General features: G+C 56.2%; 109 protein-coding genes, 4 tRNA genes, 1 pseudogene and 1 riboswitch (1 of these 115 running past the window's edge). Of the genes and pseudogenes, 31 read left to right on the top strand and 83 right to left on the bottom strand.

Features of this window, described 5'->3' with window-relative positions:
• From obgE to EH55_RS05930, 6 genes are all read left to right on the top strand, one after another.
• On the top strand, window positions 1–1,255 hold the 3' portion of the coding sequence (gene obgE / locus EH55_RS05955; protein ID WP_037975679.1) for a GTPase ObgE. The gene continues 152 nt to the left of window position 1, outside the view; 1,255 of the gene's 1,407 nt are visible here — the last part of the coding sequence; its start codon lies beyond the left edge, outside the window; its stop codon occupies window positions 1,253–1,255.
• A gap of 44 nt (window positions 1,256–1,299) precedes the next feature.
• Complete coding sequence (gene nadD / locus EH55_RS05950) at window positions 1,300–1,908, top strand: nicotinate-nucleotide adenylyltransferase (protein WP_037975676.1); 609 nt, start codon at window positions 1,300–1,302, stop codon at window positions 1,906–1,908.
• A gap of 15 nt (window positions 1,909–1,923) precedes the next feature.
• The gene (locus tag EH55_RS05945) at window positions 1,924–3,357 is read left to right on the top strand and encodes an LCP family protein (protein ID WP_051682690.1); all 1,434 of its coding nucleotides are present in this window, start codon (window positions 1,924–1,926) and stop codon (window positions 3,355–3,357) included.
• 24 nt (window positions 3,358–3,381) lie between these two features.
• Complete coding sequence (rsfS, locus tag EH55_RS05940) at window positions 3,382–3,747, top strand: ribosome silencing factor (protein WP_037975673.1); 366 nt, start codon at window positions 3,382–3,384, stop codon at window positions 3,745–3,747.
• Window positions 3,748–3,750: 3 nt separating this feature from the next.
• The gene (locus EH55_RS05935) at window positions 3,751–4,125 is read left to right on the top strand and encodes an HIT family protein (RefSeq protein WP_037975671.1); all 375 of its coding nucleotides are present in this window, start codon (window positions 3,751–3,753) and stop codon (window positions 4,123–4,125) included.
• 203 nt (window positions 4,126–4,328) lie between these two features.
• Entirely contained in the window at window positions 4,329–5,243 is a 915-nt protein-coding gene (locus EH55_RS05930) for a ketopantoate reductase family protein (RefSeq protein WP_037975669.1), read from the top strand.
• 484 nt (window positions 5,244–5,727) lie between these two features.
• Here the strand turns inward: EH55_RS05930 and EH55_RS05925 are convergent, their stop codons facing one another.
• The 8 genes from EH55_RS05925 to rapZ form a co-directional block, all read right to left on the bottom strand.
• Window positions 5,728–7,107, bottom strand: coding sequence for a sodium-dependent transporter (locus EH55_RS05925; protein ID WP_435593969.1), 1,380 nt, complete (start codon window positions 7,105–7,107; stop codon window positions 5,728–5,730).
• A 203-nt stretch (window positions 7,108–7,310) separates the two neighbouring features.
• Window positions 7,311–8,096, bottom strand: coding sequence for a triose-phosphate isomerase (gene tpiA, locus EH55_RS05920; protein ID WP_037975665.1), 786 nt, complete (start codon window positions 8,094–8,096; stop codon window positions 7,311–7,313).
• A gap of 142 nt (window positions 8,097–8,238) precedes the next feature.
• Window positions 8,239–9,429: a phosphoglycerate kinase gene (locus tag EH55_RS05915; RefSeq protein WP_037975663.1), complete on the bottom strand. Its 1,191-nt coding sequence runs from the start codon at window positions 9,427–9,429 to the stop codon at window positions 8,239–8,241.
• A 3-nt stretch (window positions 9,430–9,432) separates the two neighbouring features.
• On the bottom strand, window positions 9,433–10,452 hold the full coding sequence (gene gap / locus EH55_RS05910) for a type I glyceraldehyde-3-phosphate dehydrogenase (protein ID WP_037975661.1): 1,020 nt from the start codon (window positions 10,450–10,452) through the stop codon (window positions 9,433–9,435).
• Between the two features lie 149 nt (window positions 10,453–10,601).
• Window positions 10,602–12,581, bottom strand: a complete 1,980-nt coding sequence (locus EH55_RS05905) for an amylo-alpha-1,6-glucosidase (protein WP_037975659.1) — start codon at window positions 12,579–12,581, stop codon at window positions 10,602–10,604.
• The gene (gene whiA, locus EH55_RS05900) at window positions 12,562–13,461 is read right to left on the bottom strand and encodes a DNA-binding protein WhiA (RefSeq protein ID WP_037975658.1); all 900 of its coding nucleotides are present in this window, start codon (window positions 13,459–13,461) and stop codon (window positions 12,562–12,564) included. Before whiA ends, EH55_RS05905 begins: the two co-directional genes overlap by 20 nt.
• A gap of 6 nt (window positions 13,462–13,467) precedes the next feature.
• Complete coding sequence (locus EH55_RS05895; RefSeq protein ID WP_037975656.1) at window positions 13,468–14,592, bottom strand: gluconeogenesis factor YvcK family protein; 1,125 nt, start codon at window positions 14,590–14,592, stop codon at window positions 13,468–13,470.
• Window positions 14,589–15,467, bottom strand: coding sequence for an RNase adapter RapZ (gene rapZ / locus EH55_RS05890; protein ID WP_236617085.1), 879 nt, complete (start codon window positions 15,465–15,467; stop codon window positions 14,589–14,591). Before rapZ ends, EH55_RS05895 begins: the two co-directional genes overlap by 4 nt.
• Window positions 15,468–15,676: 209 nt before the next feature.
• Here rapZ and EH55_RS05885 point away from each other — a divergent pair.
• Window positions 15,677–15,754: transfer RNA gene (locus tag EH55_RS05885), tRNA-Pro, on the top strand.
• 248 nt (window positions 15,755–16,002) lie between these two features.
• Window positions 16,003–16,839, top strand: a complete 837-nt coding sequence (locus EH55_RS05880) for an aminotransferase class IV (RefSeq protein ID WP_037975652.1) — start codon at window positions 16,003–16,005, stop codon at window positions 16,837–16,839.
• A gap of 96 nt (window positions 16,840–16,935) precedes the next feature.
• On the opposite strand, the gene queA is transcribed toward EH55_RS05880, so the two are convergent.
• From queA to EH55_RS05715, 33 genes and pseudogenes are all read right to left on the bottom strand, one after another.
• Complete coding sequence (queA, locus tag EH55_RS05875; RefSeq protein ID WP_037975650.1) at window positions 16,936–18,000, bottom strand: tRNA preQ1(34) S-adenosylmethionine ribosyltransferase-isomerase QueA; 1,065 nt, start codon at window positions 17,998–18,000, stop codon at window positions 16,936–16,938.
• 1 nt (window position 18,001) lies between these two features.
• Window positions 18,002–19,417, bottom strand: a complete 1,416-nt coding sequence (locus EH55_RS05870; RefSeq protein WP_037975648.1) for a SpoIID/LytB domain-containing protein — start codon at window positions 19,415–19,417, stop codon at window positions 18,002–18,004.
• A complete protein-coding gene (locus EH55_RS05865) occupies window positions 19,417–19,638 on the bottom strand; it encodes a DUF2905 domain-containing protein (RefSeq protein ID WP_037975646.1) in 222 nt (73 codons plus the stop codon). The genes EH55_RS05870 and EH55_RS05865 overlap by 1 nt, the downstream gene beginning before the upstream one ends.
• Window positions 19,635–20,708 (bottom strand): Holliday junction branch migration DNA helicase RuvB, encoded by a 1,074-nt coding sequence (gene ruvB / locus EH55_RS05860; protein ID WP_037975645.1) that lies wholly within the window; start codon window positions 20,706–20,708, stop codon window positions 19,635–19,637. The genes EH55_RS05865 and ruvB overlap by 4 nt, the downstream gene beginning before the upstream one ends.
• Before the next feature lie 10 nt (window positions 20,709–20,718).
• Window positions 20,719–21,318, bottom strand: a complete 600-nt coding sequence (gene ruvA / locus EH55_RS05855; protein WP_037975643.1) for a Holliday junction branch migration protein RuvA — start codon at window positions 21,316–21,318, stop codon at window positions 20,719–20,721.
• A gap of 1 nt (window position 21,319) precedes the next feature.
• Window positions 21,320–21,841, bottom strand: coding sequence for a crossover junction endodeoxyribonuclease RuvC (gene ruvC / locus EH55_RS05850; protein ID WP_037975642.1), 522 nt, complete (start codon window positions 21,839–21,841; stop codon window positions 21,320–21,322).
• Entirely contained in the window at window positions 21,825–22,571 is a 747-nt protein-coding gene (locus EH55_RS05845; protein WP_037975640.1) for a YebC/PmpR family DNA-binding transcriptional regulator, read from the bottom strand. The genes ruvC and EH55_RS05845 overlap by 17 nt, the downstream gene beginning before the upstream one ends.
• A 36-nt stretch (window positions 22,572–22,607) precedes the next feature.
• Window positions 22,608–23,357, bottom strand: a complete 750-nt coding sequence (gene nadE, locus EH55_RS05840) for an NAD(+) synthase (protein ID WP_037975638.1) — start codon at window positions 23,355–23,357, stop codon at window positions 22,608–22,610.
• A gap of 168 nt (window positions 23,358–23,525) precedes the next feature.
• Complete coding sequence (locus EH55_RS05835; RefSeq protein ID WP_037975636.1) at window positions 23,526–24,524, bottom strand: aspartate-semialdehyde dehydrogenase; 999 nt, start codon at window positions 24,522–24,524, stop codon at window positions 23,526–23,528.
• Window positions 24,524–25,756 carry an aspartate kinase gene (locus EH55_RS05830; RefSeq protein WP_037975635.1) on the bottom strand — a complete coding sequence of 411 codons (1,233 nt, stop codon included), beginning with the start codon at window positions 25,754–25,756 and terminating at the stop codon, window positions 24,524–24,526. Before EH55_RS05830 ends, EH55_RS05835 begins: the two co-directional genes overlap by 1 nt.
• Window positions 25,757–26,716: a homoserine kinase gene (gene thrB, locus EH55_RS05825; protein WP_051682689.1), complete on the bottom strand. Its 960-nt coding sequence runs from the start codon at window positions 26,714–26,716 to the stop codon at window positions 25,757–25,759.
• Window positions 26,713–27,753, bottom strand: coding sequence for a threonine synthase (thrC, locus tag EH55_RS05820; RefSeq protein WP_037975633.1), 1,041 nt, complete (start codon window positions 27,751–27,753; stop codon window positions 26,713–26,715). The genes thrB and thrC overlap by 4 nt, the downstream gene beginning before the upstream one ends.
• A 431-nt stretch (window positions 27,754–28,184) precedes the next feature.
• Window positions 28,185–29,111, bottom strand: coding sequence for a peptidylprolyl isomerase (locus tag EH55_RS05815; RefSeq protein ID WP_037975631.1), 927 nt, complete (start codon window positions 29,109–29,111; stop codon window positions 28,185–28,187).
• Window positions 29,112–29,508: 397 nt separating this feature from the next.
• Window positions 29,509–29,856, bottom strand: a complete 348-nt coding sequence (locus tag EH55_RS14865) for a rubredoxin-like domain-containing protein (protein WP_354378700.1) — start codon at window positions 29,854–29,856, stop codon at window positions 29,509–29,511.
• A 210-nt stretch (window positions 29,857–30,066) separates the two neighbouring features.
• Window positions 30,067–30,357: a rubredoxin gene (locus EH55_RS14860; protein ID WP_081839458.1), complete on the bottom strand. Its 291-nt coding sequence runs from the start codon at window positions 30,355–30,357 to the stop codon at window positions 30,067–30,069.
• Window positions 30,358–30,489: 132 nt separating this feature from the next.
• Window positions 30,490–30,801 (bottom strand): BMC domain-containing protein, encoded by a 312-nt coding sequence (locus tag EH55_RS05805; protein WP_160170731.1) that lies wholly within the window; start codon window positions 30,799–30,801, stop codon window positions 30,490–30,492.
• Window positions 30,802–30,827: 26 nt separating this feature from the next.
• On the bottom strand, window positions 30,828–31,106 hold the full coding sequence (locus EH55_RS05800) for a NifB/NifX family molybdenum-iron cluster-binding protein (RefSeq protein WP_201769348.1): 279 nt from the start codon (window positions 31,104–31,106) through the stop codon (window positions 30,828–30,830).
• A 143-nt stretch (window positions 31,107–31,249) separates the two neighbouring features.
• Window positions 31,250–31,972 (bottom strand): annotated as a pseudogene (locus EH55_RS14565) (P-loop NTPase).
• 884 nt (window positions 31,973–32,856) lie between these two features.
• Window positions 32,857–33,738: an ATP-binding protein gene (locus EH55_RS05785; protein ID WP_037975625.1), complete on the bottom strand. Its 882-nt coding sequence runs from the start codon at window positions 33,736–33,738 to the stop codon at window positions 32,857–32,859.
• Window positions 33,735–34,574: a nucleotide-binding protein gene (locus tag EH55_RS05780; RefSeq protein ID WP_037975623.1), complete on the bottom strand. Its 840-nt coding sequence runs from the start codon at window positions 34,572–34,574 to the stop codon at window positions 33,735–33,737. The genes EH55_RS05785 and EH55_RS05780 overlap by 4 nt, the downstream gene beginning before the upstream one ends.
• The gene (locus EH55_RS05775) at window positions 34,571–34,933 is read right to left on the bottom strand and encodes a NifB/NifX family molybdenum-iron cluster-binding protein (RefSeq protein WP_037975622.1); all 363 of its coding nucleotides are present in this window, start codon (window positions 34,931–34,933) and stop codon (window positions 34,571–34,573) included. Before EH55_RS05775 ends, EH55_RS05780 begins: the two co-directional genes overlap by 4 nt.
• The gene (locus EH55_RS05770) at window positions 34,930–35,307 is read right to left on the bottom strand and encodes a DUF134 domain-containing protein (RefSeq protein ID WP_037975620.1); all 378 of its coding nucleotides are present in this window, start codon (window positions 35,305–35,307) and stop codon (window positions 34,930–34,932) included. The genes EH55_RS05775 and EH55_RS05770 overlap by 4 nt, the downstream gene beginning before the upstream one ends.
• A 56-nt stretch (window positions 35,308–35,363) precedes the next feature.
• Window positions 35,364–35,600, bottom strand: coding sequence for a DUF5320 domain-containing protein (locus EH55_RS05765; RefSeq protein ID WP_037975618.1), 237 nt, complete (start codon window positions 35,598–35,600; stop codon window positions 35,364–35,366).
• 236 nt (window positions 35,601–35,836) lie between these two features.
• Window positions 35,837–38,311, bottom strand: coding sequence for an ATP-dependent Clp protease ATP-binding subunit (locus EH55_RS05760; RefSeq protein WP_037975617.1), 2,475 nt, complete (start codon window positions 38,309–38,311; stop codon window positions 35,837–35,839).
• A complete protein-coding gene (locus tag EH55_RS05755; protein WP_160170730.1) occupies window positions 38,301–38,681 on the bottom strand; it encodes a UvrB/UvrC motif-containing protein in 381 nt (126 codons plus the stop codon). The genes EH55_RS05760 and EH55_RS05755 overlap by 11 nt, the downstream gene beginning before the upstream one ends.
• A gap of 146 nt (window positions 38,682–38,827) precedes the next feature.
• Window positions 38,828–39,313, bottom strand: coding sequence for a CtsR family transcriptional regulator (locus EH55_RS05750; protein ID WP_037975614.1), 486 nt, complete (start codon window positions 39,311–39,313; stop codon window positions 38,828–38,830).
• Window positions 39,314–39,575: 262 nt separating this feature from the next.
• The gene (locus tag EH55_RS05745) at window positions 39,576–40,247 is read right to left on the bottom strand and encodes a GntR family transcriptional regulator (protein WP_037975613.1); all 672 of its coding nucleotides are present in this window, start codon (window positions 40,245–40,247) and stop codon (window positions 39,576–39,578) included.
• A gap of 252 nt (window positions 40,248–40,499) precedes the next feature.
• Entirely contained in the window at window positions 40,500–41,258 is a 759-nt protein-coding gene (locus EH55_RS05740) for an energy-coupling factor transporter transmembrane component T family protein (protein ID WP_037975611.1), read from the bottom strand.
• Window positions 41,259–42,074, bottom strand: coding sequence for an energy-coupling factor ABC transporter ATP-binding protein (locus tag EH55_RS05735; RefSeq protein ID WP_037975609.1), 816 nt, complete (start codon window positions 42,072–42,074; stop codon window positions 41,259–41,261). It lies immediately after the preceding gene.
• Entirely contained in the window at window positions 42,071–42,907 is an 837-nt protein-coding gene (locus EH55_RS05730; RefSeq protein WP_037975607.1) for an energy-coupling factor ABC transporter ATP-binding protein, read from the bottom strand. The genes EH55_RS05735 and EH55_RS05730 overlap by 4 nt, the downstream gene beginning before the upstream one ends.
• 2 nt (window positions 42,908–42,909) lie before the next feature.
• Complete coding sequence (locus EH55_RS05725; protein ID WP_037975605.1) at window positions 42,910–43,509, bottom strand: tryptophan transporter; 600 nt, start codon at window positions 43,507–43,509, stop codon at window positions 42,910–42,912.
• A 528-nt stretch (window positions 43,510–44,037) separates the two neighbouring features.
• On the bottom strand, window positions 44,038–44,778 hold the full coding sequence (locus EH55_RS13445) for a hypothetical protein (protein ID WP_051682688.1): 741 nt from the start codon (window positions 44,776–44,778) through the stop codon (window positions 44,038–44,040).
• Window positions 44,779–45,063: 285 nt separating this feature from the next.
• Window positions 45,064–45,137, bottom strand: a tRNA-Cys gene (locus EH55_RS05715).
• Between the two features lie 369 nt (window positions 45,138–45,506).
• Between EH55_RS05715 and EH55_RS05710 the strand changes: the two genes are divergently transcribed.
• From EH55_RS05710 to EH55_RS05670, 9 genes are all read left to right on the top strand, one after another.
• Complete coding sequence (locus EH55_RS05710; protein WP_037975604.1) at window positions 45,507–46,193, top strand: response regulator transcription factor; 687 nt, start codon at window positions 45,507–45,509, stop codon at window positions 46,191–46,193.
• On the top strand, window positions 46,190–47,578 hold the full coding sequence (locus EH55_RS13440) for a sensor histidine kinase (protein WP_051682687.1): 1,389 nt from the start codon (window positions 46,190–46,192) through the stop codon (window positions 47,576–47,578). The genes EH55_RS05710 and EH55_RS13440 overlap by 4 nt, the downstream gene beginning before the upstream one ends.
• Before the next feature lie 13 nt (window positions 47,579–47,591).
• The gene (locus tag EH55_RS05700) at window positions 47,592–48,863 is read left to right on the top strand and encodes a TolC family protein (protein ID WP_037975602.1); all 1,272 of its coding nucleotides are present in this window, start codon (window positions 47,592–47,594) and stop codon (window positions 48,861–48,863) included.
• The gene (locus EH55_RS05695) at window positions 48,850–50,046 is read left to right on the top strand and encodes an efflux RND transporter periplasmic adaptor subunit (protein WP_081839457.1); all 1,197 of its coding nucleotides are present in this window, start codon (window positions 48,850–48,852) and stop codon (window positions 50,044–50,046) included. Before EH55_RS05700 ends, EH55_RS05695 begins: the two co-directional genes overlap by 14 nt.
• Window position 50,047: 1 nt before the next feature.
• Window positions 50,048–50,782 (top strand): ABC transporter ATP-binding protein, encoded by a 735-nt coding sequence (locus EH55_RS05690; protein WP_037975600.1) that lies wholly within the window; start codon window positions 50,048–50,050, stop codon window positions 50,780–50,782.
• On the top strand, window positions 50,779–51,996 hold the full coding sequence (locus EH55_RS05685; RefSeq protein WP_037975598.1) for an ABC transporter permease: 1,218 nt from the start codon (window positions 50,779–50,781) through the stop codon (window positions 51,994–51,996). Before EH55_RS05690 ends, EH55_RS05685 begins: the two co-directional genes overlap by 4 nt.
• A 119-nt stretch (window positions 51,997–52,115) precedes the next feature.
• Window positions 52,116–53,324, top strand: a complete 1,209-nt coding sequence (locus EH55_RS05680; protein WP_037975597.1) for a DUF3084 domain-containing protein — start codon at window positions 52,116–52,118, stop codon at window positions 53,322–53,324.
• 25 nt (window positions 53,325–53,349) lie between these two features.
• Complete coding sequence (locus EH55_RS05675; RefSeq protein ID WP_236617083.1) at window positions 53,350–53,622, top strand: alcohol dehydrogenase; 273 nt, start codon at window positions 53,350–53,352, stop codon at window positions 53,620–53,622.
• Window positions 53,606–54,031: a GNAT family N-acetyltransferase gene (locus tag EH55_RS05670; protein ID WP_037975593.1), complete on the top strand. Its 426-nt coding sequence runs from the start codon at window positions 53,606–53,608 to the stop codon at window positions 54,029–54,031. The genes EH55_RS05675 and EH55_RS05670 overlap by 17 nt, the downstream gene beginning before the upstream one ends.
• A gap of 12 nt (window positions 54,032–54,043) precedes the next feature.
• Here EH55_RS05670 and EH55_RS05665 read toward each other — a convergent pair whose 3' ends face one another.
• The 4 genes from EH55_RS05665 to EH55_RS05650 form a co-directional block, all read right to left on the bottom strand.
• Window positions 54,044–54,811, bottom strand: a complete 768-nt coding sequence (locus tag EH55_RS05665) for an IclR family transcriptional regulator (RefSeq protein WP_037975592.1) — start codon at window positions 54,809–54,811, stop codon at window positions 54,044–54,046.
• A gap of 481 nt (window positions 54,812–55,292) precedes the next feature.
• Window positions 55,293–56,753, bottom strand: a complete 1,461-nt coding sequence (locus tag EH55_RS05660; protein ID WP_051682686.1) for an APC family permease — start codon at window positions 56,751–56,753, stop codon at window positions 55,293–55,295.
• Window positions 56,754–56,875: 122 nt separating this feature from the next.
• Complete coding sequence (gene hisD, locus EH55_RS05655; protein ID WP_037975591.1) at window positions 56,876–58,159, bottom strand: histidinol dehydrogenase; 1,284 nt, start codon at window positions 58,157–58,159, stop codon at window positions 56,876–56,878.
• Window positions 58,160–58,754: 595 nt separating this feature from the next.
• Window positions 58,755–59,366 carry a hypothetical protein gene (locus EH55_RS05650; RefSeq protein WP_141730506.1) on the bottom strand — a complete coding sequence of 204 codons (612 nt, stop codon included), beginning with the start codon at window positions 59,364–59,366 and terminating at the stop codon, window positions 58,755–58,757.
• A 59-nt stretch (window positions 59,367–59,425) separates the two neighbouring features.
• Between EH55_RS05650 and EH55_RS05645 the strand changes: the two genes are divergently transcribed.
• Window positions 59,426–60,841 (top strand): chloride channel protein, encoded by a 1,416-nt coding sequence (locus EH55_RS05645; RefSeq protein WP_051682685.1) that lies wholly within the window; start codon window positions 59,426–59,428, stop codon window positions 60,839–60,841.
• Window positions 60,842–60,843: 2 nt separating this feature from the next.
• The gene (locus EH55_RS05640) at window positions 60,844–61,122 is read left to right on the top strand and encodes a hypothetical protein (protein WP_037975589.1); all 279 of its coding nucleotides are present in this window, start codon (window positions 60,844–60,846) and stop codon (window positions 61,120–61,122) included.
• A gap of 68 nt (window positions 61,123–61,190) precedes the next feature.
• Here EH55_RS05640 and EH55_RS05635 read toward each other — a convergent pair whose 3' ends face one another.
• The gene (locus EH55_RS05635; protein WP_037975588.1) at window positions 61,191–61,412 is read right to left on the bottom strand and encodes a DUF3343 domain-containing protein; all 222 of its coding nucleotides are present in this window, start codon (window positions 61,410–61,412) and stop codon (window positions 61,191–61,193) included.
• A gap of 163 nt (window positions 61,413–61,575) precedes the next feature.
• The gene (locus tag EH55_RS05630) at window positions 61,576–62,505 is read right to left on the bottom strand and encodes a Ppx/GppA phosphatase family protein (protein ID WP_037975587.1); all 930 of its coding nucleotides are present in this window, start codon (window positions 62,503–62,505) and stop codon (window positions 61,576–61,578) included.
• A gap of 250 nt (window positions 62,506–62,755) precedes the next feature.
• On the opposite strand from EH55_RS05630, the gene typA reads away from it, so the two are divergent.
• From typA to EH55_RS05600, 6 genes are all read left to right on the top strand, one after another.
• The gene (gene typA / locus EH55_RS05625) at window positions 62,756–64,654 is read left to right on the top strand and encodes a translational GTPase TypA (protein WP_037975586.1); all 1,899 of its coding nucleotides are present in this window, start codon (window positions 62,756–62,758) and stop codon (window positions 64,652–64,654) included.
• A complete protein-coding gene (locus tag EH55_RS05620; RefSeq protein WP_081839456.1) occupies window positions 64,644–65,951 on the top strand; it encodes an ATP-binding protein in 1,308 nt (435 codons plus the stop codon). The genes typA and EH55_RS05620 overlap by 11 nt, the downstream gene beginning before the upstream one ends.
• A gap of 185 nt (window positions 65,952–66,136) precedes the next feature.
• Entirely contained in the window at window positions 66,137–66,637 is a 501-nt protein-coding gene (locus EH55_RS05615; RefSeq protein ID WP_051682684.1) for an RrF2 family transcriptional regulator, read from the top strand.
• A gap of 19 nt (window positions 66,638–66,656) precedes the next feature.
• On the top strand, window positions 66,657–67,940 hold the full coding sequence (locus EH55_RS05610; protein ID WP_037975584.1) for an OmpP1/FadL family transporter: 1,284 nt from the start codon (window positions 66,657–66,659) through the stop codon (window positions 67,938–67,940).
• A gap of 121 nt (window positions 67,941–68,061) precedes the next feature.
• Entirely contained in the window at window positions 68,062–68,757 is a 696-nt protein-coding gene (locus EH55_RS05605; RefSeq protein ID WP_037975583.1) for a metal-dependent hydrolase, read from the top strand.
• 395 nt (window positions 68,758–69,152) lie between these two features.
• Window positions 69,153–70,811: a phosphoenolpyruvate carboxykinase (ATP) gene (locus tag EH55_RS05600; RefSeq protein WP_037975582.1), complete on the top strand. Its 1,659-nt coding sequence runs from the start codon at window positions 69,153–69,155 to the stop codon at window positions 70,809–70,811.
• 208 nt (window positions 70,812–71,019) lie between these two features.
• Here EH55_RS05600 and EH55_RS05595 read toward each other — a convergent pair whose 3' ends face one another.
• Window positions 71,020–71,364, bottom strand: a complete 345-nt coding sequence (locus tag EH55_RS05595; RefSeq protein WP_037975581.1) for a DMT family protein — start codon at window positions 71,362–71,364, stop codon at window positions 71,020–71,022.
• A gap of 267 nt (window positions 71,365–71,631) precedes the next feature.
• On the opposite strand from EH55_RS05595, the gene cfa reads away from it, so the two are divergent.
• Window positions 71,632–72,756 carry a cyclopropane fatty acyl phospholipid synthase gene (gene cfa, locus EH55_RS05590; RefSeq protein WP_256261493.1) on the top strand — a complete coding sequence of 375 codons (1,125 nt, stop codon included), beginning with the start codon at window positions 71,632–71,634 and terminating at the stop codon, window positions 72,754–72,756.
• Between the two features lie 52 nt (window positions 72,757–72,808).
• A riboswitch (NiCo riboswitch) is annotated at window positions 72,809–72,936 on the top strand.
• A 68-nt stretch (window positions 72,937–73,004) separates the two neighbouring features.
• Entirely contained in the window at window positions 73,005–75,494 is a 2,490-nt protein-coding gene (locus EH55_RS05585; RefSeq protein WP_037975579.1) for a cation-translocating P-type ATPase, read from the top strand.
• A 38-nt stretch (window positions 75,495–75,532) separates the two neighbouring features.
• Here the strand turns inward: EH55_RS05585 and EH55_RS05580 are convergent.
• Together EH55_RS05580 and EH55_RS05575 are read right to left on the bottom strand one after the other, a co-directional pair.
• A tRNA-Ile gene (locus tag EH55_RS05580) sits at window positions 75,533–75,609 on the bottom strand.
• Window positions 75,610–75,624: 15 nt separating this feature from the next.
• A complete protein-coding gene (locus tag EH55_RS05575) occupies window positions 75,625–75,804 on the bottom strand; it encodes a ferredoxin (RefSeq protein ID WP_037975578.1) in 180 nt (59 codons plus the stop codon).
• A 171-nt stretch (window positions 75,805–75,975) separates the two neighbouring features.
• Here EH55_RS05575 and EH55_RS05570 point away from each other — a divergent pair, with 171 nt between their 5' ends.
• Window positions 75,976–76,779 (top strand): TatD family hydrolase, encoded by an 804-nt coding sequence (locus EH55_RS05570; RefSeq protein WP_037975576.1) that lies wholly within the window; start codon window positions 75,976–75,978, stop codon window positions 76,777–76,779.
• A 71-nt stretch (window positions 76,780–76,850) separates the two neighbouring features.
• Entirely contained in the window at window positions 76,851–77,414 is a 564-nt protein-coding gene (locus EH55_RS05565; RefSeq protein WP_037975574.1) for a redoxin domain-containing protein, read from the top strand.
• 245 nt (window positions 77,415–77,659) lie between these two features.
• On the opposite strand, the gene EH55_RS05560 is transcribed toward EH55_RS05565, so the two are convergent.
• From EH55_RS05560 to EH55_RS05555, 3 genes are all read right to left on the bottom strand, one after another.
• Window positions 77,660–79,144, bottom strand: coding sequence for an APC family permease (locus tag EH55_RS05560; RefSeq protein WP_037975573.1), 1,485 nt, complete (start codon window positions 79,142–79,144; stop codon window positions 77,660–77,662).
• A 315-nt stretch (window positions 79,145–79,459) separates the two neighbouring features.
• Window positions 79,460–79,627, bottom strand: coding sequence for a hypothetical protein (locus EH55_RS14415; RefSeq protein WP_160170729.1), 168 nt, complete (start codon window positions 79,625–79,627; stop codon window positions 79,460–79,462).
• 12 nt (window positions 79,628–79,639) lie between these two features.
• Window positions 79,640–80,200, bottom strand: coding sequence for a flavin reductase family protein (locus tag EH55_RS05555; RefSeq protein ID WP_037975571.1), 561 nt, complete (start codon window positions 80,198–80,200; stop codon window positions 79,640–79,642).
• 199 nt (window positions 80,201–80,399) lie between these two features.
• Here EH55_RS05555 and EH55_RS05550 point away from each other — a divergent pair, with 199 nt between their 5' ends.
• Window positions 80,400–81,329 carry an MBL fold metallo-hydrolase gene (locus EH55_RS05550; RefSeq protein WP_037975570.1) on the top strand — a complete coding sequence of 310 codons (930 nt, stop codon included), beginning with the start codon at window positions 80,400–80,402 and terminating at the stop codon, window positions 81,327–81,329.
• Window positions 81,326–82,189: a VIT1/CCC1 transporter family protein gene (locus EH55_RS05545; protein WP_037975568.1), complete on the top strand. Its 864-nt coding sequence runs from the start codon at window positions 81,326–81,328 to the stop codon at window positions 82,187–82,189. Before EH55_RS05550 ends, EH55_RS05545 begins: the two co-directional genes overlap by 4 nt.
• A gap of 145 nt (window positions 82,190–82,334) precedes the next feature.
• On the opposite strand, the gene EH55_RS05540 is transcribed toward EH55_RS05545, so the two are convergent.
• The 30 genes from EH55_RS05540 to EH55_RS05395 form a co-directional block, all read right to left on the bottom strand.
• Window positions 82,335–82,418: transfer RNA gene (locus EH55_RS05540), tRNA-Leu, on the bottom strand.
• Between the two features lie 186 nt (window positions 82,419–82,604).
• The gene (gene metG, locus EH55_RS05535) at window positions 82,605–84,563 is read right to left on the bottom strand and encodes a methionine--tRNA ligase (protein WP_037975567.1); all 1,959 of its coding nucleotides are present in this window, start codon (window positions 84,561–84,563) and stop codon (window positions 82,605–82,607) included.
• A 3-nt stretch (window positions 84,564–84,566) separates the two neighbouring features.
• Complete coding sequence (gene rsmI / locus EH55_RS05530) at window positions 84,567–85,394, bottom strand: 16S rRNA (cytidine(1402)-2'-O)-methyltransferase (protein ID WP_037975565.1); 828 nt, start codon at window positions 85,392–85,394, stop codon at window positions 84,567–84,569.
• Window positions 85,394–86,116: a tRNA1(Val) (adenine(37)-N6)-methyltransferase gene (locus EH55_RS05525; protein WP_037975563.1), complete on the bottom strand. Its 723-nt coding sequence runs from the start codon at window positions 86,114–86,116 to the stop codon at window positions 85,394–85,396. Before EH55_RS05525 ends, rsmI begins: the two co-directional genes overlap by 1 nt.
• Window positions 86,116–89,535 carry a chromosome segregation protein SMC gene (smc, locus tag EH55_RS05520; RefSeq protein ID WP_037975561.1) on the bottom strand — a complete coding sequence of 1,140 codons (3,420 nt, stop codon included), beginning with the start codon at window positions 89,533–89,535 and terminating at the stop codon, window positions 86,116–86,118. The genes EH55_RS05525 and smc overlap by 1 nt, the downstream gene beginning before the upstream one ends.
• A complete protein-coding gene (locus EH55_RS05515; RefSeq protein ID WP_037975559.1) occupies window positions 89,510–91,012 on the bottom strand; it encodes an Rne/Rng family ribonuclease in 1,503 nt (500 codons plus the stop codon). Before EH55_RS05515 ends, smc begins: the two co-directional genes overlap by 26 nt.
• A 15-nt stretch (window positions 91,013–91,027) precedes the next feature.
• Complete coding sequence (locus EH55_RS05510) at window positions 91,028–91,633, bottom strand: TIGR03936 family radical SAM-associated protein (protein WP_037975557.1); 606 nt, start codon at window positions 91,631–91,633, stop codon at window positions 91,028–91,030.
• The gene (locus EH55_RS05505) at window positions 91,620–93,401 is read right to left on the bottom strand and encodes a TIGR03960 family B12-binding radical SAM protein (RefSeq protein WP_037975555.1); all 1,782 of its coding nucleotides are present in this window, start codon (window positions 93,399–93,401) and stop codon (window positions 91,620–91,622) included. The genes EH55_RS05510 and EH55_RS05505 overlap by 14 nt, the downstream gene beginning before the upstream one ends.
• A gap of 66 nt (window positions 93,402–93,467) precedes the next feature.
• On the bottom strand, window positions 93,468–94,589 hold the full coding sequence (rodA, locus tag EH55_RS05500) for a rod shape-determining protein RodA (protein WP_037975553.1): 1,122 nt from the start codon (window positions 94,587–94,589) through the stop codon (window positions 93,468–93,470).
• A 35-nt stretch (window positions 94,590–94,624) separates the two neighbouring features.
• On the bottom strand, window positions 94,625–94,963 hold the full coding sequence (gene minE, locus EH55_RS05495) for a cell division topological specificity factor MinE (RefSeq protein ID WP_051682693.1): 339 nt from the start codon (window positions 94,961–94,963) through the stop codon (window positions 94,625–94,627).
• 9 nt (window positions 94,964–94,972) lie between these two features.
• Window positions 94,973–95,773 (bottom strand): septum site-determining protein MinD, encoded by an 801-nt coding sequence (gene minD, locus EH55_RS05490; protein ID WP_037975743.1) that lies wholly within the window; start codon window positions 95,771–95,773, stop codon window positions 94,973–94,975.
• 28 nt (window positions 95,774–95,801) lie between these two features.
• Entirely contained in the window at window positions 95,802–96,482 is a 681-nt protein-coding gene (locus tag EH55_RS05485; RefSeq protein ID WP_037975551.1) for a septum site-determining protein MinC, read from the bottom strand.
• Window positions 96,483–96,505: 23 nt separating this feature from the next.
• Complete coding sequence (mrdA, locus tag EH55_RS05480) at window positions 96,506–98,323, bottom strand: penicillin-binding protein 2 (RefSeq protein ID WP_051682682.1); 1,818 nt, start codon at window positions 98,321–98,323, stop codon at window positions 96,506–96,508.
• Window positions 98,316–98,783 (bottom strand): hypothetical protein, encoded by a 468-nt coding sequence (locus EH55_RS05475; protein WP_051682681.1) that lies wholly within the window; start codon window positions 98,781–98,783, stop codon window positions 98,316–98,318. The genes mrdA and EH55_RS05475 overlap by 8 nt, the downstream gene beginning before the upstream one ends.
• A complete protein-coding gene (gene mreC, locus EH55_RS05470; RefSeq protein ID WP_037975548.1) occupies window positions 98,780–99,571 on the bottom strand; it encodes a rod shape-determining protein MreC in 792 nt (263 codons plus the stop codon). The genes EH55_RS05475 and mreC overlap by 4 nt, the downstream gene beginning before the upstream one ends.
• A gap of 14 nt (window positions 99,572–99,585) precedes the next feature.
• Window positions 99,586–100,641, bottom strand: coding sequence for a rod shape-determining protein (gene mreB, locus EH55_RS05465; RefSeq protein WP_037975546.1), 1,056 nt, complete (start codon window positions 100,639–100,641; stop codon window positions 99,586–99,588).
• A gap of 42 nt (window positions 100,642–100,683) precedes the next feature.
• A complete protein-coding gene (locus EH55_RS05460) occupies window positions 100,684–101,376 on the bottom strand; it encodes a JAB domain-containing protein (RefSeq protein WP_051682680.1) in 693 nt (230 codons plus the stop codon).
• Between the two features lie 5 nt (window positions 101,377–101,381).
• Entirely contained in the window at window positions 101,382–102,011 is a 630-nt protein-coding gene (locus tag EH55_RS05455) for an MBL fold metallo-hydrolase (protein WP_037975544.1), read from the bottom strand.
• 5 nt (window positions 102,012–102,016) lie between these two features.
• The gene (dtd, locus tag EH55_RS05450) at window positions 102,017–102,460 is read right to left on the bottom strand and encodes a D-aminoacyl-tRNA deacylase (protein WP_037975542.1); all 444 of its coding nucleotides are present in this window, start codon (window positions 102,458–102,460) and stop codon (window positions 102,017–102,019) included.
• On the bottom strand, window positions 102,457–104,802 hold the full coding sequence (locus EH55_RS05445; protein WP_236617082.1) for a RelA/SpoT family protein: 2,346 nt from the start codon (window positions 104,800–104,802) through the stop codon (window positions 102,457–102,459). The genes dtd and EH55_RS05445 overlap by 4 nt, the downstream gene beginning before the upstream one ends.
• 27 nt (window positions 104,803–104,829) lie before the next feature.
• Entirely contained in the window at window positions 104,830–106,377 is a 1,548-nt protein-coding gene (locus EH55_RS05440) for a single-stranded-DNA-specific exonuclease RecJ (protein WP_141730588.1), read from the bottom strand.
• A 113-nt stretch (window positions 106,378–106,490) separates the two neighbouring features.
• Window positions 106,491–106,847 carry a LapA family protein gene (locus EH55_RS05435; RefSeq protein WP_037975731.1) on the bottom strand — a complete coding sequence of 119 codons (357 nt, stop codon included), beginning with the start codon at window positions 106,845–106,847 and terminating at the stop codon, window positions 106,491–106,493.
• A gap of 146 nt (window positions 106,848–106,993) precedes the next feature.
• Window positions 106,994–107,875, bottom strand: coding sequence for a protein translocase subunit SecF (gene secF / locus EH55_RS05430; protein WP_037975539.1), 882 nt, complete (start codon window positions 107,873–107,875; stop codon window positions 106,994–106,996).
• Between the two features lie 17 nt (window positions 107,876–107,892).
• Window positions 107,893–109,275 (bottom strand): protein translocase subunit SecD, encoded by a 1,383-nt coding sequence (gene secD, locus EH55_RS05425; protein WP_037975537.1) that lies wholly within the window; start codon window positions 109,273–109,275, stop codon window positions 107,893–107,895.
• 79 nt (window positions 109,276–109,354) lie between these two features.
• Complete coding sequence (yajC, locus tag EH55_RS05420) at window positions 109,355–109,756, bottom strand: preprotein translocase subunit YajC (protein ID WP_037975535.1); 402 nt, start codon at window positions 109,754–109,756, stop codon at window positions 109,355–109,357.
• Window positions 109,757–109,838: 82 nt separating this feature from the next.
• Window positions 109,839–110,495, bottom strand: coding sequence for a redox-sensing transcriptional repressor Rex (locus tag EH55_RS05415; protein WP_037975531.1), 657 nt, complete (start codon window positions 110,493–110,495; stop codon window positions 109,839–109,841).
• Between the two features lie 124 nt (window positions 110,496–110,619).
• Complete coding sequence (locus EH55_RS05410; RefSeq protein WP_037975529.1) at window positions 110,620–110,892, bottom strand: RNA-binding S4 domain-containing protein; 273 nt, start codon at window positions 110,890–110,892, stop codon at window positions 110,620–110,622.
• 109 nt (window positions 110,893–111,001) lie between these two features.
• A complete protein-coding gene (rpoD, locus tag EH55_RS05405) occupies window positions 111,002–112,165 on the bottom strand; it encodes an RNA polymerase sigma factor RpoD (protein WP_037975730.1) in 1,164 nt (387 codons plus the stop codon).
• 197 nt (window positions 112,166–112,362) lie between these two features.
• Window positions 112,363–114,102 (bottom strand): DNA primase, encoded by a 1,740-nt coding sequence (gene dnaG, locus EH55_RS05400; RefSeq protein WP_037975527.1) that lies wholly within the window; start codon window positions 114,100–114,102, stop codon window positions 112,363–112,365.
• Between the two features lie 103 nt (window positions 114,103–114,205).
• Window positions 114,206–115,343, bottom strand: a 1,138-nt coding sequence (locus EH55_RS05395; protein WP_037975525.1) for a sodium-translocating pyrophosphatase, incomplete at its 5' end; no start/stop codon positions are given.

Below are 115,343 nucleotides of genomic sequence, written 5' to 3'. Positions count from 1 at the left end.
CAGCCTCCAGACGCTCGCGGACCTCGAATATATGCACCATATAAAGGGCGAAAACGGAGGGCACGGCAGCGGGGCGGCGAAGAACGGACGGGCGGGCGAAGACAAGGTCGTCTACGTGCCCTGCGGCACTCTGATATACGACGCTGAAACCGGCGAAGGCTGCGCGGATCTCGTGGAGCCCCGCGACCGCTTCGTTGCGGCGCGCGGCGGACGCGGCGGACGCGGCAACAGATACTTCGCGAGCTCAAAGCGCAAAGCGCCGCGCTTCTGCGAGATGGGCGAGATGGGCGAGGAGATGCTGCTTCGCCTTGAGCTGCGTCTTATAGCGGACGTCGGGCTCGTAGGGCTTCCAAACGCCGGCAAGTCGAGCATCCTCGCTGCGATTTCAAACGCTCAGCCGAAGATCGCGGACTATCCCTTCACGACGTTGTCGCCTAACCTCGGGGTATTGGACACCGGCGACGAAAACATCGTGATAGCGGATCTGCCGGGGCTTATCGAGGGCGCGCACGAGAACAGGGGGCTCGGGCTCGAATTCCTGCGCCACGTTGAAAGGACGCGGCTGCTCGTGCACGTTTTGAGCCTTGAAAGCGGCGATTATGATAAAATAATCAATGATTTTGAAATAATCCGCGAGGAAATGAGGAAATACGACGGCGCCCTTGACAAGCGTCCGTTCTTAGTGGCGGCGAACAAGTCTGACGAGGTCGGCGAAGAAAACGCCGAAGAGCTCTTCGATAGGCTCTCCCGATACCTCGCGAAAGCCGGAGCGAAGATGATCGTCACAAGCGCGCTGACCGAAGAGGGCATACCGGCCGCGGCGGAGGAGATAGTAAAATTTGTGAAGAGCAACCCGCGCCCGCACAGCGGCGTGAGGCTCTTCGCAATAGAAGAAAAAGCGCCCCAAACCACGCCGAACAGGAAGCGCGCAAAAATACAGATCATAGCGATGCACGGAGGCGGCTACAGGATTCTGCACAGGCAGCTGGAAAACTTCGCCGAGCGCTGCGACTTCACACAGGAGGAGAGCCTCGCGCGCTTTACGCGCATGCTTCGTAAGTACAAGGTAGAAGAGCTGCTGGAGGCCGCAGGCGCGGTTTCGGGCGACAGCGTGAGCATCGGATACAAGGAATTCAATTTCTACCCGGACTACTATCCGGAGGATGACGAAGAAGATACAGGATATGCGAACGGCGAAGGGGATATCGGGCCTTCCGACGGAGATTCGCAGACGGCGAGCAGGCTTGACGCCTGAAAGGCCGCGCCCGGAAGATACAAGATAAAGTGGAGCGTAGTGTGATGGCAGAAAGACGCAAAATAGGAATCATGGGGGGCACCTTTGATCCGATACATAACGGTCACCTCCTCGCCGCCGACGAGGCCCATGCGGCGCTGGGGCTTTCCGAGGTGATATTCGTTCCTACCGGACAGCCTCCACACAAAGGAAAGCAGCATGTAACGTCGGCAGAAGACCGCTATATAATGGCCGAACTCGCCACTGTAAACTGCCCATACTTCAGCGTATCACGAGTGGAGATCGACCGCGCGGGAAAGAGCTACACCATCGATACGCTCCGCACGCTGCGCGCGATGCCGGAGTACGAGGGCGTGCTCTTCTATTTTATAACGGGGCTCGACGCGGTGCTCGACATAGTCTCATGGAAAAATCCCGAGGAAATAATGCAGCTCTGCCGCTTTGTAGCCGTCAGCCGCTACGGCTACACGCACAAAAGGATGGAAGAGCTGCCGCAGGATCTCCGCGAGAGGATAATACCGCTGGAGATTCCGCTTCTCGCGATCTCCAGCACCGAGCTGCGCGAACGCATAAAGACCGGCAGGAGCATCAAATTCATGGTGCCTACCGCGGTCGAGCGCTTTATCAGAAAAAAATCTCTCTATATAAATTAGACGGGGGAGTCTTTGGTGAAAAAACCTATGAGCTTGTTTTTAATCGTCCTCTGCGGCCTTCTTGCGTTAGGCGGGGGAGCCGCCGCGAGAATCTATTTCGCGTGGCACTCCACAAAGGACGATATAATGACCGCTTTCGAAAACGAAACGAAGAAAAAGGAAGACTTAAGCTACTCTGAGCTTTTCAAGCAGCAGGGAAAATTCAACATATTGCTGATGGGGGAGGATAACGTCGAAGGCTCGAGGCGCTCAGACACCATTTTGTTCATAGCGATAGACATAGACGACAAAGACCTGCGCGTGATATCGCTGCCGCGCGACACAAGAGTGCAGATTCCACATCACGGCACGCAGAAGCTGAACCATGCGTTCGCGTACGGCGGCCCGGACCTGATGAAGGCGACGGTGGAAAAATATCTGGAAGAGCCGATTCTTTACTACGTCGTAGTAGACTACGACAGCTTCCCCGAATTTGTGGACATGCTCGGCGGCGTGGAGATCGACATTCAGAAGAGGATGCGCTACGTGGACAGGGCCGGCAAGCTCGACATAAACTTCCAGCCGGGCAAGCAGCTGCTCGACGGGAGGGCGGCGTTGAACTACGTCCGCTTCCGGAAGGACGCGCTCGGGGATATCGGACGCATACAGCGCCAGCAGCAGTTCATCAAGGCCGTCATCAAAAAGGCCTACGATCCGCGCGTGATAATAAAATTTCCTGAGCTCGCCTCTCAGGCGATGAAGATCTTCAGATCCGACATGTCGCCGACTCTGGCCGTCCAGCTCGCCGGCTTTATCCAGAACGAGCTCGGCCGCGAAAGGATGTTCTTCTCGGTGCTTCCGGGGGAGCCTGTCATGATCGATAATCTGAGCTACTGGAAGGGCGACTTGGACGCGGCCAAGGCCTTTCTCAACGCCTCGATAGACGCGCTTGTCTCGGGCGACGTGACCGAAGGCAACGGCAGGAACGCAAGGCAGGTAGATTTCTCGACGGCCGGAGACGATATATCCTCCGACGGCGCCGAAAGCGCGGTAGGAGCATCAGGAGATTCTTCGCCGTCAAAAAAGAGGGCCGACAGGAAGCCGGAGAGAGAGGATATAATAAGCCTTGTAAAGTCGATGCCCGAGGCCGTGGCGGTGCTCAACGGAGTGGGGAAGTCCGGCGTCGGCTCCGAAGTCGCGACTCGCCTTCAGCAGCTCGGCGTAGACGTAGTGCACTCCGGCAACGCCAAGCATTTCGACTACCGCTATTCCTGCGTCGTGTATCCGACGAACGCGGGCGAGGGAGTCAAGACGAGCGCCAAAAAACTCGGCGAACTGCTCGATATCCCGAAAAACCTCGTGCGTCCGAGCAAGCAGGCCTTTTACGCGTCGATAATAGCGGGGCACGACTACGAAAGACTGGTAAGACTGCTCGATAATATGTTAAGCATAACGAACGGCAATCAATAGTGAGAACGGAGAGTGATAAACGCAATGTCGGAAGAGGAAAAAAATTTCTGCGCGCCTTACACGAAACTGATAAATGCGCTCCTTGACAAGCACGCCGTCGAAGTCAGCGCGCACGACCTAAGCGAGGTATCTGGATTTGCCGACGTCTTTATCGTCGCGGTCGCGCGCTCCGAACTCAACGCGAAAACGCTGAAGGATACCACGAAGGACGCGCTCGACGAAATGGGAATCGGCTACCGCGTCGAAGGAGAGACGAGCACAAGATGGACTCTTATAGACGCCGGGGATCTCATTGTAAATATATTGAGCCGCGAAGGACGCGACTTTTACAGACTGGACTCTCTCTGGGGAGACGCGCCTACGGAAAAATTCAAAGATAAGGACGAATGACGGATGGAATGTATATTCTGCAGGCTTGACGACTACGCGCTTGAAAACGATCTGGCGTACGCGGTATTCGACGCTATGCCGGTGAACGAGGGGCATATGCTGATAATCCCGAAAAGGCACGTGCAGAACTATTTCGATCTGAAGCCGGAAGAGGAAGCGGCGATGCTCGAGCTACTCCACAAGGGAAAGAAACTGATCGAAGAAAAATACAGTCCCGACGGCTACAACTTCGGCGTCAACTGCAACAGCTGCGCCGGGCAGTCCGTGATGCACGCGCATATGCATTTGATTCCCAGATACAGGGGCGACAGCGAAGCGCCGCTCGGCGGGGTGCGCGGCGTGATACCCGAAAAGATGGGGTATATAGTCAAAAAGTAAAAAACCTCTAAGGCTTGCACGGCCCGGTGCCGCTTCAAAGCGCCTGGCCGTTTTTGTATCTTCCGCGCCCGCGCGAGCGTTACAAACGCCGGGCGCGCATATAAAATTATGCTGTAGGAAGCTGAATCTGCCGAAGGAGCCGCGCCGCCGCACCATCAGCCGCTCTGACGTCAGATAATTCTATCGCCGGAGGCGGAAGATAAATGAAGATAGCTGTAGCAGGCATAGGAGGAATAGGCGGGATACTCGGCGGAGCCCTCGCAAAGAGCGGCGCGGACGCCTACTTTTATGTCCGCGGGGAAAACCTTAAAGCGATACGCAATGGCGGCCTGAAGGTGGATTCGATAACGCTGGGCAGTTTTATCGCGCGTCCTAAAGCCGCTTCTGATAATGCGGAAGAGCTTGGAGCGATGGACGCGGTATTTGTCTGCTGCAAAGGCTACGCCCTTGAAGCGATGTGCCGCGGCATAGCTCCGATGATCGAAAGCGACACGATTGTCGTGCCTCTGTTGAACGGAGTCGAGATATCCGGGTTCATGCGCCCCATTCTGCCGAGCTGTATACTTGCGGACGGAATCATCTGGGTTTTCAGCCATATCGAAGAACCGGGGCACGTTGTGCAGAACTACGGGAAGTGCAAGATAATCTTCGGCATGAGCGACGGAAGCAGGCCGGAAAAGCTCGGCGAGCTGGCCTCGGCGCTCGACGGCGCCGGCATAGATACGCAGATATCCGATGACATCGCGCTCGACAGCTGGAAAAAATATCTCTCGATGTGCGGCAACAGCGTCGTTCTATGCTATTACGGCGGCAACGTCGGCGAAGTGCGCGGACACGAAGGCTACAAAAAAGTCCTGCGTTCAGTCGCGGAAGAGATCGTGACGGTCGCTAGGGCCAAAGGCTCCGAAATGCCGGTAGAATACGTCGATAAGTTTGTAGAGGGATTTTCAAAGCTCGCGCCGGAAACGATAAATTCGCTGTACAGAGACCTGACGAGCGGCAAACCGGCGGATAAGACGGAGCTCAGGCACATCATCGGGAGGATGGTGGAGTTCGGACGCCAGACCGGCGTGCCGACGCCGTATCACGAGGCAGTCTATAAGCGCTTCGCGAAATAGTAACGTGCACCGCGCCGCACTTTAGCTTTTCAGCTATAAATCCAGCCGGGGAAGTGGCTGCGGCAGATTTAATATAATGTCCTATAATTTATCTTATGTTATGTAAAATCTGCTGACAAAAATCAGCATGCCGATATTGGCGGTTTTTAGGAATTTATCGAGCTTCCTATAACATTCCTATATGTTATACAACATTACAAAAAAAGAGTAAAAGACAGCGACCATGGGAATATATTTTTAGCTTTCAATACCATGGCCTTACAGTCCATACCTTAAGCTCAAAATAAGCTCAAAATGCGTATCGAGTATAGACTGTAAGGCCATGGTAAATAAGCAAAAAAGCAAGTCTGTGGTTGGATTTTTACGTCTTTTACAAAAGCCATCTCCATACAAAAAAATAACGGCCTCTGTTATTTTACAGCACAGAGGCCGTTATTTTTCGCTTATCTATTCAGAGACGTCAGCAAGCCTGTCTTTAATAACGTTATTTGATAAACTTCTCCCAGTAGCCTGTCGCTAAGATTATCAGAACTATAAAGGGCGCAATGTAGGTCAGGTAAAAGCGCAGAAACGACGGGACCTTCAGGCCGGCGCCCATGTCCGCTTCCTCTATGAATTTCTCCCAGCCCCAGCCGTAGCGCGTTACGCAGAAAAGCAGATAGATGAGAGCCCCTATCGGCAGCAGATTGTTGCTGACGATGAAGTCTTCGAGGTCGAGCACCATCGAGCCTTCGCCGAAGGGCTGGAAGCCTGACCAGATGTTGAAGCCGAAGGCGCACGGCAGCGCGAGCAGGAAGACGGATATCCCCGTGACGACTGCGGCCTTGCCCCGCTCCCAGCCGAAGTTGTCCATATAGCCTGCTAAGATATTTTCAAAGACCGCTATGACGGTCGAAAGCGCGGCGAAGCTCATGAATAGGAAGAAGAGCGCGCTCCAGAAGCGTCCCTGCGGCAGATGATTGAACATATTCGGCAGTGTCACGAATATCAGGCCCGGCCCAGCGCCTGGGTTGATGCCGTAGGCAAAGCATGCCGGGAATATGATGAGCCCCGCGGTGATCGCCACTGCCGTGTCCAGCGCCGTGACTATCATCGACTCGCCCACCAGCGAGCGGTCGCGCCCGATGTAGCTGCCGAAGATCGCCATGCTCCCGATGCCGATGCTCAGCGTGAAGAAGGCTTGTCCCATCGCCGCGTAGACGCTTGTCCATATGCCGTGCTCGACGAGATGCCCGAAATCGGGCTTCAGGTAGAACTCCAGCCCTTTAGCGGCTCCGGGCAGCGTTACAGAGCGCAGTACCAGCGCGAACATTATCGCAAGCAACCCGCACATCATGACCTTCGTCACGCGCTCGACGCCGCCGCGCAGCCCCGAGAAACATACGGCGGCGCCTATCAATACCGCGAGCGCGAGCCAGAAAGCCAGAGCGCCGGGAGAGGATAGCAGCGCGCCGAACGCTCCGCCGACTTCGTCGGGTGAAAGCCCCGTCATGCGTCCAGAAGCCGAATACCACGTATAGGCGAGCATCCATCCGGTAACGACCGTATAAAACATCATCAAAACGTAGTTGCCCGCCCACGCCACGTAGCCCCACAGCGACCATACTCCGTGCTGAGGACAAAGAGCCGTGAAGGACTTTACTATGCTCTTCTGAGAGGCGCGCCCTACCGCGAACTCCATCACCATTATCGGCATCGCCAGCAGAAGCAGGAAAAGAATATACATCAGCACGAACGCCGCGCCGCCGTACTGCCCTGTGATAAAGGGGAAACGCCACACGTTCCCCAGCCCTATAGCGCAGCCTGCCGAGAGGAATATAAACCCTATTCTGCTTCCCAGCGATTCACGCTTTCTTTCTCCCACAAGAAGTCCCCCGTTCATAGTGTGAATATTTCCCATATCTGGGATTTTGAACTTCAACCATGCTATTTTACCATTACATGGCTGATAAACAAATAACGGCCCCTGCGCGACGGGCGGCAGGAGCCGCATAGGTTTTACTTATCCGCTTTTAATTATAATTAATCTGAAATAGGAGCGCGGCACATTTGGCTTCGTCTGCGGGACTACAACGCGTTCCTGACTATCTCGATGAATACTTCCGGCTTGAGCGACGCGCCGCCTACAAGCACGCCGTCTACGTCCGGCTGCGACATGATGCCCTTCGTGTTCTCCGGCTTCACGCTGCCGCCGTACAATATTATCAGCATCTCGGCGGCCTCGGAGCCAAAGCTCTCGTCGGCGAGCCTACGTATATATCTGCAGACTTCTTCGGCGTCGCCGGCGCTTGCCGTCTTGCCTGTGCCGATCGCCCACACCGGTTCATAGGCGATTATAACTTTTTCGGCGACCGTCCCAGCGTCGACGCCCTTCAGTCCTTCGACGAACTGCGTCCTAATCACCTCGAAGGCCTTGTTGGCTTCGCGCTCTTCGAGAGTTTCTCCTACGCAGAGCACAGCGCTGAGGCCGCCTTCGAGTGCCGCGTGCATCTTCTTGTTGAGCTCTTCGTCGGTCTCGCGGAATATGTGGCGCCTCTCGCTGTGTCCGACGAGCGTATGCGTGGCGCCTATTTCGGCGATCATCGGCACCGAAGTTTCTCCGGTAAACGCGCCTTTGGGCTCCCAGTGGCAGTTCTCCGCCCCTATTATCAGAGGTGTATCCTTGCTTTCGCCGACGGCTGTAAGCAGGGATACCGCCGGGACGAAGAAGGCTACCTCTTCGCGCCCTTCCGCGATCGCCTTTTCGACTTCCGGTGAGCCCTTCAGCTCGGCGGCGAATTTACCGAAGAATTCTTTCGTCGCGGCCGGCCCGTTGTGCATCTTCCAGTTTCCGGCGATAAATTTTCTGCGCATTTTATCGACTCTCCTTTGTAATATTATCAAAAATATACGACTTGCAGCGAGATGATATAACGCTATCTATATTATATGACATTACTGAAAATATAATAAAGGGGCGGACAAGCCCGCCCTTTTAACGCAACGCTCGATCTTGTCAGCCGATGACGTAAGGTTCTATTCCCGGGAGGCTCTTGCCTTCGAAGAACTCTAAGCTCGCGCCGCCTCCGGTGGAAACGTGGGAGACCTTGTCGCCCATCTTGAACTGAGCGACGGCCGCCGCCGAATCGCCGCCGCCGACAACGGTGAGGGCGCCCTTCGAAGTCGCCTCCGCCAGAGCGCCGGCGACGGCTTCGGTGCCCTTAGAGAACGCGGGCATCTCAAAGACGCCCATCGGCCCGTTCCAGAGCACGGTCTTCGCCGACGCTATCTCCTTTGCGAAGAGCTCGGCGCTCTTGGGACCTATATCAAGCCCCATCCGATCCGTCGGGATAGCGTCGGTAGAAACGACCGACGCCGGAGAATCGGCTTTGAACTCCGAAGCCACTACGGCATCGACGGGAAGGAGTATCTTAACGCCGAGCTCAGCCGCCTTAGCGAGCATTTCGGAAGCAAAGCCGAGCTTTTCGCTTTCGCAGAGAGACTTCCCCACTTCTTTGCCCTGCGCTTTGAGGAAGGTGAAGGCCATACCACCGCCGATAAGAATCGTATCGACCTTCTTCAGCATGTTCTCGACGACCGCTATTTTGTCGGAAACCTTCGCGCCGCCGAGTATCAGCACAAACGGCTTTTTCGGATTGTCGCGCGCGGCCGAGAGCATTTTGATTTCGCGCTCAATGAGCCTGCCTGAGAAGGAGGGCAACAGTTCCGCGGCGGCTCTCGTCGAGGCGTGAGCTCTGTGCGCCGCACTGAAGGCGTCCATCACGAAAGCGTCGAAGTTTCTTGTCAGCTTTTTCGCGAAATCGGCGTCGTTTTTTTCTTCGCCTGGATAGAAGCGCACGTTTTCAAGGAGCAGGACTTCCCCATCCTTCCACGACGCTACGGCTTCGTCCACCTTTGCGCCGATGCAGTCGGGCACGAAACGAACCTTCCACCCTGTCAGCTTTGCTAGCTCTTCCGCGACGGGTGCGAGCGAATATTTCATGTTGACGGCGCCCTTCGGCCTGCCGAGGTGCGAAACGAGCGCTATCTTCGCGTCGGCCTCGCGCAGCTCGTTGAGCGTCGCCAAATGCGCCCTTATGCGCGTATCGTCGCTGACGCGGCCGTCTGCGAGCGGTACGTTGAAGTCCACTCTTACCAGGACCTTCTTCCCGGCGACGTCCTGCCGGGAAAATGTCTTCAAGCGCATTTCTTACAGCCCTTTTTTGCAGATGTAGTCCGCCAAGTCGATGACCCTGTTGCTGTATGCGAACTCGTTGTCGTACCACGAAAGTATCTTGATCATGTTCTCGCCGATCGCGAGCGTGTGCTTCGGCGCGAATATCGACGAATTGGTGTCGCCTACGAAATCCATCGAAACTAGGTCTTCGGGTTCATATTCGAGGATGCCCTTCAGCGGCCCCTCGGCGGCTTCCTTCATAGCGGCGTTGACTTCGTCGGCCGTTGCCGGTTTTTCGAGCACCGCCGTGAGGTCTACGATCGAGACGTCGGGCGTCGGGACGCGGAGCGCGAAGCCGTTGAGCTTGCCTTTGAGCTCCGGCATTACTTCGGAGATCGCCTTCGCCGCGCCGGTCGACGTCGGAATGATCGAAAGCGCCGCCGCTCTGCCGCGCGAAAGGTTTTTATGCGGGAAGTCGAGCGTCTTCTGGTCGTTCGTGTAAGCGTGGATCGTGTTCATAAGCCCCTCTTTGATGCCGAACTTGTCCTGAAGGACCTTGCAGACCGGAGCAAGGCAGTTTGTCGTGCAGGAGGCGTTGGAGATGATGCTGTGTTTCGCTGGATCGTAGGTGCCCTCATTGACGCCCATGACGATCGTCACGTCGTGATTCTTCGCCGGAGCGGAGATGATGACTTTTTTTGCGCCGGCTTCGATGTGGGCCTTCGCAAGGTTCGCGTCCGTATAACGCCCCGTCGATTCGATCACGACGTCGACCCCCAGCTCTTTCCACGGAAGCTTCGCCGGATCCGGCTCTGCGAGCGACCTGATGCGGCTTCCGTTTATAACAAGGTAGTCTCCGTCGACTTCTACCGTGCCCGGGAAGCGGCGGAAGACCGAATCGTACTTGAGAAGGTATGCAAGCGTCGAAGGCGGCGTCAGGTCGTTGATGGCGACGATTTCGAAATCATTTTTCTTCCCGTTTGTGAAGAACGCGCGGAGAGAGAGACGGCCGATGCGGCCAAAACCGTTGATTGCAACTTTGTACTTAGCCATGATAAAAGTGCCTCCTTGAAATATTTACGATATGCTTTGTGAAAAGAGGGATAAACGTCTAATTTATCCCTCTTTTATAGATTTTGCTACCTATCCGCGTTTATGTCAAATATATTTTTGCATTTGACATAAATTCGCGCCAATTTGTTTTATTCGTCCGGCTCGAGATTTTCATGAAGCACGCGCAGCAGTTCGCCGAGCGCACAGGCGGAAAGCACGTCTCCGTGCGGCCTGTAGGGCATTATGCCGTCGAAGAGCTGCGCGACGCCGCAGAGACATCCGTGGCGCAGATGCGAATTGAAGGGGCGCATAAACACCCAGCCAAGATCCTTGCGCGTCGGGTTATATTTCAAATAGGCGGTGATGAACTCTCCTAAGAGCCACGGCCACGCCATTCCGCGGAAGCGCGCCTTCAGCCGCTGGTCGAGACGCCCCTCCGAGCGCCCCTTGAATTTATCATGGCGCGGGTCGAGCGTGCGCAGTCCGTAGGTCGTGTAGAGCGTGTTCCAGCAGAGGCGCACGACGCTCTGTGCGGCTTCGGGAGAAAGAGGGCTGAAGGGCAGCGAAGCGGCTAATATCTGGTTCGGCCTTATCGCGCCGTCGCCTTTGAAGGTCTCAGGGTCTACGTAATCGTACAGGCCGTTCATATCGCAGCTCCAGAAGGTATCGCAGAAGGACTTTCCGCACTTCTCCGCCGCATTTTTATACCTCTCCGCCGACTCCGCGTTCCCACTGGCCTGCGCATATTTTTCGGCGCACTTCAGAGCGTTGTACCAGAGCGCGTTGACTTCGACGAGGTAGCCGCAGCGCGGGACTACGACTTCTTCGCCCGCCACCGCGCTCATCCAGTAGCGCGCCGGATCTGCGCCGAGCATCTGAAGGAGCATATTGTCGGCGCATTTGACGTCGAGCCCTTCGATTCCCAAAATATATTTGTCCGTCACGGCGAAAAGCGCCTTCGTGAGCCTTTTCCTGTCGTCGGGATCCGCTTCCGCGTGGTGCGAAAGATATTTGTCGACCGCGTAGACGAACCATAGCCCGCAGTCGATGCAGCCGAATTCCGGCTCGCCGTCGTCGGAGAGCTTTTCGGGCATCGCCCAGCCGCACGACTCCGCCACGCCGCTCCAGTATTTGAGAGTCTTCGCCGCCGTCTTTTCCCTGCCTGTCGCAAGAAGCAGCCCCGGCAGCGCGATGAAGGTATCGGAGGCTTTCGTGTCGACCGACGGATAGCCCGTGTAGATCGGCGCTATGCTCTCCGGCCTGTCGTCGACGAGGTGATAGGAGGACGCCACCATGTCCTGTTCGGCGCTGCTGAAAGCCGGGATGTTGGCCTGTTCGAGTATATCTTCAAATCTCTGCGCCGCTTCGCTTTCGATCTCACCGAGCTCTTTAAGCGTAAATTTCTCTGCCTTCTCGGAAAGGATCATGTAAACAGAATCGCCCTCGGACATCTCGTTGGAGATGAGTCCCGGCGACCATAGATGATCCACGCAGGCCCCGTCGCTGTTGTCGTCCTGCTCGTAGATAAGGTTTTCGAACCAGAGTGGTTTGAGCGCCCACGTTCCGGCCGTAGCCGCGCAGCAGCTCGAATGTCCCCTTCCCGTCACGCAGATGCCGTGCGCGTCGTCGGACGAGACGGAGAAGACGTTTTTGCCGGAGTCGAGGCACACCTCGCTGTTTTTCCTGTGGGCAAAGAGCGGACGCAGGTCGAGGCGGATTTTTCCCGGCGCTGCCAGCAGCTCATACTTGACTATCGTGCATTCTTTTCCGTGAGGCATAAAAATCGATTTTTTCAGGAGGATACTGTGAATTACAAATAGCATGGTCGGGAACGGGTTTCCCTGATATTCCTGCAGGTATCTGTAGCCGTCCGGGTAGACCAGATCTCTGTAGCGGTTTGTCGATAACTGATATTTTTTGTTGCTGTCAAAAACTGTTTCTTCGATTTTGCTTACCAGAACTGAGTGCTGTCTTTCGTTTTCCGGCCTTACGACAAGAAGTCCGTGTTCCCTTCTTGTGTTAGCACCTATGACTGTTGAAAAGCCGTAGCCCCCGCGCCCGTTGGAGACGAGAAATTCCCTTCCGGCGCCTTTGTCATAGGTGTTAACGTCAGCCTTTCCCAAGTACATTGGCATCATCCTCCTTTAACTGCTTGCCAAGCATAGTCTCTAATTTCCGCCATCTATATTCTACCGTACTTTTACTGATTGGTCTCGGTAAAGTTTGCCCAAGTTCTTTTAAAGTTACGCTCGGATTCCTTTTTCTCGCCTTTACGAGCTCTAAGAGAGGCTCCGGCAGGTCGTCGAGCATACCAAGCTCCTCCATCTTTTCTATAAGCTTCATCTGCCCGCGCGCCGCGCCGACGCTTTTGTTGATGTTCGCCGCGTCGCAGTTGACGAGCTTGTTCGCGTGATTCCTCATCGAACGGTATATCGAGGTCTCCTCAAGCTCCAGCGCGGTCTTTACAAGGCCTATGCGCGAGAGGAAGGTGACGATCTGCTGCTGGTCGCGCAACGTCACTTCCCGGCTTTCTCCCCTCTTCCTGATTCCGAGGTCGAAGCCGCAGGAGCGCATTATCGCCTGAATCCTTTCCGCCGAGCCTTTTCCTTCGGGGACGCGCATCACTAGATAGTAGCCAGCCTTGGGGATATAGAGGGCGCCGCAGCCGCCGAAGAGGCCGCGCACCCATCCCCAGTTCCTCGTGCGCCGTGCGGTCGGCGCCGTCACCGCCCGCACCTTTTCCATCGCCGCTTCATCGGCCGAAAAAGTCACCCCGCCCTTTTGCCGCGTGGGGATGACGCAAAGTCCCGGCTCCTCCGCGCCGTCCCAGCCGCATTCGCCCCAAAGGCGCATGAGCCGCCTGACCGCGAATAGGCGCGGTGTCGTGAAAAAAGTCTCTCCGGCTCTCTCTTCCGAGGGTATGCCGTCAAGTATTCCGGCCGCTTCGTCTCTCGGAGAGGCCGGAGGCTGTTGCGCCCATTCGTCCCAGATAGCGCCTACGCCCTTCAAACCTTTTTACTCCAGGCCTTTCTGCCTTGTGCGCGATATCTCCATTATCGTCTCAGAAAGATTCTGCGCGTTGTGCCTCAGATATTTTCCGTTCCTTATCTCGCAGTAATCCCCGTATATCACCTTCGAACCGAGAGATTCGAGATAATTTTCTTCCTTCGCCGAAAGGTAGAGCGGTTCCGCGCCTATCTTCCCGTAGCGCGAGATGAATTCCGCCGGTACAGCCGACTCGTTTGCCAGCACGTAATCCGGCACGCGGCCGAGCACTCCGGCTATCCAGTCTATGTGCGAGAGGATATTCATCCCTTCGGTCTCCTTCGGCTGTGTCATCAAATTCGCGATATAGACTATAGGCGCCGTCGCCTCCTTGAGCAGCTTTGCGACGCCGGGAAGCAGAAGGTTCGGCATAACGCTCGTAAAATGGCTCCCGGGGCCCAGGACTATCACGTCGGCGTCGCCGAAGGCGGCTATCACGGGATCGACGGGTTCGGCGTCAGACGGCTCGATCCACAACTCCGTCAGCCTGCTGCCGTTGTCTGAGACTTGAAGCTCTCCGGTCACGATATTTCCGTCCGCGGTTCTTCCTTTGAGCACTACGTTCTCCGTCGTCACCGGCAGCACCTGTCCCCTTATCGCGAGCAGCTTGTTCAGTTCGAGCACCGCGCGCTGGAAGTCGCCCATCAGCTCCGTCGCGGCAAGGATGATGATATTGCCGAGGCTGTGCCCTTTGAGCTCTCCCCTGTCAAATCTGTAATTCAGCAGGCTGGTCAGCGCGCTGCCGTTTTCTGCGAGCGCGACGATACAGTTGCGGATGTCGCCGGGAGGAAGCACGCCCCATTCCTGCCTGAGGCGGCCGGAACTGCCCCCCTCGTCCGTTACCGCGACGACGGCGGTGATGTTTCTCGTAAAGCCTTTCAAGCCTGACAGAAGAGTCGAAAGCCCCGTGCCTCCGCCTATCGCGACGACGCGAGGCCCCATCGAAAGCCTGTATTCCAGCGCGTTGGACATGATATGGCGCGGCGCCGGCGGCTTCCTGATGAATTTGACGCGTCGTCGCGACGCGAAATAAGCGCAGGCGCCGCCGAGCGCAAACGCCGCCAGAAAGGCCGATATGAACGATAGCGTCGTCATCTCAAGCTTCCCTTATCGATGTCCCTGTGTTGCACGCGGACGCGCCTTCCCGCCGACCTAAGGCAGGCGCCGAGCATCTCCGCGACGGCGACCGAACGATGGCGCCCGCCGGTGCAGCCGACGCATATGTGCAACTGCTTCTTACCCGTATCTCCGTAGACGGAAGAGACGTATTCGAAAAGCGAATTTGCGCGTGAAAGGAATTCGTCGAACACAGGGAAAGATTGCAGGTAATTTATCACGGGCTTGTCCCTCCCAGAGAGAGAATGAAGCTCGTCGACGTAGTTGGGATTGGGTAGAAAGCGCGCATCTATGATGAAATCTGCGTCCTGCGGAGCTCCGAATTTAAAGCCGAAGGAGCTTATTATGATCGACGGCTGTTCGGCCGACATTCCCGTCGCCTCAAGAAGCCTCTTTTTGAAATCGGGCAGTTTTAGCCCTGTTGTGTCTATGACAATATCTGCATTTTTTATAATATTTTGCAGGCGCACGCGTTCACTTTCGATTCCCTGGAGAATAGTGAGTCCCTCGGCGAGCGGATGCCTGCGGCGCGTCGTCTCATAGCGCCTGACGAGGTCGCCGTCGGAGCAGTCTATGAAGATGATCTTCGTTTTGATTCCGTTCTCGTGCAGCTTGACGACTACCTGAGAAAGGTCGTTGAGCAGCGCCTCGCTCCTGACGTCGACGACCGCCGCTACGCCCTTGTCCGCAGCGGAGCTGTGGCTCTCAAGCATGTCGAAGAGCTGGGGAAGGAGCGCCGGCGGCAGATTGTCTATCGCGTAAAAGCCCTGGTCTTCGAGCACGTTGAGCGCCGAGGATTTTCCAGCCCCCGACATTCCTGTGATAATGATGCACCCTCTGCTTTCATTCAGCAAATCGATCAACTCTCTTCGTGCGCAAGTACAAGGCCGCGTCAGCCGCACCCTTCACGATGATTATAACAAATCTTTCATCGGCTGTTCAGCGTAAAAAATTTATTTTTGCCGAAGCGCCGCTTAAGAGGCGTCAAACGCGCCGCCGCTACGGCGGAAATAAATTTTCACTTGACCAAAGCGCCGGGACGCGGTAATATTACGCATGCGAACGGGATGTAGCGCAGCCTGGCTAGCGTACCTGCATGGGGTGCAGGTGGTCGGAGGTTCGAATCCTCTCATCCCGACCAAAAATAACAAGGGTTTTCGGATTTTGCCGAAAACCCTTTTCTCTTTGGCTGTATTATGAGAAAAGAGCCACTATGGCGTGAAATTTTGCCGCCGCGTATTCAAGGTGTTTCAAAAGGTAAACCGTTTATATAGGCGATAAATTCACGCTAAACAAATGCGGCATGCTGCGGATATAAGGTATAATAACGAATGTTATCGCCCGGTGGGACACCGCTGTTTTGCACACATTGAGAAGGGAGTGACTGATTTGTCTATCTGTTATCTTGGCGGAAAGTTCGCCCAGCTTTCCAAATGCAGGTTGCCCGTTACCGATATGGCGGTGCAGCGCGGCGTCGCGGTCTTCGAGGCCGTGCGCTTTTACGACAGAAAACTTTTCGCCGCCGATCTGCATCTCGCGCGTCTCGCCGAGAGCGCGAAGCGCGCCGGCATCGCGGCCGAGAAGGTTCTGCCGCTGCTGCCGGAAATTTTCAGCGCCGGCGTAAAGATGGAGGGTTGTCCCGACGAAGGGCTCGTCCGCCCCTTCATCACAGGCGGCGACGTGAACGACAAGGGAAGGTTCCCCGAGCCGCGTTTTTTCGTTATTTTCGGAGCTATCACGAAGACGTCCGAGGAGGAGCACAGGCGCGGCGCCGTGCTCGTGCCGAACAGAATGGAGCGCCCTTACCCGCTATGTAAGAGCACTAATTATCTTTTCGCGCTCATCCCGCTATCAAGCGCGGATAGGCTCAATCACGAAACCCTCTATATGCCCGACGGAGAGATCACTGAGGCCATGACGAATAATTTCTTCCTCTGCAGGGGAGGAAAGATAATTACGGCGCCGGTCGGACGCGTGCTCGACGGAGTTACGCGGAAGGTGGTGTTGACTCTCGCGCGCGAAAACGGCTTCGTTATCGAAGAGCGCTGTCCGAAGGTCGAAGAGCTTGCCGGAGCGGACGAGGCCTTCATCACAGGAACTGTGAACGAGGTGCTTTCAGTCGTGCGCGTAGGCGACACTACGATAGGAAACGGGAAGCCCGGGCCCGTAGCTGCTCATCTTTACAGGCTTTTCCTCGCGAATATAGGCCGCTGGCTCAGCGATTGAGTTAGGTTGACAAAAAAGGCGGGACTATCGGAGAAATCCGCCTTTTTTGTGCATAAATATGATATTATCTTATTTATAAGACTATTATCTCAGCCGTTACTCGATAAACATGGAATCTCCGAAGGAGAAAAATCTGTAGCGCTTCTCCACCGCTTCGCGGTAGGCGCGCATCGTCGTTTCGTAGCCTCCGAACGCCGATACGAGCATCAGCAGCGTACTCATCGGAAGGTGAAAGTTCGTTATAAGCGCGTCTATCGCCTTGAAGCTGTAGCCGGGATTGATAAAGAGCTTCGTCGACAGCGCGCCGCCGCGGACTTCGCCGAAGCGCTGAGCGAACGCCTCGAGCGTGCGCACGACGGTGGTCCCTACGGCGACGACGCGGCCGCCGCGCTCTTTAGTCTCCTTTATCGCGTCGGCCGTATCTCCGGGGACTTCGCAGAATTCCGTATGCATTATATGCTCGGCAATGTTCTCAGCTTTGACCGGACGGAATGTGCCGAGCCCCACCTGCAGCGTCACGAATTTATGCGGCACGCCCCTCTCTTCGAGTTTTTTCAGCAGCTCCGGCGTGAAGTGCAGTCCGGCAGTCGGCGCGGCTACCGAATTTTCTTTTTCGCGCTTGGCGTAGACCGTCTGGTAGCGCTCTGGGTCGGCGTGAGTCTCAGTTATGTAATGAGGCAGGGGTGTCCGGCCGAATTTATGAATCAGCGCTAAAGGCTCGTCGCTTTCACCAAAGATTATCGTGCGCAGTCCGTCTTCGAGGCGCGCGCCCACCGCTACGCGAAAATCGTCAGAGAGCGCGACCTTTGTGCCTTCGGACAGCTTCCTGCCGGGACGTACAAGTGCCGTCCACTCATTATGCCGCGCGCCCGGGTTAAGGAAAAAAATTTCTACCTTAGCCCCTTCTCCGCTTTCGTTTATTTTTCTGCCTTCGACTCGCGCCGGCAGCACCCTAGTGTCGTTCATCACGAGCAGGTCTCCCTCGCGTAAGTAATTTACGATGTTATGAAAAATCGTATCTTCGCTCTCGCCCGTCGCCCTGCGGAGGACGAGCAGGCGCGAAGAATCGCGCGGCTCGGCCGGGTCCTGGGCTATAAGCTCCTTCGGCAGAAAATAGTCGTAGGCCGCGGTCTTGGAAAGGTCCGGCGTTTTTTCGCTCATCTCAGTAGCAGTCTTTTTCAAGCGATGTGCCGGGAAAATAGTAGTCGAGTATCTGTTTGTAGCTCCAGCCGTTCTCGGCGAGCGCCTTGGCCGTCCACTGCGGCATACCGACGCCGTGGCCGAAACCGCGGCCGTAGATCGTCACGCTGTAGCCGGAGGCCGCGGCGTTGGAAAGGGGCGAAGCGTCGGCCTGCGGCGCAACCGCCGGCTGACGCGCCGCAGCGCCCTGTTGGGGCGGCTCCGTCTGTCCTCGAGCGGCCATGCGCCTCTTGCCCTCGGCGATGAATTTCGGATATTCGCTATCCTTGCCTATCATTGATACGAGTTCCTGTATCGTGAATATTTTATTTCTCGCCATCCAGTAGAGTATTTCTTCGTCCTTCTCCGGCATAGCCGCCACGTCTGCCTTCGCGGTCGGCGCGCGGTACTGCGGCTTGGGCTCGGCCGCGGCAGGCGTGGCCTTGAGCTGCGGCGTATAGCCGCCGGCGGCGGAGAATTCGAAGAGTGTGCTTTTTACCACAGAGGCGCCGAGCGCCGCGCGGAATTTCGCCGCGGCGACGACGTTTGTTCCGCCGCTGCCAGTCACTTCGATGCTCGTCACGCGCCCGCTTTCGTCGCGCCCTGCGGGTGCAAGCGACGATATCGAGCCCACCGGGACGCCGGCCGCCGCGAGGCGGGAAGCTATCTGCTGCATCGTGAAAGCCGCCTGCCATTTGGCGTTTGGCCCGTTCACCGGCACAGGGTCCGGCTTCGCGGAAAGGTAAGGCAGATTTTTGTTCCACGCCGATTTTGCCGACGCGGTGCAGCCGCCGCTCTCGGCGAAATAGTAGATCTCGGCGGGAGCGCCGCCGTATTTCAAAATTTCGCCGCCGGTCGCATTCACCGCGTCGACGATCGCAGCCGACTCCCCCTTCGTCCCGCTGTAGCTCTGACAGTGTACTTTGTCGCAGACGTCGTATCTGCCGTGTTTTTTTGACCCGGATGCGAAGGTCCTGGCGAGAACGGCCTGAGCCTTCAAGGCCTCGGCGGGCCAGGCTGGGCTCATCTCGTCTTTCAGCACGCCCTTCAGGTATTCCTCCATGTCGACGACGTTTACGATGTTGAAGCCGCCGTAGCCGCTTTCAAATACTATCTTTCCGCGGTAGCTTTTTCCGTCGATCGTTATCGGATTCCGCGATGAAACGGTGGCCGGCATAGCGTAGCTGACGGAGCCGGCCGAAAGCGACGCGCCGTTCGCGTAAAGCGAAAAGGTTCCGGTTATCTCGGGCGTCACGCCGCCGTCGGCGACGGTTATATAGTAAGAGGTGCCAGCGACGGAGCACTGCCTGACATCCTGCCGTATCAGCACGGAGATGTCGCGGGCTTCCGCGGCCTGCGCGCAAAGGAACAGCAAAGTTATAATTATAAATTTTTTCACTACTTCCACCTTGAAAAGATATTCAGTATCAGCGTCAATATGACGCTTACAAATAGCATCGTGCCGAAGGGCGCGAAGACCGTCAAATTTTTCTTCTGATAGGTTATGTCTCCGGGCAGTTTTCCGAACGGTATGTTAAGCTTGCCGGCGGCGATAAGGCAGACGCCGAGCGCGGCGAGCAAAAGACCGGCGGCTATGAGCATCTTTCCTATCTGATTCACTGCGCGTCATCCTCCGCCGGAAAGAGGCTCTGCTGGCTGTTCTGCAGCTGTATGAAGTGCTGAGATACCGGGACGCCGAGATAGTCCCAGGTATTGCGGGTCGCTCTGCGTCCGCGCGGCGTGCGTTCGAGAAGCCCTTTTTGAATCAGATAGGGTTCGTAGATGTCCTCTATCGTCTGCCCGTCCTCGTTGAGGGCTGCGGCAAGAGTCGAAAGCCCTACCGGGCCGCCGTCGAAAAGCTCGACCAGCGCGCGCAGGAATTTCCTGTCACCTTCGTCGAGCCCCTCAGGGTCCACCCCGAGCATGTCAAGAGCGTAGCGCGCGAGGCCGCGCTCTATGGACGGAGCTTTTTTTACCTCGGCGACGTCGCGGACGCGGCGCAGCAGGCGCAGCGCGACACGCGGCGTCCCGCGCGAGCGCAGGCCTATCTCCTCTGCCGCGTCGTCGGCTATCTTCGCGCCGAGGACGCCGGCCCCCCGCTTAACTATGGCGGTCAGTTCCCCGGACGAATAGAGGTGAAGCTGCTCGACTATCCCGAAGCGCGCGCGCAGCGGCGACGTAAGCAGGCCGAGGCGCGTCGTCGCGCCGATCAGCGTGAATTTCGGCAGAGCGAGCCTTATGCTCCGCGCAAGCGGCCCCTTGCCGACTATGATGGAAAGGGAAAAGTCCTCCATCGCAGGATAGAGTATTTCTTCGATGTTCGGCGCCATCCTGTGAATCTCGTCGATGAAGAGCACGTCGTTCGGCTGTATGTTCGACAGTATGGCCGCCAAATCTCCGGCCCTTTCGAGCGCGGGGCCGGTCGTCATGCGCAGCGTGCCCTTCATTTCCTTCGCGATGATGCCCGCGAGAGTAGTCTTTCCAAGGCCGGGAGGGCCGTAGAAAAGCGTGTGGTCGAGAGGCTCGCCGCGCTGCAGCGACGCCTTCATGAATATCGTCAGTTTGTCCTTAAGTCCGCTCTGTCCGATAAAGTCGTTCAGCTCCTGAGGGCGCAGCGTAGCGACCTCGTCCTCTTTTTCGCGCCGCATCGTCTCTATGAGTTTGTGCCGCTGCCTGTTTTCATCTTCCATTTTCATCCGCCTATCTGCGCTGCAGAATGCCGAGAGAGGCCTTAAGCAGGCTCTCCTCGGTCCATTTTACGTCGTCCTCGGCCTGGGCCTTCGCCATAGCTATCGCGCGCGCGCATTCGCCGTGCGAAAAGCCGAGCCCGCTCAGCGCGTCCGTGACGGACGAATCGAAGGAAGCCACGGCCGATATTCCCACAGCGGAGAGCCCGACGAATTTCTTCTCTATTTTCGCCTTTAGCTCGAAGCAGATTCGCTCTGCGCGCTTCGCGCCGAGCCCGGGGACGGAGAGCATCGAAACGTTGCCGTTTCTTATCGCGTCTATTATGCTGCCGAGGTCGAGATAGCGCATAAGCGCTATCGCGAGCTTTCCTCCTACCGTCTTGACCTGCAGCAGGTCGAGGAAGAAATCTTTTTCCTCCTGCGACGCGAAGCCGAACATAGAAAGCCCGGCGTCGCTTATCTGCATGTACGCCAGGCATTTCATCTCCTCTCCCAGGGCCGCTGACGCAAGCAGCGCCCTCGTCGGGTAGATCTCGACGCCGAAGCCGGAGACGTCGAGGACTATGCTCTCCTTTTCTATAGAGGCGAGTGTGCCCCGCAGAAAGTTTATCATCTCAGTATCCTTTCATAATGTTTCTGTCGTAGCTTCTCACGGCGATCCCCGCTATCGCGATCGCCAGCGCATCGGCCGCGTCGTCGGGGCTCGGATTCTTTTCAAGGCCTAAGAGCTGCGCCACCATCCCCTGCACCTGTGCCTTTTCGGCGCCGCCGTAGCCGCAGACCGCGAGCTTTACCTCGCTCGGCTTTATCTCGTATGGCTCGAAGCCGAGCTGAGCGGCGAAGAGAAGGACGACGCCGCGGGCCTGCCAGACCATTTCCGCGGTAGTGACGTTGCGGCCGAAGAAGAGCTTTTCTACCGCTACCATGCCCGGCGGAAATTCCTTCGCGACGGCCCGCAGCCCGTCGTAAAGGCGGGAAAGCCGCGCGGAGAGCGAAAGCTTCGCCGATGTCCTTATAACGCCGTAGGCCTCGCAGATCAGATCGTTTCCCGACTGCGAAACGACCCCGTAGCCCAGAGTCCCGAGCCCGGGGTCGATGCCGAGAGCGCGCAAAATCCCGCTATTCGATCTCTGCAAGTATGTCTTCCGGTATCTCGAAGTTCGCGTAAACGGCCTGGACGTCGTCGTGCTCCTCGAAGCGCTCGACCATCGCGAGCATCTTAGCGGCGTCCGACTTGTTGCTTATCGCTACCGTGTTTTTCGGTATCATGCTGACTTCCATCGTCTCGATGTTGTAGCCGGCGCCTTTCAGCGCCTCGCCGACCTGTGATAGGACGTTCGGATCGCACGATATCTCGTAGCCCTCTTCGTTCGCCTCCAGGTCGTCCGCACCCGCGTCGAGAGCCGTCATCATAAGGCTCTCCTCGTCGATGCCTTCGCCTGCAATCTCGATGACGCCTCTGCGGTCGAAGTTCCATGCGACACAGCCCATTTCGCCGATGGCGCCGCCGCTCTTCGTGAAGAGGGAGCGGATGTCCGGCGCGGTACGGTTCCTGTTGTCGGTCATCGCCTGCACCATAACGGCCACTCCATTCGGTCCGTAGCCTTCGTAGTAGACTTCCTCCATCGGGCCGCCGAGCTCACCAGTTCCGCGCTTTATTCCGCGTTCGATATTGTCGACGGGGACGTTTCCGGCCTTCGCGCGCTCCACCGCGACTTTCAGGCGGAAGTTGCTGTTCGGGTCTCCGCCGCCCTCTTTCGCAGCCGCTATGATGTCCTTGACCAATTTCTGGAAAGCCACGCCCTTCTTTGCGTCCTGCGCCGCCTTCCTGTGTTTAATTCCGGCCCAATGTGAATGTCCTGACAAGAAAATCACCTCATAGAATAATTTGAAAAATTGATGCTAAAGGTTTTCGGGCAGTTTTGCTATAGCGGCAAATGCCCTTTTATGTTCGGAGCACCTTTTCGCTCTTTCGATTCTTTCCTTGACTTCCGGCCTCGCTTCGCCCGTTGCGATATAGCGGTCGAGCTCCGCGTAAGTGACGCCCATCTCTTTTTCATCCGTCTGCCCTTCCCAGAGGGCCGCGGTAGGAGGGCGGTCGATTATCTGCCGGGGGACGCCGAGATATTTCGCCACGGCCCACACCTCGCCCTTCAGGAGGTCGGCGAGGGGCAGCAGGTCGACGCCGGAGTCCCCGTGTTTGGTGAAATATCCGAACGTGATCTCGTCCTTATTTCCGCCGCCGCATACGAGACAGCTCCTTTGCTGGGCTATCGCGTAAAGGGTCGCCATGCGCAGGCGCGGCTTGATATTCGCGTAGGCGAGCCCGCTTAAGCCGCCGAAGGATTTTTCGTATTCGGCCGTAAGGGCGTCGTAAGCCGCGGAAAGGTCTGTTTTTATAGTTTTTATTCCGAGGGATTTTGCAAGAAGTTCAGCGTATTCTTCGTCTATGCTCATGCTGTGGCACGGCATCATGACTCCTATGACGTTCTCTGCTCCGAGCGCTCTCGCGAGGAGCGCAGCCAGCACTGCGGAGTCTACGCCCCCGCTGATGCCGAGCACTGCGCTTTTCATTCCTGCATTCCCGAATTTTTCCCTTATCCAAGCGGTAAGATATTCTGTTATCTTCCGCGGGTTGCGATATATTTCCATCACAGCGCCTCTCCTTCTGCCGCAAACTTTATCGCACGTTATATTTTATCATAAACTCAGCACCGCCGATATAAAAATCGGGCTGAGCCGCGCAGGGGCGGAGCTCAGCCCGAGAAAAACGGCCCCGCCGAAGCGAGGCCGAATCTTTGCGTGGGCGAAGGGACGCCCCTAAAGCAGCTCCGCTATCTGTACGGCGTTGAGGGCCGCACCCTTTCTTAGATTGTCTCCGACTATCCACATCGCGAGCGCGTTGTCGAGCCCCGTGTCGCGGCGTATCCTCCCGACTCTGACGTCGTCCTCGCCGGCGGTCTCTCTCGGCAGCGGATAGACGGCCCTCTTCGGGTCGTCCTGAACGACGACGCCGGGCGCGCCTTTGAGTATTTCGCGCGCTTCCTCCGGCGCGAGCGGGCGTTCGAACTGCGCGGTGACGCTTTCGCCGTGGCAGCGGAATATCGGAACTCGCACCGTGATGCCGCTGACGCGCAGTTCCGGCGTGTGCATGATTTTGCGCGACTCGTTCACCATCTTCCACTCCTCCTCGGATATTCCTTCGTCGTCGAAGGCGCCGATGTGGGGCAGAAGGTTGTACGCTATATTGTGCGGGTAGACGGCGTCATGGTAATCCTCGCCCTTCAGCGCCGCGAGCGAGCCGCCGCGCAGCGAATCGAGCGCCGCTTTGCCGGTCCCTGCGACCGACTGATAGGTGCTGACGTTTATATATTTGAGTCCGGCGGCCCTGTGCAGCGGATAAAGGACGACGACGGCCTGTATCGTCGAGCAGTTTGGGTTTGCGATGATGCCCTTCTTCGCCATCGATCTATCATCCGGGTTTATCTCGGGAACGATCAGCGGAACCTCCTCGTCCATGCGCCACGCCGAGCTGTTGTCGACGACCGTCGCGCCGCTTGCGGCCGCGATCGGCGCCCACTGCTTAGAAGTCCCGCCGCCGGCGGAGAAGATAGCGATATCGGCGCCTTTGAAGGAATCTTTATCTACCGCGCGAACCGTCAATTCTTCGCCGCAGAATTTTATCTTTGTCCCCGCCGAGCGCAGTGAGGCGAGGGGAATCAATTCGGAAACGGGAAATTTTCTCTGCTCGAGCGTTTTGAGCATTTCGCGGCCGACGAGTCCCGTCGCGCCGAGTACGGCGACTTTTTTACCGCTCATCAGAAGGCCACCTCGTCTATAAAGTGATCGTGAAGCTCCCTTACCGCGTCTTCGGCGCGCGCGCTTCCGACTATGCAGGTGATCGCCAGCGCCGTCGACGCGATCATCTCTATGTTGATCCCGGCCTCCGCGAGTATATTGAACATCTTCGAGGGAATCTCCGGGTGGTTGGCGATGCCCGCGCCCACTATCGAGACGCGCGCGATCTCCGTGTCGAAGGAGACGCCCTGCGCGTCTATTTCGCGGCATATTTTGCGGCAGACCTGGCTCGCCTCTTCAAGGTTCGTCTTCTTGACGAGGAAGCCGATGTCGTTGACACCGCCGCGCATGTTGTTCTGGATGATCATCTCCGCTCCGACTCCCTTCGCCGCGAGCTCCGCGAAGAGGCGCGCCGCGACGCCCGGGATGTCCGGAACGCCGAGCAGCACGACCTTCGCCACCTTCATATCCTGTATCACGGCTTTAACAATTAATCCTTCTGTTACGGGGTTGCTCATTACCCACGTTCCCTCCTCTTCGATAAAACTTGAACCGACGTAGAGCGGCACGTTATAGCGCGCCGCCACTTCGACGCTGCGGGCCTGCAGGACCTTCGCGCCCTGCACCGCCATCTCCATGCACTCGTCAAATCCAAGCTGGCGAAGCTTCTTTGGATTCTTTACGACGCGCGGGTCCCCGCTCATGATGCCGGTCACGTCTTTCAGCAGGCGGCAGGACTCGGCGCCGAGCGAAGCGGCGAGGGCGACGGCCGAGAGGTCCGAGCCTCCGCGTCCGAGGGTGATCACGTCGCCGTTGTCCGTTATAGCCTGAAAGCCGGTTACTACGGCGACCGTGCCTTCGTTCAGCGCGCGTTCGACCGCCTCCGGTTCGATTCTGTAGATGCGTCCCTCCATCGGGAAGCCCTCAGCCTTTATCCCGGCCTGCAGCGCCGTGAAGGACTGAGCCGGTATTCCCTGCTGCTTTATCGCGAGGGAAAGAAGCGCGACGCTCTGCTGTTCGCCCGTTGCGAGCAGCTGATCCATTTCGCGCCCGTCCTTTTCAGTCGCGACGTCGCTCGCGAGCGCGAGAAGCTCGTCTGTGGTGTTTCCCATAGCGGAGACTACCACCGCGACGCGGTAGCCTTCTTCGCGTGTTTTTTTAACTATCTGCGCCACGTGCCTCATTCTATTTGAGTCGGCGACCGACGAGCCACCGAACTTAAGGACGGTGAGAGGTAATTTTTCCCATTCCATTTACTTCACCCCCACGTTCTTCAAAGCGTCCGGCAGCTCCATGCTCAGGTCGACGCGCGCGCCCTGCGCGCTGCCGTCGAGGACGAAGAACTGCGAACGGACGCCGTATTCCGTAAAGGTGCGGCACATAGCCTCCGCGACGCGGTGAGTAGTGCCTCTGACGAGGGCTATCACAGAGGGGCCGGAGCCGCTTATAGCCACGGAAAGGCATTCTGGCAGCTCCTGGACGCGCGAAAATATCACGTCGCCGCCGGAGAAAAGCTTGCTGCGGTATGGCTGATGCAGTTTGTCGTCCATCCCCCATTTCAGATAATCCCATTTGCCTGTAGCCCAGGCCGCTGTAAGCAGAGCGGCGCGCCCGACGTTGAAGACGGCGTCCGAGAAGGCTACCTCTTTCGGCAGGGCGTCGCGCGCGTCGGAGGTCTTTACCCGCTCGTCCGGCACGGCCGCTACGCAGAGCACCTCGGGGGGAAGCGCCGGAAGATTCACGTAGCGAAGGTCCTTCCCATCCCAGCAGCTGACGACCATCCCGCCGAGATAGCAGGGCGCAACGTTGTCCGGATGCCCCTCGATGAGCGTCATCTCGCGCAGCAGTTCGTCGTCGTCCGCCTCATGCCCCGTAAGGTGCTTCGCGATCAGCACTCCGGCCACGACTGCGCCGGCGGAGCTTCCGAGCCCGCGGCAGAGAGGGATGATGTTGTGGCACCAGAGCGAAAAGCCCGGCCCTTCGACATTCCAGCGGCGGCAAGTCTCTTCGTAGGCCGCCACGACGAGGTTGGCCTTGGGTTGGGAAAGCTCGCGGCTCCCCTCTCCGTGCGCCTCGATCTTATATTCTCCGCGCGGCAGTATCTCCATCACCTTGAAAATGTTGTATAAAGAGACCGCCATGCCTATCGCGTCGAAGCCGGAACCGAGGTTTGCGCTCGTCGCCGGCACTCTCAGCGTGATAAGAGGGTTCACCCCTTCATCACCTCCAACAGTTCGTCAAGGCTGTCGCCTATCTCTATCGGGCGCCCGACCTGCGACATGGCCGTGTTGGGATCCTTCAGCCCGTTTCCCGTCAGTATCATAGCCGCCGTGATGCCGTCGGGCAGCCGCCCCTCTTTTTTCAACTTTATGAGCCCCGCAAGAGGCGCGCAGGAGGCGGGCTCGGCGAATAGCCCTCCTTTCGACGAGAGGAGCTTCTGAGCGGCGAGAATCTCTTCGTCGGTAACGGAGTTGAACTCCCCCCCCGACTGCGCCACGGCTTCTTTGGCAAGGTGCGCGCTGACCGGGTTCCCGATCCTTATAGCGGTCGCCACAGTCTCGGGATTCGGGCATGGCCTGCCGGTGACGAGGGGCGCGGCGCCTGCGGCCTGAAAGCCCATCATCTTAGGCAGCCCGTCGATCTTTCCGAGCTCTTTATACTGCTTGTAGCCGGCCCAGTACGCGCTGATGTTGCCGGCGTTGCCGACGGGAATCGCATGCCAGTCGGGAGCTCCGCCGAGAGCCTCGCATATCTCCCACGCTCCGCTCCTCTGCCCCCAGAGGCGGTACGGGTTGACCGAGTTCACGATCGCGAAGCCTTCGCGCTCCGCGGCGGCGCGCGCCATCTCCAGCGCTCTGTCGAAATTTCCCTTTACCGCGATGACCGTCGCGCCGTACATCAGAGCCTGGGCGAGCTTGCCGAGCGCGACCTTCCCCGCCGGAAGCAGCACGAAGCAGGGCACCCCCGCCGCGGCCGCGTAGGCCGCCGCCGACGCCGACGTATTGCCTGTCGAGGCGCAGACGAGCGCCTTCGCTCCGGTTTCGAGCGCCTTGGCGACCGCCATTACCATCCCGCGGTCTTTGAAGGAGCCGGAGGGATTGCAGCCCTCCAGCTTAGCCCAAAGCTCTATGCCGAGCATCCTGCTGATGTTGCCGACGCGAACGAGGGGCGTCGAGCCCTCGCCGAGCGTGACCCTCGGAGTCCTTTCCGTCACAGGCAGAAGCTGTGCGTATCTTTCGATAACTCCCATTAATCTTCCTCCTTCTCGCAGTAAGCGCAAAATAAAAAATCGCCGCCTCGGCGCATCAAGCACAGAGGCGGCATTATATTTGTCGCGGTCCCACTCCGTTTCAGCCGCACAAGGACGGCTCTCGTGCGCGCTATAAGGGGCGCACCCCGATGCCTTATCGCAGGCGCTTCGGCATCCGCTCATGGGTGGTATTCAAATTCCCTCCTGCAAAGGACTCTCAGCGTTTCGTCCCTCTCTCTGTGAAGGAGATAAACTTTACTATCCCAATCATCGCGACGTCATTATCGGCTTCGTTGGCGTAATTTATACTACGCTGCTTGAAAATTGTCAAGCAAAATTCTGCGGCGCCCGACCCCGCCGAGAGCGCGTAAAAAATCGGAGCGGCGCTGCGTCAGCCTCCGCTCCGGCGCTTGTTTCACACCGCAAGCCGGTCAGTCTTTTTTCTCGGCGGGTTTTTCCTCCGCGGCTCCGGGAGTCTTTTCGAGCGGCGCGGCCGGAATGCCGGCGAGATTTTCAAGCGCCCTCTCGTTTATTTTGACATTGATCTTTTCCCTGAGCTTCTCGAGTTCCTTGTTGACGTAGCTCAGTTGCATGCGCTGGATCACTTCCTGTTGGGCCTCTTCGAATGAGAGCTGCTTCTCGCCGCGGCGTTCGAGGACTTCGACGACATGCCATCCGAGCTCCGTCTTAACGGGGCCGACGAGAGTTTTTTCACGCGCTCCCTCGATCGCCTTGTCTATCTCTTCGGGCATGACTCCCTTCTCCATCCATCCGAGGTCTCCGCCGCGCGCCGCCGTGTTGGGGTCGCGGCTGTATTTCTCGGCGGCCTTTGCGAAGTCCTTGTTTTTGTAGATGTCGAGGATGACGTCGGCGGCATCCTTCTCCGCCGAGGTCATTATGTGGCGGAGATGAGCCGCCGGACGCTGCACGAATTCGCTCTTGTTCTCATTATAATAAGCCTTCTGAGCCTTCTCGCCCATATCCCACTTCTTGCTTAACTCTTGAAGGTAGGCTTCGAGGAGAATCTGTACTTCCTGCCATTTTATCTTGAGGGCGACGTCGCCGCGCGACGAAATCCCGCTCCGCTTCGCGCCTTCGGCGAAGAGCATCGCGTCGGCCATCTGTTTGGCCATATCGACGCGCTCCGGCAGCGTCGACTGTTGAAGCATGAGGCCGACCATCATCGCGTTGTCTCCCGCTGTGTTCTGCAGCAGGCTCAGGACCTCGCTCTGTTTCAAAGACTGCGAGCCGACAGTTACAACCGTTTCATCCTTGTCGGCCGCGAAGGCCGACGCCGCTATCGCCGCGGCGGAAAAGAAGACGAGGGCGCCGGACGCAAATTTTTTCCCTAATGACATTGCAAATTCCTCCCGTTATTTTTCTGTCCAACGCGCAATATGCTATCACAAAAAGGCAAATCCTGAATCTATTTTCTCACATTTCTTCATGTGATTTCCTCCAACAATATAGTACAAGCTACATGCTCAAGTAAAAAAACCGGAATCAGCTTTTTCATGCCAGTATACCTCCAATCGCAAAGGAGCCACAGACAGCAAAGACCAGCGCTAACAGGTTGCGTTTGACAGCCGCTGGAAAGGCCACGAAGCCGGGGGGGATGAGCGTGATAGAGCTGACGACGGCCGCAATTGCTATACCAAGAACACCGGAGCCGCTGCTCAGCAGTTTCGAGATCGTTCCCTAGTTCAAAATTGATAGCATCATGCAGATAATCAGCAGTACCGTCAAAAACCGTGGTCAGCGCCGCCTTGACGAGATCGGCTTTAGGCTGTTGGGACGGCAACTCCTTTGGTACCATGGAGATGGCACCGCTGGGACACGCATTGGCATTGGCATTGGCATTGGCATTGGCACAGACACTACAGCCGATGCATTTGTCCTCGTCGATAATTCTGTTTTCGGTGTCCGCCGCCCCGGTAGGGCAAACATAAAGACATAGGCAGCAAACTTCCAGCTCGGAACCTTACACACAGGGCAGATTTGTGGAGGGCTGTCGCCCACAAACATAAAGCCGCAAATGGTGCAGACATATACACCGGTATTCCCCAGTATAGCTTCGCCCTCTTTTTCGTAGCGGGTCAGCATAGACTTAAGGATGCGCGTGGCCTCCTCGCTTTAGATCAGCGCTCGCAGCACCCCACAATCCTTGTGGTCGGATTAGACGGGTTCGCTGCGGGGAACCCGTTTTCGAGGTCTTTCTCTATGAGATTGAGCAGCCCCGCAAACGAGGGATTATTCGCCAGAGCCGACACAGCTTTATAATACCAGGCAAGCTCGGTGAACAACGCGGCTTCTTCAGATTTGTACTGTTTTGCACAACCCCGTGCCAAATTGGAGCAGAGAATGCTCATCTCCAGCAGCGTCAGCTCCTTCCATATCCGTGGGAGTTTCCATAACGTGCAGAGTTTTCTTCATGGACGCTTGTGATCTCTGCTCTCTGAATTCGCCATCAGCCGCACCGCAGAGGGGGCATAACCAGTCGTCGGGCAGGTCTTTCCACTTGGTTCCCGGCGCAATACTCACTTCGGGGATGCCCTTTGCCTCGTCATAGATGAAGCCGCAGACGGAGCAGATATATTTTTTCATTGCATCAACCTCCTTTGTTTTCTTGCTATTCTTGTTATAACCGCCATGAAGAAATTGTCCATGAAAAATCATCATCCACATGACTTTAATGGTGTTTGTTCACGATGGATACGGCATCAGAACATCAGAGTTTTAGGCATGATCGTTCCCGTTAAAATGCTTATCCACCGCGCTTACAGCGGTTTTGACTGCGGCTACACTGCCGAATATACCAAGGCATACCATGTGCTGCGGGCAATTGCCTTGTATTTCAATTGCGATCACGTCGGCTGCCTTTTCAGCTATGTCACAAGATACAATGATGTCTGCCACCGATCCTTCACATAGACCTAATGCAGTGTATTCCCGCCTGCCAAGCGCTTCAGAAACGCTCTTGTCACATATCCTGCGATTAACAAGTTCAATAGTATTTTTCTGTGTGCTGGTAATTATTTTGGTTTTCAACATATTCTCCTCCTGTACATCAGCAATTACAGTGCGGCTTCAAATACCCTATATCGCTTATTTTTCTCCGCACTCATCCGCGTGCTCATGCTCGTGACAGATGGATCCGTGGACTTGAGATCGCCTCGCAAATAGCTTTCCACGGCGACCTTTGCGTCGCCCTGCGCGCCGACGATGACCTCGATATTCCGCTCATTGAATATCTCCACAGCTCCGTCGTCCATGCCGCCAGCGATGATGACCTCCACGCCCATGTCGCCGAGGAAATTCGGTAGAAATCCGGGCTTGTGTTCGGGGTTGGGGATGCTCTGCGCCTAGGTCACGACGCCGCTTAAGCTCTCATAGATATTGAAGTTTTCGCAGTGGCCGAAGTGACCGGCCACCATGTTTCCCATGCTTGCAACAGTGATTTTCATAATGTTATCCTCCATTATTTCGGCTCGCGCCTTTATTTGTTTTCCGATGCCAGTTTCTTCATCAAGCCATCCAGCCAACCGACGTCGAACAGCTCGATCCTTCCGGCATCACATGCGGCAGCCAGCTTGGGATCGATAGGCAAACGGGCAACAGTCTGAACGCCGTGCTTTTCGGCGATTTCGTCAATGTGGCCTTCTCCGAACACGCGGATTTCCTTTCCGCAGTCCGGGCATGTAATACAGCTCATACTCTCAACCAGGGCGAAAACGGGGATATGCATCATCTGGGCCATGTTGATCGCTTTTTCCACAATCATACCTACCAGTTCCTGCGGGGATGCAACGATGGTGGGGCCATCCACAGGAATGGACTGGAATACCGTGAGCGGAACATCGCCGGTTCCGGGCGGCACGTCAATGAACATATAATCCACATCGCCCCAGATGACGTCCGCCCAGAACTGCTTGGCCGTTCCGGCGATAAGCGGTCCGCGCCACACCACCGGATTGGTTTCATTTTCCGTCAGCAGATTCAGCGACATGATGGAAATCCCGATTTTGGTTTTCACCGGCTAAAGCCCAAACTCGCTGCCCTAGGCCTTTTCGCGCAGGCCAAGCGCTTTGGGTATGGATGGGCCGGTGATGTCGGCATTCAGAATGGCTGTCTCAAACCCATCACGCTGTGCCAGCATCGCCAACAGGGGTATGACAATGGATTTGCCCACGTCGCCCTTACCGCTGACCACGCTGATCACCTTTTTGATATGGCTCAGCTCATGTGGCCTTGCCAAAAGGCTCTCTTTCGTCCTCTTGTTGTAAGTCTCGTTGCAGCTCTAGCAGTTATGCGAGCAGTTTTCGCTTATGCTAAATGCCTCCTCACAGTACGATTTCTTAACCGCTGCTGGCTAGATAATACCATATTGCTCCACACCTGCGCAGTGGCAGATGTAAAAAGACGCAGTATACTAACTCAGTTTTTTCGCCGCAGATGCAAGATGCAAGCCTTTTCTTGCCCTCGCCATTAGGGTTCAGTTTTATGAAGTGAAAGCCCCAATCAAAACATCAGGATGAAACCACTCCATGATGTTCAGAACCCATTTATGGGAGCAACCGCTTACAAGCGCCCTGCGTGGGCCGTCACGAATCAGCAGATACTGCTCATGCCGGAAATCGTCCGGCGTCAATCCTGGTCTGTGCGATGCATTCAGGCCAGCGCTGTCCGTTTGATACGGCCGCGGGGAGCTATTACAGGTAAACAGCTCCAATTCATCTTCGATTCGCGTGTGATCTGCCACAGATATAAAGCGCGGGTCGCCGCTGAACGCCGGGGCAAGGCCAATAATAACGTTCCGCACCGGAATAATGTGGCTCAAAGGCATGGCAGCTTATATATCGGCGCGTTTTTATTGATCTCCATGACCTGCGGATGCGGAGTCCACCTCCGTGATCATAGTGTCCGTGTGAAAGAACCGCTATGCCACATTGCTGAGATTGACCCCAAGCGTCCGGGCATTTCGCGCGAACAGATCGGTCTGCCCCATATCAAAAAGGAGCTTATGGCGTTCTGTTTCGATATACAGGCTCAAGCAGTGCTCCGTCAGTGCGTCGGGGTCGTACCTGCGTATTCTCCAGCAAAACTTTAATATTCAACATAGCTATCCTCTCTCAACAGCGCGATAGTGTTCTTGAAAACATCTCTGAGCGCATCCCTTGCCGGACAGTCAACTGATGCAAGGCTGTGTCCTGCGTTGATAGTGGCAGATGCCTGCTTATCAAATGGGATCCGCCCTACAAAGGGCACGCTCTTTTCTCGGCAATATCTTTCGATGTCCTCCATCTTTTCCATACAGACATCGTATTTGTTAACGCAGACCGCGACTTTCGCCATGAGTATGACTGCAGTTTTCAGAATACGCTCCATGTCATGGATACCGGAGAGCGATGGTTCGGCCACAATGAGCACCAGATTCACTCCGCTGACAGAAGCGATGACCGGACAGCCAACACCGGGGGATCCATCAATCACGGCAAGCTCCGAATCCGGTGCTGCACTTATAAGGGCCTTTTTAACTCCTGTGACCAGCTTGCCGGAGTTTCCGCGGCCCATTTTGAGCTTCGCTGTGGAAAACACGCGGCTGTCTTTATACAGCATCTGTTCCCCGGCGACGTCATCGCTCATGGTCACGGCGCTTTGAGGGCAGACATATTCACATACGCCGCAACCTTCGCAGGCGTATTCGTCGACCTCGCATATCCCGTCTCGCAGCACGATGGCGTCAAAACGGCAATTGTCGAGACAGGCCCCGCAGCCGACGCATTTTGGGGGATCAATGAAAGCCTTTTGAGAACCGAAATAATCCCAGCGTTCCGGCAGAGTGTTCATCCCTGCAACCAAATGCAGGTTCGGCGCATCCACATCACAGTCGGCAAAGGCTTCCGCGTTCAGGAAATCGATAAAAGCGGCAGCCACAGTGGTCTTGCCCGTACCGCCTTTGCCGCTGAGGATCAGCAGTTTTTTCATACGCACGCCTCCTTTCGGATATCGTCGAGAAGGCTGTGAAACAGTTTCGCGTATTTGCTGTCAGCAAGAGCTGCGATCTGGCCGCTCGCACCCAGCCAAGCCAGCTTTTCACTGTACGGGATGCAGCACAGCACGGGAATACCGTGTTCCCGGCAAAAAATATCGAGCGCAATATATTCCCCGTCTGCCTTGTTGATGACCACGCCGCAGGGCTTATGAAGTAATCTCACCAGTTCATAGACCATCTTAAAATTATGTAGGCCGAAGGCGGTAGACTCTGCCACCAGCAGGCAATAATCTGCGGATTGAACGCTTTCCATCACGGAGCAGGCACTTCCTGGAGGACAGTCAATAACGGTCAGTTCATCCGCATTGGATGCCTCGGCAAGCGCAGCTTTGATGATGGGAATGCCGGACGCTTCGCCCAAATCCATACAGCCGGTGACGACGCGGACGCCACCGCTCTCTCCACACTCCACGACTCCCACCGGCTTTTCTGTCTCCGATATCGCGCCGGATGGGCAAAGCAGCCTGCACCCTCCGCAGGAGTGGCATACCTCTGAAAAAAGCATGGGTTTGGCCTTTACGTAGACCAGAGCGTTAAAGCGGCAGAAGCCCACGCACTTGCGGCAGCCCGTGCATTTCTCGGCGTCAAAGGCGGGTTGCTTAGTGGTGACAGTTTTGCTTGTCAGTCTTTCAGGCTTCAAAAAAAGCCTTCCGTTAGGCTCCTCAACGTCGCAGTCGATATAGGTGGCGCTGCCTGCTGCTGCCGCCAGATTCACCGACACAAAGGTCTTTCCGGTCCCGCCTTTGCCGCTTAAAACCGCCAGCTTCACTGGCGGCCGTGAAAGCCTGCTTGAAACTGGGTCATAAGTGTAAGCTTTCCCTCTTGAAAGGCGGCAAGGTTTTCGGCAGTTCTAAGCCCTTCGGCCTTATGGATCTTTATCTGGGCGGCATTCAGCACATCTGCTGCATTTTGACCGCAGCGGAGAGCGAGCAGAACGTTGGCGCCGCAGTCCACGATAAGCTGCGCAGCTTTAAGCCCAGCACCTCCCTGTGCTTCGGCAGCAGTATTGGCGATATATTCCGTTGTTTTTCCCTCGGTATCGTGCAGCATAAAGTAAGGTGCCCTGCCAAAGGAGACACAGACGCTGCTTTCCGGTTTTTTCTCATCTACGGGAATCACTATTTTCATTGGTTTCCTCCTTCCGTTGTTTCCATCCGACCACGGCGGTGACGATGACACCCGCTGCAGCCGCAATATGGCTCGTTGCCCTCACAAAGCCGGTATTCACCTCCGCTGATCACGAGCGGCTTGCCTTCTACCAGTGAAATGGACAGCTTTTTTCGGGCATCGTTGTAGATCTGTTGTGCGGTTGTGCGGGCGATGTTCATATAACCCGCACACTCCTCCTGGTTGAATCCTTCGTGGTCAATAAGGCGAATCGCCTCATATTCGTCCACCGTCATCATAACTGCATCACCCGAATGAAAAGGCTCGCCTACCGGTGCGAATTCAGTACGAACCGGCAAACAACAAACTTTTCGCCGCTTTTTCGGTCTTGGCATGGTTCACCTCCTGTCACAGCGGCACAGGAGCGACCCCCTATGCCGCTGCAATCAGCTTACATCTTTGCTAATTCCTGTTCGACGGCATTCAAAGCTTCCTGAAGCAAGCTTTTTCGAGCCAGCAGACAATCTTTCGTGCTTCCTGGTAGCATTCGGCATAACCCCATACGGCGGCCAAAGCCGTGTCCGAACTGCATTCCTTTCCTCAAGCTGGGATTGCCTGCACAAGCCCCACGGCCTAAACCGGTTCTTGCTCCCAGTCCCATCGGACCTGTTCCATCCATTCTAGACATGGTTTTCACCTCCTCCGCCTCAATCGAATTTATGACATATGTCATTTTCAGGTTTAGCCTATCATAGTTTTCGGCATATGTCAATAATATCTCTGGCTTTTATTTGAAAGTAACAGGAAACTAAAACTTGATAGCGGGTATAAAGTTTGCTCCCAATCATCTATCGATTCCGATGATCGGGAGCATTTCTTGATTATCGCCGAATGATGCGCTTTCCGCATCCCCGGATCTTTATTTTATTTTTTCGCGCCGACCGTGAAATCGAAACTTTCACCGCTGCGCTTTATAGTTATCTTGTCTTCCGCGGAAATTCCGCCTTCGAGCATCCTGTTGGATATTTCGTCCTCGATCATCTTCTGTATCGTGCGGCGAAGCGGGCGCGCTCCATATTTCGGATTGTAGCCCTTGTCGAGGATAAGCTCTTTCGCAGAATCGTCTACTACGACTTCTATATTGCTGCCGTTCGCCCTTTTTATGACGTCTTTGAGCATTATGTCGACGATCTTCAGCAGCTCGGGCCTGCCGAGGGGGGAGAATACGAGTATCTCATCGATGCGGTTCAGGAATTCCGGACGGAAGGTCTTCTTCGCGGCTTCCAGTATCGTCTCGCGCATCTTGCGCATGTCCGCGTCGCTTCTTTCGTCCCTGCTTCCGAAGCCGAGAGCACGGCCTCCCATGCCGTCGGAAACGCCGACGTTGCTCGTCATTATCACGACGCAGTTCCTGAAGTCGGTGACGTGCCCGTGCCCGTCGGTAAGGCGCCCATCCTCGAGCAGCTGGAGCATTATGTTGAATACGTCCGGGTGGGCCTTTTCTATCTCGTCGAAAAGAACGACCGAGTAAGGCTTCCTGCGCACCGCTTCTGTCAGCTTGCCGCCTTCCTCGTAGCCGACATAGCCCGGCGGCGCGCCTATCAGTTTCGCCGCCTCGTGGCGCTCCATGTATTCGCTCATGTCCATGCGAATCATCGCGTCCTCGCTGCCGAAAAGGAATTCCGCGAGTGAACGTGCGAGTTCCGTTTTGCCTACGCCGGTCGGCCCGAGGAAGAGGAAACTCCCGACGGGGCGCTTAGGGTCTTTCATGCCGCTCCTTGAACGGCGCACCGCACGCGCCACGGCGCAGAGCGCTTCGTCCTGTCCGACGAGGCGCGTGCGCAGCTCCTCCTCCATGTGCAGAAGTCTGCGGCTCTCCTCCTCCGTGAGCTGAGTCACCGGTATGCCGGTCGTTTCCGAGACTATCGAGGCGATGTTCTCCGCGCTGATGTCCGGCTTTATCCGGCTCTGCGCCTGAGTCCACTCCCTGCGCATCTCCTCGTAGCGCTCTTTTGTTTTGCGCTCTTCGTCGCGCAGCAGCGCCGCCTTTTCAAACTCCTGACGCGCCGCGGCGGATTCTTTTTCCTTGCGTATCCCCTCGATATTGCGTTCGAGCGCCTTTATATCGTCCGGCAGCTCGAGCGTGTTTATCCTCGCGCGGGCCGACGCTTCGTCGATAAGGTCTATAGCCTTGTCGGGCAGAAAACGGTCGGTTATATAGCGCTTCGACAGCGACGCTGCGGCTTCGAGCGCCGCATCCGTTATGTTCACGCCGTGGTGCGCCTCGTATCTGTCGCGCAACCCCGCTAGAATCTGCACAGTTTCCTCTTCGGTGGGCTCGTCGACCTGCACGGGCTGGAAACGCCTTTCCAGCGCCGCGTCCTTTTCGATGTATTTGCGATACTCGCTGATCGTCGTCGCACCGACCACTTGGAATTCTCCGCGCGCGAGGCTCGGCTTCAAGATGTTCGCCGCGTCGACAGCTCCTTCAGCCCCGCCTGCTCCGACTATCGTGTGTATTTCGTCTATGAAGAGAATCACGTTTTTCGACTCGCGTATCTCATGTACGAGGCGTCTCATGCGCTCTTCGAATTCGCCGCGGTATTTAGTGCCGGCGACGAGGTTCGCCACGTTCAACTGCATCACGCGCTTGCCCCTCAGTATCTCCGGTATGTCGCCGTTGACCACCTTCTGGGCGAGCCCCTCCGCTACGGCCGTCTTTCCGACTCCCGGCTCGCCTATCAACACGGGGTTGTTCTTAGTGCGGCGGGACAATATCTGCACGACGCGGCGGATTTCCTTTGATCGCCCTATGACCGGATCGAGCTCGTTTTTTCTCGCCATCTGCGTGAGGTCTATAGCAAGCTGGTCGAGCATCGGCGTCTTTTGGACGACCGACGGCTGACGCGGAGGCTGCCATTCGAAACGCGGCTCATCCTGCGGCTCTTCCCGTTCCTGAGTGTCTCCCTCCGTCTCGGCCGCAAAAAATTTGCGGCAGTCCTCAAGGTTCAGGCCGTGAGCGGAAAGCAGGCGCGCAGCCATTCCCTCCTCCTCGGCGAGCAGGGCGAGGAAGATATGAATCGTTCCAACGTAGGCGACCCTCATGCGCGCCGCTTCACGCACCGCGAGAGACATAACGAGCTTAGCGCGGTCGCTCATCGGAAGGTCGACCTTCTCTTCACGCGGAGTACCGGCTCCGGCGTATTTTTCTACTTCCTTTACAAGGGCGTCTGCCGTAAGGCCGTACTCTGCAAGAAGGCGCAGAATATAGGTATCTCCGTCGAGCAAAAGCCCCAGCAGGATATGTTCCGTGCCGACGACCTCATGCCCCATTCTCAGAGCTTCGTCTTGAGCTATCTGAAAGGCGCGCTTGCCTCTTTCGGTGAAATCAGGCCTCATTGTCGTTCGGGCTTTCTCCTTCCTGCGCCGTTCCATTTTCCGCCGCATCTTTTTCCAAAGCCGGGTTTTTCAGCTCGGATATTCTGTCGCGCAGCTTTGCGGCAAGTTCGTAATTTTCGTTTTTTACAACCTTCTGCATCTTGCGCGTCAGATCGGCGATCTCCTCCTCAAGCGTCATCTTCTTCTGTACTCGCGCCGGCTTGGCCATCGGCGTGCTTTCAAACATTGAGCTGGGCAGTTCCGCTCCGCAATGCGGGCATAGACGCGGCTGTTTTGCCTGCGGCTGAACGCCGCGTAGAGCGGGCAAAACCAATTCTTTGAACGCTTCTTCTATACCCATAAGGCCTTCGAGAGAAAATGAAAGCCTCATCAAATTCGATACGTCGTCGGTACGCAGGCTGTTTTCGGCGCATTCGCGGCATAGATGTCGTATACAGCGTTCTCCGTTGATAACAGTAACAAGGTGTACCTCAGCGCGCTTAACTTTACACTGGTCGCACAACATGGTGCCGCCCCCTAACTGAGCGCAAGGCTCGTAAGTAATTTTTTCAGCAGGGCCGCTCTCATTATTTCGCGCTTGTGAATCGAAACGTCGAAAAGAGCCCTGCCGTTTTCATCCTGACTGCGGAGCGCGACTTCTATCAACAGCCGCTCGCGGGCAGATAAAAGCTTCCTGTTCTGCAAGTTCATCAGAAGCCGCTTCGACTCCTGCTCCGAAGTGCGGCTGCCGATAAGGTCCTGGATGTGAGTGACCTCCTCGTCGCAGTTTTTGAACGTCAGCTGCACGACACGGATATAGCCGTGGCCGCCGCGCTGGCTTTCCACAAGGAAGCCGTTTTCCGGCGCAAATTTGCTGCGCAGAACGTAGTTTATCTGGCTCGGAACACATTCAAAGAGCTCGGCCAGATCTTTCCTCCTCAAAGAGATAGCACCGCTCCCATTTTCTTCGAGAAGCTGTTCGATATACTCTTCTATCTTGCTCGTAAGGCTCGATGCCGACACAGTCTTCACTCCCGTTTCATCGGGAAAATATCTCCCGCATGAATTTTACAAATTGGATTATATATCTTTGGTCAGTATTCGTCAATATTTTTATGAAAAGAATTTGCTTTTTTCTCAATGGCAAAACTAAACGCGATAAATCGAAGCTAAGGACGACGCATCAATTTCTGCAAAAAAGCGACGAGAAGCCTTGCCATTTCTGCCTCTCTTCGCGCGTATTGGACGAGGCGAAGCCGGCTTCACCTTTCTATGAGCTCAGCGGTTATTTATCTTCCAGGCACTCTTCCATGTAGCCGAGCCCGCAGTGCAGATGTTTTTCCACAGCGCTGCGAAGCTCGTCGCGGTCCTTGTTCTTTATCGCGTCGATGATGGCGTTGTGTTCGTCGTAGAACTTATCGAAGAATTCCTGCGACGATATCCAGATGAGCCTCGCGTATCTGAGGTTGTTCCACGTCTGCTGAAGTATCTCTATCATGATGTCGTTATTGTAGAATCTGAAGATGTACATATGGAAGAGGTCGTTGGCTTCAAGCAGTTTCTCAAGGTCAGGCTTGCCTCCGGCGAAGGAGTTCGCCAAATCCTTCATTTGATTGTTGAGGGCGGTCAGCTGCGGAATGTCGCTGCTCTTTATGAACGGCAGCGCTCGCTCGGCGAGCGTTATTTCCAACAGCGATTTTACTTCCTGCAGCTTGCGGAATTCCTGTTTCGATATCTTCGATATTTTCCATCCCATCCGCGGCACGTACTGCACGAGCCCCTCCTTCTGAAGTTTCGACAGCGCTTCACGCACCGGCGTCGTGCTGACCCCAAGCTCCGCGGAGTACTGATCGATGTTTATTTTTTCGCCCGGAAGTATCCTGCACGACAGTATCTGCGCTTTTATGCTTTCATAAGCCAGCTCCCCGAGTGTCGGCACTTTTATGATATTAGGCATTTCGCTCCTCCAACGAACTTGTAGTTTTTATGCTCCCCGTTTTCTTGAGTTTATTATAAAATATTTCCGCAAATAAATACAAGGCGGCAGGCTGCGCAAAAAATTCATAGGAACGAACTCTGCGCGCCCACCGCCTTAACGCACCCCGCTTAGGGCGGTCCGTTCAGAACGGACCGAGCTTTATGAACGTAGCTATCAACAATCCTACAGCACCGACTACCATCAGCATCGCGTAGAGCGGCAGCACCCAAGTCAGAGCATAAACGCGAAAACGAGCGCGACGGCGCTGAGCGCTGCGGCGGACGCGTCCTTTATCCCTATCGGATATTTTTTGTATCCGCTGTCGCGCCTGCGAAGTTCGAAGCCGCGAAGCTGAGCCGCGATCGCGCTGTTTTCCGTGCGGCGGACACAGGAGAGCATTAGGGGCAGGCAGAGAGGCGCGACAAGCGCCGCCTTCTTCAGCGGATTGCGTACGTCGAAGTCCACGCCGCGGGCGCGCTGAGCCTCCATGATCTGCGCCATTTCCCCGGCAAGAGCCGGTATAAATTTAAGCGTCGCCGTGAGCGCGAAAGCGTATTTGTATGGCAGCCGGCAGTTCTGCACGAGAGAGTTGGCGAGGTCGCCGCGTTTCGTCGCCGAAAGAGCGAGCATAAGGGGCAGCGACGCCGCGATGAGCTTCGCGACCATCAGCAGAGAGAAGAAAACGCCCTCGTCCGTTATCCTTAGCGGACCAGCCCTGAATATCACATTTCCTCCTCCAGCGCAGAGCAGCTGAATCAGAAAGAGGAGAGTCGATATCTTCGCGAGCAGCAGCGCCATAGACAGGGCTTTTCTGCCGAGGCCGGAAAGCGCCGCCGCTAAGATGGTGAGAACCGCTATGAAGAGCGCTCCGGCGACGCTTTTGACGGCGAAGGCCGACATGCCCGCGGCGAACGCGATGATCAACTTAACCGACGGATTGATTCTGTATATAAGGCCGTCACTGTCGGTGCATTCAAAAAGCCCATCCATCTACGCCACCATCCTCTTCCGCTTATTTTTTATTATCTCGGCCATCTCGTAGGCCGAGGCGGCTTTCGCGAAGTCTCCGCCGAGCAGCGCGGCGATCTCGCGTATCTCCGTCTGCCGCAGCGAAGATCTTTTCATCAGCGCGCGGTCGGAAAAAATCTCCTCTACTGGCGCGTGCGCCGTTATTCTGCCGCCAGCTACGACGAGCATTTCGTCGGCCGTCTCCTCGGCGAGTTCCATATCGTGCGTGACCATGAGAACGGTAGCGCCGCGTCTGCGCGCCTCCTTGAGCTTCTCGGCGGCGACGGCGTACTGGCGGGCGTCGAGTCCGGACGTCGGCTCGTCCGCTACGAGTATTTCCGGCTTGCGCACGAGTACGGAAGCCAGCGCAAGCATCTGGCGCTCGCCGCGGGTCATGCTGAATATCTCCCGCTCAGGCGCGAAGCCGAACTCTTCGATCGTCTCCGAGAGCGCGAGCTCCGCTTCCCTGCCGCCGAGAGCTGTGTATTTGAGGCCGAAGGCCATCTCTTCGCGGACGGTCGAACGGCATATCTGCCGGTCGGGATTCTGGAAGAGAAAGCCTGTGAACGCGGCGAAGCGGGCCGTTTTTTCTTTTGACGTGCTTAAGCCGTTGCTAATGACTTCTCCGCTGACGGGACGAAGCAGCGCGGCAGCCAAACGACAGAGCGTCGATTTGCCGGCGCCGTTTTCTCCGGCGAGCGCGGTAAAGGAGCCCTTTTGTATGCCGAACGATACGTCCGTCAGAAGATTCCCCTCTCCGCAGCCGTAGGATACGTTTTTGAATTCGATTACCTTCATTGCGCCATTCCCCTTATCATTTCCGCAGCACTCGGTATGTTAAGCGGCGTTCCTCCTCTGTAGAGCCCCTCGGCGGCGAGTCGCCCGCTCAGCTCGGCCCTGCGTGGGAGCATGACGCCGGCGCTCCTCAGAAGCTCCGTTTCGTCCATCACCTGCTGCGCGCTGCCGTTCAGTACCGCGCGACCCTCGGACATCACCGTCATATGCGTCGCGAAGCGGCAGAGGATTCCCGGCTTCTGTTCAGCCGTCACTATCGTCACGCCGCGCGAATTGAGAGCTGAAAGCGCTTCGTAAAGGCTCTCGGTAGCCACCGGATCCAACTCCGCCGAAGGATTGTCAAGTATGAGCAGCTGCGGCGAAAGCGCTATCACGGCGGCAAGGGCAGTTTTTTGTCTCTGACCGCCGGAGAGTGACGATATTTTTCTTTTCCTCAGCGGCGCGAGCGAAAACATTTCCATAACCCTTTCGATGCGCCCTTCTATCTCGCCGTGCGGAACGGCGAAGTTCTCAAGCCCGAAAAGAATTTCTTCTTCGACCGTTTCGCAGATCATCTGACTTTCGATATCCTCGCCGAGGAAACCGACTGTCGCAGCAAGCTTCTGCGGCGAGGTGTCAAGTGTGTCGACGCCGTTAACCTTCACCGCGCCGAAGAACCTCCCGCGCATGAAGTGAGGCACTATTCCCGCAACCGCTCGCAGAAGCGTGCTCTTGCCTGAACAGCTTGCGCCGGTCACGCCGGCAAAAGAGCCCTTCGGAATGTGCAGCGAAAGGGAGCTGAGAGCTTTTTTCTCACTGCCCTCATAGATGAACGAAAGATTCTCGATGCGAATCATCGTCAGTGCTCCTTCTTTACGTCGGCACGGATGCGCATCGCCGCCGCTACCGGCAGGTAGAGGAGCTGCACGATGAGAGCGTTGACTGCGGCAGTGCCGAAGATTATTCCGAGAAATAGCGCAAGAGGGGCCGGAACTCTGCTTCCGCCTGAGAAGAAAAGTGCGTAAAGTAGAATCATGAAAACGCCGCCGCTCACCACCGTCGAAACGAACGTCGACAGCGCGGGCATCAGAGCCCCGCCGGCGCGGCGCCCGGCCATCACGAAAAGCGCCATCACTGCCGCTCCCGCCGCCTCGCTCGGGAAGTTAAGGTAAGGAGTGCCAGGAAAAAACTGGCAGACCGCTCCTGCGAGCAGCCCAATGATGAGCGCATCCTTAAGCTTCGGTTTTACGAGAAGTATCGCCAGGCAGTACATCGCGATGATGAAGTTCGGCTTCATGCCCGCCGAAAATATCGATCCGATGAAAAACTTCATCACCGCGCCCGACGCAAGCAGCAGCGCGACGAGCATAATCTGCGATACCGAAAGCCCCGCCCCCGCCGCCTTTTTCTCTGCCGCCACCGTTCTCTCATTTGCCGCCTTAATTTCTTTGCCGTTCATTCTCATCTGTCCTTTCTGATCTTGTCTGTTCTGGCTTCTGTCTATAAAAAACTGTCCTTCGATATGAATCGCTCATATCGAAGGACAGATTTTCACTTATCTGCGGTGCCACCCTCATTGGCCGCACAAACGGCCCGCTCGAAGAGCGCTATCACGCTCCCGCGCCTTTCACGCTGCGCCTGCGTTGCGCCATACTCAGGATACCCCTTTTCCGCGCACCCTCGGCGGTCCATTTGTCTCCCAGCATCTCCCGCGGTTTCTCAGCAACCCCGCTCTCTGTAAGGCGCATCCGGAAACTTTATCTCCGCCTCATCGGTTTTGATATTCAACTTGTGCGAGAGGATACAGCAGCTCTTTGAGTTTGTCAACCCCTGATTTAAAAATTTTTATTTCGCGCTGCGACAAAAATGATAATCGGGCAGTTTTTAACGCTTTGTAAATGTTTTTTCTCTCAGAGAATTATATCGCGTCAGAATCCACGCCGCAGAAAGATTTTTTGGATGCCTCCGGTCAAAACGGGCAAAACTTTTATGCTTCCGCCGCCACCTTCGCATATAGTATATGAAAGCCGCTCGTGTGTTTGCGTACGAGTTTATAACCGGCGTATCCCTCCGCTATCGCTTCTATCTGCGCCGCCTTGTCCCTGATGTTAATCTGCCTGTGCCCGTGCGTCCAGATAGGCAGCAGCGACGGCCTGAAATCTTTTTTAAGTACGTAGCGCAGATAGCCGCCGTAGACCGCTTTAAGCCCGATGATTCTGAAATTACAGACAAGGATGTTGTTCAAGCTGAAAATGTTCTTCGGCGAGACGGTCGTCACGAGCGAAGTGTGTTCTCTCGAAACAATGTCCTCGACAAGGTACTGCGTCAGATACTGTACGTTGTTGCCGCGATACGCCCAGTCGACGACGCAGAAGCCGGTGACGGCCGGAAACTCGTCGGCGCCGAAATCCATCTCGTATTCCTCGGCGGCCTCGTTCGCCCACGCGCAGCTCATCTTCACCGTCCGCGCCGCTACAAGTTTGTCCCCGCTGCGTATGCCGACGGCCAGACCTTCGCCTCCGAGGAAGCGCTCTATTTCCTCATATGGACTTGGTACGAATATTTCATGCGAAAGCCCGTTCGCGACTTTGTTGTGAAGAGTTGCCGTATCTTCAATATCCTTCGGTCCAAGCCTGCAAAGTTCACATTTTTCGATCTGCGCCGCGCCGTCCGCGCGGTGACGTCTGATAAATATCTTGAGAGAGTTGTTCTCTTTGAATAGATTCAAACGCATTCCCCCTTATCTCAATAAAAATACAGGAAAAAGTATAACGGAAACGTGCGGAATCGTTCAAGTGCGGATAAGTTATTCTTCACGTCTACGCAAGGGGTATAAGGATAGCGAAGGGTAACGGCCGATTTGGGGCAGGCGAGGAAACGTCGTCGTCACCGAACAGCCGAGAGACGCAACTCCCGGCATTTAAGCCGCTGATGCTACGTCGGGCGCGCGAAGAGAATCAAAAAACCCCCTCTGTGACATACGGCGGGGTTTCAGTTTAACGAAATTTAACTGTGGAGGCGGCACCCAGACTCGAACTGGGGATGGGGGATTTGCAGTCCCTTGCCTTACCACTTGGCTATGCCGCCGTACAACAGGGAGAAGTATAGCAATCAACGCTCTGAGTGTCAAGAAAAACACGAAAATTGCACTCCCCTTCGCCGGAGGCGCTTCGAAATTTCGTCCCGTCGCCTTATAGTGAAAATTTTATCATCCCGTCATAAAATTCACATATTTAGTTCATAGAATATTCACAGCCGCCTGATATCCTTTACGTAACGCATCGGGCAGCTTTGACGGTGCGAAGAAGATACGGCTTACGCTCCTTTGGCGCCGCTTCTTCCATAAACCCAACAGGAGGCCGAAAACATCGCTGCAGTTTTCGGCCTGGATAATGAGAGCGCTTCGCGCATTTGGAATATAATTGACGAAATTAATGAGGAAAGCGGCGGTTGGAGATGAATATTTTGATAATAGAGGATGAACGCGCGATAGCCGAGGTCGAGAAGGCGTATATCGAGCGCGACGGGCACAGCGCCGAGATTGCGGGGGACGGCGTGACGGGGCTCGCGATGTTCAATTCGGGCAATTTCGACCTTGTGCTGCTCGACCTGATGCTGCCGGGCATGGCCGGCGCCGACGTCTGCACGGAGATTCGCCGCAAATCGAACGCGCCGATAATCATGGTGACTGCAAAGAGCGGCGAGGACGACATCGTCGCGGGGCTCGACGCCGGCGCCGACGATTATATCGTAAAGCCCTTCTCGCCGAGGATCCTGATGGCACGCATCCGAGCGAATCTAAGGAGGGGCGGCGAGGAGGGCGCGTCGACCGGTCTCATCAAGGTCGGCAGCTCTCTCGTGATCGACCCGCAGAATTTCACCGTTAAGAAGAACGGCGAGGAAATATCGCTGACGCGCAATGAATTCATGATTCTCTCGAAGATGGCTTCGCGCCCTGAAAAAACGTGGAGCCGCGACGACCTCATCACCTACGCGCTCGGCTACGAGTACGAGGGCTTCGAGAGATCGATAGACAGCTATATAAAAAATATCAGAAAGAAGCTCTGCGACGCGGAGCACGACAACGGATACATCCGCACGGTGCACGGCTTCGGATATAAAATTTCGGACGTCTCGAAATGAGCGTGAAGCGCTCGCTGCGGACGCAGCTGATATTCCAGTATATGGTGATCGTCATCGTCTGTATGCTGATTATACCGACGGCTATTTCCGAGCTGCTCGACATGCAGTTCAGAAATTTCGCGTCCGAAAGGCTGCGCGAAAACGAATCTGAGATCGCGGAGCTATTCGCGGCGCTGTATGTTCAGAGCGGCTCATGGGACATCTGCGCGCTTCTGCCGATGGACGCGGATTTCCTGCGCTGGCCGATGGTCACTGTGCAGCTTACCGACGAAGACGGCGGCGAGGTGCGCACCTACAGCAGGATGTCGAAGCGCGAAAAGAGACGCGGCAAAAGCAAAGAGAATGAACCGGAGATTCTAAAAGAAGAGCTGATCGTCAGCAACCGCGACATACTGATCGACGGCCGCCGCGTCGGCGGGCTGCGCTTCTTATGCGTCCCATTCAATTTCAGCCCCGAGGGAGCCTTCCTCAGAAAGTTCAACCGCATCATGTACTACGCGGTGGCCTTCATGCTCGTGACGGCCGGCGCGATAGCCTTCTTCATGGCTTTCAGGATAAGCCGCCCGGTGCTCAACGCGGCGAAGCGCGCACAACAGATCAGCCGCGGAAACTATCAGATAGAAGACAAGATGGAATCCGACATAACGGAATTATCGATCCTCATCGATAGCGTCGACCGCCTCGGCAGCACGCTCGAAGCGCAGGAAAAACTTCGCCGCAGGCTGCTGAGCGACGTGGCCCACGAGCTGCGCAACCCGGTGACGATAATAAAATCTCACCTCGAAGCGATAGAGGACGGCGTATGGCAGCCGACTCCGGAGAGGATACGCCTTACCGTCAGCGAAGTCGACCGCCTTTCACAGCTTATCAAGGAGGTCGAAAGGCTGACGAGCATAGAAAGCGCCGGACATGCTCTCGCGCTCGAAAAGGTCGACGTCTCTCAGATCATAGAAAAGGCCGCGCTCGTCTTCGACCCTCTTTACAAAAACAAGGGAGTGACGCTGAAGCGCGAGGTAGAGGTCGACGTAGCCGCGGTCGTCGACGCCGGAAAGATCCGCCAGGCGATAGAGAATCTTCTATCAAACGCGCTGCGCTATACCGACGCGGGCGGCGAGGTCTCCGTCACGATGAAGAAGGAGGGCGGAGATTTCACGGTCGAGGTGCAAGACAGCGGCATCGGGATTTCAGATAAGGACCTGCCGTATATATTCGAAAGATTTTACAGAACCGACGTGTCCCGCGCGAGAGCGAGCGGCGGTCTCGGGATAGGGCTCGCGATAGTGAAGGCGATAATCGACGCGCACGGCGGGACTATATCGGTAAAAAGCAAAGCCGGCGAAGGAAGCCGCTTCACGCTGAAAGTACCGCGCAAGGATATCGAATAAAGGGGAGTGCTCCATGAAAATCAAAATTTTTAAGTGGCCGGCGGCTTTCGCGATAGCGGCTCTCTTTGCCGGCGCAGCCTGGGCCGAGACTCTGATGCTCAGCGAATGCCTGGCGGAAGCCATGAGCAAAAATCCCGATCTCACGGCATACGGCGAAAAGATCGCGGCGCAGCGCGCCGCCATAGGAAAGGCCGCGTCTACGGGGCGGCTTCAGCTATCGGCCGGCACAAGCTACACGAGACGCGGCACGGGGTTGACGAACGAAAACAACGACGGCTCTTACTCCACCAACGTCAGCGCCGAACAGTCGATAAGCGACTGGGGGCGGCGTGAGGCGAGGGTCGCGGGCGCCAAGCTCTCGACGGAGGCGGCTGAAGCCGATCTGCTGGCCCAGCGCGATACGGTAGTGCGGAACGTCTGTCTGGCTTATTACGGATTGAACCGCGCGACGCGCGAAAACCAGGTCGCACAGACGCGCTGTGACAACTTTGAGAAGCGCTTGAAATGGGCGCGCTCGTATTATGAAGTCGGCACAAAGGCCAAGATCGAAGTGACGAAGGCCGAGGCGGATCTCGCGTCGTCGAAGCTCGCCGTCGTGCAGACGCAGGCCTCGATGGCCAAGTTCCGCGCCGAGCTTGCGAACGCGATGGGCGAGCCGATGCGCGAAATAGGCGCCGTCGAAGACCTTCTCGACTACCAGGAGTGGGACATGTCGCTCGAAGAGGCGGCGAAAAGGGCTCAGCAGGGGCGCCCCGAGCTCGCCGCGAAGCAAAAGCGCGTCGAATACGCCAAGACGAACCTCACAGTGCAGATGAAGGGCCTTTCCCCGTCGCTCTCGGCGTCGGCCGGCTACGGCCTGGGCGCTTCCTCTCCCTTCGAAGACGGCGAATGGAGCACGAAGATATCCCTCTCCGTGCCCATCACCGACGGAGGCCTTACGAAGAGCAATATAGAACAGGCGGAGGCGGAGCTTAGAACGGCTCAGGCCGAGCTTAGGAGCCTTTCGAACAGCGTCGCGCTCGAGGTGCGCGAGGCCTGGGAAGCTCTGCGCGAAGCAAAAGAATCGCTGGCCTCATCGACGGAAGCCGAGCGCTCGGCCAAGGCGACTCTCGACCTCGCCGAAGGCCGCTACGCGGCCGGCGTAGGAGACAACCTGGAAATATCCGACGCGGTCGACAGCTATGCGTCGGCGTCGGCAAAGAGAGTGCTCGCGCTGTATGACTGCAAAGCCGCGCGGCTTGATCTTGAAAAAGCAATTGGAGGATTGAATTATGGGGAACGGTAAGACGAAAAAAAACAGAGCGCTGAAGCTCACGGCGGCGCTTTTCGTTATTGCCGCCGCGGCGGGCGGCTACTATTACATATCGTCAGGCAAAACGGAGATACAGTATAAAACCTCTCCGGTAACGCGCGGAGACATTTTGTCTACGATACAGGCGACGGGGACGCTCAACCCGGTCGAGACCGTCGACGTCGGCACCCAGATATCCGGCACCATCAAGGAATTATACTTCGATTACAACAGCCGTGTTAAGCAGGGACAGCTGATAGCGCTGATGGATTCCGACACGCAGGCGGCGGAGGTCGCGCAGTATGAAGCGGCGCTTGCGTCGGCGCGCGCCGACGTAGCGAATGTGAAGGCGGAGCTCGACGTCGCGGCGAAAAACCTCGTGCGCACTCAGGAACTCGCAAGGCGCGACTTGATAGCCAAGAGCGACGTCGACGCCGACACGAGCGCGTGGCTCAAGGCCAAGGCAAGCCTGACGGCGGCTGAGGCAAAGGTCTCCCAATCGGCCGCCGCACTGCGGAAGTCTCGCATAAACCTTAATTATACGAAAATATATTCGCCCGTCGACGGCGTCGTCGTAGCTAAGAACGTCGAAGAGGGACAGACCGTGGCGGCAAGCTACCAGACGCCCTCCATCGCCGAGATAGCGCGCGACCTGACGCAGATGCAGGTCGAAGTCAATGTCGACGAAGCCGACATAGGCGGCGTCCGCGAAGGACAGGAAGCTACCTTCAACGTCGACACCTACCCTAACGAAAAATTCGCGGGCAAAGTGACGCAGGTGCGCCTCTCGCCTGAGACTAACGACAACGTCGTCACCTACACGGTCGTTGTCAAGCTCTCAAACCCAGACGGCAAGCTTCTGCCCGGCATGACGGCGAACGTATCGCTGATACTCGAAAGCCGCAAAGGTGTCCTCACCGTACCCAACAGCGCGTTCCGCTTCAAGCCCTCAGACAATAAAGAGGCCTCGGATAGAGGGATGCCCGGCCCGGGCGATCACAAACAGACCGTGGCGGAGGTCACGCAGCCGGCGGTCTACCGGCTCGAAAAGAAAAAGCCGGTCAAGGTGGAAGTAGAAAAGGGCATCACAGACGGACAGAACACCGAAATACTCTCGGGCGTCGGCGAAGGTGAAAATGTCATTACCGGCATAATCGTGCCGAAAGAGGGAAAATAAAATGCCGCTAGTTGAGCTTAAGGATATAAGAAAAAGCTTCCGGCTCGGCGGCGACGAGGTCGAAATCCTTCACGGCGTCAACCTCAGCGTCGAGCGCGGAGAGTTCGTTGCTATGATGGGGCCGTCTGGCTCCGGCAAATCCACCACGATGAATATACTCGGCTGCCTGGACCGGCCGACGTCGGGCGAGTACTATCTCGGAGGCCAGAGCGTCGAGGATATGGACGGAGACGAACTCGCCCATATGAGGAACAGCATGATCGGCTTCGTCTTTCAGGGCTTCAACCTGCTCTCGAAGACGACCGCTCTGGAAAACGTCGAGCTTCCTCTGCTCTACGCGGGCGTGCCGAGAAAAGAACGCCACGAGAAGGCGAAAGAGGCGTTGATCGAGATGGGCCTCTCGGAGCGCATATATCACGAGCCTACGCAGCTTTCAGGCGGGCAGCAGCAGCGCGTGGCGATCGCGCGCGGGATAGTGAACCGCGCCGAGATATTGATGGCCGACGAGCCCACCGGCAACCTCGATTCAAAGACGAGCGACGAAATAATGGCGCTCTTCTGCCGCCTCAACGACGAGGGCATGACGATAATACTCGTCACCCACGAACCGGACGTCGCGCAGTATGCGAAGCGCATACTTCACTTCCGCGACGGAGTGATAATAAAGGACGAGGTAAACGACAGAAGGCGTACGCTTACGCAGGCGCGGCGCGCCGAAGGAGGCGGGGCCGCGTGATATCGACGACAGAAATATTCTCCGCCTCCGTTACTGCGCTCCGCAGGAACAAAACACGCTCGATGCTCACAGCGCTGGGCATAATAATCGGCGTCGCCGCCGTCATAGCGGCCTTCGCCGTAGGCGCCGGCGCAAACAAGAGCATCGACGAGCAGATATCCTCCTTCGGAAGCAATTTCATCATGGTATTCCCCGACAGGCCGGGGCGCTCGACGACCGGCGTCACGCGCTATCTGACGTACGACGACGCTCTGGCGATCGAAAAAGAAGTCTCGGGCATCGACGCCGTCGCGCCCATGATAAACATGAGCGCGACTCTGATATACGAAAACACGAACTGGAACTCCAGCGTCGTGGGCAGCACCGGCGATTACAGCTATGTGCAGGAGTGGAGCCTAGCCTCTGGGCGCGACATAGGCGCGAGCGACGTGCGCCAGGGCGCTAAGGTCGCGGTCGTCGGACAGACCGTGATCGACAAGCTCTTCACAGGCGAAAACCCTCTCGGCAGATCTATAAGAATCAACAAGATTCCTTTTACCATCGTCGGCGTCTTCGAAGCAAAGGGGCTCTCGGCGATGGGCAGCGATCAGGACGACTTCGTGCTCGTGCCGCTGACGACGGCGCAAAAGCGCCTCGTCCGCTGGACGACGGCCGGAAGGATCGGCAACATCTACATAAAGGGCGTCTCGATGACGGCGCTTTCCTACATACAGAACGAGACGGAAATCCTGCTGCGTGAGCGTCATAAAATAAAAGAGGGGGAGGCCGACGACTTCTCGGTCAGAAACGTCTCTCAAATGCTCGAAGCGCGGCGCAAGACGACGACGATAATGTCGATGCTGCTCGGCTCGATAGCCTTCATCTCGCTCGTGGTGGGCGGCATAGGGATAATGAACATCATGCTCGTCTCGGTCACCGAACGCACGCGCGAGATAGGCATAAGGATGGCCGTCGGCGCGACAGAGCGCGACATCAGGATACAGTTCCTCATCGAGGCCGTCGTCCTCTCGATGGTCGGAGGCGTCGTCGGAATCATCGCCGGCGTCGTTACGGGCTACGCGCTTTCATCCTTTACCTCAGCGCCGCCGGTCTTCACAGTCCCTTCGATATTGCTTGCGTTCGTATTCTCCGCGCTGGTGGGAGTCGGCTTCGGTTACTACCCCGCCTACAAGGCGTCGCTGCTGAACCCCATAGACGCGCTGAAATACGAATAAACACGACAAAACGGCGCGCTCAGCATCTTTTCCGCGCGCTTCTTTGCGCCCTTTCTCTGTTATAATAGAAACAGAAATATTTTTCGGTTACGCAAATTATTTTGTTGCGAGGTAGCTAATTGTTCGAGATATTTCACGATATAAACTGGGTACTGATAGGGGCTCTAATAATAGTCAGCGCGCTCGTCTCATGGGCCGGCGACATCATCGGCATGAAGCTCGGCAAAAAGCGCATAACCTTTTTAAAGCTCCGTCCGAGATATACGTCGCGTATAATTTCCGTCTTCACGGGCGTCGGGATAGCTCTCGCGACAATTTTCACACTGAGCGTCGCGTCCGAACAGGTGCGCACCGCTCTATTCAGCATGCAGGTCATACAGCGTCAGCTGCTGTCGACGCGCGAAGAACTGAAGAAAAACGAAGAGACGATAGGGCGCATGGAGATAGACCTCTTCCAGAGCAGGGGCGACCTCTCCGAAAAGGAAGAGGAGCTGCGCTCCGTTGAAAGGCAGCTCGAAGAGGGCACGAAAAATCTCGCAGAGACTCGCGCGAAGCTCTCGGCGATGACGGCGATGCGCGACAAGACGCGCGCAGAACAAGCGGTTCTGCAAAAGGAAAACGAAAAGCTGCTCTCCGAAAGCAAAAAGCTTGAAGCGTCGATCGGCTCGCTCAAAAAAGAAGCCGAGGCGCTGAAGTCCGGCCTGCAGCGCCTTCGTGAAGGCAGAATCGCAGCCTTCTCCGACGAAATACTGGCTCAGGCCGTCATAACGGGAACGCCGATAACAGAAGCCCAGGTCGGCGAATATATCGAGAGGCTGCGCCGCGAAGCGCGCGCCCTTTTGGCCTATCGCTTCGGCATAAGGGACGCCGAAAGGATAATGCTGCCGGAGGTGACCGAGGATTCGATAATTGCCGTGCGCAGCATCCTGACGCGCAATCCCGGACGCTGGCTGATGCGACTGACGGCCCTCGGCAACGCCGTCGCGGGCGAAGCGGTCAGCGCCCAGATCGAGACTCATCGCTCATCGCTCGTCTACAGCGAAGGCAAAACCCTTTATACACACACCTTTGAACCAGGCACGCCGCGACAGGAAATCGAAGAGACAGTTTTCCGGGCCTTGCGCTCGCTTAATCAAAAAGCAGCCGGAGACGGAGTCATGCGCGACCCGCTCACCGGAAACGTAGGCTCTACGGACACGGGAGAATTCATCGCGGTCCTAGACAGCATAGAGCAGACGAAAGAAGCGCTTTCGCTGGAAATAGTTACCGAAAGAGATATTTACAGCGAAGGGCCGCTGAGAGTAAAATGCACTCTGAAAAAACCGTAAGGCGGCAGCCTGCGGCGAAATCTTTGTGAAAGAAGAATCTGCTATGTATATCGTAGCCTGTCAGAAATGCAGCGAATTAAAAATCCTTGCCGGAACGCCCGACGAAGGCGGAGTCGCGCGCGTGATGTGGACCTGCGGCAAATGCGGCGCCGGCCAGCTTATGGAAATACCCATATCGAAGGACGCTAGGCGCGGAGACCTGCGCAATATAATCGGCGGCCTCGCCCTCGCTCGTGACGGCAAAAGCGCGAAAATAGAGCCGCTGCGCGAAAACCTTAAAAATGAAATTAAATCCTGAGTATACATTTTACGACAGCAAGCTCGCCCTCTCTCCCGCCGACCTTCAGGACCTCTACCGCTTCACGCGCTGGGGAAGGAGCCGCTCTCTTGAGCAGATCGCAAAGATGCTCGAAGGTACCAGTATGTGCTTTTCAATACGTCACAACGGCAAACTGATAGCCTTCTGCCGCGTGCTGACAGACTTCGTATTCCGCGGCTCCCTGTGGGACATACTCGTCCACCCGGATTATCAGGGCAAGGGCGTCGGCTCTCAGCTTCTCAAATACGCGCTCGAACATCCGGCGCTGAAAAACGTCCCAGTGATCGTCACCTACACGAGCGAGCTGACATCGTTCATGGGGCGCTTAGGCTTCGAGCCGCGCGACGGCCTGATGATACTCCAGCGCCGCCCGATGGAATATTCGTGATGTGTTGTATTCTCACAAAAAGCTTGAAATTTCTTTCGTTGCTGTCGTAATATCTTCGATAATATTCTTGAGGCGCATCTTTGTAGCCTGAGTTGCACCGGTAAGGCTCATTGTACCCGCAAAGATGTCGTTGTGTTCATATATTGGGCTAGCAATAGAGAAAATACCAATTTGTATTTCATCATCTTCAATAGAGTAGCCGCGCGCCCTAATGATTTCAAGTTCGTTTAGTAATGTGTTTATATCCATAATAGTTGAATCCGTATAACGGACAAATGGAGATTTGGTTAATATTTTTTCAACCTCTTCGTTTGTATAGTGCGCTAATAATAATTTCCCCGATGCCGCAGCATGATAAGCCATATTGGTCTCTAATTCAAACGTAACGCTGTATCCATTAATCGGCGACAACATCCTTAGACAAGTCAGCGTGTTGGCATAATGAGCGAATAATGTGCCCGTCATGCAGTATTGATTGACTAATACGTCTAATTTAGGGGAACCTAGTGCACTTATATTAACATTGATAGGCGATTCTCTCGTAGATGCCTTCGCGAGCAGCACGCCGCCGAGAGTGTACTTTCCGCTTGTCTGGTCTTTATCCAAGTAACCATTTTTTAATAACGTACTAATCAGTCCATATGTTGTACTTTTATTTAATTTTGTGGCGTCACATATTTCTGAAAGAGATATTTCTTTTCGTGAGAAATCAAAAAGGTTAAGTATATCTATCGCACGTTGAACAGATTGAATTGTACGCACGCTACTCTTTATCTTCATTTTGGCAAAATAACAACTCCTAAATATTATTCATAACTTACGGTCGTAGTATAACACGATAATTCCTTAAACACAAAATGTCGAGTAACCCCAAATAAGTACAGGCTCCCTGTCGTATTGTTTCCAGGAAGTCCTTCAAGCGGTATATTTACCCTTGATAGAGGGAAGGTTGTCGTTTCTACAGTTTGTGCTGAACAGCAGTGAAAAGAGGTTGGTGTACTTTAGACAACAGAACTGCAGATGTGTAGATAATTGTTCTTCGCAGTTTGTTAAATTGCTTCCTGATTTTTGGCTGGTATCTTATACATAACAATCATACACCTTTTCGGTGAAAAAATTTCATGTGTAAACATAAGCCCAAGTTGTTTTACTAAACAGCATTATGCGGGGATGTTTATTTTAACTACAGATCAACGGGAGAACATTGAATTGTTCCCCACAATGTTCTCCCAAATACCCAAAGCGTTTTTAGACTGGAATTTTATTTTTTGTTTAATCTGGCAGGGCGTGAGTATTTTTCTCCAAAAATTAGAAACTCACGTTCTTCGTTAGAGACATAGCTATGCTGTAAATTATTAACCAAATATAGTATCGTACCGATAACTACCCATAGGATAACCATATACCATTCGTGATATCCCAGCCCACCACCAGGTCCAAACGGTAGATATAGAACGATAAAACAGATCGAGGCAAGGATAGAAAGTATCCCCATAAAACGTCCGCCAGGAGCAATAAAAGGGCGTTTCATCTCAGGTTCTTTCTTTTTAAGTATGAAGAAGGAAATAGAGACACACAAGTAACCGACCACCACACCAAAAGAAGAAGCATCTACGAACCAGCCGAGGGCGTTTTTGCCTGTCAACGTACCAAGTAATCCCAAAGTACCAATCAGCAGAATTGCTACATACGGTGAACCATACTTAGGGTGTAATTTTGCAAAGATCGGCGGAAGCATTTTAGCCCTGGCCATAGCGAAAATAATGCGGCTGCCGCCAAGATACATAGCATTCCAACTGGTAAGAATGCCTCCGATGCCCGCCACTATCACCAGAGAGCCTAATAGCTTAGAGTTCATAACGTATGCGGTCACGTCAGCGACAGGTATTTTTGCTGCTTTTGTGAAAGCATAAGGAGCTCCAAATGCCACACCCAAGATCATTAAAATATACCATAGGCCTCCTAAACAAATTGCAAAAATTACAAGATTACCAACTTGCTTAAGTGGTATCGACATTTCTTCTACGGCTTGAGGTATAACATCGAAACCAACAAACATGGCCGGCGCCATCAGAAGCACTGCGATAAGACCGTCAGTACCCCCTTGAAACCATGGCACAGCGTTGGCGATATCTCCAAAAGTTATTGAGCCTAAAGAAAAAACCAGGCCGCCAACTACGAGGGCTATCGCAGCTATAGTGTTGAATATCGCAGTAACGCGCATGCCGAAATAATGACAGCCAACTGTAAATAAAGTACCTAAAATAGCCACGATCAACCAGGGTGAATAGATAGTATATCCTTCAATGGTCCATATCGAGCCTATCTCAGGTAAATTTACAAGGTAGTCAACCGCAGTCGCAAAAGCAGGCCCTTCCCAAGCGGCGACTGCCACATAAGCAAAGCTCATTGCCCATCCTGTGAACCAACCAAAATTATAACCTACAGCACGGTAAGAAAATACTAATTCGCCGCCTGCAAGCGGAAGGGCAGGAGTTAGCTCTGCATATGCCATCCCGATCAAACTACAAAAAACCATAGCTATTAGGAAAGCGCATATCGCTCCAAGCGTACCAGCTAGCCCCACCCAGCGACCAGCCATCATGACCCAGCCCCATCCAACTATAGCTCCAAAAGCTAAGGCCCAGATTTCGGTCCTGCTGAGAGTTTTTCTAAGAGAAACACGTTCGCTGGCATTTTCCAATGATCTTATCTCTGACATCCTTATCCCCCCAATATAAAAATTATTACATCGATACCAGATCCCTTTGATTACAGCTATGTGGTCAAAGCGCCTGTATAGTTTTCCCTCAATACAGGCGCTTCTGTGTTATGTGCTTTTGGTTAATCTACTGGTTCTCCTACTTTGCGTAGACGTATTGCCGCTGATTCAGCATGTGCAACCATACCTTCGATCGTACTTTGACGATATACGATATGTGCGAGGAGTTTCATTGCTTCCTTGTCAACCCATTGATGTGTGATCCATTTTAGGAAAGTGCCTACCCACACGCCGCCTGTATAGCGGGCCGCTCTGCCTGTTGGAAGCGTATGATTAGTGCCAGAAACCTTGTCAGCAAAGACTTCTGCCGCATTTACTCCCACAAAGCAAGAACCATAATTGTGGAGCCTCGAAAGCATGACGTCGGGATGTTTACAATGGATTTCCAAGTGCTCTGGAGCCCATTCGTTCGCAAAATCACACGCTTCTTCCATGGAGCTCGTAATGACCACCTCTCCATGATTCTTCCAAGATGTACTCGCTGTCTCACAAGTAGCAAGCAGTTTAACTTGTCTTTCAACCTCAGCGATAGTTGCTTCACCAAGCTCACGGCTATTTGTAACAAGGACGCCACGGGCATTTGGATCATGTTCGAGTTGCCCTAATAAGTCCGCGGCTATTATATCTGCCTGCCCAGTTTTATCAGCTAAAACCAATATTTCACTGGGCCCCGCCTGCAAATCAAGTCCCACTACGCCGTTGACCTGACGTTTAGCTTCGGTGACCCACTTATTTCCTGGACCAACTATTTTATCAACTGGACGAATCGTTTCTGTACCATACGCCATTGCCGCAATCGCCTGTACGCCTCCAACGCAGTAGCATTCATCTGCACCGCAGCGTTTAATAGCGTATAGGGTAGCAGGATGTAGTTTCCCGTCTTTTCTCGGAGGAGTGCAGGCTACAATGCGGGAGACACCTGCGACTTTTGCAGGGCATATAAGCATAGGTGGAGCTGAAAGGATTGGATAGCGTCCGCCAGGAATATATGCGCCGACACTGGAAATAGGTATAATGCGATGCCCCATATGGATACCTGGGCCTACTTCCTTTTCAAATTCTGAAATAGTATCAAACTGTGCTTTAGCAAAATTTGTTACTTGATTGAAACCAAAATCCATATCTTCTTTAAGCGTGACAGGCATAGCCTTTTCAGCGGCGTTAAAATCTTCTTCCGTATAAACCATCTTTTCAAGGTCGATATTATCAAACTTTTTGGTCAATAAACGGACAGCGGAATCTCCTTTCTCTCGTACTTCAGATATAAGTTTAGCTACAGTTTCAACTACTTCGCTCATATCCTCTGGGGTTTGCGGTATTGCTTTCTTTAAATACTCTCTTGGCATGATACAATCCTCCTTTTTGCTATTATCGAACATAGCGTTCGGAATAGCCATATATTACTATGTCTATTCTATATTGTCAAATATAAATACGATAATATCGAATAGAATTTTGTGGCTTTTTCTTATAGGTAATATCTATGGGTGAAAGGGCAGAAACAGCCTTGTTTAAGAAGGTGGCAATGCGGGTAATTGCATTATTTTTTGAAGTCTTATCTATATACGGATCGAGTATTATCATTTCCGGTATTCGGGCGCGTTCGAGAGCAGAATCTATATAATTCCACAATATATATCTCTCACATGCGGGGGCAGCAAATCAAGTTCTGTATCCGGACGCGTTCAGGCAGACAATAAGTTATCCGCCGACAAGCTTGTCTCGTAGAGAGACGGGATGAACCTGTTTGAACGAAGGTTAGCAAACATAGTAATAATCCACAAAACAATATGCAAAACAAGAGATTCAAATATTTCTCGAATTTACGAAAAACTACTTTAAGCAGTTAATACAGCGTTGAGTAATAAGCTATCTTAACTTTTGTCTATAAGCCTGTAAATTTTATAAACAAAGTCGGGACAAAAAGTATACCTGCGGGCGCTAATCGCCGCCTTTATCAAAAAATATTATCCAGACTTTTTTTTCGCCTAAGCAGTCGACCAAAGCGCTTTTGGCGGTGAAGGGCGCGGGACAGGGGCGTTCGTTAGGGAAGGTGAACGTATGCTCCTTTAACTTTTCTTCGGCGCCGATTTTCTTTCGCGCCTCCGTTATAAGACGCGCGGCTTCAGCGTCCTCTTCCCTTTTAAAAAGAGTTTTTCCGTCCTCATCCAATATGACAGAGAACTCGGAGCGCTGAGGGCTGCGGGAATTCCAGCCGGACGCGGACCGCGAACGTATCAGGGATTTTCCTTCGTCCGAACTCATCATCGTGACGCTCACGCTTATGTTGTCGGGCGTTTTTTGGTGATCTGAAATATATTCGAGCGCTCCCGATTCTTTAACGAGCGAAGCGACCGCCGGATCGCTCAAGGCCGCGTCCGCAGCGCAGAGCGCAGTGCTTATCGCGATCGCGCGGCACTGCGCTTTTTCGTGAGCGATATAAGCTTCCTTTGTCGTTATCCTCCGGGCGATGAAGAAAAATGACGCTAACACGGCCGCTAATATCAAAATTTTTGCCGCTTTGCCCGTCAGTTCCGCAATTCTTACTCTCATGACGCTATTATAGCGCAGTTGGGCGGACTTTATGTTAAAATTGACTGACGGTGATAATTATGGACGATCCAGATAATAATGAAAAACAGCTCACGATAGACATAGAAGAAAAATCCAATAGCTCCGACATAGTGCGTGACGAAATGTGGCTGATGTGCAGCGTTGTAAAATGGTGCGCATTCGCGGTGCTGACGGGCGTCATGGTCGGGCTCGTCTGCGGGGGCTTCCTGCTCGCGCTTCGTCATTCGATGGCTTACGCTTCAAAGATTGGGGACTTCCATTATCTGCTGCTCATGCCCGGGCTCTTCGTCAGTTATTACCTTGTTCGCATGCTCGCACCACAGTCGGCCGGGCACGGCACGGAGGCCGTTATCGACGCTATACACAACAAGAAAAGGACCGTGATCGACTTCAAAGCTGTGCCCGTGAAGATCGCCGCTACGATCGTCACGATCTCCTCCGGCGGCTCGGTCGGCATCGAGGGCCCCTGCGCACAGATCGGCTCCGGCGTTTCTTACGTCATCGGGAAAATTTTCAGGCTCGACGAGTCCGACATGAAAAGAATAATAGTCTGCGGCATTTCTGCGGGCTTCTGCGCTGTCTTCGGCACGCCGGTAGCCGGCGCGATATTCGCGGTCGAGGTCCTCTTCGTCGGACAGATTTTTTACGACGTTCTGCTGCCGTCTCTGATAAGCGGCATCGCCGGATATTTCACCGCCTCGGCGATCGGAGCGGGGCATCTCCCCTATTATGTCGTCCATATCCCAACGCTGGGGCCGGCGTCTCTTTCAGCCGTGCTTGCCGCCGGAGTTTTTTTCGGCATCATCGCCATTATGAACATCGAGGGGATCCACTTAATAAACAGGGCATTCGCGCGCTGCGGAATCACGGGGTGGAAGCGCCCCGTCAGTGGCGCGCTGCTGCTGCTCGCGATATGGCTCATCTTCGGGAAAGATTTTCTCGGCCTCGGCAGCGGCGTGATAAGGGATATGATCACAGGAGAGAAGAGCCTGCCGTTGGGATTTATTATCAAGATTCTCGCTATGGGCGTCACGCTGTCGGCCGGAGGCTGCGGCGGAGAGATCACTCCTACGTTTTTCATCGGCGCGTCATCCGGGCTGCTCTTCTCTGCGATCACCGGGCTCGATCCCTCCTTCTGCGCCGCGCTCGGCGTGACTGCGGTGCTCGCCGCGTCGACGAACACGCCTATCTCCGGCACGATACTTGCGATGGAGATGTTCGGAGCGCAAATCGCGGCTTTCGCGGGAGTCGCCTGCGCCGTATCATATATAGCGGTGGGACACAGAAGCCTCTACCCCACGCAGGTGCTTCTTTCGCCCAAGGCCCGCACCTTCGTGATAAAGAGGACGGAGCGCGGAGAGAGGCTCGTGAGACGCTTCGAGAGTATTTCTCTGCGGCGGATAGCACATTTTTACATTGAAAGGATAAACTCCAAGCTGATAAGGAGGAGATAGAGGTGAACGGCGGAAATTTCGGCAAATTGCTCAACAGGATTCTCACTGCGCTGTCCGTGGCGATGATCGCGATATGGGCGTGGAAATTCTTCGGCCCGGGAAGCGGCGGGACGCGCCGCGCCGGCATCTCGCGCCTGGCCGGAGCGGGAATCAATTTTTACACCCTACTATGGCTATCGATAGCAATAGTCTGCCTCGGCTATCTCCTGTGGCGCTTTCTATCGATGCTTTTCTGGAAGAAATATTTCAAGGACGAGAAGCCGCCGGAGGAGGGCGAATAAAAATCCTCCAGCGTTCCGCGTTTATTCGCGGGCGCTATTTTCAGCTGCTCGGCAGATGAAGTGCGCCTTTACGACGCCAGCTTGTGATAATCGGCGACTTCTATCGATTTTTCCGCGGCGATTTTTTTTACGCCGTCGGCATCGGCGCAGGGATAGCTGCAAGCGAGGCCGCAGCTTGCGGAAATGCTGCGCGGCACGGGCACTATCTTCACGCTCAGCCCCTCCGCGCGGCAGGCTTTTTCGAAATAAAGCGCCATATGCGTCGTGTCAAATGTTGCAATGCACTCCATGCGTCAGCTTACCTCCGCTCGACATTTCGGTTATATTTTTACCACTTTCCGCACAAAAAATAAATATCCTTTTTTGCATTATTGTGCAGCATCACAAAAAATCTTGCCGTGCCGGTAAGCCGCCCCGTCTCCACGGCGAGTGCCGGCAGAGCGGCCTGGAGCCCTAAAAATCATGCCGCTGTTTTTTGAAAAGCTTATATAGAAGGCCGTGGCGCATCCCTCTGTCGCTCACGATGAGCGAATGGACGCCGCAGAGCTCCATCGCGGCTTCGACGATGCACGCCCCTCCTAAAATCACGTCGGCGCGCTGCGGGTGCAGCCCGAGAATCTTTCTGCGCTCTTCAATCGTTTTAGCCGCGTAATCCGCCATCTGCGCGCGGACGTCGCAGAGCGTAAGGGTCGAGCCGTGAATGACTTCCGCGTCGTAGAGCGCCATTTTGTGCTTTACGGCAGCAAGGGCTGTGATATTTCCGCCAAGTCCCACGAGCATTTCGGCGCCGGGAGCGACGCCGCCTTCGGATAGCTCTTTTTTAATCCGCGCGCGCGCGAAGTCGAGCTTCTCCGCCGACACCGGCGTTTCGGGAAAATACGCGTCCGTCGCGAGCACACAGCCGACGTTGATGCTGAATTTACGCTTTATCGCGCCGCGCGCGCAGTATACGAATTCGGTGCTGCCGCCGCCGGCGTCGAATGCGACGAAATCCGATTCCGCTGCCTTCGGTATCCCCGCTATGACGGCAGTGTAAAGCAGCAGCGCCTCTTCTTCTCCCGTGATGACGCAGAGCTCTTCGCCGGTCAGTTCTCTGACCCTGACTATGAAGGCGCCGGCGTTCTTCGCGCTCCTCAGCGCCATAGTGCCGACTATTTTCACCTCGGCGCCTGCCGCGCGCGCTTCGTTCACAAAATCAGCCGCGGCGCGGGCGTTCCTCTCAAGCGCGGCGGCGCTTATGCCGCCGTTCTCTCTCAGCCCCTCTCCGAGCCTCGTTATGCTGACGGAATCCTTGAGGACGGTGAAGCTTCCGTCGTTTTCCGCGCTTTCCGCCAAGCAGCATTTTATCGAATTAGTGCCTACGTCTATCACAGCTTTTCTCATAACGGAACCATCCCCGCAAATTTTATTTTCTAAATATAGCCTATAGGCCGCGCTTCTTCAAGCCGGGCAGCGGCGCTTCCGAAAGCCCTGACGAATTGCGGGCGTCGCCCCTTGCCGCGCGCCCTTTAAAAAATTATAGACAGATCCGGCGCTTCAGTGCTAATATAATTTTTTGGTCTGGTTAAAGCAGACGTTATTTTTTCATGGCGCAATGAAGTAAACAGGCGCTTAAGCGAGAGGAATATATAAAATGCAGGACTCTTCAAAAATCAGGAATATCGCTATAATCGCCCACATAGACCACGGCAAGACAACGCTCATCGACGGCATCTTCAAAGCCGCCCACCTTTTCCGCGACAATCAGCTGATGGAGGAGCGCGTTATGGACGCAGGCAGCCTGGAGCGCGAGCGCGGCATTACGATAAAGGCCAAGCACTGTACAGTCGAGTGGGGCGGCTATAAGATAAATATCGTAGACACGCCGGGGCACGCCGATTTTTCCGGCGAGGTAGAAAGAGTTCTCTCGATGGTGGACTCCGTTCTGCTTCTCGTAGACGCGAACGAAGGGCCCATGCCCCAGACGCGCTACGTTCTGATGCGCGCGCTGAAGCTCGGCCTCAAGCCGATAGTGATAGTCAACAAGGTCGACCGCCCGAACGCCGAGCCTGAGATCGCGCTCGACAAGACCTTCGACCTATTCATAGAGCTCGGCGCGACGGAAGAACAGTGCGACTTCGCGGTGCTCTACGGCTCCGGCCTGCAGGGCTGGTTCGTCGCCGATCTTAAGAAAAACGAGGACAACGCTAAGGCCGGCATGGACGATCTTTTCAAAACTATAATCGAACGCGTGCCAGCGCCGAAGGCAGAAATGGAAAAGCCCTTCCTGATGCAGGTCTGCACGCTCACGTGGAGCGAATACCTCGGCCGCATCGGCTGCGGCAGGATATTGCAGGGCACGCTGAAAAAGGGCGACAGGATACTGCGCACGCATACGCGCTGGACGGATTACGAACAAACGGACTGGAAGGTAGTTTCGACCGACACTTCGGCCTGCACGCACCTCTACGTGACAAAGGGGCTCGACCGCGCCGAGGTCGAGGAGGCCGGCGCTGGCGACATCGTATGGTTCACTGGCCCTGCGAACATCGACCTTGGCGATACCGTGAGCTCGCCAGAGATAGCGGGTCACGCGCTCCCGCCGCTCGACATCGAGGAACCGACGGTATCGATGTTCTTCATCGTAAACACGAGCCCCTTCGCCGGACAGGACGGCAACGCGATCACGCTGCGTCAGCTCAAGTCGCGCGTCGAACGCGAGACGAAGATAGACCCCGCGCTGCGAATGGAGGACATCGGACGCCCTGACGGCATAAAGGTTTCAGGGCGCGGCGAACTGCACCTCGGCATTTTGATCGAAGAGATGCGCCGCGAGGGCTCAGAGATATGCGTATCTCGCCCGGAAGTAATAGTACAGCATGACGACGGAGGACGCACCCTCGAACCTATGGAAGAGCTGATCATCGACGTGCCTGAGGAATATCAGGGCGTGGTTATACAGAAGCTCGCGCAGCGCAGGGGCGAGTTGAAAAATATGGAAAACAGCGGCACCGGCGTTCTGCGCCTTGAGTTCAGGATACCGACGCGCGGCCTCATCGGCTACCGCGGCGAATTTCTGACGGACACGCGCGGCTTGGGCATACTTTCCTCGCGCTTCGTCGGCTACGGGGAATGGGTCGGCGAGATAAATTCGCGTTCGCGCGGCTCGCTCGTCAGCGTAGACACGGGCGCGGCGACGAGCTACGCGCTTGAGAACCTTCAGGAGCGCGGCACTCTTTTCATCAAACCCGGGGATATGGTCTACAACGGACAGGTCATAGGCGAGGCGTCGCGCAATAAGGACATCCCCTGTAACCCCAGCAAGCGCAAGCAGCAGACTAACCACCGCTCCGCTACGAAGGACATGATGATAGTCCTCGACGTGCCGCGCCAGATTACGATCGATTCCGCGCTCGAATGGATAAGCGACGACGAGCTCGTAGAAGTCACCCCGCTTTCGGTGCGCATACGCAAGATGATACTCGACGCCGACCAGCGCAAAAAGGCGCGCATCAGGGCCGGTATCAGTGGCGCGGAAGAAGATGAAGAGTAGAAGCGGAGCTATGCCTCCCGCCGGAGAGCTTATCGTCTACCGCAACTTTGAGAGCGACGAAGTATTCTCCGGAGTAACGGCGCTGATAAAAGCCGAACGCGCCGGAGCTACAGGCGAAATGCCCGCAGAGAGCGTAAGACGCTACTGCGACTGCGTAGAAAAGATGGCCGCGGCGGCCGAGGGGCTCGGCATAGCGGGAAGCGTGTGGCGCACGTGGCTCGCGCGCCTGCTCTCGCAAAGGGAAAACGCCTTCGCTCTTTCGCACGAGCGCAGAAAAATCTCCGGCGGCACGATGCTGCGGCTCGCCGCGAACGACTTTGACACGCTGTACGCGTATATGAATTATGACTTCCGCGCGCTCGAAAAAAAGATAGGCGTCGATATTGGCGGCTGCCTCGCCGATTTCACGCCTTCCTCGAAGAAAAGCGAAAACGCGGCCGCTGCGGCGCTGGCAGCGGACTTCGCCATGGCCTCCAGCGGCGCCGAGCTTATGGCGGCCGCGGAAAAATTCTACGAAGAGCGCGGCTGCGGAAAATTCGCGCTTTACTGCGGTTTCCGCTGGGATTCCCACGAACGCGGGATAGTGCCGGCCGCTCCTATTGAAAAAATCACCCTTTCGGACATCATCGGCTACGAGGAGCAAAAAAAGATCGTTGCAGAAAACACGGACGCCTTCCTCTCGGGGCGCCCGGCGAACAACGTCCTCCTCTACGGGGAGGGCGGCACGGGAAAATCTTCGACGATAAAGGCGATACTCAACGAATGCGCGCAGCGGGGCCTTCGTATGATAGAGGTCTACAAGCACCAGATAAACGACCTCTCGACGATACTCGACGCGATAAAGCGCCGCAATTATAAATTTATCCTCTTCATGGACGATCTATCCTTCGAACCCTCCGAGGTCGAGTACAAATTCCTCAAGGCTTTCATAGAGGGTGGAATCGAAAAGCGCCCCGACAACGTCCTCATCTACGCGACGTCGAACCGCCGCCACCTGATGAAGGAGACGTGGGGCGACCGCGCCGACAAGGACGACGACGTGCACGAGTCCGAGACGATGCAGGAAAAAATGTCCCTCGTCGACCGCTTCGGCATACTCGTGCGCTACATTTCTCCGGAGCAGAAAGAATATCTGCGCATCGCGCGCGCCCTCGCCGAAGAGTACGGAGTCGACGCCTCCGGCGAAGAATTCGAACTCGGCGCGATACGCTGGGAGCTCAAGCACGGCGGCTTCTCCGGCAGGAGCGCGAGACAGTACGTCGAATTCCTTGCCGGAGGCAAAAAACCGGAAGAGTAAGCAAAAGAAGTTACTGATACAAAAGACGGACGGGCAGGCGCGAAGTACGCCTGCCTTTTGCTTTAAGGGCTACTGTAGCACTCTTAAAATATCTATTTCTTCGAATTATCTATTGACTCATATAAAAAGGTGGAATAAAATATCCACTATTCCAGTTAGGCGTCAGCTTGGGAAGGAGGGGGAAGATGAATCCAATAGCAGGCCTGCCTGAACCTTTGCTCCTCGGACTTCACGCGTTCGGAGAGCTCGCGAAAGAACCCGACAAATGTCTCACAACTAAGCATCTCGCTGACATAATAGGCACATCGGAGCCGTATTTATCCAAGATTCTACAGCGTCTATGCAGATGCGGGCTCATCAAATCGGTGCGCGGTCCCGGCGGCGGCTATAAGCTGAACTGCGTCCCGTCGGAGACCCCGCTCTATCCAATCTTCGAGGTACTGGGAGGCCCGTTTAAGGCAAGCGGCTGCAAGCTTGAAGGCTGCCGCGGCAAAAAATGCTTCATCGGCGGGATGATGGACGAGCTTTCAAGAGCGTTCTTCCGTTATCTAGCGTCGCGGAGCGTAGCCGAGTTCGCGTCGTACTACGCCAACGGCACCGAGGTGAGCATCGAGATCTCCGTCGTCACGCCGAGCCTCGGCCAGAGGCATCCAAATTTTGGAAATGTGAGTCAGAAAAAAATCTAACAGGGAAGGATTGTTTTTATTGGATAAGAGGATATTGTTCGCGGCGCTCATCTCCGCGCTGCTCGCGCTTTCACTCCCAGCTGTCGTATACGCCGAGGGCTTCGGCGTATACGAATGGAGCGCCGCGGGCACCGGCATGGGGGACAATTACATGTTCGCCGAAGAAGACCCGGCCGTACTCGCCTACAACCCCGCCGCAATAACAAAGCTCAACGGCAGTTATCTGAGCTTCGGCTCGAGCTGGATAAATCCTGCAACGTCGGTAGAGTTTATAAACGGGCCGCTGAACTTCGCGCGCCCGGACGACTACCACAACGAATACAGCCCCGCTTTCGCGCCTTACTTGTACTATGCGAGAAAAGTCGGCAACAACGGATGGTTCGGCCTTGCCGTATTCCCGCGCTTCGGCAACCAGATAGAATACGACGACGCGTGGGCAGGACGCTACGACACGATCTTCACCGCAATGCAGGGCTTTACGGTGCAGCCGACCTATGCGTTCAAAATCGGCAGCAGGCTTTCGGCCGCAGTCGGCCTCGATATAAACCGCGTCAACCTGAGGATGAGGAAAATGACGCCGGTCAGCTATGGCGCGCTCGGCTACTTAGGCGATCTTGAATCCGACGTAGAGGGGCACAGCATGAACGTCGGCTGGGTCGCTTCGCTGATGTACGACTTCTCGCCCAAGACTTCGTTCGCCGTCACCTACCGTTCGCGGGTCAAGCAGAAGATGGACGCCGACGCGGACTTCGAGGGCACGCTTGCCGGCTTCGGCAGTTACCGCCTCGACACTCAGGCGCACGGCACGGTCACTCTGCCCGATTCAATATCCTTCGGCATCGGACATAAGTTCAACGAGAGGACGCGCGTCGAAATCGACGCTATATGGACGAACTGGGCGACCTACAACGAGCTGAATCTCACCTTCGACGACAAGCTCCTCGGGATAATCGGCGGCACGAACGCCGTCAAGGACTGGCACCCCGCGTGGCGCGTAGGCATCGGGCTTGAGCACAAGCTCAGCAAAAAGTGGAGCCTGCTCTGCGGTTACGTATTCGACGAGAGCCCCGTGCCCGACGAAAGGATGGACTTCACAGTCCCGACGGGCGACCGCCACCGCGGAAGTATAGGCTTCAAATACCGCCCGGCGGATAACTGCGAGATCGCCTTCTCATACACCGCCATATGGGCGGGAGACAGAGACGTCTCTTCGCACATAGGCGGCGCGGATTTCAGCAAAGCGTATATTTACGACGGGTTGACCCAGGTCGTATCGCTCGGCTGCACGCTGAAGCTGAAATAACTTCCGCATAAAACAGACGGCCAAAAGAGGGGCTCGCGAAGGGCCCTTCTTTATTTTATCTCCGAAATACGCCCTCAGTCATTTATAATATTAATATCATCTAAGGACAGGGGGCATATAAATGGTAAGGCTACGTTATCTTGGGCACAGCGCGTTTTATATAGAGGGGGCCGGACTTAAGGCGTTGATCGACCCATTCCTCAGCGGAAATCCGAACTCGGCGGCGAAACCCTCCGACTTTAAGGAGCTCGACGCTGTATTCCTGACGCACGCTCACGGCGACCACGTCGGCGATACTATAGAGATCGCGAAGAGGACGGGGGCGCGCGTATTCAGCTGCAACGAAACGGCCGCATGGCTCGCGCAGAAGGGCGTAAAAACCGAAGGCATGCATATAGGGGGGCGCGCAAAATTTCCTTTCGGGAGAGTCAAGCTCGCTCCGGCGTGGCACGGCGACCAGATAATAGACGGCGACACCCCGCGCTACGGCGGCGTAGCCTGCGGCTTCGTGATCGAGGCCGAGGGGAAAAAACTCTATCACGCCGGCGATACGGGGCTCGCGATGGATATGAAGCTGCTTGAAGCTGAGAAGATAGACGTCGCCTGCCTTCCGATCGGCGGCTACTATACGATGGACGCCGAAGACGCCGTACGCGCTGTGGAATTCATCAAGCCGATCAGGGCGGTCCCGATGCACTACAACACCTTCCCCAATATCAGGACGGATCCGCAGGACTTTGCCGCGGCGGTCAAAGAGGCGGGGCTCCTGGGAACAGAGGTCGTCGTGCTCGGATACGGAGAAACGCTCGAATTTTAAAAACAACCCAGGTGTGGCTACTCGCCGTGAAAAACCTGACGCCGCCGCAGACGCGCTATGCGCACAGCGGCGGCGCTTTTGTGCATAAATGATAAACGCACCGTAGCGACGAAAGTTTTACCTTATGAGCGCGTTCGTTAAATTCCGCCTTCATCTTCGAAGACGTTCTTCTTATCATGCGTCGTATTTTTGGCTCAATTTTTACTATCCGTAACGCGTTTTTGCTGAACAGAGCAGCCAATTTTTATTAGACTTACGGCTATAATTCAAATATTCTGAAATTACCCTTTTTGTGCAAATAGTATTGTTAATTTTAAAAATTGGTGTATGCTACGCATATAAAAGGAAATGTAAGCGATTGTTACAATTTTCTTTAATTGGTGGAGGTAAGTATCATGGCAACGCAAGGTTATTTTGTTGATTTGGAAAGCTTTAAAAAGCTCAATCCGAATCCGGTCAGGACGACGATAGAAAGCGCCTTTTACGGCAACAACGTCGTCCAGGTAAAGGATACCGCCACAGCGTACAGGCTAGCTAAAAACTCTCCCGGCACGATAGAGATGACGGCTATGCCCGTCTACCGCGCGGCGGACCTTGGGCTCCCTGAAGACGCTAATGTTCTGCTCTTCAACGACGGAGCGGTTTTCGGCCGCTGCGCCGCGGCGCGCCGGATAGTCGGAGAGGCCGGCGTCTCGACGACGGCCCTCGCGACGATTCTCCGCGAAGCGATCCACAACGGGAGATTCAGGAAATTCTACTCGGCCCGCGCGGTCATCGGGCTCGACGAGGATTTCATGGTCGGCGCGAACATCATGATTCCCGAAGGTTTCGAGAACAACCTCTACAGCTGGATGATGAACTTCCAGTATATGAACGCCGAATACGAGGAGCGCTATAAGAAATCGCGCCATCTGCCGAACGACGGAGATATTTTCGTATACTCCGATCCGTACTGGACGCATCCAGACTTCCCGCTCGGGCTCGCCTTCTTCTCGCCAGAACAGAACTGCGCCGCTATACTCGGCATGCGCTACTTCGGCGAATTCAAGAAGGGTACCCTTACGCTCGCCTGGGGCGTAGCGGCGCGTAACGGCTACGCTTCCTGCCACGGCGGCCTGAAGCGCTACGAGCTGAAGGACGGCAGCGGCAAAAAGTTCGTGCTCGCCGCGTTCGGCCTCTCCGGCTCAGGGAAATCGACGATCACCCACGCCAAACACGGCGGGAAGTACAACGTCACAGTACTTCACGACGACGCGGTCGTGATAAACGTCAAGGAGAAATACGCGATCGCGCTTGAGCCGGCGTACTTCGACAAGATGCAGGACTACCCTATCGGCTGCCCCGACAACAAATATCTGCTGACACTGCAGAACTGCGGTGCGACGAGAACGGCCGACGGCAAGGTGATGGTCGTAAGCGAAGATATAAGGAACGGAAACGGACGTGCAGTCAAATCGCGCTTCTGGACGCCGAACAGGATAGACAGAATCGACGAACCGCTCAACGCGATCTGCTGGCTGATGAAAGACCCGACGCTTCCGCCCGTCGTGAAGCTCGCCGGCCCGTCTCTCGCCTCCGTGATGGGCGCGACGCTCGCAACTAAGCGCACGACCGCCGAGCGACTCGCGCCCGGCGTCGACCCCGACGCCCTGGTCATCGAAAGCTACGCGAATCCTTTCCGCACCTATCCGCTGGAAATGGACTACGCGCGCTTCCGCCAGCTCTTCGAGGACGGCGTTCAGTGCTATATCCTCAACACCGGCTTTTTCACCGAGAAGAAGGTGCCGAAAGAGATGACGCTGACGATACTCGAATCGATCGTCGAGGAAAAGGCGCAGTGGAAACGGCTCGGCGGCATCGAAGGGATGGAATATATGCCGATAGAGGGCTTCGAGCCGGACTTCGGCGACGCGGCCTACAGAGCGCAGTTCGCGAACCGCATGAACGACCGCCTGAAGTTCGTAAAATCGCGCGACACGGCGAAGGGCGGAATAGACAAGCTGCCGCAGGACGCACATGAAGCGATAGAAAAGGTAATCAATTCGCTGAAATAAATCAAAAAAGCCTTCAAAGCTGTTAAAAAGCGGCGGGCTGCGCAGGCGAAGCGCAGCCCGCTTATTTTCCGCCCGCAGAAGCTCGTGGATTTTTCAGCCTCTTTTATCCTATAAACCAAGCGAAAAAATTCGTCGGCGGCTGCGGTTTTCTTATACGAAAGCAGAATACCCGATAGGCTTCTGCCGGCCGCGCGCCGAAGAGGACGACTCAGTTCCCTCTGAAAATAAAAAAGACGGCACCGACCATGCACAGAGCCGCGAACAGGTAATTCAACGAAAGCTTCTCCTTCATGACGAAGACGGAAAAGCCCGCGAAAATCGTCATCGTGATCACTTCCTGCATTATCTTTAGCTGTGGCAGTGTATAAACGAGACGCCCCATGCGGTTCGCCGGCACCTGGAAGCAGTATTCGAAAAACGCGACGCCCCAGCTGACGAGTATCGCCATTATCAGCGGCTTTGTGCCGATATATTTCAGATGCCCGTACCACGCGAAGGTCATAAATATGTTTGAAACGAAAAGCAGCGCTATCGGATAGACGTATTTCAGCATTAAAGTACCCCTTCGCCGCTTTGCGGCAAAAATTGATCCCGCGCGCCAGCACCGACGTCGCGAAAAATCAGCAGAGGCAGTATATAACAAAATCGTTCCGTTGTAAAAGAGTCGACGCGTGCGCTTAATTTACTTTTGATACATTTAAATCATTTTACTTATCGACTTTCACTTTTTTTCTTTGACAAAGAAAGCTATAATATATTCAAATGACTGATATTTGAGGCAGCGCTGCCGCGCGCCGAAAGTACCGAAGCGAATACAGAGGTGAGATACATGTTTCCAAAAATTGTCCAGCAAAGGCTGGCAAGCGTCGGCATAGAGTTTAACGGGCCGCACGAGTGGGACCCGCAGATCGTCAATGACGGCTTTTACCACCGCGTCATCGCGGAAAAGAGCCTCGGCCTCGGAGAGAGCTATATGGACGGATGGTGGAACTGCCGCCGCGTTGACGAACTGCTCTGCCGCATCCTGAAATGCGGCGTAGAATACGACATCAAGGGGAGTCCGCGCTATGCGCTGCTTTTCCTCCCCGCTAAGTTGCTGAACCTTCAGTCGCGTTCCCGCAGCCGTATAGTAGCCGAAGGGCATTACGACATTGGGAACGACTTCTTCTTCTCCTTCCTCGACCCGCTGCATCAGTACAGCTGCGCGTATTTCAAGGACACAGACGACCTTGCCCAGGCGCAGGTAAACAAGCTTGAGCTGATCGCAAAGAAGCTCGAGCTCAGAAAGGGAGACAACCTGCTCGACATAGGCTGCGGCTGGGGAGGCCTTGCAAAGTACATGGCGCTGCGTTACGGCTGCCGCGTCACAGGCGTGAACATTTCCAAAGAGCAGCTCGCGTTCGCGCGCGAAGAGTGCAAAGGCCTGCCGGTCGAATTCATCGACTGCGACTACCGCGAAATAAAAGGAGAGTACGACAAGATCATCTCCGTCGGCATGTTCGAGCACGTCGGGCAGAAAAATTTCCGCGCCTATATGGAGACCGCGCACCGCGTGCTGAGAAAGGACGGCCTCTTTCTACTGCACACGATAGGCTCGAACGCGTCAGGGCTGAACTGCGACCCGTGGCTGAATAAATATATCTTCCCGAACGGCGCTCTGCCGTCAATCGCCCAGATGAGCTCTTCCGCCGAAGGGCTCTTCGTGATAGAGGATCTGCAAAACCTCTGCGATAATTACGACAAAACGCTGCTCTGCTGGTACAGGAATTTCATAAAAGCGTGGCCAGCCTTCGCGGATAAATACGGCGAGCGCTTCCGCCGCATGTGGGAGTATTACCTCTTATGCTGCGCCGGAGTCTTCCGAGCGCGCGGCGTTCAAGTATTTCAGCTGCTGATGACGCGAGAGCGCGACGCGAGGAGGCAGCCCGCGGCGGCGATGCGCTGATGTAAAGTCGTCAGAATTTGACAACAGGGCGCCCTTAATTTAGAATGTTGTTCAATTAAACATGGAGCAGGCGACTCCCGCCGGCGGTTCGGATATTTCTGAAGTCGGCGAAGGCGTGCGGCTGGGCCGGGACGACAACCCGGCAGCGGGCGGATAAAATTCGCGGCCCGTGGGACCGTTAAAAACGATTCCGCGGGCCGCATTTTCATGCAAATACATGCGGCCGCGCATCACGAGGCGAGGGACAAATGACAGAGATAAATGAAAAATATCACGGGCTGGATGAGCAGGAAGTGCTCAGACGCCGCGCAAAATACGGCAGCAACAGCTTTGTCGACGGCGAAAGGGAGAGCCGCCTGAAAAAGGCACTCAAGTCCTTTCTTGAGCCGATATTCCTGCTGCTGACCGGCGCGGCGTGCATCTACTTCCTGCTCGGCGAGCCGCGCGACGGCGCCGTCATGCTCGCGTTTGTGATATTCATGAGCGCGATAAACATATACCAAGAGTGGAAGACCGATAAAACGCTGGAAACGCTGAAATCGCTCTCCTCTCCGAAGGTCACGGCGCGTCGCGGCGGATATACGGTCGAGATCGCTTCGGAGGATTTAGTTCCCGGAGATATAATCGTCGTATCGGAGGGTAAACGCGTCGCGGCCGACGGAGAGATACTCGAAAACGACGGTTTCGGCGTCGACGAATCGGCGCTGACCGGCGAGTCGGATATAGTCTGGAAGAGCTGCGCGCCGGCGGAGGGCGGCGGCGTTTGGCGCACGGACCGCTGCTACGCGGGGACGAATGCAGTCGCTGGACGCGCGGTAGTGCGCGTGCTCGACACCGGCGCGCGCACGGAGTACGGCAAGATAGCTTCCGACGTCGCAAGCGCCCCGGAGCGTCCTACGCCGCTCGAAAGGCAGACGCGCCGCCTCGTGCGCGACTGCTCCCTTTTCAGCATGCTGATGCTCGCGTTCGTGATAGCGGCGACCTATTACCGCGGGAGCAGCCCGATAGACGCCGTGCTCGCCGGAGTAACGATAGCGATGGCGACGATCCCGGAGGAATTCCCCGTCGTGCTCACCGTCTTCCTCGCGCTCGGCGCCTGGAGGCTCGCGAAGCGCAGCGCGCTGATAAGGCGCATCCCGTCCGTCGAGACGCTCGGCGCCGTTACGGTGCTATGCGTCGACAAGACCGGTACCCTCACCGAAAACCGCATGTCGCTCAAGGAATTCGTCCCGCTCGCAGGAACCTCCGTCAAAAAACTCGCCGAGGTATCCGTGCTGGCTTCTGAGACGGACCCTTACGACCCGATGGAGCGCGCCGTGCTCGACGAGGCGCTGAAAAGAAACATCAACGTAAAGTTGCTGCAGGGGCAACGTCTGCTGCACGAATACCCCTTCTCGTCAGAATCGCGGATGATGTGCCACGTCTGGTCGTACAAAGGAAAAATAACGGCCGCCGCGAAGGGCTCGCCGGAAAATATACTTGCCCTCTGCGCCCTCAGCGACAGCGAACGGCAGGCGGCTTCGCGCGAACAAAGACGCCTCGCCGAGGCCGGCTGCCGTGTGCTCGCGGTCGCCTACAACGACGAGATGTGCGGCATCCCCGAAAAAATGAACGAATGCCGCTTCCGCCTGGCGGGGCTCGCCGCCTTCTCCGATCCGCCGCGCAGGAACGTCGCAGAATCGATCAAAGCATGCGGCAGCGCCGGAGTGCGCGTCGTCATGATAACCGGGGACAACAGCGTCACCGCCCACCGCATAGCGCACGACATAGGGCTCGGCTGCGGCGAGAAGGAGCACGTGATGATAAACGGCGAAGAACTCGAAAAAATGAGCCCGGACGAACTCGACGAAAAGCTCGGTGATGTGACGATCTTCTCGCGCGTGCTGCCGCGCGGAAAGATGCGCATAGTCAGCGCGCTGCGTTCGCGCGGCGAAGTAGTCGCGATGACCGGCGACGGTGTCAACGACGCGCCGGCGCTCAAATACGCGGACATAGGAATAGCGATGGGAGGACGCGGCACTGACGTCGCGCGTGAAGCGGCCGACATGGTTCTGCTCGACGACGACTTCTCCACAATCGTCCGCACTATACGCGACGGACGCCGCATCTACGACAACATCAGAAAGGCTATGGAATACATCCTCGTGATTCACATCCCGATCGCGCTATCGGCTCTCGCCGCGCCGCTGCTCGCGCTTCCGGCGGTGCTCGCGCCGCTGCACGTCGCCCTGCTCGAATTGATAATCGATCCGACTTGTTCGATCGTCTTCGAACGCCAGCCCGAGGAGCGCGACATAATGGAGAGGCCGCCGCGACAGACCGGCGCGCCGATAATCACCGCCAAACTGCTCGGCAAGGCGCTCGCCCAGGGATCGGCGATTTTCGCCGCCGCGTTCGACTCCTACTGCGCGGCGCTTCCAAGAGGAGGAGCCGAGCACGCGAGGACCTTCTTCCTGACGGTGCTCGTGCTCTCTAACCTCTTTCTCGTCTACGTCAACCGCTCCGATAAAGACTTCGCTTTCGCCGGAAAAAGCGCCTCTACCGATATGATCGCGTGGCTCGTGAACGCCGGCGTCCTGCTATGCCTGACGGCGCTTTCTCTGCTGCCGCAGGCGGCGCGCCCCGCAAAGCTCAAGCCGTTGAGCCCCGCGGAATTCGCCGCCGCTCTTTTGATCGCCGCCTGCGCGACGTTCTGGTGGGAAATAGTTAAATGGTTCAAAAGGAAAAACGACAGATAACAAAAATCCCGCCTTCAAGAGGCGGGGTCGGAGAATTCTGGTGGGCCCATCAGGAATCGAACCTGAAACCATCCGGTTATGAGCCGGGAGCTCTAACCAATTGAGCTATGGGCCCTCGCTGTGTGAGCCTTTAGTCCGCCGTGATAGCGGAGACTGGACAACTGTCAGCCGCTTCTTTCGCTGAAGTGGAGGCTTCGGCGTTTATAACCGTCGTCTTTCCTTCATCCTCGTCAAGCTTGAAATTGTCCGGAGAAAGCTCCGCGCAGACGCCGCAGCCGATGCAGTCGTCAAAATTAACTTTGATGGGCAAAGCGCGTCATCTCCCTTCCACAAGGACGTATTCTACGACATTTACAGTGATACGTCAAATTTTTTCGCAACATTCGCCCGACCGATTTAATCCCATCCCGTCAACCAAAGCGCCCGCTTGGCTGTATAATTGCAGCTGTGCGTAAGCGTTTATCGACGAAAGGAATTTTTGATGTTTTTAACCGACACACATTGCCATCTGAACAGAGAATATTTTCCCGGCGGCCTTTCGGAGCTCTTCGCAAACGCTGCGGCAAACGACGTGAAACGCATGATTTTCGCGTCGGCCGACGAGGCGTCGAGCCGCGAAGCCGCAGAGCTCGCCGAAAGGCAGAGAGACGCGCCGGAGATTTACGCGCTCGCCGGCGTGCATCCTCACGAGGCGAAGAACGCGTCTTCCGACTACCTCTCCGCTATAGAGGATATCGCAGGAAGCGAAAGGGTGCTCGCGATCGGCGAGATCGGGCTCGACTATTTCTACGACATTTCGCCGCGCGGGGTCCAGCGCAGAATCTTAGCCGAACAGATCGAGCTTGCCGCGAAGATAAACAAGCCGATAGTCATACATGTCCGCGACGCCCAGGACAAATCCCGAGGCGACGCCAACGCAGAGCTTTTGGCGATAATGCGCGAATGCGGCGCTGAGAGAGCAGGCGGCGTCGTTCACTGCTTCTCCGGAAACGCCGACGAGGCGCGGCGGGCCCTCGAAATGGGCTTTTACCTCTCTTTCGCCGGGCCGGTGACCTATCCGAAAAATAAAATTCTACGCGAGATTGCGATGAACGCGCCTATCGAGAAGATTTTATGCGAGACGGACTCTCCCTACCTCGCGCCGCAAGGGCACAGGGGAAAGCCCAACGAGCCGGCCCTCGTCCGCTGCGTCTACGAATACCTTTCGATGCTCAAGGCCCTGCCTCTCGAAGAGTTCGCGGAGATCGTGAAGAAAAACGGAGAAAGGGCTTTTCGTATAAAATAGAGGGGCGCGAATTCCATAAGCGCCGCGCCATCGAATAAAATGGTAAAAACAGATTCGAGGAGGTAATAAAAATGTCGCTTATCGGAAAAGAGATCGGGGCTTTTTCAACAAAAGCGTACCACGAAGACGACTTCAAGACGATCGTAAAGAACGATGTGCTCGGTCACTGGGCAGTATTTTTCTTCTATCCTGCCGATTTTTCATTTGTATGTCCGACGGAACTCAAGGAGCTCGCCGACCGCTACGAAGAATTCAAGGAGGCCGACTGCGAGGTCTACTCAGTCTCCTGCGACACGCACTTCGCGCACAAGGCGTGGCATGACGCTTCGGAGGCTATCAAGGCTATAAGATTCCCTATGCTCGCCGACCCGTCGGGGAAGCTCGCGAAAGATTTCGGCGTGATGGACGAAGACAAAGGATTCGCCGAGCGCGGCAGCTTCATCGTAAACCCGCAGGGGAAAATCTGCGCCTACGAGGTCAGCGCCGCTAATGTCGGACGCAGCGCCGCGGAGCTTCTGAGAAAGCTTCAGGCCTGCCAGTTCGTCGCGAAGTACGGCGACCGCGTCTGCCCCGCCGCTTGGACGCCCGGCGACGACACGCTGAAGCCCGATCCGACTCTCGTTGGGAAGCTTTAGCTTTATCAGAGAGAAAGGAGCAGGGGGAATTTTCTTCCCCCTCTCGTACCTGCCGTTCGGCCATAGAGTGCTTCAATATAATTCCAAAGCCTGTCTTTGAAGACGGCAGCCTTCGACCGCGACGAGGCGCTCCCCTCTCAATGTTTCTCTGATCGACCTCGCCGCTGTCAGCGCTTACGGCCGCGGCGGCGAAAATATCTCCTGCAAGTCAAACTGCGGGCGCCAATAGCTTTACCACATGCCTCTCAGCCGATTGAGAAGGGCAACGCGTAGATAGCCGCTGCGATCACTACCGCAACCGCCACTATACGTCGCCATATCTTATATTCCCTGTCCATCTTCTCCATCTCTTCCGCCGAAGGAGTCTCTGCAAGCAAAATCTGCGAACTCAGCGCCTCGTCCTCATTCGCCGCATATCTTTTACGGCAGAAGCAGTAGATCAGAAGCCCGAGGGCGCACCAAACTATGCCTGTAAGCAGCGCGTCGGGAGGCAGCTGGGTCATCATGACAATATAGATAAGTACGCTGACAGGCGCTCCTATCGTTATTCCCGGCGCCCTGTATGGACGATTGAGCTCTTTATGTTTGATCCGAAGGCCTAAGGCGGCGGCGATGCCAATCACATAGTAAAACAGGTCGGCAAAGAGGCTGAGAGATGCGATGTAGATCAGCGAATCAGTAGCTATCAGTGCGATGGAGAGCGTGCCGAGCGCTATGATGGAAACATACGGAGTTTTGTACTTCGGATGTACCTTGGCGAATATTTGCGGCACCGCCCCATCCCTCGCCATCGTGAACAGGTAGCGCGGAGGAACGGCGATGCTTGCGTTCAGAGTAGAAAAGTCTCCTCCAAAGGCGATGCCCAGCGCGAGCATAAGCAGCGGGAAGCCAAGGATCCCAGCGATCTTCATCGCCTCCGCGTAGGGAGCGTCGGCCGAAGCGATCGCGCCGAGCTGCGCCGTGGGCACGATGCCAACGAGAAACCACTGAAACGCCGCGTTTACGGCAAAGACGATAAAGGGGGCCAGGAAGAGGGCGCGAGGTATATTTATCTGCGGGTATTTGATCTCTTCTCCCATGGCGCAGCAAGTTTCAAAGCCGGCGAAACACCACCAGATCATCGCTACGGATCCGATGAATCCGGCCGGCTTGAAATCAACGTATTCAGGCAGGCGCACGTAATTCTGCAAATCGACGTTCGGTATCATCATCAGGAACCATACGAGCGCGACGCCCCAGAAGAAGAACATAAATCCGTTCTGCAGCCTGCCGGTTATTTCGACGCCGCGGACGTTGGTGTATATGAAGGCGCCGACTACAAAGCAGGCGATGAACACGTCGCTTATCGGCAGCTCGCAGCCGAAGACGTGGAAGACGGCCTTAAAGTAGAAGCTGAAGGCCATCGCTTCGCCGCTCGTCACCGCCACCAGAGAGATGATGAAGTTCCACCCAGCCAGCATCCCCATAGGTTTGCCGATGCCAAGCGCAGCGTACTTGTAAGTGCCGCCGGCGTAAGGCAGCGCAGCGCCCATCTCCGCGTAGAGCAGGGCGGGATATACGCTGACGATCATGGCGACAAACGTCGCCAATATGACCGAAGCTCCCATTAGGCCGACGACGTTTGCCCCAACCGTGAACAGCCCAACGCCTATAACGGTACCGACTGTGATCGTTACCGCTTCGCGCATGCCGAAGGAGCGCTTCAGCGTGCTTGTCTGTATTTCTGACATTATAATTATCTCCTTTCTAACATAAGAATTTGTTCCTTGTATGTCTTCGATAGTTTAGAGTATAGACACGTGTGCCTTCTCAATGTCAAGCATAGAAAAAGCTCCGCAAAGCGAAAAACATGGAGCACACTCCATGTTTTCGTCAAAATAATCAATTGCTGCGTCTCAAAAAGCTTGTTCGCTCAGAAAAAAGAGCGAGATTTTTCGGCAATACGGCAGCAGGCGGCGCTTAATTTTACAGCTCGGCATATGCCTGCAAGAATGAGAGCTGCCGCTAAGCCAAAATCCCGCTCGCTACGGCAGCTCCCTTTAAATTTATTCCCCCTCTTCCTTCGGCTTCTCCGCTTCGTCTTCGAAGGGTATCTTGTGCTCTATCGCGCACTCATTGCATATAACTACGTTGTTGCCGAATTCGTCCTCCGCTTCGTGGAAAAGGTCGCAGCATTCGCGCAGCGGCTTTTCGCATATCGCGCATCTCAGCATTCTGTCACGCCCCTATTTCTTCTTCACAGAATATCCGAAGGTCCCAAGCCGGCGGCCGAGCGCGTAATAGCTGCCGTGCGAAGTCACGATCAGCGCCGCCTTTTCAAGGTGCAGGACGCCCTTTGCATCGAGCAGATCTTCGTTCACGTTCACCGCGACTATCTTTGAAACGAACATATCGTGGCTGCCGAGGGGCATTATCTTATCGACGACGCATTCGAGGTTTACCGGACTTTCGGCGATCATCGGAGCGTCAAGCTGCGAGGCCTTCACCGCGGTGAGCCCGGGCAGCGAAAATTTCCTACGGTCGCGCCCCGTCTTCACTCCGCAGAAGTCGGCGTTCCAGAGCAGCCTTTCGGTCGTCAGATTTATGACGAACTCCCCCGCCTCTTTTATTATCCCGTATGAATAACGCTCCGGCCTGAGCGAGATATAAGTCATCGGCGGGTCGGAATTTATAATGCCCGTCCATGCGGCCGTCATTATGTTCGACTTCTCCATCGTGCCGCACGAGACCATAGCGACCGGCAGAGGATAAAGCATCGTGCCGGCTTTCCATATATGTTTTGCCATCAGCTTCGCCTCTTTCCCTCAATTGCATGCGTCTATTATAGTATCTTTTTCGTTTTCATAAACGTTAAAATATCATGGCGTTTTGCGGCGAAAGCTGCGGAAAGCGGCTCGGGCAAGAGACGCCGTCGGCGCGCATTTATCTCAAAGAGAGGAAAAGCTTTATAATAGTAGCGCGAGACGCGATAGGAGATGGAGAATGATGGCGGCAACGGAAATCCTTCCGAACTTTTATAAAATAAATCTTGTGATACCGCGCGGCGGCTTTGAATCGTTCCTCGACGGCTGGCTGCTGCGCGACGAAGCCCGCGAACAAACGATACTCGTCGAGACCGGCCCCGCATGCTCCGTGCCGGAGCTTCTGCGCCGGCTGCGCGAGCTTAACGCCGACAAAATAGATTACCTGGTATATACGCATATACACCTTGACCACGCCGGGGGCGTTGGGCAGTTTATCGCAGCTCACCCGGAAACAAAAGTTCTTGCGCCCGAAAAAGGACGCCGGCATTTGATCGACCCTTCAAAACTCATGGATGGCAGCCGCGCCGTTCTCGGCGGCCTCTGCGACACTTACGGCGCGCCGAAGCCGCTGCCGGCGGAAAACATCATCGACGGAGGCATCGGCGGCCTGAGCGTAATAGACACGCCCGGGCATTCGCCACATCACAGCTCCTACATATACGAAATGAACGGCAAAAAAATACTTTTCGCCGGGGAAGCGGCGGGCTGCTTCACAAAGACAGAAGATGAGGATATATTCCTGCGTCCGGCGACGCCGCACAGATTCTTCTACGAAACCGCCATCGCCTCTCTCGACAAACTGCTCGCGCTCGAAGGTATCGACATAGTTTGCTTCCCGCATTCCGGATACTTTTACGACTATCGCGGAAAATTCGCCGCCGGCAAAAAACAAATGACACTCTGGCTGGAAATACTCTCACGCGAGCCGCGGCCGCTGACGGTGGAAGAAGCCGTGGCCAAACTCAAGACAAACGACCCAGAGCTCGCAAAGCTGTCAAAACTGCCCATAGGCGTGAAGGAACGCGAAGAGCACTTCATCCGCCAATCCGCGAACGGCTACCTGAAATACATAGAGAGAAACGAAAATATAGAGGCGGAAGGCGTAAGATGAACAGAAGAGCGCTTAAAACCATCAAGGAGATGCAGCTGAACGAAATGACAGAGCATATCGTCTATGCCCGCATGTCGAAGCGCGCCGACGGCGAAAACGCGAAGACGCTCAAAAAAATCTCCGACGGCGAGCTCCTCCACGCGCAGATCTGGGGCAGATACACCGGCGCCACGCCGAAGCCGTCGGCGCTGAAAATATTTTTCTACCGCCTCTGCGGCTTCCTCTTCGGACTCACCTTCGTCATCAACCTGATGGAGCGCGGCGAGGAAAGGGCTCAGGCGATCTACGCTTCGATAGCAGACGAAGTGCCGGAGGCGTTGAAAATATACGAGGACGAACAGGAGCACGAGCGCGAGCTGCTGGCGATGATCGACGACGAACGGCTGAAATATATAAGCTCGATGGTGCTCGGCATAAACGACGCGCTTGTGGAGCTGACCGGCGCGCTCGCCGGCTTCACCTTCGCGCTCGGCGACAGCGCCGTCATCTGCATGGCCGGCTTCATAACGGGCAGCGCCGCGACCTTTTCAATGGCCGCGTCGGAATACCTCGCTAAGAAAAACACCGGCGGCGACGGACGCCCGCTGAAAGCCGCGCTCTACACGGGCATCGCCTACATGTTCGCCGTTTGCATGCTGCTCGTTCCCTACGCGCTGATCTCCTCGCCGCTGGCCGCGCTCTTCTGCTGCCTCGCGAACGCCGTGTTCGTCATCATGCTCTTCACCTTTTACGTCTCGGTCGTACGCAAAGAAAAATTTTTCCCCGCCTTCGCCGAAATGGTCTGCGTAAGCTTGGGAGTCGCGGCGCTCTCCTTCATGATAGGCTGGGGCGCGCAGAAATTGCTGGGGATAGAGATGTAAGGAACAGCGCTGATATCCATTCTCCGTAAAGACAACGTCAATAAACCTTTTGAGCGTTTCGTATCGTTAGCTCGCTTTCATACTCTATTCCTTAAATATCAACACATCCCTTATTGTCTGGAAAAAGGTTCGGATTATATTAATTTGGTGCGGGAAGGGGGACTCGAACCCCCACGGAAAATCCACTGGATCCTAAGTCCAGCGCGTCTACCAGTTCCGCCATTCCCGCATAATCAGGTATTTTACAGTTCCGGCGACAATAAAGCAAGGCGTTTTGCGCGAATGGCGGCGTTGTTGCGGCGACGGACGCGCGCGTCCGTCGCCTTTACTCTTTCGGGCGGTTTGAAAACAGTCGGCGCAGCTTTTTTAAGAACCGCGCCGATCTTGTCAGCAGATTTTCTATTTGTCCGGCTACTTAGCTTATCCTGCTTCCGGTCGGAATCGAATCGTCCATCACTGTGAGCAGCGTAAGGACCTCCCGCCGCGTCTCGGGGCTTTCGGCCGCGAGGAGCATGCCGTCGCTCTGGACGCCGCGGAATTTCGCCGGCTTGAGGTTGCAGAGGACGACTATTTTTTTGCCTTCGAGCTCTTCCGGCTTGTAGAAGTCTCTGATGCTCGAAACGATGGCGCGCTTTTCATTGCCGAGGTCGAGGTGCAGGATGTAGAGTTTGTCGGCCTTTGGAACTACTTCTACTTTTTCGACGAGCGCAACGCGCAGGTCGAGCTTGGCGAAGTCGTCGTATTCGATCTGCGGCTTTTTGTCGGCGTATTTAAAGAACGCGGCGGGGTCGGCTTTCGCGCGCTTCGCAAGATCGCGCGTCTCTTTTTCTTTTTTCCACTTCTCAACGTCTATGCGAGGGAAGAGTATCCCGCTGCGGTCGACCTTGACGGCGCCTGGGAGCTCGCCCCACTTCCAGTTGGCGCGGCCGCATTCGAGCGGGCCGCCGGCGAGTCCGAGCTGGCTCCATATTTTAGCGCCCGTATCAGGCATAAAGGGAGCGACGAGCACGGCGGAAAGGCGCAGCGATTCCCACAGCGTGCGCAGCACGGCGTCGAGGCGGTCGACGTCGCCCTCGCGGCCGAGCCTCCACGGCTCTGTCTCGTCGATGTATTTGTTCGCGCGTCCGACGAAGGCCCAAAGGCATTTGAGCGTGTCGTCGAACGCGAAGTCATCCATCAGAGTGGAGCTCTCGGCGAAGGTTTTTTCGCCCATGGCCTTTATCTCATCGTCGAGCTCCGTCGCGCTGTACGACGCAGGCAGTTTGCCGCCGCGGTATTTCTCTATCATCTGCAGCGAGCGCGAGAGGAGATTGCCGAGGTCGTTCGCGAGGTCGGAGTTTATGCGCTGGACTAACGCGGCTTCCGAGAAGTCTCCGTCGTGCCCGAAGGGAACTTCGCGCAGCAGGAAGTAGCGGAAAGGGTCGATGCCGTACACATCGACCATCTCGAAGGGGTCGACGACGTTGCCGAAGGATTTCGACATTTTTTCGCCGTCCACCGTCCACCAGCCGTGAGCGAAGACGCGGACCGGCGGATTGAGACCGAGCGCCATCAGCATCGCCGGCCATATCACGCAGTGGAAGCGGATGATGTCTTTGCCGACGAGGTGACGCGCGATGGGCCAGTAGACCTGCCATTTACCGCCCTCCTGCGGGAAGTCGAGCGCCGAGAGGTAGTTGATCAGAGCGTCGAACCAGACGTAGATGACGTGGGCCTCGTCGCCGGGAAGGGGGATGCCCCATTTGAGCGTCGTGCGCGATATCGACTGATCGCGAAGGCCGCCCCTGATGAAGCTGACGACTTCGTTGTAGCGCTTTTTCGGCATTATCGCGTCGGGGTGCTCCTCGTAGAATTTGAGCAGCGGCTCGGCGAATTTTGAGAGGCGGAAGAAGTAGGTCTCCTCCGTCATTTTTATCAGAGGCCTGTGGCAGTCCGGGCAGGTCTGGCTATCGCCCATCTGCGCCTCCGGCACGTAGGTCTCGCAGGGGACGCAGTACCAGCCCTCGTACTCCCCTTTGTATATGTCGCCGGAGGCCATCAGGCGGCGGAATATCTCCTGCACGACCCTTTCGTGCCGCGGCTGCGTCGTCCTTATGAAATCGTCGTTATCGATGTTCAGGACTTTCCAGAGCCTCTTGAAGTTCTGCACGACCTCGTCGCAGAGTTCGAGCGGCGTCATGCCCCTCTTCTCCGCCGCGGTCTGTATTTTCTGTCCGTGTTCGTCAGTGCCCGTCAGGAAATAGCTGTCCTCGCCGCCGGATTTGTGCCAGCGGTTCAGCACGTCCGCCGCTATAGTCGTGTAGGCGTGCCCGATGTGCGGCACGTCGTTGACGTAGTATATCGGCGTTGTGATGTAGAAATTTTTTTCAGCCATGATTTAGGCCTCCCCGTTGAAATTTTCTATTATGAATCTTTTGACCGCGTTTCTCTGCACACCGTATTTTTCGGCGAGCGCCGCGGCGATGTTTTTCGTCCTTTCTCCGCTTTGCGCCATCGCGGCGGCTTCCTCGCGCCACGAGGCTTCTTCCATCGTTTTTCCTTCCGCGCCTTCGACGACGCAGACGAACTCGCCGCGAATTTTTTCTTGTGGCATTGTATCACAAATTCCCAGCAAAGTACCGCGTATCGTTTCCTGGTGCACCTTGCTGATCTCGCGCACGAGCGCCGCGCGCCTGTCCCCGAGGACGGAGGCGATGAAGGCGAGTTCTTCCGTAAGGCGGTGCGGCGCCACGTAAAAGACGAGGGTGTCGGGAAGCTGCGAAATTTCTTCGAGCTTTTTTCTCTTTTCCCCGCTTTTGCCCTTCAAAAACCCCGCGAAGAAAAATGATTCCATAGACGCGCCGGAAAGCAGCAGTGCGGGAAGAAGGGCGTTTGCGCCCGGCAGGACGTCGACCTCGAAGCCGCGCGCGGCAGCCTCGCGCGCGGCAGCCGCGCCGGGATCGGAAAGCCCAGGCGTTCCGGCGTCCGAGACGAGCGCGACGCGCTTTCCCTCTGCCAGCAGAGCGCATATGGTATCGACGCGCCTGCGCTCGTTGTGTTCGTGGCATGAGAGCAGCTCTTTTTTTATATCGAAGTGGTTCAGCAGGCGCAGCGTGCGGCGTGTGTCTTCGCAGGCTATAACGTCCGCCGCGCGCAGCTCGCGCAGCGCTCGAAGCGTGATGTCTTCAAGGTTGCCTATCGGGGTCGGGACGATGACGAGCGGCATCAATCGCCCTCCTCTATCGCGTAGGCGGCTTTGAGCTCCGGCGTTTCCGCACCGCTTTCGTCTACGATAAACAGCGGCGGCTCCACGACTATGCCTTTTCCGCCCGAGCGCACGGCTTCGGCGAGCAGGACGGAGGCGCGCCCTTTCGGGCGCGGGTGTACGCACCTCATGATCTTCGGCGGCGTTTTGTATCTGTCGAGGAGCGCGAACAATTCGCCCGTCCTGTCGCTGCGAATCACTATGTCAAGGCGCCCTCTGTTTTTCAGAAGATAGTGCGAGGCGGCGATTATATCGCCGAGCGTGCATCGGGAACCCTGCACGGATGCCGAACGCGCTTCGCTCGGACTGCGGCGGCAGCTCCCCTCCTCATCGTAGGGAGGGTTGACTACGATTCTATCGAAGCTCTGCGCCGGCGCGATTTTTTTATAATCGCGTATGTCGGCCGCGAAAAAATCAGCATCAAGGCCGTTGAGCGCCGCATTTCTCTTCGCGAGCTCTATAAGGTGCGGCTGAATGTCGACGCCTTGCACGCTGAAACCGCGCTTCGCCAGTATCAGAGAAACTGCGCCGTGCGCACAGCCTATCTCCAGGATCTTTTCGCCGCGCTTTGGGCGCGTGAAGTGGGCGAGCAGTATCGTGTCCACGTTGACGCGAAGCCCCTCGCGCTCGTCGGGCTGATATATTTTAAGCACCCCGCGGAGCAGATCGTGGCACTTTTCCATTACGTCCAATCCTCCAGCCGCACGCCGACGACCTGTGAAAGTCCCTGCTCCTGCAACGTGACGCCGTAGAGCACGTCCGCGCGCTCCATCGTTGCGCGCCTGTGCGTCATCGCGAGTATCTGGCGGCTCTTCGCGTACTCTTTAGTGAGTTCGCTAAAGCGGCGCAGGTTGGCCTCGTCGAGCGCCGCGTCGACCTCGTCGAGCACGGCGATAGGCGAGCCCGCCACCTCCATAGTGGCAAAAAGCAGCGATATGGAGATAAGGGAGCGCTCGCCGCCGGAGTACTGATTCAGCACCTGCGTGTGCTTACCGGGGAGGCGCGCGTCTATCTCGACGCCGCTGGTCCATATCGTTTCTCCGTCGGTCATCACGAGGTGGGCCTCTCCACCGCCGAAGAGCGTCCTGAAGAGAGAGCAGAAACGCCCGTCGACTTTCTGAAGCTGCTCGGAGAACTGCCTGTGAGCCATTACGTCGGCGTCGGTTATGAGCTTCTGTATCTCGGCGGCGCTTGCGCGCACGTCCTCAAGCTGCTCGCCGAGGAAGGCCAAGCGGTCTTTGAGGCTCTCATCCTCGGGGAGCACGCCCATGTTCACGTCGCCAAAGGCCTTTATCTTTCTGTCTCCGTCGCGTATCCTGTGGCGAAGTTCCTCGATTTTTACGTCTTTGGGCAGTTCTTCTGAGCCAGGATACGGGAATTGTTCTTCCCATGTGTTGCAAAGCTCGTCAAGGTCGCGTTCCGTCTCGCTCTTCTTCGAGCGCATCGCGGCGAGCCTTTCGTTCTCTGCCAGCGCTCTCTGCTCGGCTTTCGCTCCGCGCGCCGCTATATATTTTTTCAGCCTTTCAAGCCCGGTATAGAGACTGCCGTGCTCCTCCATCTGTGCTACGAGCTCTTTTCTGCGGTTGTGTATTTCGAGGCAGCTTCCGCCGATCCTCGCGAGGTTTGCGCGTTCGCGCACGCACTGCTGGTCAAGCTCGGACATTTCTTCGTCAAGTCTGCGCAGCTTGTTCTCCTGAGCGCGCACGTCGTTTCTGATGCGCTCCATCATCGCGAAGCCGGAGGAAAGGGCGCTCGCAGCGACGGCGGCGCGCGCGCGGCACTTTTCGCGCTCTTCGATGAGTTTTCTGTCATCCTCCACGTCGGACGCGCTGTCGCGCTTCTCCTCAAGCGCCGCGATCGACGCCGCGATATTCTGCCAGTTAACGCCCTCGGCCTTTATCGATTCAAGCACGCGCGTACGCTCCGAAGCGGCGCGGCGCTGTTCGCGCGCGATGCGTTCCTTCTGGTCTTCGAGCACCGCCGCCTTGCCGTTCAGCTCGCGTATCCTACGCGTATACTCTTCTTTCGCCTCGGAGGCGGCGATTTCTTTGGCCTCGGCCACTTTGTATTTTTGAGCAATGGCTTCGGCTTCGCTCTTGGCTTTCGCCGCTTCCTCTTCGAGCCGCGCTACCTGCGCCTTCATTTCCAGCGCCCTGCCGCTCTTCTGGCTGCGCCCGCCGCTGACCGTGCCGCCGGGCTGGAAGACGTCGCCTTCCATCGTGACGACCGGCGATCTGAAGCCAGAGCGGACTAGCTCCTTTCCTGTGTCGTATTTGTCTACGATGAGCAGATCCCCCATGATGTGCTGTATCGCCGGCAGCCAGTGATCCTCCACCTTCACCAGCTCTGTGGCCCAGCCGACGACGCCGCGCTGCGGGAGCCTGTAAGCCTTGTTGGGATAGCGCGGCCTTGCGCGCTCAAGGGGCAGGAAAGTGGCCGTGCCGGCGGAGTTCTGCTTCAGGCGGTCGATGCAGCGTCCTGCTTCTTCCATGTCTTCGACTAAAAGCTGGAATTGGCGTCCGCCGAGGTAAGCCTCAAGCGCCGCGGCAAGGTCGACAGGCGCGGCAATCACGTCGATGACCGCGTGAGGGTCGGCGTTGAGGCGCTTCAACTTGGCCGCCGATAGCAGATGGCGCACAGGCGCCGGGTAAAGCCCAGCCTGAAGCGCGTCTGCCGCGTCGTTCAGCTTCGAGCGCAGGTTCGACGCCTCGCGCTTCGCACGCTGCAGCTCCGCGGCCAATCTCTGGCAGAGCGCGTACAACTCGCCATGCTCCTTGACAGATTTTTCCTGCTCAGAGTTGAGTCTCTCCCTGTCGCCGGAAATTTGTTTTATCTGAAGGTCTATGTCTTTGCGCTCGTCTGGGACGCCGTCCTTTTTCGAGCGCATTTCCAGAAGCTCTTTGCCGAGATATGAGAGCTTAGCGCGGCTCTTCTGAAGCTCGCCGTCGAGGCGCGCCTTTTCTGCGTTCCACTCTTCGCGCTCCCGGCGCGTCGCTTCGAGCCGCTCATTGTATTCCTTCCATTTTTTTTCTGTCGCGTCGAGCGCCTTCTGCGCCCTCTCGACTTCCTCGCGCGCCTTTTTATTCTCGTCGACCGAAGCTTTCTGCTCTGCAAGAAGTTTTTCGTGACGCTCTTTGGCCTCCGCCCTCTCTTCGCGCCCCTCGGCGATGCGCGCCTTCGCGCCGCGCAGGCTGGTCGCCGACGCGTAGCCGGATTTCATAAGGCCGTCGAAGCGGCTGCGGCACTGCTCGAGCTCCCACGTCTGCCTGCCGTGGGCCTGAGCCGCGCGGCTTATTTTCGCCTCTATCGCGCTTCCGGCTTTCTTCCAGAAGCCGGACCAGAATAAAGAGCCCTCGCGCAGCGCGGATGCCGCTTCAAGCTCGACGGAAAGCGCCGCCGCGACGCGCTCGCATTCGGCGCGGCGAAGCCAGTACAGCAGCTTTCTGTCTCCCTCGATACCATCTAATATAGCGCGCATCTCTACGGCGCGCCCGACCTCCGGCGCTATCTCCTCGCGGCGCGAGAAGAGCTCGCCCATCAGGTGGCGGAGCTGCCCGCTCTCTTCTTCGACCGTAGCGAGCCTCTCCTGCGCCTCCATTCTTTTTTTTCTGTAAATGTCTATGCCGAAGAGCAGCTCGAAGTACATCCTGCGCTCCACCGGGCTCTGCTTCAGCGTTTCCTGCACTTCGCCCTGCCCGATGAAGGCGAAGCGCGCGCCTTCGAGCTTCCACTGACGCTTCAGCGCGTCGAGCTCGGTCAGCGTCCTGCGCGAGTTGTCGACGAAGAGGCTCGTCAGGCCGTCGGGCGCGGAGACGCGGCGCTTTATCGTGCACACGCGCTCCTCGTCGCGCAGATGCAGCGTGACCTCGGCCTCCTTTGCCCTCTCTCGGCTCACGGAGCCTTGGAAAAGCAGGTCCGACTGGCGGCTGATGCGGAGGCGCGAAGCGCTGCTGTCGCCGAGCGACCATCTCAGCGCGTCGAGCAGATTGCTTTTACCGCTGCCGTTCGGCCCGACTATCGCCGTGAAACCCGACGAAAGTATCAAGTCGTGGGAGCCGCCGAAGCTTTTAAAGCCTTTAAGCTGAAGGCGACCTATGTACAACTGCCCAACCCTCTCGTTTCTGAAGAACGCTTATCCTGTGTTCGACCTGATGCAGCGAGCCCTGGCATTCAAGCCGGAATTTGCCCCACGACATACCGGGGCGGCCGCGTATGAAAATTTTTTTCTCAAACTCCTCTTCCCAAAGTTCGAGGAAGGTCTCGCATATATATTCCGCCACGCCCTCGGAGCATTCGACGAGCAGCGCCTCGGATTTCGACGAAAGCACTATCTTTCTTATGAAGCGCTTTATCTGGAGCGCTACGCTCTCCTCGCACGGCACCGTGCCGAGGCCGCCGCAGTAAGGGCAGCTGCGCATCAGGGCGGCGCGCAGGTCGGTGCGCGCGCGCTTGCGCGTTATCTCGACGAGGCCGAGCCCTGTGACGCCGTAGACGCGCGCCTTGCACCTGTCGCTCTTGAAGAGCTCCTGAAGCTCTTTCACGAGCGCCTGGTTGTTTTCTTCCTTTTCCATGTCTATAAAGTCGACGACGACGATCCCGCCGAGAGCGCGCAGGCGAAGCTGACGCGCTATCTCTACGGCAGCCTCCATGTTCGTCTTGAGCACAGTGTCGTTGAGATTCTTCGAGCCGACGAACTTTCCTGTGTTGACGTCGATGACGGTCAGGGCCTCGGTCTGGTCGATGACTAAGTAGGCGCCTGAAGGGAGCCAGACTTTCCTGCTCTGTAGCTCGGCGATCTGGCTTTCAAGCCCGTAAACGTCGAAAAGCGGCATCTTTCCACGGAAGAGGTTCACTTCTATCTCCTTGTCCGGGAAAAATCTCCTCACTATCGCCTCTGTAGACGCCTTTTCCTCTTCGCTGTCTATCACTATTTCGTCTATCTCGTCGGTCAGCTCGTCGCGAAGCACGCGCTCGAGCAGGCCGGTGTCGCGATGCACGAGACAGGGCGCGCCGTTCTGCTTCGCGCCGCGGCGTATCGCCCCCCACTGCGCGACGAGCGCGTCGACGTCTTTCTTCAGCTCCAGCATATCGCAGCCTTCGGCTACCGTCCTGATTATTATCCCGAAGCCCTGCGGACGCAGCTCTTTCGCCATGATCCTCAGCCTCGTGCGCTCGCCGTCGCTGGCGATGCGCTTGGATACCCCGGTTTCATGCCCATAGGGTATCAGCACCATATAGCGCCCGGCGAGGGATATCCTCGGAGAGACGCGCGCGCCCTTTCCCTTGCGCGCGTTCTTCACGACCTGCACGAGCATCTCCATGCCCTGTTTGACTTCGATATTCTTTACGTCGTCAAGATAGAGAAAGCCGTTTTTACCGTCGCCGAGATTCAGAAAGGCCGAGTTCATCCCCTTGAGCACGCTGTCGACGCGAGCCTTGTAAATTTCTCCGGTCCTTTGATGTTCGAGCATCCTTTCGATGTAAAACTCGTATAGCTTTCCCTTTTCGTCTATTATCGCTATCCGAATCTCCTCCGGGTCGATCAGGTTCGCGATTATTTTTTTTGAACGGCCTGTCATATTCCCAATCCTCCGTTAAATGAGCGGCAGCACGGATTTTGATTCTTCATCCCAGCGCCCGACTGCGAGGCGCGCAATGCGCAGCTCGCTCCAACCCGCTACGATCTCCGCCGCTATCAGGGCCTTAACGAGAGGCCCCGCGCCGCAGCGCTCAAGCTCGCCTGCCGCGAGCGTTACGACGCCGCCGTCGAAATCGCAGCGGTAAAGGGCGCCGCGACGCCGCGCCTCGGAGGCGACGGCTTCCTTGGCCTCCGCGCCGAGCGCGGCTCTTGCGCCGGCAAAGCTGTAAAGGGCCGCGTCGATCGATTTCGCGAGCACCTTTTCCTCCGTTATTTCCGCGTACTTTAATATTTTAAGCCCTTTCGGGAGCCTTGCGTTCCAGCGAAAGAGCGATTTTTCATTCCACTCGTCGAACCAGAAGTCGGCCGGCTCGGCCGAGCCTTCGACTCCCGTCGCGAGGGGGGGCGCAAGGCTTATGCGCGGATGCGGCGAGAAGCCGGCCGTAAATTCCTGCCTCAAGCCGGCGCGCTTCGCGGCGCGCGACATTACTACAGGCAGGTCCAAGTGATTGACAAAGGTGAAAAGCCCCTTCTTCTCGTAGAGTATTCTAATTCTCGCCACCGCCGCACACCTCCGCGCGCCCCTGCCAGCCGCAGCCGTTGCAACCGCCGCGGCAGTCGCGCGTGACCTCTGCCCTGTAAGCCCTTTCGCGTTCGAGCAGCAAATATTCTTTATCGACGCCGCAGTCGATATGATCCCATGGCAGAGCGGCGCCGAGGGCACGTTCCGCAGTGTAGGAGGCGGCGTCCATGCCGAGCTCCTCGAAGGCCTTCATCCAGCGGCCGAAATTAAAATATTCGCTCCATCCGTCGAAGCGTTCGCCGGCGAGCCACGCCCTTTCTATCGCGGGCGCGAGCGCCGAGTCGCCGCGCGCGAAAACCCCTTCGAGAAAGGTCTGCTCCGGCTCGTGATAGGAAAGGGAGACCTTCCTGCTTCGAACCTTCGATTTGAGCCAGCGGCCGCGCTCGCGAAGCTCCTCTATAGACGCCTGCTTCTCCCACTGAAAAGGAGTGTGCGCCTTCGGTACGAAGCCGGCGACCGACGCGTTAACGTCGCCGCGGCGCTTGTGGCGTTTCGCCGCGGTGACGGCCCTGCCGCATATTTCCAGTATGCCGGCGAGGTCCTCCTCCGTTTCCGTCGGCAGCCCCATCATGAAATACAATTTGACACGCTCCCAGCCGTGGGCGAAAGTCGCCTCAAGCGCGGCTTCGATATCCTCCTCCGTCACGCCCTTGTTTATCACGTCGCGAAGCCTCTGCGTCCCGGCCTCGGGCGCGAATGTGAGCCCCCCTTTTCTCAGCGATTCGAGCCTTGACGCGAGGTCGACGGAAAAAGCGTCGACGCGCAGGCTCGGCAGCGAGAGCTTTATTTTATATTCTGCGAGCATAGGTGCCAGTTTCTCCATGGCCTCCGGCAGCCCCTTCCAGTCGCAGGTGGCGAGGGAAAGCAGCCCGGCCTCCTCCCAGCCCGTACTCTCGAGCAGAGCCTCCAGCTGACGGCAGACGGACTCGGCGCTCCTTTCGCGCAGAGGGCGGTCGATCACTCCGGCCTGGCAGAAACGGCAGCCGCGGGTACAGCCCTTGAATACCTGCACGGCGGCCCTGTCGTGTACTATTGCGGTGTTCGGCACGATCATCGTCGTGTGGTAGAAGGCGTCGTCGAGATTTTCGACGATGCGGCGGCGTATTCTTTTGTTCGTGCCGTGAATAGCCGGGACGTACACGCCCTCTATCGCGGCGAGCGCCGAAAGCTTTTCGGCGCGCTTCGCGCCTTTCAGTTCGTGCAGGCGGCTCAGGACTTCGGGGATAAGCGCCTCACCGTCTCCGGCCATGAAGGCGTCGAAGAAGGGCGCCACGGGCTCCGGCGAGAGGGCCCCTATGCCGCCGGCCAAAAGCAGCGGCTCCTCCTCGCCGCGGTCGGCCGACCGGAAATGAATGCCCGAAAGGTCGAGTATCGTAAGGATATTCGTGCAGGAAAGCTCGTACTGAAGAGTGACGCCCACCGCGTCGAAATCCCTGAGGGGACGCCGGCTTTCGAGCGACCAAAGCGGCGTTCCGCTGCCGCGCATCGCTTCCTCCATATCCGGCCAAGGTGTATAGACGCGCTCCGCGTCGGCGTAGGGCAGAGACTTGGTAAGCGGGTAGAGAATCTGAAAGCCGAGGTAGCTCATGCCCACCTCGTAAACGTCGGGGAAAGCGTAACATACGCGCACTATATCGCGCCCCTCCTTCACGGGGCCGCTTCCCCATTCGCCGCCGATGTAGCGCGACGGGTGCTTTACGGAGGAGAGCAGCACGCGCATGCGCTCCTCGTCAATTCCACCGGACATAACAAACCCTCCAAAAACTTTTATATGAAGCGTAGCGCGCAAAAGCGCGCAGCGTATATATTCGAGTCAGAATCTATCCTGCCTCGCGGCGACGTTAACGCTCTGGACGAGGCCGAGCGCGAGCGATATGACGAGTATGGAACTGCCGCCGTAGCTGAAGAGGGGCAGCGGTATCCCCGTCACCGGCGCGAGCCCCATGCTCATAGCGACGCTCTCGGCTATCTGGAACCAGAGCCACGCCGCGACGGCCGCGCAAAACAATTTTCCACGCATATCCTTCGTATACTGCGCGATATTCAAGACGCGCCAGAGCAGCAGCGCGAAAAGCAGCAAAACGACGGAGCAGCCCAAAAAGCCGAATTCCTCGGAAAAAACGCTGAATATGAAATCCGTATGGGGCTCCGGCAGAAAGTGCAGCTTCCCCTGAGTGCCGTGCATGAAGCCCTTTCCAAAAAGCCCGCCCGAGCCCACCGCTATGCGCGACTGAATCACGTTATAGCCGGCGCCCTGCGGGTCTACCGTCGGATCGATGAAAACCATAACGCGCATCCTCTGGTAGGGCTTCATTATGAACCAGAGCAAAGGCAGAGCCGCGAGTCCGGCGCCGACGATCGAGGCGAGGAACTTCACAGGCATACCGGCAGCCACAAAAACCGCTAAAAGCATTACGGCGTAAACAAGAGAACTGCCCAAGTCGGGTTGAAGCATTATCGGCAGTATCGCCGCTCCGGCGACGGCGCAGGCGGCGCATATCCTGCGCGGGCTGTTCGGCGGCAACGCGGCGCAGAGCTTGGCAAGCGCAAGCGCGAATACAACCTTGCCGAACTCCGACGGTTGGAAGCGGAAAAATCCGAAATTGAACCAGCGCTGCGCCCCCCGCGCGCTGTGCCCCGAAAGCAGCAGGACGATCAGCGTAAGCACCATGCAGGCGAAGAGCGGCGCCGCGTACTTCATGAAATTCCGGTAATCCGCCTTGACCGCCGCGATATAGATCAGCGAGCCGATCGCCCCCCACGCCGCCTGCTTTATGACGAAGCCGGAGAGCGCCGCGCCGCCTTTAGCGAAGGACGCGCTCGCGCTGTATATCGCGGCGAGCCCCAAGCAGAAGAGCAGCAGCCCGGCGGCCAGCAGTAGCCAGTCCGTGTAGGTCCTTATATCCGCCCAAGAGGTGGAAAATTTTTCAGCCATTTCAGAGCGCGGCGCAAAAAATTATTCAGCTCCGCTTACTTTTTCTTTCCCTTCTTCTCCTGCGCCTGGACCTTCTGCGACGTCTTCTGCTGCGCCTGAGGAGCCTCGGGCGCGTGCCTCCTCATGTTCTTCAGCGGTATTGACGCAAGCAGCGCTACGGAGTGATCCTCTCTGTTGAGGTCGAGCTCTATGCCGTTCTCGTCTATCTCAAGATATTTTTTTATCGTGTTTATCAGGTCGCCACGAAGAGCGTTCAAGATCTCCGGCGATATGTCGTTCCTGTCGTGTATCAGGACGAGCTGAAGGCGTTCCTTAGCGACGCTGCCGCTCTTCTGTCTGCCGAAAAGCCCGCCCAGGCAGTCAAGTATTCCCACTTCGTCCACCTACCCTTTGGAAAAGAATCTGCGGATAGACGCCCAAACTCCGCCGTCGTTGTCGAAGAGGTCCATGAAGGGCACTCTTTCGCCGCATATGCGTTTGGAAATATTTTTGAAAGCCTCTCCCGCCTTCGTCGCAGCTGAAAAGATAAGAGGCTCGCCGCTGTTCGCCGAGGTGATGATCGATTTGTCGTCCGGTATCACGCCGACTAAGTCGACCGCGAGTATGTCGAGTACGTCGTCGACGCTCAGCATCTCTCCACGCTTCACCATCTCGGGGCGTATCCTGTTCACGATAAGCTTTATCGGCGATTTGCCCATCGATTCCAGCAGCCCGATTATACGGTCGGCGTCGCGCACCGCCGAGACCTCCGGCGTCGTCACGACCAGCGCTTCCGCGGCGCCGGCGGCCGCGTTGCGGAAGCCGGCCTCTATTCCCGCCGGGCTGTCTATCAATATGAAATCGAAATCCGGCGCGAGGTCGGCGCATATCTTTTCCATCTGCTCGGCGGAGACGGCGTCCTTAGTCTTCGACTGCGCCGTCGGAATCATATAGAGGCTATCGAGCCTCTTGTCGCGGATAAGCGCCTGATTCAGCCGGCAATTCCCTTCGATGACGTCGATCAGCGTGTAGACTATGCGGTTTTCGAGTCCCATTATGACGTCGAGGTTCCGCAGCCCAACGTCTCCGTCCACGGCTACGACCTTATAGCCCGATTGGGCGAGCGCCGCGGCGATATTCGCCGTCGCCGTCGTTTTGCCGACGCCGCCCTTGCCGGAAGTAATCACGATCGTTCTGCACTTCATTTTTTCTCCACCCAAGGTTTCATCCCCTTCAAAGCTCCGGCCACGGAGCGACCTGAACTTCATTGTCGTTTATTTTCAATGTAACAGCTCTTCCCCAGAAAGGCGAATTCCTGTCTATAATGCCGAGCTTCGTTCCTATACGGACCTGCCCCGTTTCGAGGGAGCGCGCGACGACCGCAACGCCGTCGTCCCCGCCGCAGCCGGCGTGTACGAGACCGTTAAGCCGCCCTATCACTGTGACGTTTCCCTTCGCGGCGATCTCGGCGCCCTGATTCACGTTGCCGATCACGACTATATCGCCGTTGTGCCCTATGCTCTGGCCGCCGCGCAGCGTGCCGAAATAGACGAAGCCGGGAAAGCTTTTTTCTTCCGCCTCGCGTTCGCCCCTGTATCCGTTTTTTAAAGGAAAGCCTCCGTCTGCCGAAGCGCAAAAGCCCATTCTGACGAGCAGCTCTCTTGCGCCTCCGTCCGCCGCGATCCAACGCGAGACGGTGCAGCCGGCAGGTTCGATAAAGTTTTTCCAGATTTTTAAGAGCAGTTCAGGCTTGAAGGCCCGCGTCTGAAGATCTATCTCGACGTTGTTTCCTTTGAGCAGGCGGCCGCCCGTCGAAAGCAGCGTCTCGAAGCCTTCGAGCATCTCGCGCTCGCTCATGTCGGCAGGTATGATACATCGCAGCGACCCTGCCTGTCTGCCCTTCAATTGAATCATTCTTCAACCCCCACGAGAAAAAATCAGCGTTCCTGTCCGTCAGCTGGCGCTTCAGCTCCTCGCCCGGCCGCTTCCTTCTTTTCCTGCGGCTTCTCTTCCGCGTATTTTTTGCCGTTTATCAGGAAATTCAACATCTTTCCCACTATCGGCCCCGCGACGGACGATCCGCCCTTGCCGGCTTCCGCGATCGCGACCACCGCGTACTGCGGTTTGTCGACCGGCGCGTAGCCGACGAACCACGCGTGGTCCTCGCCCTGCGAGTTCTGCGCAGTCCCCGTCTTGCCTGCGATCTTTATGCCGTAATTCGCGGCTCTGCGCCCCGTGCCGCTTCTGGTAACTTCTTCGACGCCGCGCCTTATCAATTTTAACACGTCGGGGCGAATATCGAGAGGGATACTTTCGACCGGCGCTTCAGTGTTCAGGCGCGGCTTCAAAAGTTTCCCTCCGTTGGCTATGGCCGCATAGGCGCGGACGACCTGCAGCGGCGTCATAAGCACGTAGCCCTGCCCTATCGAATAGTTGACTGTGTCGCCGCCGTACCAGTTCTCCTTTATCCTCCTCTTCTTCCACTCCGGGCCGGCGAGAGTCCCCGACGCTTCGCCGGCTATATCTACGCCGGTCCTTTTTCCGATTCCGAATTTCGACGCGGTGCGGATAAGCCTGCTTATCCCCATCTCGTTCGAGAGCTCGTAAAAAAATACGTCGCAGGAATCGCGGAGCGCTGCGATTATGTTTTCGCGTCCGTGTCCACTGTGCTTCCAGCAGCGGAAGCGTTTGCCGCCGAGCTCGAAGTAGCCCGGGCAGTAGACCGTCGTATTTCTGTTCGCGACTCCGCTTTCAAGCAGAGCCGAGCCCGTGATTATCTTGAACGTCGAAGCCGGCGGATACGCCCCAGATATGGCGCGATTCATCATCGGCCTTTCGCGGTGGTCGGTCAGGGCCGCCCATTCTTTATGTGTGATGCCCCACGTGAGAGGGTTCGGGTCGAAGGAAGGCGATGAGTAAAGACAGCGCACGCTGCCGTCGTTGACGTTCATCGCTATGACGCTGCCTCTGTATTTTCCTATTAGCTCCGCCGCGTAGCGCTGAGCTGCGAGGTCGATGGCGAGCATCATGTCCTTTCCTTTTGTCGATTTCACATAGCTCACGTCGCGCAGTTTTCTGCCGCGCGAATCCACCTCTATAACCTCTTCGCCGGCGGCTCCGCGCAGCGAATCTTCGTACTCGCCCTCGACGCCGTTTTTGCCTATCATGTCGCCGCCGCGGTAAATTTCCGTGTCTTTCGCTTCAAGCTCCTCTTTCGTTATCTCGGCGACATAGCCGACGACGTGCGCCGCGTACTGCGCCGCAGGGTAAGTGCGCCGCCAGACGGGCGTCGGGAAGAGCACGTGGCGGAAATCTTTATCCATTACCAGCTCTGCGACCTGCGCGAAGGTGAGGTTCGTCGCTACGGTTATCGCGCGGTAAGGGGCCGAATACTGCTTTGAAACGGTCTCCCTGAATTTTTCCTCCGTCATCGGTATCCCGCTGCGGTTGAGCAACTCAGTCACGATCTTGACGTTCTCTTCCTTCTGCAGGTCGACCGGATAGCCGTTTATGTTGAAGGTGCGCACGTTGACAGCCAGCGGCGCGCCGTTTATGTCTACGATGCCGCCGCGCGGCGGAAGTATGCGCAGTATCCTCAGCCTGTTCTGGGAAGCAAGCTTGACATAGGTGTCGCCGTTCGCGACCTGAAAATAAAAGAGCCCCGCCGCGAGCAGCGTGAAAGAAAAGAGCAGCGCCCACTGCAGGAAGCGGAGCCGCCTCATCGTATCGAATTTTGAATATTTCTGCTCAGCCATTTCTTTCGGAAGCCCTGCCGAAAAGCCACGCAAAAATTATTATCACCGGCACCGCTATAAGCTGCTGCACGATGAACTGGCGCAGCGCGCTCTGGCTCGGTATCGTCCAAAAGAAATAATGTCCGAGCGCGTAGACGAGCTCGCAGAACGCCGAAACCGCCATGAACGCGAAGGGGGTGCGCCCAATCGCCGGAAGCTTCTGCCAGATGAAGCAGGCGAGACCTATGACGCCGCCGCTGATCGCGGAGGTGAGCCCTGGGAGGTTCGTCCAGCGAAGGTCCCACAACAGGCCGCCGAAGAAGGCTATCCACACGAGCTTCGACTGTTCCTCCTTTGACTTTTCCGGCAGCAGCGCGATAAAAAGAATCGTCAGCAGGAAGACGTCGGGTATCATGCAGATGCCCATCAGCAGCAGCTGCGCGAAATCCTGCAGCAGCCATATCAAAGAAAGCAGAATCATCGCTGCGCGCCTCCGCTCGAAGGCATAAAGACGTCGACGTTGTAGAGTTGCGTAAGGTGAGCGCCGGCGCTCAGGCGCATCTCCTTATACCCCTCCTTCTCCTCGTCGATCCCGATTATCGTGCCGATCGCAAGCCCCGGTGGGATTACGTCGCTCATCAGCGATGTCGAAACGCTCATCCCGCGCCTGACGTTCCTCTCTTCGGGAATGTAAAGCAGGCGCAGATGCCCCCTGCCGTCGCCGGCGGCGACGCCGAGGTCGCGAGTCTGGTCGACCGCGGCCGCGATAAGAAAGGAGGATGAAGTTATAAGCTCGACCCACGACGAGTGGGCGGAGACGCGCGTCACGCGTCCTACGAGAAAGCCCTCGGAAGCGACGGCCGCCCCTTCGCGAACGCCCTCCTGAGCCCCCCTGTCGATGCGAAGCTCCTGCCACCACTCCTGAGGATAGCGCAGCGTGACGACGGCGCGCAGATAGCCGCCCTTCGGCGCCGGGCTTTTAACTCCGGCGCGCTGCAACGCCTCCTCGAGAGCGAGGTTTTTAAGCTCGAGCTTCTCGACACGCTCGTTAAGATTGTCGCGCTCGAGGACCCAGTTCCCGCTCAGCTTTATGATGTTGCGCAGGTAGAGGACGGGCTTCTCGGGATAAGAGAGAATTCCGTTCACAAGCTCGACGGCTCCGTGTTTCACGCCGTCTGTGCCCGCAGATAAAAAGAGGATCGCCGCCCCTGCGAGGACCGAAATGAAGGAATTAAGCCACGGCCGGCTCTCGCGGCAGAGAATCCGCATTATCCGCCTCCTCCCTACGCATCCTGTTTTTCAACTGTGACTGACACGCTCTCCTTCCCGCGCGGCATTTCAAGCATCCTTCCAAGCCCCAGCGCGACGGAGTAGACCGGCTGGTCCGCGATATGCACGGGAACGTTGAGGGCGTCCGCGAAGCGTATGTTGAGCCCACGTAGGTTCGCCGTCCCCCCGGAGAGCATGATTCCCTGGTCGACTATATCGCGCACGAGCTCCGGCGGAGTACGTTCGAGCGTCGAATGTACCGTCTCTTCTATCTGGGCTATGACGGGCTCCATCGCCTCGCGGACTTCCTCCGAACCGATGCTTATGACGCGCGGGAGCCCGTTCAGCAGATCCCTTCCCTTGACGTCCATCCTCAACTCCTGCTCGAGAGGTATCACCGAGCCTATCGCGATCTTTATCTCCTCTGCGGTGCTTTCGCCTATAGCGAGTGTGTAATTCTGCCTGAGCAGCGAGACGATCGCTTCGTCGAGCGCCTCCCCGGCGACCCTTACCGACTGGTTTATAACTATGCCTCCGAGAGATATGACTGCAACCTCGCAGGTGCCTCCGCCCATGTTTACGATCATCGTGCCGCGCGCCTCGTCTATCGGAAGGCCGATGCCCATAGCCGCGGCGAGCGGCTCTTCGACGACAAAAGCCTCTTTGGCCCCAGCCGCGAGCGTCACCTCGACGACGGCGCGCTTTTCCACCTCCGTGACGGAGGCCGGAACGCAGACCGCGACGCGCGGATGCGAGAAAAAGCCGTTCTGCGGCGAGGCTTGAGACAAGTAGTGGCGTATCATATAGCGCGTCATGTCAAAATCCGCTATGACTCCGTAGGAGAGCGGCTTCAGCGTCGTTATGCCCTGGGGCGTGCGCCCGATCATCTTTTTAGCCGCGGAGCCGAACGCTATTATTTCCTTCTGTCCCTTGCGGCCACGCCTGCGCACCGCTACGACGGAGGGCTCGTCTATCACGACCCCCTTGGATTTTACATAAATCACGGTGTTAACCGTACCTATATCTATTCCTACATCCTGTCTGAAGAGGTTTGGTTTAAAACTGAACAATTAAAACACCAGCTTTCGATTTTTATCCTGCCGCACCGTAAGTCAATTCGTTGCGGAATCCGCCGCGTCCGGCGAAACTTCCTCACCCTTTACCGTATAAAGCTCTCCTCCCGCTGCTATATAGTGTCCCTTGAGTTCCATTCCGAGACAGCGCAGGCCGCGCTCGACGTGCTCTGTAAGGGATAGGTCTTCTCTGCTCGGCGAGGCACAGCCGTCGGGATGGTTGTGCATCAGCGCGATTTTCGCGGCCGACAGCCTCACGGCCTGCCGGAAAAGATACGGCATGTCGAGGAAGGCGCCTGAAAGCCCGCCGTAGGATATCACATCCTCCCCTATGACCCTGTCCTTAACGTCGAGGAAGAAAGCGTAGATGCATTCGCGCTCCATATGTTTAACTTCAAGCGCCTTAGCGAGCAACGGCTGCTTCCAGTCCCCTCTTTTTTCGCTTTTGAGAAGAGCTATCCTCTTGCCGAGCTCAAGCGCAGCGACAAGAGAGGCGACCTTCGCCTGCTTCAGCCCCTTCTCCTGCAAAAGTTCTTCGGTCGCCGCGCGCGTCAGCCCTTCCAGGCCGCCCATGCGCGCTATAAGATTCCGCGACATCTCGACTACGTCCTCGCCCTGCCGGCCCGTCCTCAATAATACCGCGACGAGCTCCGCCAGCGAAAGAGACGAGGGGCCGTGCGTGAATAACTTTTCACGCGGTTTTTCATCTGATGGGAGGCTCGAAAACTCCATGGCTCCTATCTCGGCCAGTAAGGGTTATAAAGCTTCTCCGCGCCGATAGTCGTTTCAGGCCCGTGCCCCGGGAAGACCCGCATATCCTTTGGAAAATCGTCAAGCCTCTTAAGAGATTCTATCAAAGTATCTTCGTCACCGCCGGGCAGATCGCTTCTGCCTATCGAGCGGGCGAAGAGCGTGTCGCCGGAAATCAGTATTTTTTCGCCGCCGTCAGAAACGACGATGCAGATTCCCCCCGGCGTATGCCCCGGCGTGTGTATTATCTCGAGGGTCATCTTTCCGACAGTCATTCTATCTCCGTCGCGCAGCAGCTTTTCCGCCGGGCGCGCCTCCACCTCGCCGCCCATGTAGGAAGAAAGGTTTCTGCCCGGGCTTGTAAGACAGTCGGCGTCCTCCTCGTGAACCGCAACCCCCTGATCAGCCGTGCCGCGCAGCTGCTCCAAACCGCCGATATGGTCGGCGTGCCCGTGCGTCAGGAGGATTCTATGCACCTTTATTCCTTTTTCGCGGACAAAATCAGCGACATCCTGCGCAGGGCCGCCCGGGTCGACTATAAAGCCGTCGCCGTTATCATCCCATATGAGATAACAGTTTGTCCATAACATTCCGAGCGGAAACCTTTTTATTTCCATTTCGCTCACTCCTTAGTATCTATTATCAATGTCACGGGACCGTCGTTTTGAATATCCACGGCCATATATGCCTGAAACTGCCCATGTTCTGTAGGCACTCCGTTTTTTTTCACAGCCTCGATGAATTTCCCATACATTTCGTTCGCGAATTCCGGCGCTGCCGCCTTCGCCCACGAAGGGCGGCGGCCTTTGCGGCAGTCTCCGCAGAGCGTGAACTGCGAGACGACGAGAGCCGAGCCCTTCACGTCCTTCAGTGAAAGATTCATTTTGCCCTCTTCGTCGTCGAATATCCTGAGATTCACTATTTTTTCGGCAAGCCAGTCGACATCCTTCTGTGTATCGCCAGGCACAGCGCAGAGGAGCACGGTTATCCCGCGCCCTATCTCGCCTATAGCCCTGCCCTCGACCGATACCTTCGACGACGTCACCCTCTGCAGAACAGCTTTCATTCTCTATTGACCTCCAGCACTCCGGGAATATTATTGAGTTTGCCCATGATCCTGTAAAGATGTTCGAGGTCCTTGACCTGAAAATCAGCCACGACGCGCGAGCTCGTGTTGTGTATTACGCGCGATACGAGTCCGTCCATCTGCGCCGTCGTCTGTACGATATCGGCGAGCAGAGAGGGCTTCTCCACGCCTTCGACGTTTACGCGCGCAATGTAGCGCGTGGCCTTCGGCTTTCCCCAGAAGACGTCGACGCGCCTCGATTCGTCGCTTTTTTTATAATTTCGACAATCCTTCCGGTGGACGGAAATCCCTCTACTCTGCGTTACGAAGCCGCCGATCTCGTCGCCCGGTATCGGCCTGCAGCACTGCGCGAGGGTCACGAGGACGCCCTGCACGCCGTCGACTACGACCTCCGAATCCGCTTCTTTACGGGGTTGAGCCGAAGCCGCGTCAGGCACCGGCGCCTGCGCTTTCGACGCGTCCGCCGGCAGGCGTCCAAAGACCGCGGCGGTGGAATGGATGCCGGCGCCGACTGCGACCGTCAGGTCGTCAAGGCCGCCGTAGCCCAGTTCGCGCGCGATATGCGTGAGCTGTGAGGTAAAGGAGGAGAGCGGGTTTTCTACATTCGGATAGCGGCGCGCCGCCTCTCTTTCGAGGAGCTCGCGCCCGTGCTTCAATTTTTCGTCGCGTCCCTGGCTCTCCTGCTGGCGGAACCACGATCTTATCTTGTTGCGCGCGCGGCTCGACTTCGCTATCTTCAGCCAGTCGCGGGAGGGCTTGCCCTGCGGAGAGGTAAGTATCTTTACGATGTTGCCGTCCTTCAGCTCCTGGTCGAGCGGTGCTATGCGGCCGTTGATGACCGTTCCGACGCAGGTGTGCCCTACCTGAGTGTGGACTGCATAGGCGAAGTCTATCGACGTGGAGCCCTTCGGGATGCGTACGATGCGCCCCTTGGGCGTATATACGAAGACTTCTTCCGTAAGGACGTCGGTCTTCAGATTATCGAGAAAGAGCGTCCTTTCCGAATCAGCTCCCGAACTTTCCTTATGCGGCGCGTCCCCCACTGATGCCGGAGGCCGTACCGAATCTAGCGCCATGCGTATAAAGTTCAGGCGCTTGTCCATCTCGTCGACTTTGCGGCCGCCTTCTTTGTAGTTCCAGTGCGCCGCGATACCGTATTCGGCTAGGAGGTTCATCTCCTCGGTGCGTATCTGCACCTCGAGCGGGTCGCCCTCCGGCCCTATTACCGTCGTATGAAGGGACTGATACTGATTTCTCTTCGGGTTAGCGATATAGTCGTCGAAAAGCCCGGGAATCGGGCTCCACAGCGTATGGACTATTCCCAGCACCTGGTAGCATTCTCCAATAGTCTTCACGATCACGCGAAGCGCAAGGATGTCGTAAAGCTGGTCGAACGATAGATTCTTGCGGCGCATCTTGCAGTAGATACTGTAAATGTGCTTCGACCGCCCCTTGATCGACGCCGCTATATTTTCTTCGGCGATCTTCTGATTAAGGATATCCATCGCCTTTTTTATGACCTCTTCGCGGCGCGGCAGCTTTTTGCGCACGCGGCGCTTGATGTCATAGTAGGTCTCAGGATCGAGTATGCAGAAGGAAAGGTCTTCGAGCTCGCGCTTTATCTGATACATTCCGAGCCTGTGCGCGAGCGGCGCGTAAATATCCAGAGTCTCGCGTGAGATTTTCTCTTGCTTCTCGTGTCTGTGAGACGATATCGTGCGCATGTTGTGCAGACGGTCCGCAAGCTTTATAAAGACGACGCGTATATCCTTCGCCATATGCGAGAACATCTTGCGCAGATTTTCCGACTGATATTCCTCTTCCGAGTTGAATTGCAGCTTCCCCAGCTTCGTCAGGCCGTCGACGAGCGCGTGCACGTCGCTTCCGAATTTTTCTTCGAGCTGCTCTGGCGTAACTTCAGTGTCTTCTAGCACGTCGTGCATCAGAGCCGCGATCAGCACGTCCCTGTCGAATTTCATGCCGGCGAGTATCGCCGCGACGCTCACGGTGTGTATAACGTAAGGTTCGCCGCTGTGGCGGCGCTGATGAGCGTGCGCGACCGACGAGAAGACGAAGGCTTCGCCGACCTTCTTGGCGTCCTCCTTTGGGAGGTAAAGGGTCATCTTGGCCCACAGCTCCTGCCACGCAAGACGCAGAGAGGGAACGCGCTGCTCCTCCGAGACACGCCCCCAATAGCCCTCCATCAGCGCGCGGCTCTCCTTTTCCACAGCAGGGAAGCCACCCCTTCCGGCTATTTCCTTCATATGTGCGGTGCGGGCGTTCGCCGCCGCCGCTTGAGCGTTACCATTTATCCGTTCCATGAAAAGAGCCGCCGTATATCGCTGAAATCAGCGCATCACCATTTTTTCGAGCACGAACTGCAGCGACGTGACGCTGCGCCACGTGTCGATGCGCGGCTTATACGCCCAGCCTTCGATATCCGCGGCGTCGCCGAACATGTCGGCCGCACCAAACGCGAGAAGCGAAGCGGATCCCGTCTCCACCTTGACATGCTTGCCCGTCCTGCCCAGCGGCAGGATGTTTATCTTTCCATTGCACGGGGAATAAAGCAGAGGGAATGGATTGTCCATCCCAAATGGGCCCAGCACCGCGGCCTCGGACCAAGTGTCGATGTCCATATTGCCCGGCTCCCAGTAGAGCAGATCTTCTTTTTCGGGCACCGGTTTCACGAGGGAAAGCATTTCCTCCAGAAGTTCGCGGACCTTCTCCCAGTTTTCGGCCTTCACGCTGAAGCCGGCAGCAAGACGATGCCCACCCCACGTGTTGAGCAAAGGCGCTATTTTCTTCAGCACGCCGACTGCGTCGCCGTCGGAGGGCATGCGCAGCGTGCCGCGCATAACGCCGCCCGCGGATGCGACGAGCGCCACCGGCGAGTTACGTTCGCTGCAGATGCGGCTTGCGACGCTGCTCAAAACTCCGACGGACCATTCGCTGTTCGTCAGCACATATTTATAATCGCCCTCCGACGCCGTGTCGATCTGATCGAGTATCTTCGAGGAAAGCTCGCGCCTTCTGCGGTTGAGCGCGATGAGACGGCTCACGTTCAACGCGAGATTCTTTCCCGGGAAAAGTATATCCTCCGCAAGATCCGCGAGATAGAGGCGCCCCGCCGCGTTAAGACACGGTATCACCTTCATCGCGAGGTCCTCCGTGTCCACGGCGGAAGGTGTTATTCCGAGCTGTTCCATCAGAATCGAAAGCCCTGGGCGCGTCTGAGTGCGGATGGATTTGAGCCCCTCCCGTACTAGCGCTCTGTTCAGAGGCGAGGCGAGTGAAACGCAGTCCGCTATCGTAGCGAGAGCCACGACGTCGAGCACGCGCATCAGCGAGCTCTCAGGAAGCAGCTCGTTCTGCCATATCCAACACCATATGACGCCGGCGGCGCAGAGCTTTTTTGCGGCCGGGTCTCCGGCGATCTGCGGGTTGATGATCGCGTCACACGCGGCGGGAGTGCTCTCTACGAGATGATGATCGAATATCACTACGGGGATTCCGGACGATTTCAACGCCTCGACGGCTTCCGCGTCCTGAGAGCCGCAGTCGACGACTATAACAAGATCGCAGCCGTGCTTAGCTATCGTCTCGGCTACGTCTTTATGCAGGCCGTATCCCTGATTGAATCTGTGAGGAATGAAATAGCGCACGTGCGCCCCGCGCGCGAGCACGAGCTCCATCGCTATCGCCGTCGCGGATATACCGTCCACGTCGTAGTCGCCGTAGACAACGACTCTCGACGACGGTGTAACACCGTTTATGAGCTCCGCCGATCTTCTGCCCCTCTCCCCAAGGTCCAGCTTCTCCAGCAGCCCCGAGAGAGAGGGTGAGAGCCAGTCGCGCACCTCCGCTGGCATATCGTCGGCCGTGACCCCGCGCATCTCCAGAAGCGACGCCTGAAGCGGCGAACAGCTGAACTTAGCGGCGATCTCTGCGGATGTCTCAGACCTTCTGTAAATATTAAGAGAATCTTTTGTACAGCGGACAACCAATGTTAATCTGTTGTCTCGCTTTCTGACCGTCCGGCCGCCTGCGCCGCGTTCTCCTGGGGCGCGGAGGCGCCGTGGGCAAGCGTGTCGAGTATCGCTTTCTTCTCTTTTTCCAGCGTTTCGATCTTCTCATCCTTTGCCTTCAATTCCTTCTTCATCTTCGAGCGCACCTCAAAGACCGAGAAGAGAGAAAAGAACCACATGACCGCCGCGCCGGATGAAAAGAGCACGACCTCCCAGACGCCCTGCGGAAAGACCCATTCAAATATAAGAAAACGCACCGTGACATCGCCGATATTCTGAAAGGCGAACAGAGCTGATACAAACATAGTCAGCACAATGGCAAGAATATAACTTTTCAAGCGAAATCCCCCCGTCTGCGAAAGAAAAATTTTTCTTCCGCGCATCTTCATATACCGGTATATCATACAACATAAAATAAAAAAAATCTCTCTCCGCCGCTCTGGCGGGAGAGATTTTCAGTATTGTAAGAGCCGCAGGGAAATTTTTAAAATTTCGGAGAGCGGCTGTACCATTCGACGAGCAGCGAGCTCGCGATGTAGATCGAGCTGTAGGTGCCGACGGCGATGCCGACGAGGAAAGCAAACGCAAAATTGCTTATGACTTCTCCTCCGAAAAGGAACATCGCCATGACAGGAAGCAAAGTCGTCACAGAAGTGTTTATCGTGCGCGACAGCGTCTGGTTGACCGACGTATTGACGAGCTTTTCGATGCCCACGCTGCGTACACTTCCCCAGTTCTCGCGTATGCGGTCGAGGACTACTATCGAGTCGTTCAGAGAGTAACCGGCCACAGTAAGGACCGCCGCGATGAACGTCACGGAGATTTCTTTGCCGGTGAGGCTGTACGCCCCGAGCATCAAGATAACGTCGTGCATCAGCGCAGCGACCGCCGCTGCGCCGAAGCGGAGGCGGAAACGGTAAGCCATGTAAATAAGGATCCCGGCGAGCGCGAGGAAGAGCGAATATCCGGCCTGTGCGCGGAGCTCTTTTCCTACGACAGGACCGATCTTGTCGACGCGGAGAATCTTATAGCCTCCTATATCGGCGGAAAGGACCGCGAGTACATTTTTGCGGACCTGCTCATCCTGAGCCTGAAAGCGAAGCAGAACGTCGTTCTGGTCAAACGCCTGTATCGTTGCGTTGCCCTGCCCGATCTTTGAAAGAGCGGAACGGACGTTGGCAATGTCCGTCGGCTGGTCGAATTTCACCTGAAGGACGAGCCCGCCGGTGAAGTCGACTCCCAGATTAAGCCCCTTAGTGCAGAGTAGGGCGATGGACGCGACGATACATACGAGGCTGAGCCCTACCAGTATCTTTCTGTACTTCATGAATTGGAAATTGAGCTTTGAAGCGTCAAAGGTAGCCATTTGTCATTGCCTCATTTCTAAAAGGTAGCGTTTTTGCGGGCTGAAAGCATCACGCCCAGCAGTGTCCGCGTAACCACCGTGTTGCAGAAAACCGACGCAACGACGCCGACGCTCAACGTTACAGCGAATCCGCGAATCGGGCCGCTGCCGAAGTAGAACAGAATCGCCGCTGCGATAAGCGTCGTTATGTTCGAATCGAGTATGACGACCAGAGCCTTGCGGAAGCCGGCGTCGAGGGCCGCCATTATCGTTTTGCCTGAGCGGAATTCTTCTTTCATTCGTTCGTATATCAGGATGTTGCCGTCGACCGCCATGCCTATCGTAAGCACCATACCTCCGATGCCCGGCAGAGTAAGAGTCGACTTCAGAGCGATAATCGCGGCAACGACGAGGAGCATCGCGACGGCGAGGGCTATGTCGGCCGCGATGCCGAGCATCCCGTAGTAGACGATCATGAAGACGACTACGAGCGCCGCGCCGATAAGGCCTGATTTCACGCCGTCATGTATCGAGTCGGCGCCGAGCGACGGTCCGACCGAGCGGTTCTCCAGCACCTCTACCTCTACGGGCAGAGCCCCCGCGCGGAGCATGATAGCGAGGCGGTTTGCCTCGGCCGTCGTGAAAGAGCCGGTGATTTGAGCTTCGCCGCCCGAGATACGCTGCTGCACGACAGGCGCCGAAATGACTACGTTGTCGAGGACGATCGCTATTTGTTTCTGTATATTCGCCGCCGTCGCCTCATCAAAGAGCTTTGCGCCTTCGGGGTTGAATTTCAGCGAAACGGCCGCCTTGCCGAACTGGTCGAAGTTCGTCTCGGCCTTGGTGAGGTCGCCGCCGCCGACGTACATCTTGCCAAGCAGGTAGGCGCTGCCGCTCTCGCTCTTCGCTACGAGCATGTCGGGGTTCGTCTTAACGGCCTCCTCCATCTGCTTAACATATTCTTCGACTTCGTTCTTCGCGGCATTCCAGCGTCCCTCGGCAGCTTTGAACTGATCGTCGCTGTCATAATTGGAGCGTATCGGCTCCGCCGGCACCCTCGGAGATTCTCCAAGCACCTGGCGGAACTGAAGAACTGCGGTGCGCCCGATCAGATCGAGCGCCGCTTCAGGGTCTTCTACGCCGGGAAGGTCGACCGCTATCCTGTCCTCGCCTTCGCGCTGGATGAGCGGCTCCGCGATGCCGTACTGGTCTATGCGCGAGCGCAGAACTACGAGAAGCCTTTCAAGGCTGTCCGCTGTAAGCGGGTTCTCAGGCGTGCCCTTCGCCTGAAGTATTATATGAACGCCGCCTCTGAGGTCGAGCCCAAGGCGTACTTTTCCTTTTATCGGAAACGCCACTGCTGCGGCGATGAGAACAACCGCGGCGACAACTATGAGCCGCCACCTGTCTCTTTTTAACATTCTAATGCGCCTCCCTGCAAAGAAAACGGAGTGGACTTTAAGCCCTCTCCGCAAAAATCCAAATCTTTACCGATAAATGCTAAGCTTCTCTTTCGCCGTCCGCCGCCGTTTCCGCGGGGGCCGTGCTTTCTTCGATCGCCGCTGTTTCGGCGGGCTGTTCTTCGGCTTTCTTGGATTTCTTTTTCTTCGGCTGCTGGGACACGCTGCTGCCTTCGCCCTTCTTCATCGAAATAGAGCTCTTTAAAATGCGCGCCGTAACGCCCTGGTCCAGTTCGACAAGATAGCTGTCGTCGAGGATGTCGCGGACTATGCCGAAGAAGCCTCCGGCGGTGATCACCGTGTCTCCCCTGCTTATGCTGGCTAGCATCTCATCGTGCGCTTTCTGCTTTTTCTTCTGCGGCCTGATGATCATAAAGTAGAAAATCGCCGCAAACATTGCCAGAGGCAACAACATACCTGCCATTCCGCCCTGCTGACCCAAAAAAATTCCTCCTTACAATACACAATACTTTATGCCAATATCCAGCACACCAGTTTATTTTAACATGACATCATCAGTTAGACTATACTATTTTTTCGCCCGGCTTCAAAGTATTCTTCTCGCGCTCCTTGAGGAAGAAAAGAAGCTTTTCGAGCTCGACGAATATGTCCACCCTGTAGAATAGTATCCTGTCCGGGACTATCACGGTTGCGGGCGTGAACGCCAGTATCCCTTTAAGCGTCGGAGAACGCACAGCCTGATCGACGCAGCTCTGAGCCGCGGAGGCCGGCACCGCCAGCAGAAGGACTTCGATGTTGCGCTCCTCCATGACCCTCGCTATCTCGTCGGAGTGGAAACAGTCGACCCCCATTATCTTTTTACCGACCTTTTCCGGGTCCACGTCAAAAAGAGCTTCAACGTTGAACTTATAGCTCTGGAAAGCCGCGTGCCCCATAAGCGCCGTGCCGAGATTGCCGACGCCGGCGAGCGCGACGTGCCATACACGCGGCGACGCGAGTATGTTTTCGATATGAGTGCAGAGGCGGTTCACATGATAGCCCACTCCGCGCTTGCCTATTTCTCCAAAGTACGACAGGTCCTTGCGCACCTGGCTTGCCTTAATGCCAAGCATCTCTCCTATCTGAAGCGAGGAAACGACCTTCCGCCCTTCCTCCTTCATGGACGCCATGAGCCGGTAATACTGTATCAGCCTTTCGACCGTCGGTTCCGCGACCTTCATCTGCTCTTATCCTCCAGCAAAGCTGCGCAACTCTCTGCACTCACGCGAAAAGCGCGGCATTGTAGTACAACAGATGTATGAAACAACGTTACTTCACCTTCCAAACGAAAATAATTGACGAATCCTACCACGGTCTGCTCTCCGAGTCAGCTTTTTCTTCGTTGACGAGTTCGTAGGCTTCAGCGTTGCGCTTTAGGGCGGCTTCGTCAACGGTCAGCACTCTTACGGTGAGTATGCGCCGCGGGTACGCTATATCTAAGGTGTCGTACTCCTTTACCTCGGCGGAGGGTTTGCAGACGCGTCCGTTTATGCGCACCGCGCCTATCTCCGCCATCTCCTGCGCCACAGTCCTGCGCTTCACCAGACGTGAAAGCTTTAAAAATTTATCAAGTCTCACTGCCGCACCTCGCTTATATCACAGAAGTATAAAGCTAATCGGAAGTTTGTGCAATAAATTACAAAGATTCCGAACGACAGAAGCAACTACAGCTTGCGCCGCAGGGAGCTCATTCAATAAAATCTTTCAGCTTTTTGCTGCGGCTCGGATGCCTCAACTTTCTCAACGCTTTCGCTTCGATCTGCCTGATGCGCTCGCGCGTTACACCGAAGCGGCGCCCGACCTCTTCGAGCGTATGAGCGTGCCCGTCTTCCAGGCCGAAGCGCAGGCGGAGCACTTCACGTTCCCTGTCCGTCAGGTCGTCGAGCATCTCATCGAGCTGCTCGCGGAGAATCTGGCTCGCGGCCGCCTCCTCAGGGCTCGGAAGGTCCTTGTCCTCAAGGAAGTCGCCGAGCTGGCTGTCTTCCTCCTCTCCTATAGGAGTCTCAAGTGAGACGGGTTCCTGAGCGATGCGCTGTATCTCTTCTACGCGATTCGGATCGACCTCCATGTTCTTCGCTATCTCTTCGGCTGTAGGCTCGCGCCCGAGGCGCTGTACGAGCTGGCGGGATACGCGTATCAGTTTGTTTATCGTCTCGACCATATGCACGGGGATGCGTATCGTGCGGGCCTGGTCGGCTATTGCACGCGTGATCGCCTGGCGAATCCACCAAGTCGCGTAGGTGCTGAATTTGTAGCCCTTATGATAATCGAACTTTTCGACCGCGCGTATCAGTCCAAGGTTGCCCTCCTGAATAAGGTCAAGAAAAAGCATCCCGCGCCCTATGTATTTTTTCGCAATGCTGACGACGAGGCGCAGATTTGCCTCCACGAGCTTGTCCTTGCAGGAGTTGTCGCCCGCTTCGACGCCCTTTGCAAGCACGACTTCATCCTCCGAAGTGAGCAGAGGTATCTTGCCTATCTCACGCAGGTACATGCGCACAGGATCGGAAAGAGGCAGATCTTCAAGGTCTCCTATCTCTTCGCTGCTCACCGCACCTGGGATAAGCGCCTCTCCCTCTGACGGGTCGACCTTTGTTTTCGGCTCGTCCAGTACGTCGACGCCGAGTTCCATCAGGTTAGTATAGAGATTATCGAGTATATCGGCCGTGAGGAAGTCCTTAGGCATCCTCTTTTCTATATCCTCGTATGTGACGAAGCCCTTTTCGCGTCCCTCGTGGAGCAGTTCGCGCACATTGTCGATATACGCGCTGTAATCGACGGAATCCTGATCGTCGCCCTCTCCGAGACGGGCGGCGTCATCGTCTCCTTCCCCCTTGGATACGGCGTTCATCAAATCGGAATCGTCGCCAGAGGGCTCGTCGATAGCAATTTCATCGATCTCGCCGTTCTCCGAAAGTCCAATCTCCTCCGGCTTCGGCTCTTCGTTCAGAATATCATACACATTTTCGGCGCCCTCAGGTTCTTTGGATGCTGGGGAGACTGCTTCAGGCATAACTTCTTCTTTTGTTTTCTTACTTTTCGCCTTTTTCATGCCCTTGTATTCCCTCCTTTTAATGACCTTATATATCTATAATACTCTTCGTATTCCTTCTCGTTGATAGTTCCGTTCCTGATTTTGTCAAGCAAAAGATCCTTCCTCTTTTTCAAATAGCGCTGCCTCAGCGCCTCAGCGAGCTCTGCGGCCGTTTCTTCGTTCATCCCTTCCCTTGCGAGCAGGCCGTTCCCCCTGGCCACTATCTCCATTCCGCGCGTCTCGCCAGTCTGCTGCCAGCGTCTCTCAATGGCATCAATATCATCGCCGCCAAGCAGCGCGTAGACGACGTTCTGCACGTCAGGATCGTCCATGAAGCTCATCAGCTCTTCCATGCTGAAAGCAGAGCGAAGCTTTTTATTGTTCCACAGCATGCTGCACATCATGCACTCTATATCGTTTTCAGCGCCGCGTGTCGCGCCGAAAGCGTAAAAACTCCCCCTTCCAGCGGCTCCGCCTCCGCTGCCGTCGCCTTTCTTCGTTCTGCGCCCCGCGACGAGGTTCTGCACCTCGTGCGGGAAAATTCCCAGAATCTCCGCCAACTCGCCGAGATACGGCGTCAGGTCGAAGACAGAAAGCGACGCCAACCCGTCAAGCAGGTCGCGCCTTGCGGCTTCGACCTTCAGTGGGTCCTCCATATCGCGCTTTCTCAACTGCGCGTGGAAGAGCGGTAGCGGCAGCGCGCTTTTAAGAGCTTTTTCAAAAAGCTCCCCGCCGTCGGGCTGAAGCAACAATTCATCGGGATCCTTCCCCTGTTGCCAGACAACGCGCCTTGCCGCGACGCCTTCGCCCTGCAAGACGTACATAGCACGCAGCGACGCCTCTTGTCCGGCGGAATCAGAATCATAACACACATAGCAGAGTCCGGTCATTCGTTTTATCAAAGCCGCCTGCTCCTGCGTCAGAGAAGTGCCGAGCGAGGCGACTGCGTTAGTATAGCCGCAGAGATGCGCGCGTATCGCGTCGAAATACCCTTCTACCAGTATCGCATGCCCCATGGTGCTCATAGGGCCCTTCGCCTTGTCGAGCAGATATAGGTTATGGCGTTTATTGAATAATCTGCTTTCGGGACTGTTCAGATATTTCGCGCCTTCGCCGTCGAGTATCCGTCCGCCGAAGCCAACGAGCCGTCCTGTAATGTTGTATATCGGGAACATAAGGCGCCCTCTGAAGCGGTCGTAGCAGCCTCCGCTCTTTCCAACCGATGCGAGCCCGTTGTCCACAAGCACAGATGCTCTGTAGCCAGCTTTTTCGAGACGGCGCGACAGCATATCCCATGAATTCGGGGCCCAGCCAAGTTCGAAGCGGCGGCAGTCCTCGGGCGCGATAGAACGCTTTTCGAGATATTTTCTCGCCGGTTCGCCTCCGGCGCCGTTCAAGGATTCTGTAAAAAAGTCCAGCGCCGCGCGGTTGATCTCCTTATCGCCCTTTGGCGAACGTCCCTTTCCACGCTGTGACAGTGCGACTCCCGCCCTTTCGGCAAGGCGTTCGAGCGCTTCGCGGAATTCAAGATGCTCCGCTTCCATAATAAAGGTGAAAATATCGCCGCCCTTGCCGCAGCCGAAACAGTGAAAGGTCTGACGTTCCGGAGAGACCGAGAACGACGGGGTCTTCTCATTGTGAAAGGGGCAACAGCCCCAAAATGTGCGTCCGTTTCTTTTGAGCTTCACATATTCAGAGACGACGTCAACGATGTCAAGCCTTGATTTGATTTCCCTAACGTCGTCATCTGGCATGAAATTCACCTCATAAAACAGTTATATTTCTTCAAAGAGCAGAAGAGGGAGAGTAATCTCTCCCTCTTCCAATATTATCACGCGTTCTGCGGATTTTATAGCGTTACATAACGAAGAGCGGAGCGAGTACGGTAGCGACGACGGACATCAGCTTGATCAGTATGTTGAGGCTCGGGCCGGCCGTGTCTTTGAACGGGTCGCCCACCGTGTCGCCGACGACCGCCGCGGCGTGGGGCGCGCTGCCTTTGCCGCCGTGCGCACCGGACTCGATGAATTTCTTAGCGTTGTCCCACGCCCCTCCAGCGTTGGACATGAAGATGGCCATCATTACTCCCGTGACTATGGAGCCGCCGAGCATGCCGCCCAGCGCCTGCGGACCAAGCAGGAAGCCTACCGCTACGGGAGCAAGGACCGCCATGAGCCCTGGAACTATCATTTCTTTCAGCGCCGCCGCCGTCGAGATGTCTACGCAGCGCTCGTATTCCGGACGTCCCGTGCCTTCCATTATACCGGGGATTTCGCGGAATTGACGGCGGACTTCTTCGATCATTTTCTCAGCGGCGCGGCTGACGGCCTGGATGGAGAAGGCGCTGAAGATGAAGGGGAGCAGCCCGCCGATGAAGAGTCCGGCCATCACGGCGGGGTTCTGTAGGTCTATCGCTTTGAGCCGCGTGGCCTGCGCGAAGGTCACGAAGAGTGCAAGGGCCGTGAGCGCGGCGGAGCCGATCGCAAGGCCTTTGCCGACGGCCGCCGTGGTGTTGCCGACGGCGTCGAGTTTGTCGGTGATGTTGCGGACTTCTTCGGGGAGTTCGGCCATTTCGGCGATGCCTCCCGCGTTGTCGGCTATGGGACCGTAGGCGTCTACTGAAAGGGCCATGCCGGTTATGGCGAGCATGCCTACGGCCGCGCAGGATATGCCGTAGAGCCCGCCGAAGAATACTCCGGCCATTATCGCACAGCAGACCAGGATGACGGGGATGGCCGTCGATTTCATGCCTACGCCGAGTCCCGCCAAGATGTTGGTCGCCGCACCAGTCTCGGAGGCCTGGGCGATTTCTTTGACGCTGCCGTAGTCGCCGGAGGTGTAGTATTCAGTCGCCGCACCGATGAGCAGCCCGCAGAGGACTCCCGAGAGGACCGCCCAGAAGAGGGTGATGTCTCCGTGGAATATCCATTTTGTGATGAAGAAGGGGCCGACGAGCATGAAGACGCCCGTGATGCCGAGCCCCATGCGCAGGGCT

Source organism: Synergistes jonesii (genome assembly GCF_000712295.1).
Taxonomy (GTDB): domain Bacteria; phylum Synergistota; class Synergistia; order Synergistales; family Synergistaceae; genus Synergistes; species Synergistes jonesii.
This window is presented reverse-complemented; position numbering and strand designations above follow the sequence as displayed.

What these genes read in the sequence shown, in the direction of transcription:
- EH55_RS05565 (WP_037975574.1), top strand. Translation starts at nt 76,851, where the DNA reads ATGTCGCTTATCGGAAAAGAGATCGGGGCTTTTTCAACAAAAGCGTAC.
- EH55_RS05445 (WP_236617082.1), bottom strand. Translation starts at nt 104,802, where the DNA reads ATGGAACGGATAAATGGTAACGCTCAAGCGGCGGCGGCGAACGCCCGC.
- EH55_RS05760 (WP_037975617.1), bottom strand. Translation starts at nt 38,311, where the DNA reads ATGAGGCCTGATTTCACCGAAAGAGGCAAGCGCGCCTTTCAGATAGCT.
- EH55_RS05830 (WP_037975635.1), bottom strand. Translation starts at nt 25,756, where the DNA reads ATGGAATGGGAAAAATTACCTCTCACCGTCCTTAAGTTCGGTGGCTCG.
- EH55_RS13440 (WP_051682687.1), top strand. Translation starts at nt 46,190, where the DNA reads ATGAGCGTGAAGCGCTCGCTGCGGACGCAGCTGATATTCCAGTATATG.
- EH55_RS05930 (WP_037975669.1), top strand. Translation starts at nt 4,329, where the DNA reads ATGAAGATAGCTGTAGCAGGCATAGGAGGAATAGGCGGGATACTCGGC.
- dnaG (WP_037975527.1), bottom strand. Translation starts at nt 114,102, where the DNA reads ATGCCAGATGACGACGTTAGGGAAATCAAATCAAGGCTTGACATCGTT.
- EH55_RS05735 (WP_037975609.1), bottom strand. Translation starts at nt 42,074, where the DNA reads ATGAAGGTAATCGAATTCAAAAACGTATCCTACGGCTGCGGAGAGGGG.
- EH55_RS14865 (WP_354378700.1), bottom strand. Translation starts at nt 29,856, where the DNA reads ATGCTGACCCGCTACGAAAAAGAGGGCGAAGCTATACTGGGGAATACC.
- EH55_RS05605 (WP_037975583.1), top strand. Translation starts at nt 68,062, where the DNA reads ATGGTAAGGCTACGTTATCTTGGGCACAGCGCGTTTTATATAGAGGGG.
- rsmI (WP_037975565.1), bottom strand. Translation starts at nt 85,394, where the DNA reads ATGCCGCTCGTCATCGTCCCGACCCCGATAGGCAACCTTGAAGACATC.
- EH55_RS05455 (WP_037975544.1), bottom strand. Translation starts at nt 102,011, where the DNA reads ATGGAAATAAAAAGGTTTCCGCTCGGAATGTTATGGACAAACTGTTAT.
- EH55_RS05690 (WP_037975600.1), top strand. Translation starts at nt 50,048, where the DNA reads ATGCCGCTAGTTGAGCTTAAGGATATAAGAAAAAGCTTCCGGCTCGGC.
- EH55_RS05515 (WP_037975559.1), bottom strand. Translation starts at nt 91,012, where the DNA reads ATGACAGGCCGTTCAAAAAAAATAATCGCGAACCTGATCGACCCGGAG.
- EH55_RS05740 (WP_037975611.1), bottom strand. Translation starts at nt 41,258, where the DNA reads ATGGATGGGCTTTTTGAATGCACCGACAGTGACGGCCTTATATACAGA.
- minD (WP_037975743.1), bottom strand. Translation starts at nt 95,773, where the DNA reads ATGAAGTGCAGAACGATCGTGATTACTTCCGGCAAGGGCGGCGTCGGC.
- EH55_RS05615 (WP_051682684.1), top strand. Translation starts at nt 66,137, where the DNA reads ATGAATCCAATAGCAGGCCTGCCTGAACCTTTGCTCCTCGGACTTCAC.
- EH55_RS05765 (WP_037975618.1), bottom strand. Translation starts at nt 35,600, where the DNA reads ATGTCTAGAATGGATGGAACAGGTCCGATGGGACTGGGAGCAAGAACC.
- EH55_RS05835 (WP_037975636.1), bottom strand. Translation starts at nt 24,524, where the DNA reads ATGAGCGGTAAAAAAGTCGCCGTACTCGGCGCGACGGGACTCGTCGGC.
- EH55_RS05555 (WP_037975571.1), bottom strand. Translation starts at nt 80,200, where the DNA reads ATGGCAAAACATATATGGAAAGCCGGCACGATGCTTTATCCTCTGCCG.
- EH55_RS05665 (WP_037975592.1), bottom strand. Translation starts at nt 54,811, where the DNA reads ATGAAGATAAAGAGTAGCGTGCGTACAATTCAATCTGTTCAACGTGCG.
- EH55_RS05475 (WP_051682681.1), bottom strand. Translation starts at nt 98,783, where the DNA reads ATGATTCTGCTTTCTTTGATATGGCTGCTGCAGGATTTCGCGCAGCTG.
- rsfS (WP_037975673.1), top strand. Translation starts at nt 3,382, where the DNA reads ATGTCGGAAGAGGAAAAAAATTTCTGCGCGCCTTACACGAAACTGATA.
- metG (WP_037975567.1), bottom strand. Translation starts at nt 84,563, where the DNA reads ATGGCTGAAAAAAATTTCTACATCACAACGCCGATATACTACGTCAAC.
- EH55_RS14860 (WP_081839458.1), bottom strand. Translation starts at nt 30,357, where the DNA reads ATGAAAAAATATATCTGCTCCGTCTGCGGCTTCATCTATGACGAGGCA.
- ruvB (WP_037975645.1), bottom strand. Translation starts at nt 20,708, where the DNA reads ATGGAAGATGAAAACAGGCAGCGGCACAAACTCATAGAGACGATGCGG.
- EH55_RS05815 (WP_037975631.1), bottom strand. Translation starts at nt 29,111, where the DNA reads ATGTCATTAGGGAAAAAATTTGCGTCCGGCGCCCTCGTCTTCTTTTCC.
- EH55_RS05905 (WP_037975659.1), bottom strand. Translation starts at nt 12,581, where the DNA reads ATGTACTTGGGAAAGGCTGACGTTAACACCTATGACAAAGGCGCCGGA.
- EH55_RS05700 (WP_037975602.1), top strand. Translation starts at nt 47,592, where the DNA reads ATGAAAATCAAAATTTTTAAGTGGCCGGCGGCTTTCGCGATAGCGGCT.
- hisD (WP_037975591.1), bottom strand. Translation starts at nt 58,159, where the DNA reads ATGCCAAGAGAGTATTTAAAGAAAGCAATACCGCAAACCCCAGAGGAT.
- queA (WP_037975650.1), bottom strand. Translation starts at nt 18,000, where the DNA reads ATGAGCGAAAAAACGCCGGACCTTTCCAAGACCGCGGCCTACGACTAT.
- EH55_RS05440 (WP_141730588.1), bottom strand. Translation starts at nt 106,377, where the DNA reads ATGCGCGGGGTCACGGCCGACGATATGCCAGCGGAGGTGCGCGACTGG.
- EH55_RS05725 (WP_037975605.1), bottom strand. Translation starts at nt 43,509, where the DNA reads ATGAACGGCAAAGAAATTAAGGCGGCAAATGAGAGAACGGTGGCGGCA.
- EH55_RS05785 (WP_037975625.1), bottom strand. Translation starts at nt 33,738, where the DNA reads ATGAAAAAACTGCTGATCCTCAGCGGCAAAGGCGGTACGGGCAAGACC.
- EH55_RS05695 (WP_081839457.1), top strand. Translation starts at nt 48,850, where the DNA reads ATGGGGAACGGTAAGACGAAAAAAAACAGAGCGCTGAAGCTCACGGCG.
- EH55_RS05635 (WP_037975588.1), bottom strand. Translation starts at nt 61,412, where the DNA reads ATGGAGTGCATTGCAACATTTGACACGACGCATATGGCGCTTTATTTC.
- EH55_RS05525 (WP_037975563.1), bottom strand. Translation starts at nt 86,116, where the DNA reads ATGGAAAAGTGCCACGATCTGCTCCGCGGGGTGCTTAAAATATATCAG.
- EH55_RS05710 (WP_037975604.1), top strand. Translation starts at nt 45,507, where the DNA reads ATGAATATTTTGATAATAGAGGATGAACGCGCGATAGCCGAGGTCGAG.
- EH55_RS05935 (WP_037975671.1), top strand. Translation starts at nt 3,751, where the DNA reads ATGGAATGTATATTCTGCAGGCTTGACGACTACGCGCTTGAAAACGAT.
- rodA (WP_037975553.1), bottom strand. Translation starts at nt 94,589, where the DNA reads ATGGCTGAAAAATTTTCCACCTCTTGGGCGGATATAAGGACCTACACG.
- nadE (WP_037975638.1), bottom strand. Translation starts at nt 23,357, where the DNA reads ATGGAAATATATCGCAACCCGCGGAAGATAACAGAATATCTTACCGCT.
- thrC (WP_037975633.1), bottom strand. Translation starts at nt 27,753, where the DNA reads ATGGGAGTTATCGAAAGATACGCACAGCTTCTGCCTGTGACGGAAAGG.
- EH55_RS05745 (WP_037975613.1), bottom strand. Translation starts at nt 40,247, where the DNA reads ATGCCTAATATCATAAAAGTGCCGACACTCGGGGAGCTGGCTTATGAA.
- EH55_RS05585 (WP_037975579.1), top strand. Translation starts at nt 73,005, where the DNA reads ATGACAGAGATAAATGAAAAATATCACGGGCTGGATGAGCAGGAAGTG.
- typA (WP_037975586.1), top strand. Translation starts at nt 62,756, where the DNA reads ATGCAGGACTCTTCAAAAATCAGGAATATCGCTATAATCGCCCACATA.
- EH55_RS05460 (WP_051682680.1), bottom strand. Translation starts at nt 101,376, where the DNA reads ATGGAGTTTTCGAGCCTCCCATCAGATGAAAAACCGCGTGAAAAGTTA.
- EH55_RS05595 (WP_037975581.1), bottom strand. Translation starts at nt 71,364, where the DNA reads ATGCTGAAATACGTCTATCCGATAGCGCTGCTTTTCGTTTCAAACATA.
- rpoD (WP_037975730.1), bottom strand. Translation starts at nt 112,165, where the DNA reads ATGAACGCCGTATCCAAGGGGGAAGGAGACGATGACGCCGCCCGTCTC.
- tpiA (WP_037975665.1), bottom strand. Translation starts at nt 8,096, where the DNA reads ATGCGCAGAAAATTTATCGCCGGAAACTGGAAGATGCACAACGGGCCG.
- EH55_RS05620 (WP_081839456.1), top strand. Translation starts at nt 64,644, where the DNA reads ATGAAGAGTAGAAGCGGAGCTATGCCTCCCGCCGGAGAGCTTATCGTC.
- EH55_RS05770 (WP_037975620.1), bottom strand. Translation starts at nt 35,307, where the DNA reads ATGCCAAGACCGAAAAAGCGGCGAAAAGTTTGTTGTTTGCCGGTTCGT.
- secD (WP_037975537.1), bottom strand. Translation starts at nt 109,275, where the DNA reads ATGTTAAAAAGAGACAGGTGGCGGCTCATAGTTGTCGCCGCGGTTGTT.
- EH55_RS05775 (WP_037975622.1), bottom strand. Translation starts at nt 34,933, where the DNA reads ATGAAAATAGTGATTCCCGTAGATGAGAAAAAACCGGAAAGCAGCGTC.
- EH55_RS05915 (WP_037975663.1), bottom strand. Translation starts at nt 9,429, where the DNA reads ATGCGCTTGAAGACATTTTCCCGGCAGGACGTCGCCGGGAAGAAGGTC.
- EH55_RS05670 (WP_037975593.1), top strand. Translation starts at nt 53,606, where the DNA reads ATGAAATTAAATCCTGAGTATACATTTTACGACAGCAAGCTCGCCCTC.
- EH55_RS05545 (WP_037975568.1), top strand. Translation starts at nt 81,326, where the DNA reads ATGAACAGAAGAGCGCTTAAAACCATCAAGGAGATGCAGCTGAACGAA.
- dtd (WP_037975542.1), bottom strand. Translation starts at nt 102,460, where the DNA reads ATGAAAGCTGTTCTGCAGAGGGTGACGTCGTCGAAGGTATCGGTCGAG.
- gap (WP_037975661.1), bottom strand. Translation starts at nt 10,452, where the DNA reads ATGGCTAAGTACAAAGTTGCAATCAACGGTTTTGGCCGCATCGGCCGT.
- nadD (WP_037975676.1), top strand. Translation starts at nt 1,300, where the DNA reads ATGGCAGAAAGACGCAAAATAGGAATCATGGGGGGCACCTTTGATCCG.
- ruvA (WP_037975643.1), bottom strand. Translation starts at nt 21,318, where the DNA reads ATGATAAACTTTCTGCGGGGCACACTCGCCTCTATAGAAAAGGAGAGC.
- EH55_RS05730 (WP_037975607.1), bottom strand. Translation starts at nt 42,907, where the DNA reads ATGATTCGCATCGAGAATCTTTCGTTCATCTATGAGGGCAGTGAGAAA.
- EH55_RS05755 (WP_160170730.1), bottom strand. Translation starts at nt 38,681, where the DNA reads ATGAGGCTTTCATTTTCTCTCGAAGGCCTTATGGGTATAGAAGAAGCG.
- EH55_RS14415 (WP_160170729.1), bottom strand. Translation starts at nt 79,627, where the DNA reads ATGCTGAGATGCGCGATATGCGAAAAGCCGCTGCGCGAATGCTGCGAC.
- mreC (WP_037975548.1), bottom strand. Translation starts at nt 99,571, where the DNA reads ATGCGGATTCTCTGCCGCGAGAGCCGGCCGTGGCTTAATTCCTTCATT.
- EH55_RS05570 (WP_037975576.1), top strand. Translation starts at nt 75,976, where the DNA reads ATGTTTTTAACCGACACACATTGCCATCTGAACAGAGAATATTTTCCC.
- EH55_RS05560 (WP_037975573.1), bottom strand. Translation starts at nt 79,144, where the DNA reads ATGTCAGAAATACAGACAAGCACGCTGAAGCGCTCCTTCGGCATGCGC.
- EH55_RS05415 (WP_037975531.1), bottom strand. Translation starts at nt 110,495, where the DNA reads ATGAAGGTCGCGGAACCGACGGTCGAAAGGCTGATACAGTATTACCGG.
- EH55_RS05645 (WP_051682685.1), top strand. Translation starts at nt 59,426, where the DNA reads ATGGACGATCCAGATAATAATGAAAAACAGCTCACGATAGACATAGAA.
- mrdA (WP_051682682.1), bottom strand. Translation starts at nt 98,323, where the DNA reads ATGGCTGAGCAGAAATATTCAAAATTCGATACGATGAGGCGGCTCCGC.
- EH55_RS05650 (WP_141730506.1), bottom strand. Translation starts at nt 59,366, where the DNA reads ATGAGAGTAAGAATTGCGGAACTGACGGGCAAAGCGGCAAAAATTTTG.
- EH55_RS05660 (WP_051682686.1), bottom strand. Translation starts at nt 56,753, where the DNA reads ATGTCAGAGATAAGATCATTGGAAAATGCCAGCGAACGTGTTTCTCTT.
- secF (WP_037975539.1), bottom strand. Translation starts at nt 107,875, where the DNA reads ATGGCTACCTTTGACGCTTCAAAGCTCAATTTCCAATTCATGAAGTAC.
- EH55_RS05630 (WP_037975587.1), bottom strand. Translation starts at nt 62,505, where the DNA reads ATGAGAAAAGCTGTGATAGACGTAGGCACTAATTCGATAAAATGCTGC.
- EH55_RS05895 (WP_037975656.1), bottom strand. Translation starts at nt 14,592, where the DNA reads ATGACGACGCTATCGTTCATATCGGCCTTTCTGGCGGCGTTTGCGCTC.
- EH55_RS05600 (WP_037975582.1), top strand. Translation starts at nt 69,153, where the DNA reads ATGGCAACGCAAGGTTATTTTGTTGATTTGGAAAGCTTTAAAAAGCTC.
- EH55_RS05485 (WP_037975551.1), bottom strand. Translation starts at nt 96,482, where the DNA reads ATGATTCAATTGAAGGGCAGACAGGCAGGGTCGCTGCGATGTATCATA.
- EH55_RS05550 (WP_037975570.1), top strand. Translation starts at nt 80,400, where the DNA reads ATGGCGGCAACGGAAATCCTTCCGAACTTTTATAAAATAAATCTTGTG.
- EH55_RS05505 (WP_037975555.1), bottom strand. Translation starts at nt 93,401, where the DNA reads ATGTCCGGTGGAATTGACGAGGAGCGCATGCGCGTGCTGCTCTCCTCC.